General features: G+C 72.5%; 95 protein-coding genes, 1 tRNA gene, 1 other RNA gene and 2 pseudogenes. 59 read left to right on the top strand and 40 right to left on the bottom strand.

Annotation, left to right across the window (positions count from 1 at the left end; all coding sequences use genetic code 11):
* Positions 1–591 (bottom strand): hypothetical protein (locus FXF52_RS14890; RefSeq protein ID WP_222870522.1); only part of this gene is annotated, 591 nt, incomplete at its 3' end.
* A 267-nt stretch (positions 592–858) separates the two neighbouring features.
* Here FXF52_RS14890 and FXF52_RS14895 point away from each other — a divergent pair.
* Positions 859–2,874 (top strand): hypothetical protein, encoded by a 2,016-nt coding sequence (locus FXF52_RS14895; RefSeq protein WP_148797492.1) that lies wholly within the window; start codon positions 859–861, stop codon positions 2,872–2,874.
* Positions 2,875–2,937: 63 nt separating this feature from the next.
* Here the strand turns inward: FXF52_RS14895 and FXF52_RS14900 are convergent, their stop codons facing one another.
* The 5 genes from FXF52_RS14900 to FXF52_RS14920 all read right to left on the bottom strand — a co-directional run bounded on the left by FXF52_RS14900 (position 2,938) and on the right by FXF52_RS14920 (position 9,091).
* A complete protein-coding gene (locus tag FXF52_RS14900; RefSeq protein WP_148797493.1) occupies positions 2,938–3,282 on the bottom strand; it encodes a DUF779 domain-containing protein in 345 nt (114 codons plus the stop codon).
* On the bottom strand, positions 3,282–4,787 hold the full coding sequence (gene adh / locus FXF52_RS14905; protein WP_148797494.1) for an aldehyde dehydrogenase: 1,506 nt from the start codon (positions 4,785–4,787) through the stop codon (positions 3,282–3,284). The genes FXF52_RS14900 and adh overlap by 1 nt, the downstream gene beginning before the upstream one ends.
* A gap of 41 nt (positions 4,788–4,828) precedes the next feature.
* The gene (locus FXF52_RS14910) at positions 4,829–6,112 is read right to left on the bottom strand and encodes a GAF domain-containing protein (protein ID WP_148797495.1); all 1,284 of its coding nucleotides are present in this window, start codon (positions 6,110–6,112) and stop codon (positions 4,829–4,831) included.
* Positions 6,113–6,319: 207 nt separating this feature from the next.
* A complete protein-coding gene (gabT, locus tag FXF52_RS14915) occupies positions 6,320–7,591 on the bottom strand; it encodes a 4-aminobutyrate--2-oxoglutarate transaminase (protein WP_148797496.1) in 1,272 nt (423 codons plus the stop codon).
* 63 nt (positions 7,592–7,654) lie between these two features.
* Positions 7,655–9,091, bottom strand: a complete 1,437-nt coding sequence (locus FXF52_RS14920) for a gamma-aminobutyraldehyde dehydrogenase (RefSeq protein ID WP_148797497.1) — start codon at positions 9,089–9,091, stop codon at positions 7,655–7,657.
* A 141-nt stretch (positions 9,092–9,232) separates the two neighbouring features.
* On the opposite strand from FXF52_RS14920, the gene FXF52_RS14925 reads away from it, so the two are divergent.
* The gene (locus FXF52_RS14925) at positions 9,233–10,672 is read left to right on the top strand and encodes an aldehyde dehydrogenase family protein (RefSeq protein WP_148797498.1); all 1,440 of its coding nucleotides are present in this window, start codon (positions 9,233–9,235) and stop codon (positions 10,670–10,672) included.
* Positions 10,673–10,716: 44 nt separating this feature from the next.
* Here FXF52_RS14925 and FXF52_RS14930 read toward each other — a convergent pair whose 3' ends face one another.
* A complete protein-coding gene (locus FXF52_RS14930) occupies positions 10,717–12,678 on the bottom strand; it encodes a twin-arginine translocation signal domain-containing protein (RefSeq protein ID WP_148797499.1) in 1,962 nt (653 codons plus the stop codon).
* Positions 12,679–12,881: 203 nt separating this feature from the next.
* A pseudogene (locus tag FXF52_RS44055) lies at positions 12,882–12,995 on the bottom strand (SUKH-3 domain-containing protein); the annotation flags it as partial.
* 83 nt (positions 12,996–13,078) lie between these two features.
* On the opposite strand from FXF52_RS44055, the gene FXF52_RS14935 reads away from it, so the two are divergent.
* The 13 genes from FXF52_RS14935 (at position 13,079) to efeB (ending at position 25,966) form a co-directional block, all read left to right on the top strand.
* A complete protein-coding gene (locus FXF52_RS14935; protein ID WP_148797500.1) occupies positions 13,079–13,483 on the top strand; it encodes a YbaB/EbfC family nucleoid-associated protein in 405 nt (134 codons plus the stop codon).
* Positions 13,480–14,295, top strand: coding sequence for a hypothetical protein (locus FXF52_RS43070; RefSeq protein ID WP_255471974.1), 816 nt, complete (start codon positions 13,480–13,482; stop codon positions 14,293–14,295). Before FXF52_RS14935 ends, FXF52_RS43070 begins: the two co-directional genes overlap by 4 nt.
* A 112-nt stretch (positions 14,296–14,407) precedes the next feature.
* The gene (locus tag FXF52_RS41645; RefSeq protein ID WP_187413508.1) at positions 14,408–14,575 is read left to right on the top strand and encodes a hypothetical protein; all 168 of its coding nucleotides are present in this window, start codon (positions 14,408–14,410) and stop codon (positions 14,573–14,575) included.
* Positions 14,572–15,258 carry a deoxyribonuclease V gene (nfi, locus tag FXF52_RS14945; protein ID WP_148797501.1) on the top strand — a complete coding sequence of 229 codons (687 nt, stop codon included), beginning with the start codon at positions 14,572–14,574 and terminating at the stop codon, positions 15,256–15,258. The genes FXF52_RS41645 and nfi overlap by 4 nt, the downstream gene beginning before the upstream one ends.
* Positions 15,259–15,627: 369 nt before the next feature.
* Positions 15,628–16,632 (top strand): hypothetical protein, encoded by a 1,005-nt coding sequence (locus FXF52_RS14950; protein ID WP_148797502.1) that lies wholly within the window; start codon positions 15,628–15,630, stop codon positions 16,630–16,632.
* A 208-nt stretch (positions 16,633–16,840) separates the two neighbouring features.
* Positions 16,841–17,053 carry a Trm112 family protein gene (locus tag FXF52_RS14955; protein WP_073832817.1) on the top strand — a complete coding sequence of 71 codons (213 nt, stop codon included), beginning with the start codon at positions 16,841–16,843 and terminating at the stop codon, positions 17,051–17,053.
* Positions 17,050–18,246, top strand: a complete 1,197-nt coding sequence (locus FXF52_RS14960; RefSeq protein ID WP_148797503.1) for an SIS domain-containing protein — start codon at positions 17,050–17,052, stop codon at positions 18,244–18,246. The genes FXF52_RS14955 and FXF52_RS14960 overlap by 4 nt, the downstream gene beginning before the upstream one ends.
* A gap of 46 nt (positions 18,247–18,292) precedes the next feature.
* Positions 18,293–19,300, top strand: a complete 1,008-nt coding sequence (locus tag FXF52_RS14965) for a cation diffusion facilitator family transporter (protein ID WP_148797504.1) — start codon at positions 18,293–18,295, stop codon at positions 19,298–19,300.
* A 1-nt stretch (position 19,301) separates the two neighbouring features.
* Positions 19,302–20,450 (top strand): mannose-6-phosphate isomerase, class I, encoded by a 1,149-nt coding sequence (gene manA, locus FXF52_RS14970; RefSeq protein ID WP_148797505.1) that lies wholly within the window; start codon positions 19,302–19,304, stop codon positions 20,448–20,450.
* Positions 20,451–20,748: 298 nt separating this feature from the next.
* On the top strand, positions 20,749–22,248 hold the full coding sequence (gene ahcY, locus FXF52_RS14975; RefSeq protein WP_148797506.1) for an adenosylhomocysteinase: 1,500 nt from the start codon (positions 20,749–20,751) through the stop codon (positions 22,246–22,248).
* A gap of 292 nt (positions 22,249–22,540) precedes the next feature.
* Positions 22,541–23,422: an iron uptake transporter permease EfeU gene (gene efeU, locus FXF52_RS14980; RefSeq protein ID WP_148797507.1), complete on the top strand. Its 882-nt coding sequence runs from the start codon at positions 22,541–22,543 to the stop codon at positions 23,420–23,422.
* Positions 23,423–23,451: 29 nt separating this feature from the next.
* Positions 23,452–24,585, top strand: coding sequence for an iron uptake system protein EfeO (gene efeO, locus FXF52_RS14985; RefSeq protein WP_148797508.1), 1,134 nt, complete (start codon positions 23,452–23,454; stop codon positions 24,583–24,585).
* An 82-nt stretch (positions 24,586–24,667) separates the two neighbouring features.
* Positions 24,668–25,966, top strand: a complete 1,299-nt coding sequence (gene efeB, locus FXF52_RS14990) for an iron uptake transporter deferrochelatase/peroxidase subunit (protein ID WP_148797509.1) — start codon at positions 24,668–24,670, stop codon at positions 25,964–25,966.
* A gap of 82 nt (positions 25,967–26,048) precedes the next feature.
* On the opposite strand, the gene FXF52_RS14995 is transcribed toward efeB, so the two are convergent.
* The gene (locus FXF52_RS14995; protein ID WP_255471980.1) at positions 26,049–27,077 is read right to left on the bottom strand and encodes an RDD family protein; all 1,029 of its coding nucleotides are present in this window, start codon (positions 27,075–27,077) and stop codon (positions 26,049–26,051) included.
* Between the two features lie 41 nt (positions 27,078–27,118).
* Here FXF52_RS14995 and FXF52_RS15000 point away from each other — a divergent pair, with 41 nt between their 5' ends.
* Complete coding sequence (locus FXF52_RS15000; RefSeq protein ID WP_148797510.1) at positions 27,119–28,117, top strand: stage II sporulation protein M; 999 nt, start codon at positions 27,119–27,121, stop codon at positions 28,115–28,117.
* A gap of 41 nt (positions 28,118–28,158) precedes the next feature.
* Here the strand turns inward: FXF52_RS15000 and FXF52_RS15005 are convergent, their stop codons facing one another.
* The 5 genes from FXF52_RS15005 to FXF52_RS15025 are packed head-to-tail and all read right to left on the bottom strand — an operon-like array spanning position 28,159 to position 33,212.
* Positions 28,159–29,469 carry a DUF58 domain-containing protein gene (locus FXF52_RS15005; protein WP_148797511.1) on the bottom strand — a complete coding sequence of 437 codons (1,311 nt, stop codon included), beginning with the start codon at positions 29,467–29,469 and terminating at the stop codon, positions 28,159–28,161.
* Complete coding sequence (locus FXF52_RS15010; protein WP_222870523.1) at positions 29,466–30,455, bottom strand: MoxR family ATPase; 990 nt, start codon at positions 30,453–30,455, stop codon at positions 29,466–29,468. Before FXF52_RS15010 ends, FXF52_RS15005 begins: the two co-directional genes overlap by 4 nt.
* Positions 30,452–31,747 (bottom strand): DUF4350 domain-containing protein, encoded by a 1,296-nt coding sequence (locus tag FXF52_RS15015; protein WP_148797512.1) that lies wholly within the window; start codon positions 31,745–31,747, stop codon positions 30,452–30,454. The genes FXF52_RS15010 and FXF52_RS15015 overlap by 4 nt, the downstream gene beginning before the upstream one ends.
* Positions 31,744–32,370, bottom strand: a complete 627-nt coding sequence (locus tag FXF52_RS15020; protein ID WP_148797513.1) for a DUF4129 domain-containing protein — start codon at positions 32,368–32,370, stop codon at positions 31,744–31,746. The genes FXF52_RS15015 and FXF52_RS15020 overlap by 4 nt, the downstream gene beginning before the upstream one ends.
* Entirely contained in the window at positions 32,367–33,212 is an 846-nt protein-coding gene (locus FXF52_RS15025; RefSeq protein ID WP_148797514.1) for a hypothetical protein, read from the bottom strand. The genes FXF52_RS15020 and FXF52_RS15025 overlap by 4 nt, the downstream gene beginning before the upstream one ends.
* A gap of 214 nt (positions 33,213–33,426) precedes the next feature.
* On the opposite strand from FXF52_RS15025, the gene mtrA reads away from it, so the two are divergent.
* The 5 genes from mtrA (at position 33,427) to hpf (ending at position 39,282) form a co-directional block, all read left to right on the top strand.
* Positions 33,427–34,116, top strand: coding sequence for an MtrAB system response regulator MtrA (gene mtrA / locus FXF52_RS15030; protein ID WP_091670731.1), 690 nt, complete (start codon positions 33,427–33,429; stop codon positions 34,114–34,116).
* Between the two features lie 13 nt (positions 34,117–34,129).
* Positions 34,130–35,887 carry an MtrAB system histidine kinase MtrB gene (gene mtrB, locus FXF52_RS15035; RefSeq protein WP_370517982.1) on the top strand — a complete coding sequence of 586 codons (1,758 nt, stop codon included), beginning with the start codon at positions 34,130–34,132 and terminating at the stop codon, positions 35,885–35,887.
* Positions 35,884–37,683, top strand: coding sequence for an LpqB family beta-propeller domain-containing protein (locus FXF52_RS15040; protein ID WP_148797516.1), 1,800 nt, complete (start codon positions 35,884–35,886; stop codon positions 37,681–37,683). Before mtrB ends, FXF52_RS15040 begins: the two co-directional genes overlap by 4 nt.
* A gap of 49 nt (positions 37,684–37,732) precedes the next feature.
* Positions 37,733–38,380 carry a ComF family protein gene (locus FXF52_RS15045; protein ID WP_187413512.1) on the top strand — a complete coding sequence of 216 codons (648 nt, stop codon included), beginning with the start codon at positions 37,733–37,735 and terminating at the stop codon, positions 38,378–38,380.
* Positions 38,381–38,631: 251 nt separating this feature from the next.
* On the top strand, positions 38,632–39,282 hold the full coding sequence (gene hpf, locus FXF52_RS15050; protein ID WP_148797518.1) for a ribosome hibernation-promoting factor, HPF/YfiA family: 651 nt from the start codon (positions 38,632–38,634) through the stop codon (positions 39,280–39,282).
* A gap of 78 nt (positions 39,283–39,360) precedes the next feature.
* Here hpf and FXF52_RS15055 read toward each other — a convergent pair whose 3' ends face one another.
* Together FXF52_RS15055 and FXF52_RS15060 are read right to left on the bottom strand one after the other, a co-directional pair.
* Entirely contained in the window at positions 39,361–40,476 is a 1,116-nt protein-coding gene (locus FXF52_RS15055; protein WP_148797519.1) for a GNAT family N-acetyltransferase, read from the bottom strand.
* Entirely contained in the window at positions 40,473–41,630 is a 1,158-nt protein-coding gene (locus FXF52_RS15060) for a GNAT family N-acetyltransferase (protein WP_148797520.1), read from the bottom strand. The genes FXF52_RS15055 and FXF52_RS15060 overlap by 4 nt, the downstream gene beginning before the upstream one ends.
* 169 nt (positions 41,631–41,799) lie before the next feature.
* On the opposite strand from FXF52_RS15060, the gene secA reads away from it, so the two are divergent.
* Positions 41,800–44,718 carry a preprotein translocase subunit SecA gene (gene secA / locus FXF52_RS15065; protein WP_148797521.1) on the top strand — a complete coding sequence of 973 codons (2,919 nt, stop codon included), beginning with the start codon at positions 41,800–41,802 and terminating at the stop codon, positions 44,716–44,718.
* Positions 44,719–44,824: 106 nt separating this feature from the next.
* Here secA and FXF52_RS15070 read toward each other — a convergent pair.
* Both FXF52_RS15070 and FXF52_RS15075 read right to left on the bottom strand, forming a co-directional pair.
* Positions 44,825–45,416, bottom strand: a pseudogene (locus tag FXF52_RS15070) (Rv3235 family protein).
* Positions 45,417–45,518: 102 nt separating this feature from the next.
* Entirely contained in the window at positions 45,519–45,746 is a 228-nt protein-coding gene (locus tag FXF52_RS15075; protein WP_148797522.1) for an AlpA family transcriptional regulator, read from the bottom strand.
* Positions 45,747–45,952: 206 nt separating this feature from the next.
* Here FXF52_RS15075 and FXF52_RS15080 point away from each other — a divergent pair, with 206 nt between their 5' ends.
* On the top strand, positions 45,953–46,462 hold the full coding sequence (locus tag FXF52_RS15080; protein ID WP_148797523.1) for a hypothetical protein: 510 nt from the start codon (positions 45,953–45,955) through the stop codon (positions 46,460–46,462).
* 9 nt (positions 46,463–46,471) lie between these two features.
* On the opposite strand, the gene FXF52_RS15085 is transcribed toward FXF52_RS15080, so the two are convergent.
* A complete protein-coding gene (locus FXF52_RS15085) occupies positions 46,472–47,497 on the bottom strand; it encodes a hypothetical protein (RefSeq protein ID WP_148797524.1) in 1,026 nt (341 codons plus the stop codon).
* Between the two features lie 494 nt (positions 47,498–47,991).
* Here FXF52_RS15085 and pruA point away from each other — a divergent pair, with 494 nt between their 5' ends.
* The 10 genes from pruA (at position 47,992) to FXF52_RS15135 (ending at position 56,730) form a co-directional block, all read left to right on the top strand.
* The gene (gene pruA, locus FXF52_RS15090) at positions 47,992–49,620 is read left to right on the top strand and encodes an L-glutamate gamma-semialdehyde dehydrogenase (RefSeq protein WP_148797525.1); all 1,629 of its coding nucleotides are present in this window, start codon (positions 47,992–47,994) and stop codon (positions 49,618–49,620) included.
* A gap of 190 nt (positions 49,621–49,810) precedes the next feature.
* A complete protein-coding gene (locus FXF52_RS15095; RefSeq protein ID WP_148797526.1) occupies positions 49,811–50,329 on the top strand; it encodes a PadR family transcriptional regulator in 519 nt (172 codons plus the stop codon).
* 62 nt (positions 50,330–50,391) lie between these two features.
* Complete coding sequence (gene prfB / locus FXF52_RS15100) at positions 50,392–51,513, top strand: peptide chain release factor 2 (protein WP_148797527.1); 1,122 nt, start codon at positions 50,392–50,394, stop codon at positions 51,511–51,513.
* Between the two features lie 118 nt (positions 51,514–51,631).
* Complete coding sequence (gene ftsE, locus FXF52_RS15105) at positions 51,632–52,312, top strand: cell division ATP-binding protein FtsE (protein ID WP_073832794.1); 681 nt, start codon at positions 51,632–51,634, stop codon at positions 52,310–52,312.
* Positions 52,313–52,385: 73 nt separating this feature from the next.
* The gene (ftsX, locus tag FXF52_RS15110; protein WP_148797528.1) at positions 52,386–53,261 is read left to right on the top strand and encodes a permease-like cell division protein FtsX; all 876 of its coding nucleotides are present in this window, start codon (positions 52,386–52,388) and stop codon (positions 53,259–53,261) included.
* 130 nt (positions 53,262–53,391) lie between these two features.
* On the top strand, positions 53,392–53,871 hold the full coding sequence (gene smpB / locus FXF52_RS15115; protein ID WP_148797529.1) for an SsrA-binding protein SmpB: 480 nt from the start codon (positions 53,392–53,394) through the stop codon (positions 53,869–53,871).
* A 104-nt stretch (positions 53,872–53,975) separates the two neighbouring features.
* Positions 53,976–54,351, top strand: a transfer-messenger RNA (tmRNA) gene (ssrA, locus tag FXF52_RS15120).
* An 83-nt stretch (positions 54,352–54,434) separates the two neighbouring features.
* Entirely contained in the window at positions 54,435–55,091 is a 657-nt protein-coding gene (locus FXF52_RS15125) for a hypothetical protein (protein WP_148797530.1), read from the top strand.
* 124 nt (positions 55,092–55,215) lie between these two features.
* Positions 55,216–55,686 carry a hypothetical protein gene (locus FXF52_RS15130; protein ID WP_148797531.1) on the top strand — a complete coding sequence of 157 codons (471 nt, stop codon included), beginning with the start codon at positions 55,216–55,218 and terminating at the stop codon, positions 55,684–55,686.
* Positions 55,687–55,725: 39 nt separating this feature from the next.
* On the top strand, positions 55,726–56,730 hold the full coding sequence (locus FXF52_RS15135) for a hypothetical protein (protein WP_148797532.1): 1,005 nt from the start codon (positions 55,726–55,728) through the stop codon (positions 56,728–56,730).
* 3 nt (positions 56,731–56,733) lie between these two features.
* Here FXF52_RS15135 and mdlC read toward each other — a convergent pair whose 3' ends face one another.
* Together mdlC and FXF52_RS15145 are read right to left on the bottom strand one after the other, a co-directional pair.
* Positions 56,734–58,329 carry a benzoylformate decarboxylase gene (gene mdlC, locus FXF52_RS15140; RefSeq protein WP_148797533.1) on the bottom strand — a complete coding sequence of 532 codons (1,596 nt, stop codon included), beginning with the start codon at positions 58,327–58,329 and terminating at the stop codon, positions 56,734–56,736.
* 140 nt (positions 58,330–58,469) lie between these two features.
* Positions 58,470–59,273, bottom strand: a complete 804-nt coding sequence (locus FXF52_RS15145) for an S-methyl-5'-thioadenosine phosphorylase (protein WP_148797534.1) — start codon at positions 59,271–59,273, stop codon at positions 58,470–58,472.
* A gap of 152 nt (positions 59,274–59,425) precedes the next feature.
* On the opposite strand from FXF52_RS15145, the gene FXF52_RS15150 reads away from it, so the two are divergent.
* Positions 59,426–60,016, top strand: a complete 591-nt coding sequence (locus FXF52_RS15150; RefSeq protein ID WP_148797579.1) for a YqgE/AlgH family protein — start codon at positions 59,426–59,428, stop codon at positions 60,014–60,016.
* 87 nt (positions 60,017–60,103) lie between these two features.
* A tRNA-Ala gene (locus tag FXF52_RS15155) sits at positions 60,104–60,176 on the top strand.
* A 136-nt stretch (positions 60,177–60,312) separates the two neighbouring features.
* Here FXF52_RS15155 and FXF52_RS15160 read toward each other — a convergent pair.
* Together FXF52_RS15160 and FXF52_RS15165 are read right to left on the bottom strand one after the other, a co-directional pair.
* Positions 60,313–60,753, bottom strand: a complete 441-nt coding sequence (locus FXF52_RS15160; RefSeq protein WP_148797535.1) for a VOC family protein — start codon at positions 60,751–60,753, stop codon at positions 60,313–60,315.
* A 337-nt stretch (positions 60,754–61,090) separates the two neighbouring features.
* Positions 61,091–61,594: a hypothetical protein gene (locus FXF52_RS15165; RefSeq protein ID WP_148797536.1), complete on the bottom strand. Its 504-nt coding sequence runs from the start codon at positions 61,592–61,594 to the stop codon at positions 61,091–61,093.
* Between the two features lie 372 nt (positions 61,595–61,966).
* On the opposite strand from FXF52_RS15165, the gene FXF52_RS15170 reads away from it, so the two are divergent.
* The 3 genes from FXF52_RS15170 (at position 61,967) to FXF52_RS15180 (ending at position 65,202) form a co-directional block, all read left to right on the top strand.
* Positions 61,967–63,250: an ABC transporter substrate-binding protein gene (locus FXF52_RS15170; protein ID WP_148797537.1), complete on the top strand. Its 1,284-nt coding sequence runs from the start codon at positions 61,967–61,969 to the stop codon at positions 63,248–63,250.
* 66 nt (positions 63,251–63,316) lie between these two features.
* A complete protein-coding gene (locus tag FXF52_RS15175; RefSeq protein WP_222870524.1) occupies positions 63,317–64,306 on the top strand; it encodes a carbohydrate ABC transporter permease in 990 nt (329 codons plus the stop codon).
* Positions 64,303–65,202, top strand: coding sequence for a carbohydrate ABC transporter permease (locus tag FXF52_RS15180; protein WP_148797538.1), 900 nt, complete (start codon positions 64,303–64,305; stop codon positions 65,200–65,202). Before FXF52_RS15175 ends, FXF52_RS15180 begins: the two co-directional genes overlap by 4 nt.
* Here FXF52_RS15180 and FXF52_RS15185 read toward each other — a convergent pair.
* The gene (locus FXF52_RS15185) at positions 65,192–65,944 is read right to left on the bottom strand and encodes a helix-turn-helix domain-containing protein (protein ID WP_222870525.1); all 753 of its coding nucleotides are present in this window, start codon (positions 65,942–65,944) and stop codon (positions 65,192–65,194) included. The two genes, FXF52_RS15180 and FXF52_RS15185, sit on opposite strands and share 11 nt — an antisense overlap.
* Before the next feature lie 128 nt (positions 65,945–66,072).
* On the opposite strand from FXF52_RS15185, the gene FXF52_RS15190 reads away from it, so the two are divergent.
* Positions 66,073–67,122, top strand: a complete 1,050-nt coding sequence (locus tag FXF52_RS15190; RefSeq protein WP_148797540.1) for an alpha/beta fold hydrolase — start codon at positions 66,073–66,075, stop codon at positions 67,120–67,122.
* 67 nt (positions 67,123–67,189) lie between these two features.
* Here the strand turns inward: FXF52_RS15190 and FXF52_RS15195 are convergent, their stop codons facing one another.
* Positions 67,190–69,505 carry a DUF4153 domain-containing protein gene (locus tag FXF52_RS15195; protein WP_148797541.1) on the bottom strand — a complete coding sequence of 772 codons (2,316 nt, stop codon included), beginning with the start codon at positions 69,503–69,505 and terminating at the stop codon, positions 67,190–67,192.
* A gap of 201 nt (positions 69,506–69,706) precedes the next feature.
* Here FXF52_RS15195 and FXF52_RS15200 point away from each other — a divergent pair, with 201 nt between their 5' ends.
* Positions 69,707–69,982, top strand: a complete 276-nt coding sequence (locus tag FXF52_RS15200) for a type II toxin-antitoxin system Phd/YefM family antitoxin (protein WP_148797542.1) — start codon at positions 69,707–69,709, stop codon at positions 69,980–69,982.
* A complete protein-coding gene (locus FXF52_RS15205; protein WP_148797543.1) occupies positions 69,979–70,233 on the top strand; it encodes a Txe/YoeB family addiction module toxin in 255 nt (84 codons plus the stop codon). Before FXF52_RS15200 ends, FXF52_RS15205 begins: the two co-directional genes overlap by 4 nt.
* A 156-nt stretch (positions 70,234–70,389) precedes the next feature.
* On the opposite strand, the gene mgrA is transcribed toward FXF52_RS15205, so the two are convergent.
* On the bottom strand, positions 70,390–71,379 hold the full coding sequence (gene mgrA, locus FXF52_RS15210; RefSeq protein WP_148797544.1) for an L-glyceraldehyde 3-phosphate reductase: 990 nt from the start codon (positions 71,377–71,379) through the stop codon (positions 70,390–70,392).
* A gap of 39 nt (positions 71,380–71,418) precedes the next feature.
* Positions 71,419–71,871: a GNAT family N-acetyltransferase gene (locus tag FXF52_RS15215; protein WP_148797545.1), complete on the bottom strand. Its 453-nt coding sequence runs from the start codon at positions 71,869–71,871 to the stop codon at positions 71,419–71,421.
* Positions 71,872–71,936: 65 nt separating this feature from the next.
* Here FXF52_RS15215 and FXF52_RS15220 point away from each other — a divergent pair, with 65 nt between their 5' ends.
* From FXF52_RS15220 to FXF52_RS15255, 8 genes are all read left to right on the top strand, one after another.
* On the top strand, positions 71,937–72,905 hold the full coding sequence (locus FXF52_RS15220; RefSeq protein WP_148797546.1) for an aldo/keto reductase: 969 nt from the start codon (positions 71,937–71,939) through the stop codon (positions 72,903–72,905).
* A gap of 5 nt (positions 72,906–72,910) precedes the next feature.
* On the top strand, positions 72,911–73,408 hold the full coding sequence (locus FXF52_RS15225; protein WP_148797547.1) for a hemerythrin domain-containing protein: 498 nt from the start codon (positions 72,911–72,913) through the stop codon (positions 73,406–73,408).
* A gap of 63 nt (positions 73,409–73,471) precedes the next feature.
* On the top strand, positions 73,472–74,719 hold the full coding sequence (locus FXF52_RS15230) for a sensor histidine kinase (RefSeq protein WP_148797548.1): 1,248 nt from the start codon (positions 73,472–73,474) through the stop codon (positions 74,717–74,719).
* Entirely contained in the window at positions 74,716–75,366 is a 651-nt protein-coding gene (locus tag FXF52_RS15235; protein WP_148797549.1) for a response regulator transcription factor, read from the top strand. The genes FXF52_RS15230 and FXF52_RS15235 overlap by 4 nt, the downstream gene beginning before the upstream one ends.
* 73 nt (positions 75,367–75,439) lie before the next feature.
* Positions 75,440–76,540: a hypothetical protein gene (locus FXF52_RS15240; RefSeq protein WP_148797550.1), complete on the top strand. Its 1,101-nt coding sequence runs from the start codon at positions 75,440–75,442 to the stop codon at positions 76,538–76,540.
* A 56-nt stretch (positions 76,541–76,596) separates the two neighbouring features.
* Complete coding sequence (locus FXF52_RS15245) at positions 76,597–78,084, top strand: sigma 54-interacting transcriptional regulator (RefSeq protein WP_148797551.1); 1,488 nt, start codon at positions 76,597–76,599, stop codon at positions 78,082–78,084.
* Positions 78,085–78,086: 2 nt separating this feature from the next.
* Positions 78,087–80,039 carry a VWA domain-containing protein gene (locus FXF52_RS15250; RefSeq protein ID WP_148797552.1) on the top strand — a complete coding sequence of 651 codons (1,953 nt, stop codon included), beginning with the start codon at positions 78,087–78,089 and terminating at the stop codon, positions 80,037–80,039.
* 115 nt (positions 80,040–80,154) lie between these two features.
* Complete coding sequence (locus FXF52_RS15255; RefSeq protein ID WP_187413513.1) at positions 80,155–80,631, top strand: hypothetical protein; 477 nt, start codon at positions 80,155–80,157, stop codon at positions 80,629–80,631.
* 5 nt (positions 80,632–80,636) lie between these two features.
* Here FXF52_RS15255 and FXF52_RS15260 read toward each other — a convergent pair whose 3' ends face one another.
* Complete coding sequence (locus tag FXF52_RS15260; protein ID WP_148797554.1) at positions 80,637–81,629, bottom strand: GlxA family transcriptional regulator; 993 nt, start codon at positions 81,627–81,629, stop codon at positions 80,637–80,639.
* 52 nt (positions 81,630–81,681) lie between these two features.
* Here FXF52_RS15260 and FXF52_RS15265 point away from each other — a divergent pair, with 52 nt between their 5' ends.
* Positions 81,682–82,983 (top strand): MFS transporter, encoded by a 1,302-nt coding sequence (locus FXF52_RS15265; RefSeq protein WP_148797555.1) that lies wholly within the window; start codon positions 81,682–81,684, stop codon positions 82,981–82,983.
* 147 nt (positions 82,984–83,130) lie between these two features.
* Here FXF52_RS15265 and FXF52_RS15270 read toward each other — a convergent pair whose 3' ends face one another.
* Both FXF52_RS15270 and FXF52_RS15275 read right to left on the bottom strand, forming a co-directional pair.
* Positions 83,131–83,871, bottom strand: coding sequence for an RICIN domain-containing protein (locus FXF52_RS15270; RefSeq protein ID WP_148797556.1), 741 nt, complete (start codon positions 83,869–83,871; stop codon positions 83,131–83,133).
* 58 nt (positions 83,872–83,929) lie between these two features.
* Complete coding sequence (locus FXF52_RS15275) at positions 83,930–84,214, bottom strand: DUF427 domain-containing protein (RefSeq protein WP_148797557.1); 285 nt, start codon at positions 84,212–84,214, stop codon at positions 83,930–83,932.
* 134 nt (positions 84,215–84,348) lie between these two features.
* On the opposite strand from FXF52_RS15275, the gene FXF52_RS15280 reads away from it, so the two are divergent.
* Complete coding sequence (locus tag FXF52_RS15280) at positions 84,349–85,575, top strand: exo-alpha-sialidase (RefSeq protein ID WP_148797558.1); 1,227 nt, start codon at positions 84,349–84,351, stop codon at positions 85,573–85,575.
* A gap of 43 nt (positions 85,576–85,618) precedes the next feature.
* Here the strand turns inward: FXF52_RS15280 and FXF52_RS15285 are convergent, their stop codons facing one another.
* The gene (locus FXF52_RS15285) at positions 85,619–87,601 is read right to left on the bottom strand and encodes a beta-galactosidase (protein ID WP_148797559.1); all 1,983 of its coding nucleotides are present in this window, start codon (positions 87,599–87,601) and stop codon (positions 85,619–85,621) included.
* Positions 87,602–87,812: 211 nt separating this feature from the next.
* Between FXF52_RS15285 and FXF52_RS15290 the strand changes: the two genes are divergently transcribed.
* Together FXF52_RS15290 and FXF52_RS15295 are read left to right on the top strand one after the other, a co-directional pair.
* The gene (locus FXF52_RS15290) at positions 87,813–88,511 is read left to right on the top strand and encodes a FadR/GntR family transcriptional regulator (protein ID WP_148797560.1); all 699 of its coding nucleotides are present in this window, start codon (positions 87,813–87,815) and stop codon (positions 88,509–88,511) included.
* A gap of 122 nt (positions 88,512–88,633) precedes the next feature.
* Positions 88,634–89,617: an acetylxylan esterase gene (locus tag FXF52_RS15295; protein WP_148797561.1), complete on the top strand. Its 984-nt coding sequence runs from the start codon at positions 88,634–88,636 to the stop codon at positions 89,615–89,617.
* Between the two features lie 67 nt (positions 89,618–89,684).
* Here FXF52_RS15295 and FXF52_RS15300 read toward each other — a convergent pair whose 3' ends face one another.
* The 5 genes from FXF52_RS15300 to FXF52_RS15320 form a co-directional block, all read right to left on the bottom strand.
* A complete protein-coding gene (locus tag FXF52_RS15300; RefSeq protein WP_148797562.1) occupies positions 89,685–90,617 on the bottom strand; it encodes a dihydrodipicolinate synthase family protein in 933 nt (310 codons plus the stop codon).
* Positions 90,614–91,639 carry an ABC transporter ATP-binding protein gene (locus FXF52_RS15305; RefSeq protein WP_148797563.1) on the bottom strand — a complete coding sequence of 342 codons (1,026 nt, stop codon included), beginning with the start codon at positions 91,637–91,639 and terminating at the stop codon, positions 90,614–90,616. Before FXF52_RS15305 ends, FXF52_RS15300 begins: the two co-directional genes overlap by 4 nt.
* Positions 91,636–93,600 carry a dipeptide/oligopeptide/nickel ABC transporter permease/ATP-binding protein gene (locus FXF52_RS15310; RefSeq protein ID WP_148797564.1) on the bottom strand — a complete coding sequence of 655 codons (1,965 nt, stop codon included), beginning with the start codon at positions 93,598–93,600 and terminating at the stop codon, positions 91,636–91,638. The genes FXF52_RS15305 and FXF52_RS15310 overlap by 4 nt, the downstream gene beginning before the upstream one ends.
* Complete coding sequence (locus FXF52_RS15315) at positions 93,600–94,559, bottom strand: ABC transporter permease (RefSeq protein WP_148797565.1); 960 nt, start codon at positions 94,557–94,559, stop codon at positions 93,600–93,602. The genes FXF52_RS15310 and FXF52_RS15315 overlap by 1 nt, the downstream gene beginning before the upstream one ends.
* A gap of 76 nt (positions 94,560–94,635) precedes the next feature.
* Positions 94,636–96,252: an ABC transporter substrate-binding protein gene (locus FXF52_RS15320; protein WP_148797566.1), complete on the bottom strand. Its 1,617-nt coding sequence runs from the start codon at positions 96,250–96,252 to the stop codon at positions 94,636–94,638.
* A gap of 217 nt (positions 96,253–96,469) precedes the next feature.
* On the opposite strand from FXF52_RS15320, the gene FXF52_RS15325 reads away from it, so the two are divergent.
* Positions 96,470–97,192: a FadR/GntR family transcriptional regulator gene (locus FXF52_RS15325; protein ID WP_148797567.1), complete on the top strand. Its 723-nt coding sequence runs from the start codon at positions 96,470–96,472 to the stop codon at positions 97,190–97,192.
* A gap of 9 nt (positions 97,193–97,201) precedes the next feature.
* On the opposite strand, the gene FXF52_RS15330 is transcribed toward FXF52_RS15325, so the two are convergent.
* Complete coding sequence (locus FXF52_RS15330; protein WP_148797568.1) at positions 97,202–97,672, bottom strand: aminoacyl-tRNA deacylase; 471 nt, start codon at positions 97,670–97,672, stop codon at positions 97,202–97,204.
* A gap of 94 nt (positions 97,673–97,766) precedes the next feature.
* On the opposite strand from FXF52_RS15330, the gene FXF52_RS15335 reads away from it, so the two are divergent.
* The 4 genes from FXF52_RS15335 (at position 97,767) to FXF52_RS15350 (ending at position 102,013) form a co-directional block, all read left to right on the top strand.
* A complete protein-coding gene (locus FXF52_RS15335; protein ID WP_148797569.1) occupies positions 97,767–99,167 on the top strand; it encodes an FAD-binding oxidoreductase in 1,401 nt (466 codons plus the stop codon).
* On the top strand, positions 99,164–100,507 hold the full coding sequence (locus FXF52_RS15340) for a class I SAM-dependent methyltransferase (protein WP_148797570.1): 1,344 nt from the start codon (positions 99,164–99,166) through the stop codon (positions 100,505–100,507). The genes FXF52_RS15335 and FXF52_RS15340 overlap by 4 nt, the downstream gene beginning before the upstream one ends.
* Positions 100,508–100,599: 92 nt before the next feature.
* Positions 100,600–101,160: a helix-turn-helix domain-containing protein gene (locus tag FXF52_RS15345; RefSeq protein ID WP_148797571.1), complete on the top strand. Its 561-nt coding sequence runs from the start codon at positions 100,600–100,602 to the stop codon at positions 101,158–101,160.
* The gene (locus tag FXF52_RS15350; RefSeq protein WP_148797572.1) at positions 101,153–102,013 is read left to right on the top strand and encodes an SRPBCC domain-containing protein; all 861 of its coding nucleotides are present in this window, start codon (positions 101,153–101,155) and stop codon (positions 102,011–102,013) included. Before FXF52_RS15345 ends, FXF52_RS15350 begins: the two co-directional genes overlap by 8 nt.
* Before the next feature lie 75 nt (positions 102,014–102,088).
* On the opposite strand, the gene FXF52_RS15355 is transcribed toward FXF52_RS15350, so the two are convergent.
* The 3 genes from FXF52_RS15355 to FXF52_RS43870 all read right to left on the bottom strand — a co-directional run bounded on the left by FXF52_RS15355 (position 102,089) and on the right by FXF52_RS43870 (position 105,464).
* Positions 102,089–103,486 (bottom strand): hypothetical protein, encoded by a 1,398-nt coding sequence (locus FXF52_RS15355; RefSeq protein ID WP_148797573.1) that lies wholly within the window; start codon positions 103,484–103,486, stop codon positions 102,089–102,091.
* A 157-nt stretch (positions 103,487–103,643) separates the two neighbouring features.
* Positions 103,644–104,303: a response regulator transcription factor gene (locus FXF52_RS15360; protein WP_148797574.1), complete on the bottom strand. Its 660-nt coding sequence runs from the start codon at positions 104,301–104,303 to the stop codon at positions 103,644–103,646.
* Positions 104,304–104,315: 12 nt separating this feature from the next.
* On the bottom strand, positions 104,316–105,464 hold the full coding sequence (locus tag FXF52_RS43870; protein ID WP_187413510.1) for a sensor histidine kinase: 1,149 nt from the start codon (positions 105,462–105,464) through the stop codon (positions 104,316–104,318).
* A 220-nt stretch (positions 105,465–105,684) separates the two neighbouring features.
* On the opposite strand from FXF52_RS43870, the gene FXF52_RS15370 reads away from it, so the two are divergent.
* Positions 105,685–106,389 carry a hypothetical protein gene (locus FXF52_RS15370; RefSeq protein ID WP_187413511.1) on the top strand — a complete coding sequence of 235 codons (705 nt, stop codon included), beginning with the start codon at positions 105,685–105,687 and terminating at the stop codon, positions 106,387–106,389.
* The last annotated feature ends 229 nt before the right edge of the window (positions 106,390–106,618 follow it).

Below are 106,618 nucleotides of genomic sequence, written 5' to 3' on the forward strand. Positions count from 1 at the left end.
GACCCGTGGGACGCCTTCAAGTTCGAACACGTCCACCGGCAGCCGGCCATTGACGGCAAGGAACCTGGCGGCCTGCCGGGTGCGGGACTTGATAATGCTGGACGGTAGATGTTCCCCGCCCGGAACCGCCTTGCGTACCTGCTCCCACTCCTGCGCGGTGCGTTGACGCGGATCGGCCGGCCACGTCGCCAGCACCCCAGCGGTCAGGCCAGCACGCCACGACGCCGAGCGCAGCGCCCGTCCGGCCTGCTCCTGCGCCATGCGCACGATCCGGTCGTTGACCCTCACACCCTCAGGCGGGGCGACCGTCCAGCCCAAGCGTCGCAGCGCCATCCAGGCGTTCGACGGAAGCTTCCGGCCGCCGGCGTCCACGCCGGAGGCGAGCACGTCCACATCCGCGGGATTCCAGCGCTCCGCCAACAGGTCGGAGACCATCCCCGCCACCAGGTCGGCGCACCAGCCGATACGTTGCGCCAGCACGGCCTGCGACAGGACCTCACCGGTCCCCTCGTCCACGCCTGTCCGCAGCACGGCGCGGGCACAAGCGGTGCGCAAGGTCTCGCCTTCGCCCAGCGGCACCTTCCCGCTCACCGACCCACCGCCTCGACAACACCGATGCCGGACAACCAGCACTTACGCCCGACCCGCGTCAACTGAATCTCTCCCGAGTCAACCCAAACACCTAGCGCCAGCGGGATACACCGAAACGCTGCACGGCTTTTAAGAGTCGGGGAGGTTCCACACGGCCAATCTATGATCACTGATGATTCCTAATCAAGTCGGTGAGCCTTACTGCTAATACTGCAACCGCGACGGCGACGGGTCGCCTGCGTCAAGCAGCGGCGTAGAGTGCGGCGGGTGCTGAACCGGCTGGACGAGATCGACTGGACGCGGCTCACCCACGCCTACGGGACGGCCGAGGACGTCCCCGACCTGTTGCGGGCCCTCGCCTCCGACGACGAGGACGAGGTCGAGGAGGCCCTCAGCGAGATCATCGGCAGCATCTTCCACCAGGGCACCGTCTACTCCGCCACGGTGCCGGCCGTGCCGATTCTCGTGGAGCTGGCATCGGCGGCTCGCCACCAGCGATCCGAGATCCTGGCCACCGTGGGCATGCTCGCCGACCCGCACCACGCGTACGGCGACGAGGCCGAGGAGGTCCGCGAGGCGGTGCGGGCGCAGGCGGACCGGTTGGCGGCGCTGCTCGCCGACCCCGACCCGCAGGTCCGCGCGGACGCGGCGTACACGGTGGCGCAGTGCGGGGACCGGCTTCCGGCCGCCCTGTTGCGGGCCCGGTGGGCCATCGAGGAGGTGCCGAGTGTCCGGGCCTCGCTGGCGCTGGCGCTCGGGCTGCGTGACCCGGGCGGCGCCGCCGACCTGCTGGCCGCCGCGCTGCAGCAGGAGGAGCCACCGGTACGCGTCGCCGCGGTGGTCGCGATCCACCGGGCCGGGCTGCCCTGGCCAGCGGGTGCCGTGGAGGCGTTCGCCGCGGCGTTCGACCCGGAGGTGGAGCTCGACTACAACTGGCAGCGCGAGGGTGAGGCCCTGGACGAGTTGGTGAGCGAGGCCGACGAGCGGTTCGTGGTGGACCTGCTCGGCCGCCTGCTCACCGCCGCACCACCGGCCCGCAAGGCCGCCGCGTACGCGATCGGTGAGCGCTGCCGGCAGCTGCGTTCCGCCCCGGCCCTGCTGCTGCCTCTGCTTGGGCCGGCGCTGCACGACCCGGACGAGGGTGTCCGGGCCGAGGTGGTCGGGGTGCTGCGTACCGCCGGTCCCGCCTCGGCGCCGTACGCCGATGACCTGGCACAGGTCGCTGCCGGTTGGCCGGCGGTGGTGGACGCCACCGGATACACCCCTCAGCAGCGGGCGGTGGAGACCCTCGCCATGCTGGCCGACCCGCGCTGGGTCGACGTGATCTGCGCGGTCTGGGCCGGCGGACACGAGGTGCGGCTGCCGGTCGCCGAGCCACCCTTCAGCGCAGCCGTGCTGTCTGCGGCCCGGGGGCGTCTGGCCGGCGCGGACAACCCCGTGCTGGTCACCGGGCTGGCCACCCTGCTCGAACGGTGGGGACCGGCCGCCTCCGCCGCCGTGCCGGAGCTGGTGACCGCCCTGCCGGTCGCCCCGGCCCGGGTGGCGGCCGCGCTCGCTGCGATGGGGGCGGCGCCCGAGCCGGCGGTGCCGGAGCTGCGGAGGGCGGCGTCCCAGGGCGACGTTCGTGCCGGGGTGGTGCTGTGGCGGGCCACGGGTGACGTCGAGCCGGTGGTGGCCGCCGTCGCCCGGCAGCTCGATGCGGGGCCGAACGGCGACGACTGGCGGCTCCGGCAGGCCTTCGACGCGGTCCCGGCGCTCGACGCGCTGCTGCCCAGGCTGCGGTCGTACCTGACCGGGGTGGCGCTGGAGACGGAGGCGGAGCGGTACGCGCAGCTGCTGGCGGCCCGGTCGGTGCTGGAGCTTGCCGACGACGGTGACGCGGTGCTGCCCACCGTCCAGGCGGTGCTCGGCACCGGCTGGTGGGCCGCGTCCGCCGCCGCCGACCTGGTGGCCCGGTTCCCCGACCCGGCGTACGAACCGGCCCTGTGGAAGCTGCTCGACGAGCGGGTGGGTCCGGTGGCGCCGGTACGGGCGCTCTGGCGGATCGGCGTGTCCCCGGACGACCTCGCGCCGGTCCTGGTCCGCCTCGTCGAGGAGGGCTGGACGCGCGGCGTGCTGCCGCTGCTGGCGGAGATGGATGCCCGGAGTGTGCTGTCGGCGCTGCGGGACCTCGCCGAGCGGGACGCCCGGGTGATCACCGGCGGGGTCGTCGTGGACACCGCCTGGCAGGACGAACAGCTCCGGCACGACCTGCGCGAGGCCGTGGCCGTCCTCGAGCGGTGATCCCGGGGCCTTCCCGACCACCGGCAGCCGGGGACTCCCGGTGGTCGGTAGGGCCCTGGCTGGTCAGGCGAGCTGGGAGCGGATGAGGAAGCGGACCCCTTCCGGGGCTTCGAGGGAGAAGCCGCTGCCCCGACCGGGGACCACGTCGACCGTCAGCCTCGTGTGCTTCCACAGCTCCCACTGGGCGCCGGACATCCAGAACTCGACCGGCTCGGGGACGCCGTCGACGTCGAGCGACGCCAGGAGGAAGTCCGAGCCGCCGGTGCGGAACTCCCCGGCCGGGTAGCACATCGGGGCGCTGCCGTCGCAGCAGCCGCCGGACTGGTGGAACATGAGCGGGCCGTGCTGCCCCCGCAGCGACCGGATCAGGTCGGCCGCCGCGGGGGTCAGGGTCACCGGGTCGCCCATCAGAAGAAGCCCAGCTTTTTCGGGGAGTAGCTGACCAGCAGGTTCTTGGTCTGCTGGTAGTGCTCCAGCATCATCTTGTGGTTCTCCCGGCCGATGCCGGACTGCTTGTAGCCGCCGAACGCGGCGTGGGCCGGGTACGCGTGGTAGCAGTTGGTCCAGACCCGGCCGGCCTGGATCGATCGCCCGGCCCGGTACGCGGTGTTGATGTCCCGGGTCCAGACGCCCGCGCCGAGGCCGTACAGGGTGTCGTTGGCGATCTTGACGGCGTCGTCCAGGTCGGCGAAGGAGGTCACCGAGACCACCGGGCCGAAGATCTCCTCCTGGAAGATCCGCATCGAGTTGTCGCCCTCGAAGATGGTCGGCTGCACGTAGTACCCGCCGGAGAGTTCGCCGCCCAGGTCGGCCCGCTCGCCGCCGGTCAGCACCTTGGCGCCCTCCTGTCGGCCGATGTCCAGGTAGGACAGGATCTTTTCCAGCTGGTCGTTCGACGCCTGCGCCCCGATCATCGTCTCGGTGTCGAGGGGGTGGCCCTGGCGCACCGCCTTCGTCCGCTCGACGGCCGCGGCGAGGAAGTCCGAGTAGTGGCCCTGCTGGATCAGCGCCCGGGACGGGCAGGTGCACACCTCGCCCTGGTTCAGGGCGAACATGGTGAAGCCTTCGAGGGCCTTGTCGAAGAAGTCGTCGCGGGCGGCGCTGACGTCGTCGAAGAAGATGTTCGGGCTCTTGCCGCCGAGTTCCAGCGTGACCGGTTTGATGTTCTCGCTGGCGTACTGCATGATCAGCCGCCCGGTGGTGGTCTCGCCGGTGAACGCCACCTTTGCCACCCGGGGCGAGGACGCGAGGGGCTTGCCCGCCTCGACGCCGAAGCCGTTGACCACGTTGACCACGCCCGGCGGGAGCAGGTCGGCGATGAGCGAGAGCAGGTAGTGGATCGACGCCGGGGTCTGCTCGGCGGGTTTGAGCACCACGGCGTTGCCGGCGGCGAGGGCCGGGGCGAGCTTCCAGGTCGCCATGAGCAGCGGGAAGTTCCACGGGATGATCTGCGCGACCACGCCGAGCGGCTCGTGGAAGTGGTACGCCACGGTGTCGTCGTCGAGTTCGCCGAGGGTGCCCTCCTGGGCCCGGATCGCCCCGGCGAAGTAGCGGAAGTGGTCGATCGCGAGGGGGATGTCGGCGGCCAGGGTCTCCCGTACCGGCTTGCCGTTCTCCCAGGTCTCGGCGACGGCGAGGGTCTCCAGGTTCTGCTGCATCCGGTCGGCGATCTTGTTGAGGATGACCGCCCGGTCGGCGACCGAGGTGCGACCCCAGGTGTCGGCGGCGCCGTGCGCGGCGTCGAGGGCCTTCTCGACGTCCTCGGCGGTGCCTCGGGCCACCTCGCAGAAGGTCTGTCCGGTCACCGGGCTGGGGTTCTCGAAGTACCGGCCGCCGTGCGGCTTCACGTACTCGCCGCCGATGAAGTGGTCGTAGCGGGACTGCCAGTGGGTGGGGGCGTCGTAGCGCGCCATGGGTACCTCCGCCGTCCGTCAGGGCTGGATGGCGGGGGACGTTAGTTTCCTCGACGTTGCAGGGACGTTGCGCGCGGCAGGTCGTACTCCTCGGCGAGCTGGCGGGCCCGCGCGATGGCGAGTGGCCGGCGGGGCGCGCCCGGCGGCAGCGCCCGCGCCAGGGCCTGCCAGGCGGTGAGGTCGTCCGCGCCGGTGGGCGTCGCGGTCCAGGCCGCGAGCAGCGCCGGGTCCGCGCCGGCCAGCACGGCCGCGCGGAGCTGCCCGTCGACCAGCCGGCGCAGCCGCGCCACTCCCGGTGCGTCCGACCCGGGCAGCAACGGCCCGGGGTACGCCTGCAGCGCTCCCGCCGGATCGCCGCGTTCCAGCAGCTCGGTGACGGTACGGAAGTCCGCGCGCACGGTCGACCGCAGCCGGTACGGGCGGGAGTCGAGCAGCTCGTCGCCGAGCGCCCGGCGCAGCCGGGACAGTTCGGCGCGCAGGGTGACCGGGTGCAGCCGGTCGTCGCCGTAGAGGTCGAGGCCGAGCTGTTCGCCGGTGCGTCCTTCGGGGTGGTCGACCAGCAGCACCAGCAGCTCGCTGTGTCGGCGGCCGAGCCGGATGCGCCGGCCGCCGACGCGCAGCTCCGCCTCGTCGCGGCCGAGCGCGGCGACGTGCACCACGCCGGGTTCGGCCGGGGCGGCGTTGGCCAGGAACGCCTCGGCGGCTCGCGCGGTGGCCCGGACCAGGGCGAGGCTCTGCGGGGTGGCCAGGTGGTCGCCGCCGGTGATGTCGACCGCGCCGAGCAGCCGGCCGGTGGCCGGGTCGTGGATGGGGGCGGCGGCGCAGGTCCAGCGCTGCACCGGCCGGACGAAGTGCTCGGTGGCGAAGATCTGCACGCTGTGGTCGACGGCGAGGGCGGTGCCGGGGGCGTTGGTGCCGGCGTGCGTCTCGTCCCAGCGGGCGCCGGGCACGAAGTTCATCCGCTCGGCGTGCCGGAGCACCCCCGGATGGCCCTCCACCCAGAGCAGGCGCCCGTCCGCGTCGCAGACCGCCATCAGGTGCGCGCCGTCGAGGGCGATGCCGCCGAGCAGGTCGCGGAAGAGTGGCAGCACCTGCGCGAGGGGGTGCGCCGCCCGGTAGCTCTCCAGCGCGTCGTCGGTGAGGTCGACCGGGGCGGTGGTCTCCGGGTCGAGCAGTGCGGACCGCTCCCACGACCGGCGGACCACCTCGCGGACGCGGTCCGGTGTCCTACCGCCGGTGAGGAACGCTTCGTGGGCGGCGCCGACCTGCGCGATCCGCTCCGCCGGATCGGCACCGAATTCCAGGGCGAGCCACGGGTCAGCCACCACCGACCTCCTCCCGCCCATGGTGACCCACCTCACCCCGATCCGCCAAGCGGCGAGACGGAAGGCCCCTTCCCGCGCAGAGCACCCTCGGCAATCCGTCGCCCTCGGTGAGGCTGACCGGGCCGGCGGGCGGCGGGTGGCACACCATGGATGGCCTGGGGGGATGGAAATCCATGGTGTGCCACGAACTTGGGCCGACCGCCGGGGTTATCCGAACGCCGCGTCCAGGATGTCCAGGCCCCGGGCCAGCTCCTCGTCGGAGATGACGAGCGGGGGCAGGAAACGCAGCACGTTCCCGTACGTGCCACAGGTGAGGGTGAGCAGGCCGGCGGCGTGGCAGGTCGCCGAGATCGCCGCCGTGGCGGCTGGATCCGGGGTCAGGGTGCCGGGCTGCACGATCTCCACGGCGAGCATCGCGCCGCGCCCGCGTACCTCGGCGACGCGCGGGTCGCGGGCGGCGATCGCCCGCAGCCGGTCGACCATGGTCGCGCCGATCCGCCGGGCGGCGGCGGCCAGGTCCAGCTCGTGCATGGTCTCGATGGCCGCCAGCGCGGCGGCGCAGGCGATCGGGTTGCCGCCGTACGTGCCGCCGAGGCCGCCGACGTGCACCGCGTCCATCAGCTCCGCCCGCCCGGTCACGGCGGCCAGGGGCAGGCCGCCGGCGATGCCCTTGGCCAGGGTGACCAGGTCCGGCTCGACGCCCTCGTGCTGGCAGGCGAACCAGTCCCCGGTCCGGCAGAACCCGGTCTGGATCTCGTCGGCCACAAAGACCACCCCGGTGGATGTCGCCCACTCGCGCAGTGCCGGCAGGAAACCCTCCGCGGGTACGACGAAGCCGCCCTCGCCCTGGATCGGCTCGATCAGCAGGGCGGCCACGTTCTCCGCGCCGACCTGCTTCTCCACCAGCTCGATGGCCCGCGCCGCGGCGGTCGCCCCGTCGAGCCCGCCGTCGCGCAGCGGGTACGACATCGGCACCCGGTAGATCTCCCCGGCGAACGGCCCGAACCGGTGCTTGTACGGCATGTTCTTCGCGGTCAGGGCCATGGTCAGGTTGGTCCGGCCGTGGTAGGCGTGGTCGAACACCACCACCGCCGGCCGGCCGGTGGCGTGCCGCGCGATCTTCACGGCGTTCTCCACCGCCTCGGCGCCGGAGTTGAACAGCGCCGAACGCTTCTCGAAGCTCCCCGGCGTCAGCGCGTTGAGCTGCTCGCACACCGCCACGTACGACTCGTAGGGGGCGACCATGAAGCAGGTGTGGGTGAAGCGTTCGACCTGCGCCTGCACCGCCTCGACCACCCGCGGGGCGGAGTTGCCGACGTTGGCCACCGCGATGCCGGCGGCGAAGTCGATCCACTCCCGCCCGTCGACGTCGGTGATGGTGCCACCGGCCGCTCGGTCCACGTAGGACGAGATGACGCTGCCGACGCCGCGGGCGACCGCGGCCCCGCGCCGCTTGTGCAGCTCGTCAGACGATGCCACGGGGCCACTCTCCGTTCGCGACTGCGGGGCTCGCAAACCCGGCTCGCTCCTCGCGCTCACCGGTCAGCCCTCGATGTTGTGCATGACGTGCTTGATCCGGGTGTAGTCCTCCAGGCTGTAGACCGAGAGGTCCTTGCCGTGCCCGGAGTGCTTGAAGCCGCCGTGTGGCATCTCGGAGATGAACGGGATGTGGGTGTTCACCCAGACGCAGCCGAAGTCGAGCCGGCGGGTCATCCGCATGGCCCGGCCGTGGTCCCTGGTCCAGACCGAGGCGGACAGGCCGTACTCGACGCCGTTGGCCCAGCGCACCGCCTCGTCCTCGTCCGAGAAGCGCTGCACGGTGATGACCGGCCCGAACACCTCCTGCTGGATGACCTCGTCGGCGTGCTGCACGCCGGAGACCACGGTCGGGGCGTAGAAGTAGCCACGCTCGCCGACCTGGGAGCCGCCGGTCTCGACCTTCGCGTGGTCCGGCAGCCGGTCCACGAAGCCACGTACCCGGGCGAGCTGGTTGGCGTTGTTCAGCGGGCCGTAGAGCACGTCCTCGTCGTCCGGTGCGCCGGTCTTCGTGTTGCGCGCCTGCTCGGCGAGGGCGGCGACGAAATCGTCGTAGATGCCGGGCCCGGCGAGCACCCGGGTCGCCGCGGTGCAGTCCTGGCCGGCGTTGAAGTAGCCGCCCACCGCGATCGCCTCGGCCGCCGCCGCGATGTCCGCGTCGTCGAAGATCACCACCGGGGCCTTGCCACCCAGCTCCAGGTGGGTCCGCTTCAGGTCCGGCGCGGCCGCGGCGGCCACCTCCATGCCCGCCCGGGTCGAGCCGGTGATCGACACCAGCTGCGGGGTCGGGTGGGCGACGAGAGCGCGGCCGGTGTCCCGGTTGCCGCAGATCACGTTGAACACGCCCGGCGGGAAGAACTCCGCGGCGATCTCGGCCAGCAGCAGCGTCGACACCGGAGTGGTGTCGGAAGGCTTGAGCACCACCGTGTTGCCGGCCGCGAGGGCCGGGGCGATCTTCCAGACCGCCATCATCAGCGGGTAGTTCCACGGGGTGACCTGGGCGCAGACCCCGATCGGCTCGCGCCGCACGTACGAGGTGTGACTGGCCAGGTACTCGCCGGCCGAGCGGCCCTCCAGCAGGCGGGCGGCACCGGCGAAGAAGCGGAACTCGTCCACCGCCGGCGGCAGCTCCTCGTCGGCGGTGAGCTGGCGCGGCTTGCCCGTGTTGCGTACCTCCGCGTCGACCATCTCCGCGGCGCGGGCCTCCACCGCGTCGGCGAGCTTAAGCAGGGCCTTCTGCCGCTCGGCCGGGGTGGTGTCCCGCCACGTCTCGAACGCCGCCGCGGCGGCCTTCATCGCCGCGTCCACGTCCGCGGCACCCGAGACCGGCGCCTGGGCGAAGACCTCCCCCGTGCACGGGTCGATCAGGTCGGCGTAGCCGCCGTCCACCGGGTCGACGTACTCGCCGTTGACGAAGTTGCGCAGCTGTTGCTGATCACTCATCAGAAGTCTCCGAGGATGGCCGGGGGGAAGGTCAGCGGAGGTTATCGCAATCTGACTGCCATCTTGGCTACTGAATTCGCAACAGACAAGGGCTGAGGCAACTGTTTCCGCGCGACCTTCGCGTCGTCTACGCTGCCGATCGTGGAGCCGAGAGCCTTCTATGTCGCCGGTCGCCCCGCCCACGGCGAGGGCGAGCTGACCGTCACCCACCCGTACGACGGCCGGACGGTCGGGCGTACCACCCTCGCCACGACCGACCAGGTCGAAGCCGCCGTCGCGGCAGCCGCCGGAGTGGCCGCGGCGGCCGCGGCCCTGCCCGCGCACGCGCGCGCGGCGGCCCTCGACCACATCTCCCGGCGGCTCGCCGAACGCGCCGACGAGGTCGCCGCATTGATCACCGCGGAGAACGGCAAGCCGGTCAAGTGGGCGAAGGCGGAGGTGGGCCGCGCGGTCTCCACGTTCCGGTGGGCCGCCGAGGAGGCGCGACGCTTCTCCGGCGAGCTGCAGCGCCTGGACACCGACCCGGCGGCGACCGGGCGGATCGCGCTGGTCCGGCGGGTGCCGAAGGGCCCTGTGCTGGGCATCGCGCCGTTCAACTTCCCGCTGAACCTGGTCGCGCACAAGGTCGCCCCGGCCATCGCCGTCGGCGCGCCGATCGTCGTCAAGCCGGCCCCGGCCACCCCGCTGTCCGCGCTGCTGCTCGGCGAGATCCTCGCCGAGACCGAGCTGCCCGAGGGGATGTTCTCGGTGCTGCCGCTGCCCAACGAACGCGCCGCCGAGCTGGTCGCCGACCCCCGGCTGCCGGTGGTGTCGTTCACCGGCTCCGGGCCGGTCGGCGCGGCCATCCGCCGGGCCGCCCCGGACAAGCACGTGACCCTCGAACTGGGCGGCAACGCGGCGGCGGTGATCTGCGAGGACTGGAGTTCCGACGAGGACCTGACCTTCGCCGCGCACCGGATCGCCACCTTCTCCAACTACCAGGCCGGCCAGTCGTGCATCGCCGTCCAGCGGGTGTACGTGCACGAATGGCTCTACGACGGCTTCTTGCCCCGGCTGGTCGCGTCGGTGGAGGCGCTGCGGACGGGGGACCCCACCTCCGAGCTGACCGACGTCGGCCCGCTGGTCTCCGTCGCGGCCGCCGAGCGGGTCGAGGCGTGGGTGGACGAGGCGGTCGCCGCCGGCGCCACCATCGAGGTCGGCGGCCGGCGGGAGGGCGCGACCTACCCGCCGACCGTGCTGTCCGGCGTGCCGTCGACGGCCAAGGTCAGCGCGGAAGAGGTGTTCGGGCCGGTGCTGGTGGTCGCCCGGGTCGAGAGCGACGAGGCCGCGTTCGCCGCGGTCAACGACTCGCCGTACGGGTTGCAGGCTGGGGTTTTCACGCACAACCTGCAGACCGCCTTCCTGGCGTCCCGAACGCTGGAGGTCGGCGGGGTGATCGTGGGAGATGTGCCGTCCTACCGGGCCGACCAGATGCCGTACGGCGGGGTGAAGGGCTCCGGCGTCGGGCGGGAAGGGCTGCGCAGCGCCATGGAGGACTACACCGAGCCGCGCGTCATGGTGCTGACCGGGGTGGCGCTGTAGCTTCCACCGGTGGAGCGACAGCGCCGATCCGGGCGGACGGACCGTCACTCCTCCGGCAGCGGGAACAACGCCAGATCGTTGCCGAGCATGCCCCAGGTTGACCTGCCGTTCGGGGTGAAGCTGAACATCGGGTTGTTGTACCAGCCGCGCGGCACGTTGTCGTACAGAGTGGTGACCTCGCCGCCCGGGACGGTCGGCAACGCGGAGATGTCGTTCGTCCAGTGCACCCAGGAGAAGACCCGGCCCTTCACGCCGTTGAGCTGGCCGTAGCCGCCGAGGTCGCCCTCCATGACCACCGTGCGCGTGTGCAGGTCGTACGCGAACCAGGCGCCGCGCGGACGCCGGCCCACCGCGTACAGCAGGTTGCCGACCACGTACACACTCTCGTACGACTGCCAGTCCGGCTTGATCTCCTCGCGCCACAACAGCGTGCGGGTGACGACGTCCACCGCCGCCACCTGGGCCGTCTTGCGGAGCGGCCCGCTCGTGCCCTCGCCGTAGGTGTCGCCCACGATGTAGGCGGTGGTGCCCTGCACCACCACGTCCATCACGCTCTGCTCCGGCAGGAACTCCCGGTGCACGTCGAAGCTGCCGCTCGCCAGGTCGACGAAGGTCAGCGCGCCGGTGTGCTTCGTGGTCTGCGGGCTAGACGCGACGATCAGCTGGTTGCGCTTCTTGTCGAACTGGATGCGCTTGGTGCGCAGCTGCTCGTTACCGAGCAGCCCCAGTGGGCTGATCTCGAAGGTGTCCGGGTTGATCGCCACGAGCTGGGCGCTCGGGTAGAGGCCCGCGTACACCACGCCGGCCTTCCCCTCGGCCATCGCCTTGACCTCGCCGTTGACGTCGAACCGTTCGCTGGTGCCGGCCTCCGGCCGGTGCACCGTCATCGCGTAGTGCCCGCCCACCCAGACGGTGTCGTAACTGTGCCGCATCATCGACTGGACGGTCTCCGGGTAGCCGAAGCCGCGGGTGGCGGTCTGCCACACGGTGACAGCACCGCCGGGGGTCGCCGTCCAGACGTGTCCCAGCCCGCTGACCCCCACCAGCCCGCCGCCGGGCAGCGGGGCGAGGAGCTGGTTCTCCACGTCCGCCAAGGGCTGGCCGACCTTGACCAGACCGTCAGCGGTCACCTCGTAGAGGTTCGTGGTGAGCCGGCAGAGGGCGTACACCTTGCCGTCGCTGCCCACGGCGACCTGGTCGACGTAGCGGTCCTCAGCGGGAATGTCTCGGGAGACCCGCCCGGTGCCGTCACGGTTGACGGAGATGAGCTGCCGGCCACTGGCGACGTAGAGAACACCGTCGGAGACCGTCATGTCGAGGATGCCGACCGGCGAGGCGCTGAGGTGCGCACTCAGGTCGGTCGCCGCGCCGCCCTGCTTCGGCCACATCAGCAGTCGGCCCGGCGCGGCCGAGCCGCCGTAGACGTACTCGTCGTCGACGGCCACGGCCGCCGCGTACAGGGATGTCGAGATGCGACCGTACGTCTCGACCGTGGCGTCGGCCAGGCGGATCCGCTTGACCGTGCAGTCCGGGTACGTGCCGATGTAGAGGTGCTCGCCGTGCACCACCATGTCGTAGTACCAGGTGGTGGCGCCACCAGCCCGCGCCCAGGCGATCAGCTCCTTCGTCTGCGGGTCGTACCGGTAGACGTCCGCGCTGCCGGCCGGGCCGACATAGACGTAGCGCCCGTCGGTGGCCAGCTTTTGCCCGCCGCTGCTGGCGATGGCGAGATCCACGATGGCGTGGGTCTCGCCGGTGTGCACGTTGAACTCGCCCAGGCGCATCTTCCCCTCAGGAGTGTTGAACCGCGAGGTGATGAAGACGCGGTCGCCGATGACGGCGGCGCCGCGGACGGCCGCGGTCAAAGAGGCCGGACCGTAACTCGTCGGGGTGGGCGTCGTGGCGTTCTCGGCGGACGCGGGCAACAATCCCAGGCTCTGCTCGGTTACCAGGGCTACGCCGGTGAGGGCGCTGCCAGCCAGGAACGATCGACGGCTGAGGGGCATGGCGTCTCCATTCGTCGGCCTGGTTACGGTCAGGACCCTAATTAGCGCCAACGATTGGCGTCAAGGTATTCGGGGCGGCGGTCGATGCGGTGGGCGGACCTGTCCGGTCGACCGAAGTTGTCATCTCCAGGGCCTCGGCAGGCCGGTCACCGGCCGAGGCTCAGCAGCCCGGTGCTCGAACCCGGCGGTCCTTTCCGCCGGGCTCACCAGGTGCCGTCGTCGCGCACCCGGGCCGGGGAGCGGCCCAGCAGCAGGGTGGTCAGGGCTGCGTCGATGTCCGGGCCGAGGAACCACTCGCCGGCTTGGTCGAGCGCGAAGGTCAGTCTGAAGTTGCGGCCCCCACGAGTTCCGTGGCGCCCGGTATGGTCAGCCCTACCGACGGTAACGGAGAGGGGCGGCGGTGGCGGAGAGCGCGGACCGGGCCGCGAACCGTGCGATGCGGGCGCGGTTCGACGAGGTCTACGGCCAGTGCCAGCGATTTCGGTCCGAATTGGACGGACTCCCGACCGGGCTGGCCGAACTGCGGGTGACCGAGCGCCCTGACGACGGCCAGGTGACCACGGTGGTCGGGGCCCGGGGCGAGCTGATCAGCGTCGGCTTGGCACCGTCGGTCTTCTACGATCGGGACGCCAAGGCGTTGAGCAGGAAGATCACCGACACCGTCCTGCGGGCGTCCGCTGCGGCCACCGCGATCCGGGAACTGGTCGCCGGCTACCTGTCGCCGGGCTCGCCGTCGGTGGAGTTCCTGCGTACCAACGACTTCGGCGCGCTGCTCGGCCGGGCGGACGCCGTCCTCTCGCGTTGAGACTGATCACGGTGGCGGAGGGGCAGATCTGGCTGGACCCGGAGCGGTCCCGCCGCGGCGGTGCCGACCTGACCCCCGCCGGCGAGGCGGTCAGCGCCTCCCGGCGGGAGGCCGGCCAAGCGAGTGCGCAGCTGCCGTGGGGTCGGGACGACATCGATGCCGCCTTCGAGAAGCACTACCGCGGCTACGAGGAGACGCTGCTGCGCGCCTGGGAGATGTTGGGCCGCTCCCTCGAAGGACTGGGCGCCGACGTCGTTGACACCGACCGGACCAGTGCCCGTCAACTCGGCGAGATGCCGTACCGGCAGCACACCCCGCACCGGCATGTGCACCTGCTTGGAGAGTCCACGACGCTTCGCCGGGCGGGCGGCATCTCGTTTCCGGGCAGCGCGCCGACTCCCGATGCGAACGACGTGCGGCGGGCGCATCTCGAAGCACACACCGAGCGGATATCGGCCGGCCTCTTCGTTCGGGACGCGATCGCCGCGAGCACGAACTTCGACCAGGTTTTCGCTGCGGGCGTTACCCCGGTCGAGTTGGCGCACCACTCCGACGCGGCGGCCCTCGGGCGGCTGGCGCCGGAGCTGGACGACGCGGCGGCCGGCGACGTGGCGCGGCTGTTCGCCGACCCACGGATCCAACGGATGCTCGACGAGGCCTGGGAGGCGCCGCCGCGCGACGAACCACTGCTGGCCGAGACGCTGGTACGGCAGTTGACGCAGCGGCCCCACCTGGTCCGGATGATCCTAGCGACGCCCGAACTGGCCGACTCGCTGACCGCCCGGGCGCTGCACCATCTGGCCACCCACTGAGTGAGCGTCCAGAAACTCGGGTCACCAGTCGCCGGCGCCGGGTGGGCCAGCAACGGACGGCAGGGACACGAGAGCTGGGGCCCGGGGCTGATCCGCTGGCTACGGTGAGGTGGTGACGGGTACGCGCAAGGCCGCCCTCTGGGCGACAGGGATCGTGCTGGGGCTGGTGATCGGGCTGCTCACCATCGGTGGCGCCGGGGGCATCGCCATGGGCATCGGGATCGGGCTGGCCTTCGGCATCGCGTTCACCGGCGTTGGCCGGAAGTCCGACCGGTCGTGACGGCCGGAGGCACCCCGTACGTGCCGCCCGGCGACGTCGCGGAGGCGCTGCGCGTACAGGAGGAGTTGCGGTCGCGGGTGGACCTGGTCGGGCCGGGTCCGACCGCGCCCACGACGGTGGCCGGCCTCGACGTCGCGTACGCGGAGAGCGGTGACCGGCTCGCGGCGGCCGTGACGGTGCTGGACGCCGGCACCCTGACCGTGGTCGACGAGGCGGTCAGCGTGGGCCGGCCCGCCTTCGGGTACGTGCCGGGGCTGTTCGCCTTCCGCGAGCTGCCCGCGCTGCTGGAGGCCCTGGACCGGCTCACCGTCCGCCCCGACCTGCTGGTATGCGACGGGCACGGGTTGGCGCACCCGCGCCGGTTCGGGCTGGCCTGCCACCTCGGCCTGGTCACCGGGCTCCCGGCGATCGGCGTGGGCAAGACCCCGCTGGTCGGCGAGTGGGACGAGCCCAGCCCGGAGCGGGGCGCTTGGACGCCCTTGCGCGACGCCGGTGAGGTGGTCGGCCGGGTGCTGCGTACCCGGGACGGGGTGAAGCCGGTCTTCGTCAGCGTCGGTCATCGGATGAGCCTGGACAACGCGGTCGACCGGGTGCTCGCCTTGACGCCGAGCTACCGGCTGCCGGAGACCACCCGCACCGCCGACCGGCTGTGCCGGCGCGCGCTGGCCGCCGCCCTCGCCTGACCAGCGCTGATCGGGTCGACCAGCGCTGATCGGGCCGGCCACCGCTGACCGAGTCGACCAGCGTCGAGTGGGCCGGCCAGCGTTGATCGGGCCGGCCACCGCCGACCGAGTCGGCCAGCGCCGGCCGGCTGCGACGCACTCGCCGGATCGATCGCCGATCAGCGGCGACGCACGCAGGCGACCGCCCGCCGTTGCCCGGACCGGCTACCGGCGGGCCGCCCTGATCAGCAGACGTCGAACATGGAGGGGCTGGCGGAGGCGGCCGGGGTGTCGCGGCGCACATGTGGCGCGCTTGATGGGCGGGTGCTGGTCAGGGGCGGTAGTAACCTACCGGCGGACCCGGTCCGGGGTGGAAACGGTGAGGTGGAGATGTCGGTGAGGCGGCATGCGGCGCGACTGGCCATGGTCGGCGTGATGCTGGGCGGCCTGGGCGCCGTCGGCGCGTCTCCGGCTCTGGCTGACGGCGACCGGGTGGAGTTGCGCGCCGCGGACAGCTTCAAGGTCGGGGGATCGCCCGGCACGGTGGCCGTCGAGGTGCGCAAGCGTACCGACGGCTGTGTGTTGCTGCGGACCGCGTTGGGCCTGCGGCTCGACGGCCTCGCGGCCAACCAGGTCCAGGTGCAGGTCAACTATGACGGGCGCTGGTGGCCGGTGCCGGTCTCTGGTGGCGGCGGTACGGTGCGCACGTCGTCCACGTCCCCGGCCAAGCCGAGCCTGTGCAAGGGCAAGGAGATCACGGTCCGTTACCGGGTCGCCTTCCTGAACGGCGCGCGTGGCGGGCGGTTGAGCGTCGTCGGTGAGGCGAGCACCGCGGCCGGCCGGGAGCTTGGCAGGGCGGCCGACGAGGCCCGGGTGGTGGGCGGGGCGGCGGCCGTGACGCCGTCCCCGACGCCGTCCCGGAAGCCCTCCCCGACCGCCACGCCGAGCGCCGCGACGACCCCGCCGGGGGCCGACGGCGGGACCGCCGCGGTGGCCGCGCTCGCCCCGACCGTCGGATCCAGCGCCGCGGCCGCCGACTCGTCCTCCGGAGGTTCCCCGATCATGTGGTTCGGCATCGCACTGGTGCTCGTCGGTGTCGCCCTTATCGTGCTGCTGGTGCGCCGCAACCGGGCGGAGAAGGTCGACGAGCGGGTGGGCGATCACCCGCCGGTCCCGCTGCCGCGCAGCGCCGGCACCACGTACCGGTCCGGGGCTCCGACCGGCCAGGTGTACGGGCAGCAGCCGGCCACCCCCACCGTCTACGGCGGGCCCGCGTCGCCCCGCCCGACGGGCAACGTGTACGGCGCCTCCGTCGCTGGCGACCGCCCGGGCGGGGAACCGCCGGCGCCGGCCGCTGGCGACGCCACCACGGTGCTGCCCCGCCCGCCCCGCTGAGCGCGAGCCTGGCCGCCCGCCGGGGGTTACGGTGACGGTGTGTGGTGGCGACCGGACCGGTGTCGCCGCCGCGGCGGCCGGTGGGCGTCAACGGTGCCGAGATGATCTCGCGCAGTGGCGCGGTGCCGGCACAGGTTCGCCGATAAGATCGCGTGCGCCGGACGGCACCGCCGACCGGTGAGACCGCATACGTGGAAGGAGCCGCGCCGTGGCCCTGGACCCGCAGTTGCTCGAGATTCTCGCCTGCCCGGACACGCACCACGCACCGCTCGACTACGACCCGCAGGCGCAGACGCTGACCTGTACGGAGTGCGGTCGGATCTTCGAGGTCCGCGACGACGTGCCGGTGCTGCTGCTGGACGAGGCGCGCGGCGGGCCCGCGGGCGACGACGCGCGTGGCGGCTCGGGGTCGCAGCGGTGATGGAGGGTACGGCTGGGGTCAGCGGGTACCGGCATGCCGACGAGTCGCTGCTGGACGACCCGGAGCTGCTCGCCGAGCAGGATCCCGGCGGCATGCTCCGGTTCACCGCCTCCGCCGGCGCGCAGGTACGTGAGTCGGCGGCACTCACCGCCGAGGCGAACCTGAGCGTGCTCGCCGACGAGGGTCGGCCGCGGGCGGTGGTGATCGCGGGCATCGGCACGGCCGGTCGGACCGGGGACGTGCTGGCCACGGTGGCCGGTCCGCGCTGCCCGGTGCCGGTCATCCCGCACCGCAGCGCTGGTGTCCCCGGCTGGGTGGGTGCGGCGGATGTGGTGATCGCGGTCAGCGCCTCCGGCCGTAGCCCCGAGGCCCTGGGTGCCGCCGAGGCCGCGCACCGGCGGGGTGCCCGGCTGGTCGCCGTCGGCGCCCCGGACTCCCAGTTGCAGTCGGTGGCCGAGCGGGCCCGGGCGCCGTTCATTCCGGTGCCCCGGCGAGCCCCGGCCCGGGCCAGTCTCTGGGCGCTCACCGTGCCCGTCCTGCTCGCCGCCCGTACGCTCGGGCTGGTGAAGGTCAACGAGGCGGACCTGGCCGAGACCGCGGCCCGGCTGGACGCGGACGCCGATCGGTCCCGCCCCACCGCCGAGTCCTTCGTCAACCCGGCGAAGTCGCTGGCCCTGGGCCTGGCCGGGTCGATCCCGATCGTGTGGGGTTCGTCCCCGCTGGCCACGGTGGCCGCGCGGCGGTTCGGTGACACGCTCTCCGCCAACGCCCGTTACCCGGTGGTCACTGGGGCGCTGGGCGAGGCGGGCCGGGGCCGGGTCGGCCTCCTCGACGGCGTCTTCGGCGGGCTGGCCGAGGGGGAGCGGGACATCTTCGCCGATCCCGAGGAGGCCGGCGGTGACGCCACCCGGCTGCGGCTGGTGCTGCTGCGCGACGGTGGCCTGAACGCCGAGGACGACACTGACGAGCCGCTCGCCGTGGAGGAGCGTCGGGCCGAGGCCGTGCAGACCCTCGCCGAGCGGCGTGGGGTGCGCTGTGACGTGGTCACCGCTGAGGGTGGTTCGGCGCTGGAGCGGCTCGCCTCGCTGATCGCGGTCCCGGACTTCGCCTCGGTCTATCTCGCCCTGGCACACGGGCTGGACCCGATGGCCGTTCCGGCCATCACGGAGATGAAGGAGCTGGCAAACCAGTGAGCACGTGCGGCATCGGGCGGGGAGCGGCGCGAAGCGGGGCGGCGGCGTGAGCGCCAACGGTGGGACCAGGGCGATCGTGGCCGCCCTGGCGGCCAACATCGGCATCGCCGTCACCAAGTTCGTGGCGTTTCTGCTGACCGGCTCCTCGTCGATGCTGGCTGAGGCGATCCACTCGGTCGCCGACTCCGGTAACCAGGGCCTGCTGCTGCTCGGTGGTCGGCGGGCCAAGCGATTGGCCACCCCGGAGCATCCCTTCGGGTACGGCCGGGAGCGCTACATCTACGCGTTCATCGTGTCGATCGTGCTGTTCAGCCTCGGTGGGTTGTTCGCGCTCTACGAGGCGTACCACAAGTGGTCGCACCCGGAGCCGATTACGAGCTGGCAGTGGGTTCCGGTGGGCGTGCTGGTGGTCGCGATCGGCATGGAGTCCTTCTCGTTCCGTACCGCGATCAAGGAGTCGAACCTGATCCGGGGCAGCCAGTCGTGGGTGCGGTTCATCCGGCGGGCCAAGGCGCCCGAGCTGCCGGTGGTGCTGCTGGAGGACTTCGGCGCGCTGGTCGGTCTGGTCTTCGCGCTCTTCGGCGTCGGCATGACGCTGGCCAGTGGCAACGGCAGGTGGGACGCGCTCGGCACGGCGATGATCGGCGTGCTGCTGGTGACCATCGCGGTCATCCTGGCTGTCGAGACCAAGAGCCTGCTGCTCGGCGAGGGTGCCGAGGCGACGGAGGTGGCCGCGATCGAGCGGGCCGTCACCGACGGCCCGGAGGTCGAGCGGATCATCCACATGAAGACCCTCTACCTGGGCCCGGAGGAGCTCATGGTGGCCGCGAAGGTCGCGGTGCCGCCGTGCGAGACCGCGGAGGAGGTGGCTCGGGGCATCAACGCGGTCGAGGCGCGGATCCGCAGCGCGGTGCCGATCGCCCGGGTCATCTACCTGGAGCCGGACATCTACAGCGCGGCGGCGGACCAGGCGGGCACCGGCGCGGCGTCGCACACCGCGGTGCCGCAGCCGGAGGCGACGTCGGACCAGATTCCGGGACGACCCGGGAGCTGACGTGGAGCTGCTGCAGGGCCGGATCCGGGACTACGCCTGGGGCTCGCGTACCGCGATCGCCGAGTTGCAGGGGCGCCCGGTGCCGAGCGATGGGCCGGAGGCCGAGCTGTGGCTGGGTGCCCACCCGGGCGCCCCGGCCACGGTGGACCGGGACGGCACCGCGGTCAGCCTGACCGAGCTGCTGCTCGCCGAGCCGGCGCACTGGCTGGGCGAGCGGGTGGTCGGCCGGTTCGGCACCCGGCTGCCGTTCCTGCTGAAGGTGCTGGCCGCGGACGCCCCGCTCAGCCTCCAGGCTCATCCGGACGCGGAGCAGGCCCGGGTCGGGCACGCGGCCGACACCGAGCGGGTCAACTACGTCGACCCGTACCACAAGCCGGAGCTGCTGGTCGCGCTCTCCGAGTTCGAGGCGCTCTGCGGGTTCCGGGAGCCGGCCGAGTCGGCGGCGGCGCTGGCGGCGTTCGGCGTGCCGGCGCTGGAGCCGGTGGTGGCGGCGCTGCGCACCGGGCCGGCGGGGCTGCGGGAGGCCGTACGCCTGCTGTTGAGCTGGCCGGCGGCGGAGCGGGCCGGGCTGGTGGCCGCCGTGTTGACGGCGGAGGTCGCCGGGCCGGACGCGGTGCTGGCCCGGAGCCTGGCGGTCGACTACCCGGCCGACCCGGGGGTGCTGGTGGCGTTGCTGCTGCACCACGTCCGGCTGGCCCCGGGCGAGGCGATCTGGATGCCCGCCGGCAACCTGCACGCCTACCTGCGGGGCACCGGCGTGGAGATCATGGCGGCCAGCGACAACGTGCTGCGCGGGGGGCTCACCCCGAAGCGGGTGGACGTGGACGAGCTGCTGCGGGTGCTGCGGTTCGAGGTGCTCGACGAGCCGGTGGTCGCCCCGGTTCCGGTGGCGCCCGGGGTGGTGACCTGGCCGGTGCCGGTCGACGACTTCGCGCTGCACCGGGTCGAGGTGGCCGGCGGCCCTGGCGTACGGCTGGCGTTGCCCGGCCCGCGGGTGGTGCTCTGCCGCGCCGGCAAGCTCGCCGTGGACGACGGGGTGGGCGCGGTCGTCCTGGGGCCGGGGCAGGCGGCGGTGGGCACGGCGGCCGGCGGGCCGCTGGTGCTCGGCGGAGAGGGCGAGGCGTACGTCGCCACCTGTGGTCTGCGCTGACCGTAGCGCAGCAAGGAGACGAGTCCGACTTTCCCGAAATGGCTTGACGCGGCAGTCGCTCAGTGTGACTCTATGGGTACGCAGCGTTGTCGCGACGAAGGTCCGGTAACGCGCGGGGAACCAAACCGGGGGGATGCACGGGGCGGCCGGACCGTGGGCGGAGAGTCCGTTCACGACCGACCGCCCCGTGCGCTGTCCGCCGACCGGATCGGCCATCACCGGACAACCGGGCACGGGTGAAGAAGGCCACGCGCGTAAGGTAAAGAGCTGCGCAGCACTTCGTTCGACAGGAGCTTCCATGACCAGCACCCTCCCGGCGACCCCCAGCGGCGCGTCGTCCGAGGCCCGGCCGAGCACCCTCGCCGAGGGCGACTACAAGGTGGCGGATCTGTCGCTCGCCGCGTTCGGGCGCAAGGAGATCCAGCTCGCCGAGCACGAGATGCCCGGTCTGATGGCGATCCGGCGCGAGTTCGCGGACGCCCAGCCGCTCGCCGGTGCCCGCATCACCGGCTCGCTGCACATGACCATCCAGACCGCCGTCCTGATCGAGACCCTGGTCGCGCTCGGCGCGCAGGTCCGCTGGGCGTCCTGCAACATCTTCTCCACCCAGGACCACGCCGCCGCCGCGATCGTCGTCGGCCCGAACGGCACCCCCGAGGCCCCCGCCGGCGTCCCGGTGTACGCCTGGAAGGGCGAGACCCTGGACGAGTACTGGTGGTGCACCGAGCAGGTGCTCACCTGGCCGGACGGGCAGGGTCCCAACATGATCCTGGACGACGGTGGCGACGCCACCCTGCTCGTGCACAAGGGTTTCGAGTTCGAGAAGGCCGGCGTCGTGCCGCCGGTCGAGTCCGCCGACTCCGAGGAGTACGCGGTCATCCTCAAGGTGCTGCACCGCTCGCTCGCCGAGGACGGCCAGCGCTGGACGCGGATCGCCGGCGGCATCAAGGGCGTGACCGAGGAGACCACCACCGGCGTGCACCGGCTCTACGAGATGCACCGCAACGGCACGCTGCTCTTCCCGGCCATCAACGTCAACGACTCGGTGACCAAGAGCAAGTTCGACAACAAGTACGGCTGCCGCCACTCGCTCATCGACGGCATCAACCGGGCCACCGACGTGCTGATCGGTGGCAAGCTGGCGGTCGTGCTCGGCTACGGCGACGTGGGCAAGGGCTGCGCCGAGTCGCTGCGCGGCCAGGGCGCCCGGGTCGTGGTGACCGAGGTGGACCCGATCTGCGCGCTGCAGGCGGCGATGGACGGCTACCAGGTCGCCACCCTGGACGACGTGGTCGAGCAGGCGGACATCTTCATCACCGCCACCGGCTGCTTCAACGTCATCAGCAACGAGCACATGGCCCGGATGAAGCACCAGGCCATCGTCGGCAACATCGGCCACTTCGACAACGAGATCGACATGGCCGGCCTGGCGAAGCGCTCCGACGTCACCCGGGAGAACATCAAGCCGCAGGTCGACGTCTGGCGGTTCGACGACGGCCACGCGATCATCGTGCTCTCCGAGGGGCGCCTGCTGAACCTGGGTAACGCCACCGGGCACCCGAGCTTCGTGATGTCGAACTCGTTCGCCAACCAGACCATCGCCCAGATCGAGCTCTTCACCAAGACGCAGGACTACCCGATCGGCGTCTACGTGCTCCCGAAGCACCTGGACGAGAAGGTCGCCCGGCTGCACCTGGACGCGCTCGGCGCGAAGCTGAGCACCCTCACCAAGGAGCAGGCCGCCTACCTCGGCGTGCCGCAGGAGGGCCCGTTCAAGCCGGAGCACTACCGGTACTGAGCCACGCCCGAAAGGGACCGGGGTCGACCGCCGCGCGGCCGTCCCGGTCCCTTTCGCGTACGCGGACACCGGTCGGCTCCGGCGCTGCGCGCCGGCTCCCGGCACCGGGTGGGGCCGAAGGGCCCTGGTGACCCGCGCCACCGGTGGGAGAAGGTGAGCTGACCAGGGCGTGTCCTCCTGGCGTCGGTTCGGGTGACATTGTCATGAACGACTTGACGCGGCCCCCGGATCAGGAGGAAGGTATGGCTGCCCTAAGTTAACTGAGGCGTGCCTAACCAACCACGGAGTACCCATGTTCGCCACGTACCTGATCGGCCTGCGGGAAGGCCTGGAGGCGACCCTGGTGGTCAGCATCCTGGTCGCGTTCCTGGTCAAGTCGAACCGCCGCAACCGGCTGCCGCACGTGTGGCTCGGAGTCGGTGCCGCCGTGGCCCTGTCGGTGCTCTTCGGCTGGCTGATCGAGTACACCTCGACAACGCTCCTCCAGACCTCGGAGTCGCGGGAACTCTTCGACGCCGTCACCTCCGTGGCCGCCGTCGTCTTCGTCACCTGGATGATCTTCTGGATGCGCAAGGCCGCCCGGAGCATCGCCGGTGAGCTGCGGGGCAAGCTCACCGAGGCGCTGGCCGTCGGCGCGTTCGCGGTGACCGGCATGGCCTTCCTCGCGGTCATCCGGGAGGGCCTGGAGACCGCCCTGATCTTCTACTCCGCCGCGCAGAGCACCGCCGGCGGTGCCGGCCGCAACGCCATGCTCGCCCTCGTCGGCGGCATCGCCACCGCCGTGCTGATCGGCTTCCTGCTCTACCGCAGCGCCCTGAAGCTCAACCTGAGCAAGTTCTTCACCTGGACCGGTGCCCTGCTGATCCTGGTCGCCGCCGGCATCTTCAAGTACGGCGTGCACGACTTCCAGGAGGCCGGCGTGCTGCCCGGCCTGAACAACCACGCGTTCGACATCTCCTCCGCGCTCGACCCGAGCACCTGGTACGCGACCCTGCTCAGCGGCATGTTCAACATCACCCCCACGCCGAGCGTCTTCGAGATGGTCGCCTGGGTGGCGTACGCGGTGCCGGTGCTCGTCCTCTTCCTGCGCAAGCCGGCCAAGCCGGCCGCCAAGCCGGCCGAGGCGGCGAAGCCCGCCACCGAAGCGTCCGCCAGCCCCGTGCAGCCCGCCTGACCGCCCGTTTCCGAGGAGACACCGCACCGATGCGTACCACTCGATTCCTCGTGCCCGCCGCCGCCGGGATGCTCGCCGTCGCCGGCCTGGCCGGCTGCGGCGGTGGCGACGACAAGCCCGACGCGAAGTCCGGCGGGCCGATCACGGTCAAGGCCACCGACAGCGCCTGTGAGGTCGGCACCACCGAGGTCGAGGCCGGTCAGGTGACCTTCAAGGTGACCAACTCCGGATCCAAGGTCAACGAGTTCTACGTCTACGCCGCCGGTGACCGGGTGATGGGCGAGGTGGAGAACATCGCCCCCGGCCTGAGCCGCGAGCTGCGGGTCGAGCTGCCCGCCGGGACGTACGAGACCGCCTGCAAGCCCGGCATGAGCGGCCGCGGCATCCGGGGCGCGCTGAAGGTCAGCGGCACCGCCGCGTCCGTGGCCCCCGACGCCGCGCTGACCGAGGCTACCGTCAGCTACCAGCGGTACGTGCAGAGCCAGACTGCCGCGCTGCTCACCAAGACCGAGGAGTTCGTGGCCGCGGTCAAGGCCAACGACGTGGCGAAGGCCAAGGCGCTCTACCCGGTGACCCGCACCTACTGGGAGCGGATCGAGCCGGTCGCGGAGAGCTTCGGCGACCTGGACCCGAAGATCGACGGCCGGGAGGAGGTCGTCGAGGAGGGCATGGAGTTCACCGGCTTCCACCGGATCGAGAAGGACCTGTGGACCACCGGCGACGTCAGCAAGGACGGCGCGATCGCCGACCAGCTGCTCACCGACGTCAAGGCGATCGTGGCGAAGGCCAACGCCGAGAAGCTCACCCCGCTCCAGCTCGCCAACGGCGCCAAGGCGCTGCTCGACGAGGTGGCCAGCGGCAAGATCACCGGCGAAGAGGAGCGGTACTCGCACACCGACCTCTGGGACTTCAACGCCAACCTGGAAGGCACCAAGGCCGCCATCGCCGCCCTGCGCCCGGCCCTCGAGCAGCGCTCGGCCGACCTGGTCAAGCAGCTCGACACCGAGTTCGCCAACGTCGAGGCCACCCTCGGCAAGCACCGGGCCGGTGACGGCTGGAAGCTGCACACCCAGCTCAGCAAGGCCGAGCTGAAGGAGCTGTCGGACAGCATCAACGCGCTGGCCGAGCCGATCAGCAAGGTGGCCGCGGTCGTCGCCCGATGACGACCCGGCCCGGAGGTGACGCCATGAGCGAGCAGATCATCGGGGCTCGGCCGCCAGGCGGCGGCGACCGCGGGGAGGTGACATGAGCGAGCAGGCCACCGAAGCGCCGCGCGCGGGCACGCTGTCCCGGCGGCGGGCCATCACCCTGGCCGGGGTGGGCGCCGCCGGCGTGGCCGGGGCGGCGGCCGGCGCGGGCGCGCTGCTCAGCGGCGGCGACCACGCGGCGGCCACCGACAAGGCCGCCGGGGCGGTGCCGTTCCACGGCGAGCACCAGGCCGGCATCACCACCCCGGCCCAGGACCGGCTGCACTTCGTCGCGTTCGACGTGATCACAAAGGACCGGGCGAAGCTCGTCGCGCTGCTGCAGGAGTGGACCGCCGCCGCGGCCCGGATGACCGCCGGCAAGGACGCCGGCCTGATCGGCGCGGTCGGCGGCGTCCCGGAGGCCCCGCCGGACGACACCGGCGAGGCGCTCGGCCTGCCCCCGTCGCAGCTCACCCTCACCGTCGGCTTCGGCCCGACGCTGTTTCGCGACGCCGAGGGCAAGGACCGGTTCGGCATTGCGGACAAGCGTCCGGCCGCCCTCGCCGACCTGCCGCACTTCGCCGGGGATGCGCTCAAGCCGGAGATCTCCGGCGGGGACATCTGTGTCCAGGCCTGCGCCAACGACCCGCAGGTGGCGGTGCACGCCATCCGCAACCTGGCCCGGATCGGCATGGGCGTGGTCAGCGTCCGCTGGTCCCAGCTCGGCTTCGGGCGTACCTCGTCGACCTCGCGGGACCAGGCCACCCCGCGCAACCTGTTCGGCTTCAAGGACGGCACCGCCAACCTCAAGGCCGAGGACGCCGGCCTGCTCCGCGAGCAACTCTGGGCCCAGCCCGGCGACGGGGCGGACTGGATGGCCGGCGGGTCCTACCTGGTCACCCGCAAGATCCGGATGCTGATCGAGACGTGGGACCGCAGCTCGCTGGCGGAGCAGGAGCAGATCGTCGGCCGGACCAAGGGCAGCGGCGCGCCGCTCGGCAAGGCCGGCGAGTTCGACGAGCCGGACTTCGCTGCCAAGGGCGACGACGGGCAGCCCGTGATCGCCGAGACCGCGCACGTCCGGCTCGCCCACCCCGGGCAGAACAACGGCGCGCACCTGCTACGTCGCGGCTACAACTTCGTCGACGGCTCGGACGGGCTGGGCCGGCTCGACGCCGGGCTCTTCTTCATGGCCTACCAGCGGGACCCGCGCCGGCAGTTCGTGCCGATCCAGACCCGGCTCGCCCGGCAGGACGCGATGAACGAGTACCTGCGGCACGTCTCCAGCGGGATCTTCGGCTGCCCGCCGGGCGTCCGCGACGCTGCCGACTGGTGGGGCCGCGCGCTCTTCTCCTGACCGGCTCAGCCCTGGTGCCGTCGCCACTGGCAGGTTCCCGCTCGATCCTGGATCGAGTGGTCTCGCGGTCGGTGTGCGGCCGCTACCTCCCGTGTCGAGCATCTTGGAGGGCTCCCGGTGTTGGCGGGCTTCCCTCGGCGGTGGCGGGCTGTCCGCGTACCGGATCTGGCTGGGTGGGCACGGCGGGCCGCAACGCGGCCGCGGCCGGTGCGGTGACCGGCGGCGTCGCGGTGACCTGCGGCGGGACCGCGACCTGCGGCGGGGCCAGCTCCGGCCAGAGGGTGGCGGTGAGTGCTCGGGTACGTCCCAGCCGGTGTGCGGCGCGGCGGCCGCGCTCGGCCAGCACGGCGGCCAGGTACGCCGGCTCGGGCGCCGCCCACGGCGGAGGCGGCGAGGTGACCGCGGCGACCTCGGCCCAGAGCTGTCGCGCCAACCGGCTGCGGTCCGGCTCGGCGAGCTGGTGCACCCGACCGAGGTACTGCCGCACGGCCAGGGCCAACCCGTCGTCCACCCGGGTCAGGTCGAGGCTCCGCGCCCAGCCGAGCAGCGGCGGCACGGCCGACGGGGCCGGCCGCCAGACCCCCGCGGCCCGGGTGTGCACCACCAGCGTGCCGGCCACCAGGTCGCCCAGCCGCCGCCCGCGCGGGTCGGTCAGCATCACCGTCACGCTCGCCACCCAGCTGAGCAGCGGCAGCACCAGCCCCGGCCACTCCACCGCGACGCCCACCAGGGCCCGGGTCAGCGACTGACCGACGCCCACCGGGCCGCCGTCGGCGCGGACCACCCGCAGCCCCACGGCCAGCTTGCCGAGCGTCCGGCCCCCGACGAAGCGTTCCATCAGCACCGGGTAGCCGACCAGCACGAGGACCAGCGCCACCGTCTGCAACGCGCCGGACAGGGCCGCGTCCACGAAGTCCCACGGCAGGCTGACCAGCACCACCGACAGCACGGCCGCGAGCAGCAGCGCCACCGCCAGCTGGGCCAGCAGGTCGATCAGCAGGGCCAGCACCCGGGAACCCAGCCGGGCCGCCCGGACGTCCAGCTCCACCGCCTCGCCGCTAACCAGACCGGCGTCGGCCCAGCGGGCCGGTGCGGGAGGTTGCGCGCTCACCCGCACAGTGAACACTATGAGCGCCGGACGGGGGAGGATGAGTGGATCTCGACGCGTACGTGGCGGCGCACGGCGCCGAGTGGCGGCGGCTGGAACAGTTGACCGGGCGGCGCCGGCTCGACGCGGCCGAGGTCGACGAGCTGGTGGTGCTCTACCAGCGGGCCGCCACCCACCTGTCCGCGCTGCGCAGCCGCTCACCCGACCCGGTGCTGGTCAACCGGCTGTCCCACCTGGTGCTGGGGGCCCGGGCACGGATCACCGGCCGGCCCCAGCCGTCCTGGGCGGCGGTCGGCCGCTTCCTCCGGGCCGACCTGCCGGCCGCCCTCTACCGCGCCTGGCCCTGGTGGTGCGGGGTGGCCACCGGATTCAGCGCGCTCAGTTTCTTCCTCATCTGGTTCGTCGCCGGTCACCCGGACACCGCCGCCGCGTTCATCGGCGAGGAGGCCGCCGGGCAGCTCGTCGACTCGGGCTTCGCCGGCTACTACACCGAGTTCGCCGCGCCGACCTTCGCGTTCCACCTCTGGACGCACAACGCCTGGTTGGCCGCGCAGTGCCTCGCCTCGGGGGTGCTGGTGGTGCCGGTGTTCTATCTGCTGTGGCAGAACGCGCTGAACATCGGCGTGGTCGGCGGCGTGATGATCTCGTACGGCCGGGGCGACGTCTTCTTCGGGCTGATCACCCCGCACGGGCTGCTCGAACTGACCGGGATCTTCGTGGCGGCCGGGGTCGGGCTGCGTACCGGGTGGGCGTGGATCGCGCCGCCCGCGCACCTGAGCCGCGGCCGGGCGGTCGCCGAGGCGGGCCGCTCGGCGATCGTGGTCGCCGCCGGGCTGGTCGGGCTCTTCGCGGTCTCCGCGCTGCTGGAGGCGTTCGTGACCCCGGCGCCGCTGCCGGTCGCCGTCCGGGTGGCCGTGGGCGCCACCGTCTGGCTGGCCTTCCTGGCGTACGCCCTGCTGCTCGGCCGCCACGCCGCCACCCGCCCGGCGTCGCCGTCCGTCGTGGGCGCGGATCCCCGGAAGGAACAGCCGCTCTTTCCGTGACTCCGTGCACTCCCTGGGCGTGCGGGGGCTGGCCGGGTGGGTCAGAGTTGGCCGAGGGACTTGAGGCGGAGGTAGGTGTCGGCGACCGTCGGGGCGAGACGGTCGGCAGGAGCGTCCACCACGGTCACCCCGTGCCGGCCCAGCGCGGCCCGCACCCGGTCCCGTTCGGCCAGCGCCCGCCAGGCCGCCGCGGCGGCGTACGCGTCGTCCGGGCCGGCCGGTGGGGCGACGGTGAGCCCGGTGAGCACCGGGTCGTGGGTCGCCGCGATCACCACCCGGTGCCGGGCGGCCAGCCGGGGCAGCACCGGCAGCAGCCCCTCGCCGAGCGCGCCCGCCTCCAACGCGGTGAAGAGCACCACGAGGCTGCGTTGCCGCTCCCGGCGCAGCACCTCGCCGGCGATCAGTTCGAAGTCGGTCTCCACCAGCGCCGGCTGGAGCGGGGCGACCGCGTCCACCAGCCGGGCGAGCAGCGCGGGTCGGCCGCTGCCGGTGACCGTGGCCCGGACCGTGGCGTCGGCGGCGAGCAGGTCGACCCGGTCGCCAGCCCGGGCGGCCAGCGCGGTGAGCAGCAGCGCCGCGTCGATCGCGGTGTCCAACCGGGGCTCGTCGCCGACGCGTACCGCCGAGGTGCGGCCGGTGTCCAGCACGCACACCAGCCGGCGGTCCCGCTCCGGCCGCCAGGTACGCACCAGCACGTCCGAGCGGCGCGCGGACGCCCGCCAGTCGATCGAGCGCACGTCGTCGCCGACCACGTACTCGCGCAGGGTGTCGAACTCGGTGCCGTGGCCGCGCCCCCGGGTCACCTGGACGCCGTCGATGATCCGCAGCTTCGCCAGCTTCTCCGGCAGGTGCCGGCGCGAGTCGAAGCGGGGCAGCACGCGCAGCGTCCACGGTGGCGTGGCCGGCCGGCCGGCGCGCTGCCGGAACGCCAGCCGTAGCGGCCCGAGCGAGCGTACGGTCAGCGCCGCCGCCGGCCGGTCGCCGCGCCGGGCCGGGGTGAGCCGGACGGGCAGCGAGACCGTCCCGCCAGGTTCGACGGTCAACACCCGTCCCGGCGGTACGTCCGGCCGGGCTCCGGCCGAGGGCAGCCAGGCGTCGCGCACCTGGGCGCGCAGCGTACGGCCGGCGGTGTTGGCCAGGTGCAGGGTGACCGTGGCGGTGCCGCCGAGCCGGATCGCCCGGTCCCCGCTGCGGGTGGCGGTGAGCGCGTGCAGCGGCGCGGCGAGGGCCCAGTCGAGGGCGACGAGCAGCAGCACGGCACCGGTCATCACGGCGACGCCGAGGAACGGCGCCGGCCAGGCCGGCAGGGTGGCCGCGCCCGCGGCGAGCAGCAGCGCGGCTCGCCAGGTCATCGCGGGGTTGGCACGGTGGCCAGCACCGTGTCCAGCACCGCGTCGACGGTCACGCCCTCCAGCTCCACCTCGGGGCGCAGCCGGAGCCGGTGCCGCAGGGTCGGCCGGGCCACCGCCTTCACGTCGTCCGGCGTGACGTGGTCGCGTCCGGCCAGCCAGGACCACGCCTTGGCGGTGTTGAGCAGCGCGGTGGCGCCCCGGGGCGAGGCGCCGAGCTCCAGCGCCGGGGTGGCCCGGGTCGCCCGGCACAGGTCCACGACGTAACCGAAGAGCGGCTCGGCCACGTGCACCCGCCGGACCGCCTCCCGGGCGATGGCCAGGTCGGCCGCGGTGGCCACCGGGCGTACGCCGGCCGCGGCGAGGTCGCGCGGGTCGAAGCCGGCGTGGTGCGCGCGGAGCACGCCCAGCTCCTCGTCGCGGCTGGGCAGCGGCACGGTCAGCTTGAGCAGGAACCGGTCGAGCTGCGCCTCGGGCAGCGGGTAGGTGCCCTCGTACTCGACGGGGTTCTGGGTGGCGGCGACGATGAACGGGTCGGGCAGCACCCGCCGCTCGCCCTCGACGGAGACCTGCCGCTCCTCCATCACCTCCAGCAGCGCCGACTGGGTCTTCGGGGGCGTCCGGTTGATCTCGTCGGCGAGGAGCAGGTTGGTGAAGACCGGTCCCTCGCGGAAGGTGAACGCCGCGGTGTGCGGGTCGAAGATCAGCGACCCGGTGACGTCGCCGGGCATCAGGTCCGGAGTGAACTGCACCCGCTTGGAGTCCAGGTCGAGGGCGGTGGCCACGGTCCGGATCAGCAGGGTCTTGGCCACCCCCGGTACGCCCTCCAGCAGCACGTGCCCCCGGCAGAGCAGCGCGATCACCAGTCCGGTGACCACCGCGTCCTGCCCGACGACGGCCTTGGCCACCTCGGCCCGCAGCCGGTGCAGGGCGGCCCGGGGGTCGGGCTGCGGGACGGCCGGTGCGGCGGCGATGACGGGTCCGGTCACCGGGGATCTCCTTCGGTCGGGTGGGCGACGACGGTACGGGTCAGGGTGTCCAGGTCGCGGGCCAGCTCCAGCAACTCCTGGTCGGTGGTCGGGTCGGCGCCGTGCAGCAGCTCCGCCACCCGCTCGGGGTCGGCTCCGACGTACGCGGCGACCCGGGCGGCCACCTCGGCGGGCGGCGTGTCGGGCGGCAGGTTGAGGCGCGGCAGCAGCCGGTCCAGCGCGGCGGCGCGCAGGGTCTCGGCGGTCGGCCCCAGGGCACCGGCCCGGCGGTAGAGCCGGGCCCGGCCGAGCACCGTCTCGGCGGAGTGGACGGTCACCGGTAGCGGCTCCGGTACGGGCGGGCCGAGCCGTCGGGCGCGCCAGAGCACCACCAGCAGCCCGGCCAGCGCGAGCTGCACCAGCAGCGCCCAGAACCAGGTGGGGAACGCGTCCCAGAGCGGGTTGGGCCGGGCCGGCCGGTCGTCGCTCGAGCCCCGGTCGCGGGGTGGGGCGTCGTTGCCGTTGCCGTGCCCGGCGGTGGGGCTCGGCGACCAGCCCGGCCCGGTCGGCGCGGGTGCCGGGGCGGGCAGGTCGAGCCAGACCAGCGGTCGGGTGCCGCCGAGCAGGCCGGTGGCGAGGGCGAGGTTGCCCCACTCGTCGATCCGCTCGTCGCGGAATGGGTCGCTGGCCCCGATCACCACCACCTCGACCGGCCACGGCACCCGGACCAGCCCGCCGGAGTAGCAGCGGTCGACCGGTGTGGCGTCCCGGGCCGCGTACCGCTGGCGCTCGGCGGCGGCGGTACCGGCGCGGGTGGCCTCGGCCAGCGGGCAGGGGTGGCCGTCGGCGTCGGGCGTGGTGGCCCGGGTGGCCCAGCGGGCGCCGGTGGGCAGCAGCGGCAGGTCCAGCTGTTCCAGCACCCGGCGGGGCGGGTCGACCAGCACCAGCCGGCTGCCGACGGGCAGGTCGGTCAGCGCGGCGACGGTGGCCGGGTGCAGCAGCTCCGGGGCCGGTACGAAGAGTGTCGTCGGGCTCGAGCTGGCGGCCACCAGCGCCCGGCCCGGGTCGGTCTCCCGGCGTACGGTCACGCCCTGCTCGCGCAGTGCCGCGGCCAGGCGGCTGCCGCCGTCGTCGCCGGTGGCGACCGGGGAGAGGAAGCCCCGGTCGGTGGGGTCGGGCTGGTCGACGGCGTGGAACACCAGGGTGGCGGCGATCAGCAGCACCGCCAGCCCGAGCGGGATCAGGGCCCGGTGCCAGCGTCGCCGGGGTGGCGGCGGGGCGACCGGGCGGGTCGGGTCGAGGGTGGCGGTCATCGGCGCTCACCGTCTTCGGCCAGCTCGCGGTGCAGGTCGGTGGCGAGGTCGCGCATCCGGCGGTCGTGCTCGGGTGTGGCCGGGCGCTGCGCATACCAGAGGTCGGAGAAGATCGTGCCGGCGGCGTGCAGGGTGGGCCGCACCTCGGGCCGGACGCGGGCGGCGACCGTGGTCAGTTCGGTGACCGTCATCCCGGGGCGCGGCTCCACCACCTGCCGGTCCACCAGCGCGCGGACCATGTCGCGCAGCCGTTCCCGGACCGCCTCGGCGTACCGGCCCTCGGCGGCGAGCCGGTCGGCGAGGCTGGCGTGACCGGGCGCCGCCGGTTCGGGCGTCCGGGGTGCGGGCACCGGGACGGCCGGTTCTCCGAGCCGGGCCGCCCGCCGCCGGCGGGGCAGTCGCAACCGGGGCAGCCGCAGCCTCGGCAGCCGTAGCCGTAGCCGTGGCCGGCGCGGCCGGGGGAGTCGCAGCCTCGGCCGGGGAAGCCGGCGGGGCACCCAGGCCGGGAAGAAATACCAGGCCAGGGCGGCCAGCAGCGCGGCGAGCAGCAGGAGCAGCGCGGCCAGCGGCAGCGGTACGACGTCGCCGAGCGCGGCGACCGCCTCGGTCCACCACCGGCTCACCCGTGCACCGCCAGCAGGGCGGGTTCCGGGGTGCCGGCCGGGGCGCGGGAGAGTCGGATGTCCAGGCCCTCGGTGCGCATCCGGGTCTCCAGGTGCAGCACGGCGTCGAGGCAGGCCAGCGCGGGGTACGCGATCGCGTTCACGGCGACCCAGGCGGCCGTGGCGACCGGCAGCGCCCAGGCGTCGAGGTCGAACAGGCCCAGCGCCCCGAGCCCGTGGTAGACGCCGAGGCCGATGCCGAGACGGATCAGCCACCAGCCCAGGTAGCCGAGGAGCCGGATGCCGGCGGCCCGCCCGCCCACGCGGACCGCGAGCGCGAGCGCCCGCCCCGGCACCCGCGGCCCGGGCAGCCGGTCCACCACCAGCGCCGGGACGACCGCGCCGAGCAGCCCGTACGCGACGAACCAGGCCGGCCCGGCCAGTCCGGCGAGGCCGACGGTGAGGCCGACCGCCGACGCGGCCAGCAGGGTGCCACCCCAGCGGGCGTCGCCGGGGCGCAGCAGTTCCCGCAGCCCGGCGCGGCGGCCGAGCAGCGCGGCCCCGGCGCCCCGGGCGGCCGGGTTGCCGAGCAGCGCGATGATCAGCGCCTCGGTCCCGGCGCCGAGCGCGAGCAGCAGCCAGTACCAGCCGAGCCGGTCGGGGTCGAGCCAGTAGGCCGGCGGGTGTGCGCCGGCCAGCGCCCGCAGCGGGTGCAGCAGCGCCTGCTCGCCGAGGGCCAGCAGGACGGCGAGCGGGACCAGTAGTCGGGCCTGGCCGCGCAGCAGCAGGACGGCCGAGTCCAGGAGTTCGCCCACGGTCAGCGGCCGGCGCGGGAGCACGGCGGTCGGGCCGACGTCGGGCACGCGTACTCCTGGCGGACGGGCGACGGGTAGCGGGCGGCGACACGCCCGAGGGATCATGGTTGCATGGCCGGTCCGGTTCCGGTGGACCCGTCCGTCGCGGCGCGCCACGCGGGGCATCCGCGCCGTCGGCGGTGGTGTCGGGCCGTTCCCGGCAGTACCGTGCCGTGATGACGCCGAACCCTTCGAAGTGAACGGGGATGGAACGATAAACCCCATGAGAGCCCGGGTACTGGTGGTCGACGACGACCCCGCGCTCGCCGAGATGCTCGGCATCGTCCTGCGCAGCGAGGGTTTCGTGCCCTCCTTCGTCGCGGACGGGGAACGGGCCTTGGCCGCGTTTCGCGACAGTCGCCCCGATATCGTCCTGCTCGACCTGATGCTGCCCGGTATGAGCGGTATCGACGTTGCCCGGGCGATCCGAGCCGAGTCCGGCGTGCCGATCGTGATGCTGACCGCCAAGAGCGACACGGTGGACGTGGTGCTCGGGCTGGAGTCCGGGGCGGACGACTACGTGGTCAAGCCGTTCAAGCCCAAGGAGCTGGTGGCCCGGATGCGAGCCCGGCTGCGCCGGGGCGAGGACGTCGCGCCCGAGCTGCTCACCATCGGCCCGCCCGGCAACCAGATCACCATCGACGTGCCGGCGCACACGGTGAGCCGGGACGGCGAGGAGGTGAAGCTGACGCCGCTGGAGTTCGACCTGCTGGTCGCGCTCGCCCGTAAGCCGCGTCAGGTCTTCACCCGGGAGGTGCTGCTGGAGCAGGTCTGGGGCTACCGGCACGCCGCCGACACCCGCCTGGTCAATGTGCACGTCCAGCGGCTGCGGGCCAAGATCGAGCCGGATCCGGAGCGACCGGAAATCATCCTCACCGTTCGGGGCGTGGGCTACAAGGCGGGTACCGGATAGCCTGGTCATCACTGTGGTGACCTCCCCGCCCCCCGACTCGCCGACCGCCGCGGCCCGCTGGCTCCGCGCCGCGCGGGCGCTCTGGCGCGTCCTCGCCGCCCGTACGGCCCGGCTGGCCGCCAGCGTCCACCAGACCTGGCGGCGGTCGTTGCAGCTGCGGGTGGTCACCATCACCCTGGTCGCGTCCAGCCTGCTGGTCGGCGGGTTCGCCTACCTGATCGCGGACAAGATCACCAGCATCCTGGTGGAGAACGCCCAGACCGACGTCCGGCTGCGGCTGCAGAACGGCAGCGACTACGCGGGGAAGCAGTTCCGGGCCTTCAGCCAGCCGCAGGAGGCCCAGTTCCAGGACACCGTCGAGGGCACGGTGAACTACCTGGCCGGTGGTGACCCGACCCAGACCAACGGCGTGGTCGTGGCGATCACCGCGGACCGGGTCCCCGCCGGGACCATCGAGCCGCGCACCTCCCCGAACGTCCCGGTGCGCCCGCTGATCAGCTCGGAGCTGCGGGCCTCCGTCGCCGCCGGCAACGTGGCCCACCAGATCCGCACCGGGGCGCTCGGCGGCAAGCGCACCAAATACCTCGTGTACGGCTCGCCGGTGCCCACCCGGTTCGGGCAGGTGGAGCTCTACTACGTGGTCCCGCTGGACCGGCAGGACGCCACCGCCCGCGACGCCCGGGCCACCGTGGTCGCCACGGGCATGGCGCTGGTGCTCCTGCTCGGCCTGCTCGCCGCCCTGGTCACCCGGCTCGTGGTGACCCCGGTACGGGTGGCCGCCCGGACCGCCCAGCGGCTCTCCGCCGGCCTGCTCGACCAGCGCATGGTGGTCAACGGCGAGGACGACCTGGCGCTGCTCGCCGCCTCGTTCAACCAGATGGCGACGAATCTTCAGCGGCAGATTCTCCGGCTGGAGGAGATGTCCCGGTTGCAGCGCCGCTTCACCTCGGACGTCTCGCACGAGCTGCGTACGCCGCTGACCACGGTCCGGATGGCCGCCGACCTGATCTTCGCCGAACGCGACGGGTTCGATCCGGCGGTGGCCCGCAGCGCCGAACTGCTCCAGGCCGAGCTGGACCGGTTCGAGGAACTGCTCACCGACCTGCTCGAGATCAGCCGCTTCGACGCCGGCTTCGCCATGCTGGACGCCGAGCCGACGGACCTGGTGCCGGTGGTGCACCGGGTGACCGAGCGGTTGGCCGGGCTGGCCGAGCGGGTCGGGGTGACCATCGAGCTGGACCTGCCGGACAGCCCGGTGATCGCCGAGGTGGACCCGCGCCGGGTCGAACGGGTGCTGCGCAACCTGGTCGGCAACGCGGTCGAGCACGGCGAGGCCAAGCCCGTCCTGATCACCCTCGGCGTGGACCAGAACGCGGTGGCGATCACCGTGCGGGACCACGGCGTGGGGCTCAAGCCGGGCGAGGAGAAGCTCGTCTTCAACCGCTTCTGGCGGGCCGACCCGTCCCGGGCCCGGCAGACCGGTGGCACCGGCCTCGGCCTCTCCATCAGCCTCGAGGACGCCCGGCTGCACGGCGGCTGGCTGGAGGCGTGGGGCGCGCCCGGTCAGGGTGCCCAGTTCCGGCTGACCCTGCCCGCCCGGGCCGGCGACCGGCTGACCACCTCGCCGCTGCGGCTGGTGCCGGCCGACGCCGCGCTGCCGTTCGGCGGTCCCCGCGACGGTGGCCCGCTCGCCATCGGCCCGGGCAGTGGTGCCGGGGCGCTGGCGATCGGACCGGCGGAGGGCGGCGACCGGGTCGAGGTGACGTCGTGAGGCATCGGCTGCTGACCGCGCTGCTGGCCGGCGTGCTGCTGCCCGCCGGGTTGGCCGGCTGTGGCATCCCGCACGAGACGCAGGTCCAGGTGGACGGGGCCGGACCGGCGGGCCAGTCCGGCGCGCTCAGCGGCAGCTCCGACCAGCCGCCCGCCCCGACGGCGAGCAACGATCCGAAGGAGTTCATCCGCAACTACCTCTCGGCTGCGGCCGGGGAGCGGGACCAGGCGGTCAACCGGGTCAAGCAGTTCATCGCTCCCGAGGGGCAGAGCCGGCTGCGGGATCGGCAGAGCAGCGAGATCGAGCTGTTCGTGGTCCGCCTTCCCGAGGAGCCGGAGGCCACCCCGCCGAACAACGAGGGCACCAGCGAAGTCCGGGTGAAGGTCCAGCAGCTCGGTGTGCTCCGCGCGGACGGGAGCCTGGCGCCGCCGGTGGCCAGCGACACCGAGTACAAGTTCAAGCTCCGCCGGGTGGGCGACTCCGGGTGGCGCATCACCGATCCGCCGAAGGTGCTGCTGCTCAGCGACGAGGCGCTGTACGACTACTACGCCCCGCACACCATCTACTTCTGGAACTCGGACCAGAGCCGACTGGTGCCGGACCAGCGCTACCTGCCGCAGGCGCTACCGGCCGAGCGCAAGGTCACCGAGGTGATCCGGTGGCTCGCCGCCGGCCCGCCGGACTGGCTCTCGCCCGGCGTCATCCGGCTGCCCGACAACACCAGTCTGATCAACAACGCCACCGGCTCCGACGGGCGGTGGGAGGTGAACCTCAACATGCCGGGCGCGAAGGACGCCCAGCTGGCCCACCTCGCCACCCAGTTGGCCTGGTCGCTCCCGGAGCAGGTCACCGGCCAGCTCGACCTCAAGATTCAGAATCAGAGCCGGCTGGTCGTCGACATCGGGCAGGAGAAGTCCGGGCGCCCGCCGTATCCGTTGGACGGCAATCCGGAGCGGTTCTGCGTCTACGACGGCGCGATCCACCCGCTTTCCTTCCCGGGAGAGCCGCGCGGGACCGTGCCGGTGGACGCTGCCTCGAATCGGAGCATCGTCACCGCGGCGCTCACCCGGTCGGGCGGGAGGATCCTCGCCGCGCTGGTGGTCACCCGGTCGGGTCGCCAGCAACTCCTCGTCGGCGCCGGGCCGAGCCCGGTCACCGTCTTCAAGGGCGGGAGAGAGTTCACCAGCGTGAGTCGTCCGACGTGGCTCCGCTCGACCGACCCGCAGCACCCGTACGGGCTGACCGCCGTCGACGGCGTCCTCTACCGATTCGACGAGGTGGGGAACCTGACCCGGGTGCCGCTCGGGGTGGACGGGAAGGTGACCGCGGTGGCCGCCTCGGTCGAAGGTCACCGGGTGGCGCTGGTCGTCAACGGGGCGCTCTACGTCGCGGCGGTGAGCACCGACGGAGGTGCGCCCAGCCTGGGCCAGCCGCGGCGGCTGTTCACCAAGCTGACCAACATCACCGCCGTGGACTGGTACGCGGAGAGCCGGCTCGTCTTCGCCGGCTCCGAGCCGCGTGGGGGGACTCGCGACCCGCGACCCGCGATCTATGGCAGCAGCGTCGACGGAGCTCTGGAGAAGCCGCTCGAGCAGGACATCGGTGCCCAGGTCACCCGACTGTCCGCATACCCTGGGCCGTCGGGGGCGCTGCCCGCCTACTCGTACATGTACGAGGCGAACAACGGCGCCTACACCCCCAGCGGCATCATCAAGCCGGAGCAGGTGCTGAACCTGGCCTCCCCGACGCCGGGTAACAAGGCTCCCAACCCGACCGCGCCCTTCTTCCTCTACTGAGGCACCGGTGCGGGACCTGGGCGGGCTCTGGGCGGACCCGACCGACCTCGTGCTGCCGGCCGGGTGCACCGGTTGCGGTGAGCGGGTCCCCGGCCTGCGGCAGGGCTTCTGCCCCGGCTGCGTCGACGAGTTGACGGCGCTGCGCCCCGCGCCAACCCGTCCGGACCCGGCCCCGCCCGACCTGCCCCCGTGCGTCGCCCTCGGCCCGTACGCCGGGGCGCTGCGGGAGGGGCTGCTGGCGTACAAGGAGCGGGGCCGGCACGGGCTGGTCCGGCCGCTGGGCGCGCTGCTCGCCGAGGTGGTGGGCAGCGCGCGGCCGGTGACCCTGGTGCCGGTGCCGGACACCGCGCGGGCGGCCCGGGCCCGCTACGGCGACCATCTGGACCGGTTGACCCGCCACGCGGCGGCCCGGCTGCGCGCCGCCGGCTGGCCGGGACGCGTGCTCCGGCCGCCGCGGGCGCTGCCCCGGCCGGACTCGGTCGCCCTGGACAGCGCCGGCCGGGCCGCCGCCGCCGACGCGGCGTTCCGGCTGCGGCGGGCCGACGGCGGGCGAGTGGACGGTCCGGTGGTGCTGCTCGACGACATCGTCACCACGGGGGCCACGCTGGCGGCGGTGAGCCGGATCTTGCACAGGGCGGGAATGACGCCAAAGGCGGCCGCGGTGCTCGCCGCAACGCAAAAGCGACGGTTGGGGTGACGCTTTGTGTTTCCGTTTCACCCCATGGTGTATGAGCTGTCAAAATTCCCGGGCTCCTTTGACAACCAGGGGTGACTGCCACGCAAACACGCGTTAGCGTTTTCGTGTCGGGGGTAGGAGGTCTTCCCAACCGCCCCCGGCGGTGGAAGGAGGCGTAGCCGCACACAACCGGTCGACGCCGAACGGGACCGTCCCAGGGCGCGTCGACCGGGAAATCCGGACCGAACGACCGTCCGAACAAGGGAGGTCACGTGGACATCGTGGTCAAGGGCCGTAACGTCGAAGTGCCGGACCATTACCGGGTACACGTAGCCGAAAAGCTCGCGAAGATCGAACGCTACGACCACAAGCTCATTCGCGTGGACGTCGAGTTGTTCCACGAGCGCAATCCGCGCCAGGCCGATCACTGCCAGCGGGTGGAGATAACCTGCGTGACGCGTGGCCCGGTGATCCGGGCCGAGGCCTGCACGAATGACTTCTACAGCGCGCTGGACGCGGCCATCGCCAAGCTGGACACCCGGTTCCGCCGGGCGGCCGACCGGCGTCGGGTGCACCGGGGGCGGCACGCGCCGCTCTCCGTCGCCGCCGCCACCGCGGACCTGCCGGTCGCCGACCTGAACGGGCCGGGACTGGCTGCGCTGAACGGCACCGGGACCGCCACCGCGGTCGCCGACCGGCCGGAGCAGGACGGCCACGGGGAGTACGACAACCAGCCGTGGCACATCGCGCGGGAGAAGGTGCACCCCGCCGAACCGATGACCGTCGACGACGCCCTGTTCCAGATGGAACTGGTCGGCCACGACTTCTATCTGTTCCAGGACAAGGAGTCCGGGCGCCCCAGCGTCGTCTACCGCCGGCACGCCTACGACTACGGGATCATCTCCCTCGACACCGGGCTCTGACCACCCCCTATGACACCGGCCGAGGAGCCACGGTGGGCGACCATCGTGGCTCCTCGCGGCTCGGCGCCGGCGTGACGCTCAGCGCGCCGGCAGGTCCGACGCGAGCATGCCGAACACCAGGTCGTCGACCCGGCCGCCGTCGAGTCCGCGCAGCCGGCCGCGCAACAGCCCCTCCCGGCGGAAGCCCACGTTCTCCAGCACCCGGTGCGACGCGGTGTTCTCCGGCAGGGTTCCCGCGGTGAGCCGGGCGATCCCGGGCACGCCGAACGCCCAGCCGGCCAGCAGGCGTACCGCGCGGGTCGCGTACCCGCGTCCACGCCATTCGGGCAGCAGCGCGTAGCCGACGCTCGCCTCGCCAGCCGCTCGGTCGCTGTAGGACAGCCCGCAACTGCCCGCCGGGTCGGCGGTGGCCGCGTCGAGGATCAGCAGGCGGGCCAGGCTGCCGGTGAGCCAGGCGCTCTCCGCCAGCCGGCAGCGCCGGTCGATCGCCGCCCGGGTCGGCGGCACCGGCGGCGCCTGGTTGGCCACCACATCCGGCCGAGTGTGCAGCCGGAACATCACGTCGGCGTCGTCCGGGGCGAGCCGGCGCAGGACCACCACGCCGTCGGTGAGCCGCCCGTCGGGCAGGTCGGGCAGCAGCCGGGTGGCCGGACCGGGCGGGTCGTCGGCGAGGCGTACCCAGGCGAGCAGATCGTGCCGGCCACCACCCCGGCTCGGGTTCGCTGCCTGGCGTACCCCCTCGTGCCGGAACCCGGCGGCCAGCGCGACCCGCTGGCTGGCGGTGTTCTCCTCGCTGGTGAGCAGTTCCAGGCGGGCGCAGCCGGCGGCGAAGGCCTGCTCGGCCAGCGCCCGGGTGGCGGCCGTGGCGACGCCGCGACCACGGGCCCAGGGCGCCACCCAGTAGCCGATCTCCCATTGCCCGCGGGCCGGCACCGGCTGGCTGAGGCCGATGCTGCCGAGCAGCCGGTCGGTGGCGGGGTCGGCGATCGCGTACGCGGCGCCGCCGGTGGCCCAGGCCGCGGGCGCGCCCTCGGTGATCCACCACCGGGCGGTCTCCTCCGTGTACGGGTCCGGCAGGCCGGCGATGCCCCGCTGGGTGACCGGATCCCCGCAGCCCGCGACGGTGTCCGCCACGTCGTCGAGGCGGGACGGCCGCAGCCGCACCCCGTACGCCTCGATCGTCTCCGGGGTCACCCCAGGTCCTGCGGGAGCAGCGCGGCCACCCAGACGTCCGGCCGTTCGTCCCGCTGCTGGATGCCGCTGCGGGCGGTGCCCTCGAGGACGAAGCCCGCCTTCTCCGCGACCCGCCGGGAGGCGGTGTTGCCCACGTTGGCCCGCCACTCGATCCGGGCCAGGCCGAGCGTGGTGAACCCCCAGGCGCAGAGCGCAGCCACCGCGGCCGGCATGTACCCGCGGCCCCGGGCGTGCGGGGCGGTCATGAAGCCGACGTCGGCGACGAGCGGGTCGGCGGGGGAGATCCGCAGGTCGATCGAGCCGGCGTAGCGGTCGTCGGCGTCGGCGAGGGCGTAGTTGGCGCCGGCGCCCCGGGCCCAGGCCGCGCGGGCGACGTCGCGCAGGTAGCCGTCGGCGTGCTCCGGTTGATAGGGGTGCGGGACGCTGGTCCAGCGGACGGTCTCCGCGTCCCGGCAGGTCGTCACGACCGCGTCGAGGTCGCGCTCCTCCATCGGGCGCAGCCGCAGCTCGGTGGCGCCCGCCGTGGCGAACAGGACGGGCTGTGGGCGGCCGAAGACGGCGGCCCGGCGGGCCATCAGGGTGTCCGGGCCGGCCGGACCGGGCTCGCCCGGCGCGGGTACCTCGCCGGGGAGCAGCGAGCCGAGCCAGCCTTCCCGGCGCCCGTCCACCGCCGGCTGGGCGAGCCGCAACTCGCCCTCGATCCGGAAGCCGGCCCGGAGCGCGACCAGCCGGGAGGCGTGGTTGCCGATCTCGGCCTGCCAGATGAGCCGGCGCAGCTTGCGTACGTCGAAGGCCCAGCGGGCGACCGCGCGGGTGGCGCGGACCGCGACGCCCCGGCCCCGCGCCCACGGCGCGGTCCAGTAGCCGATCTCGGCGCTGCCCAGGCCCCGGTCGATGGAGACGAGGCCGCAGGAGGCGAGCAGCTCGCCGGTGGCGGCGTCGCAGACCGCGAACTCGGCGCCGCTGCCGTCGGCCCAGGCCGCCGCGCTGCTCCCGGTGACGAAGTCGCGCGCGTGTTCGGGCCGGTACGGGCGAGGTACGGTGGTCCAGCGCTGGATGTCCGGATCCTGGCAGGCGCGGTATACCGCGTCGGCGTCCGCCGCCCGCCAGGGTCGCAGCAGCAGGCCGTCCTCGATGATCTCCACGGGCTCCACCGGGCCATCGTGCCGGAACTTTCGCGTTCGGCGTAACCCGATTTGCGCCCGGTCACCGCGCCGGCCAGGCGTTATGTCCGGTTCGCAGCCGTGGACCGTCGCCACCAGTGACCATCACCGCGATGGAGCGCCTACGATGGTTCGAGACTGTCTAGGGGAGCGTTGATCCGTGTCGATTCTGGAAAAGGTCCTTCGCGCGGGCGAGGGCCGCATGGTGCGTCGACTCAAGGCGATCGCGGCCGCCGTCAACTCGATCGAGGACGACTACGTCAACCTCACCGACGACGAGCTGCGCGCGATGACCGACCAGTTCAAGGAGCGGCTCGACGACGGGGAGACCCTCGACGACCTGCTGCCCGAGGCGTTCGCGGTGTGCCGCGAGGCGGCCGCCCGGGTGCTCGGCCAGCGGCCCTACGACGTCCAGGTGATGGGCGGCGCGGCGCTGCACTTCGGCAACATCGCCGAGATGAAGACCGGTGAGGGCAAGACCCTGACCTCGGTCATGCCGGTCTACCTGAACGCGCTCGCCGGCAAGGGCGTGCACGTGGTCACGGTGAACGACTACCTGGCCCAGCGCGACGCCGCCTGGATGGGCCGGGTGCACGAGTTCCTCGGCCTCACCGTCGGCGTGGTGCTGCCCAACCGGCCGGCCAGCGAGCACCGGGCCGCCTACGAGTGCGACATCACCTACGGCACCAACAACGAGTTCGGCTTCGACTACCTGCGCGACAACATGGCCTGGTCGAGGGACGAGCTGGTCCAGCGCGGCCACTTCTTCTCGGTGGTCGACGAGGTCGACTCGATCCTCATCGACGAGGCCCGGACCCCGCTGATCATCTCCGGCCCGGCCGAGCACTCCGCCCGCTGGTACCAGGAGTTCGCCGCCGTGGTGGCCCGCCTCCAGCCCGGCACCGACGGCGAGGGCGACTACGAGGTCGACTACGCCAAGCGCACCATCGCCATCACCGAACGCGGCGTGGCCAAGGTCGAGGACCGGCTCGGCATCGACAACCTCTACGAGTCGGTCAACACCCCGCTGGTCGGCTACCTCAACAACGCGATCAAGGCCAAGGAGCTCTACAAGCGCGACAAGGACTACATCGTCAGCGAGGGCGAGGTCCTGATCGTCGACGAGTTCACCGGCCGCATCCTGCACGGCCGTCGCTACAACGAGGGCATGCACCAGGCGATCGAGGCCAAGGAGGGGGTGGAGATCAAGCAGGAGAACCAGACCCTGGCCACCATCACCCTCCAGAACTACTTCCGCCTCTACGAGAAGCTCTCCGGCATGACCGGCACGGCCCAGACCGAGGCGGGCGAGTTCAACAAGGTCTACAAGGTCGGGGTGGTGACCATCCCGACCCACCGCCCGATGATCCGGATGGACCGGCCGGACGTCATCTACAAGACCGAGAAGGCTAAGTTCAACGCCGTCGTCGAGGACATCGCCGAGCGGCACGAGCAGGGCCAGCCGGTGCTCGTCGGCACGGTCTCGGTGGAAAACTCCGAGATCCTCTCCCACATGCTGCGCCGCCGGGGCATCCCGCACTCCGTGCTGAACGCGAAGTTCCACGCCAAGGAGGCGGAGATCGTCGCCCAGGCCGGGCGCAAGGGCGCGGTCACCGTCGCCACCAACATGGCCGGCCGTGGCACGGACATCCTGCTCGGCGGCAACGCCGAGTTCCTCGCCGCCAACGAGCTGCGCCAGCGCGGCCTCGACCCGGTCGAGCAGCCGGAGGAGTACGCCAAGGCGATGGAGGAGGTCCTGCCCAAGTGGAAGCAGGCCTGCGACGCCGAGGCCGAGGAGGTCGCCGCCGCCGGTGGCCTCTACGTGCTGGGCACCGAGCGGCACGAGTCCCGCCGGATCGACAACCAGCTGCGCGGTCGCGCCGGCCGGCAGGGTGACCCGGGCGAGTCCCGCTTCTACCTCTCCCTGCAGGACGAGCTGATGAAGCGCTTCCGGGCCGGTGCCGTCGAGGCCGTGATGGAGCGCTTCAACATCCCCGAGGACGTGCCCATCGAGTCGAAGATGGTCACCCGCCAGATCAAGAGCGCGCAGGCCCAGATCGAGGGCCAGAACGCCGAGATCCGGAAGAACGTCCTCAAGTACGACGAGGTGATGAACAAGCAGCGCCAGGTGGTCTACGCCGAGCGCCTGCGGGTGCTCAACGGCGAGGACCTCTCCGACCAGGTCCGCAACATGATCGACGACGTGGTGACCGCGTACGTCACCGGCGCCACCAGCGAGGGCTACGCCGAGGACTGGGATCTTGACCAGCTCTGGTCCAGCCTCAAGCAGCTCTACCCGGTGGGTATCACCGTCGCCGAGCTGGAGGAGGAGGTCGGCTCGCGGGCCGGCCTCGACCAGGACTTCCTGCTCGCCCGCCTCAAGGAGGACGCGCACGCCGCGTACGACCGGCGCGAGGAGCAGCTCGGCGAGGACGCGGTACGCCAGCTCGAGCGGATGGTCCTGCTCCAGGTGATCGACCGGAAGTGGCGCGAGCACCTCTACGAGATGGACTACCTCCAGGAGGGCATCAGCCTGCGGGCGTACGCCCAGCGCGATCCGGTCATCGAGTACCAGCGCGAGGGCTTCGACATGTTCGCCACCATGATGGACGGCATCAAGGAGGAGACGGTCGGCTTCCTCTACAACCTGGAGGTGCAGGTCGAGGAGCCTGAGCCGGAGGCCGAGGAGGTGCAGCTGCTGGAGAAGCCGGTCGAGATCCGCGCCAAGGGCCTCAACCGCGCGCCGCAGCAGCAGGGCCTGCAATACTCCGCGCCCACCATCGACGGCGAGGCCGGCCGGGGCGGGCCGGACTTCGAGCCGGCCGACGAGCAGGCGCCGGCCCTGGGCATCGGTAGCCCGGAGAAGACCGCCCGGCCCGCTGCCCCGTCCCCGTCGGGCAAGCCCCGGCGACCGGCGGCCGCCGGGATGAACGGCCAGGCGGTCGCCGCCAGCACCGCCCGTCGGGCCGCCCCGGGCCAGGTCGACGCCGGCGAGGGCCCCTCCCGCAACGCGCCCTGCCCGTGCGGCTCCGGCCGTAAGTACAAGCGGTGCCACGGCGCCCCCAACGGCGGCAACTGACCCGCCCGCACGAGCGACGACGGGCCCCGGCCGGACGGCCGGGGCCCGTCGTCGTCCCCCGCCCCGTAGATCGGGCGGGCCGGGGGCCGCCTGCGGTGGCGGTGGCTCAGAGGACGTCGAGGGTGGTGCAGAGCCAGGCGCCGCGCCGCCGTTCGACGCGCAGGGCGATCGCCCAGCTGGCACCGCCGGCTCCGGCGAGCACGGCGGCCACCTCGGCCGCCCCGGCGCGCGGTTCGCAGACGCGCAGCCGGCGGAGTTGGAGGACCGGTCGGGTGGCGCGGCGGCGTACCGGGCCCACCCGGCGCGCCGCCCGGGTCAGCTCGGCGGCCACCCGGGCCGCGGCGTCGGGGAGGCAGAGCGGCCGGAGCTGGCCGGGTGGCCGGTAGCCGTTGACGATCTCCAAGAAGGTGCGCACGAACCGGTAGGCCGCCCGGGTGGCCTCGGGGGTGGCGGTGGCCAGTGCGGCCGCGGGTGGCCCAGCGGTGCGCCGCCCCGGGCCGGTGGGCACCGGCCGGACGTTCGGGGGCGCGCCCGGTCGGCCGGTCGGGATCCCGGCGGCGGGGGTCGAACAGGTCGAGGGTGAGCTGGTCGACGTCGCCCCAGGGAGAGCCCTCGTCGGTGCAGGGCGGGTCGATCGGCGGGGCGGGTCGGAGCCGGACCGGGGGACGCGGTGCCAGCGGGCGGCGGGTGTCGACCATCCTCACCCCCTGTTCCTTGCGTTTGCCTTCGTTTGCCTCCGGCAGGCGCCTATTCTCGACCAGGCCAGCGCTGACCGTCAATGCCGGCACGCGGTCGTGTGGTCACTCGGCGTCGCGTTCGATCAGCGGGTTGCCGCGTACCCACTCGGCGGTCTCGGCGTACTTGCGCTCGATGTACTCCTCCAGCCGGGCGCGTTCCACCCGCCACTGCCCCCGGCCGCCGATCTTGATGGCGGGCAGCTCGCCGCTGCGCACCATGTGGTAGACCTGCGAGTCCGAGACGTTCAGCTCGGCGGCCACGTCGGACAGCAGCAGGAACCTGGGCTCCACGGTGACTCCCGGGGTTGGCGTTCGTTTGCTTCAGTTTGCCACCAGCAGCCGTCCCGCCCCAGGGCGCGCTCGGTGGTTCCGCAGACGGACACACCGGCGGGGAACTTCTCCGGGGCGGGTGCGGGGTGTATGACGGTCACGGCGTACGGCATGATCGGCGCCCGGAGCCGGCGCCCGCCGGCCGGGCCTGAGCAGGGGAGAGACCCGTGACCGACGAGCTTGTCCGGGTGTACGTGCCGGCGACCGTCCCGCTGCTGGCGCGGCTGCGGGAGGAGGGTCTCGCGGTCGGCGAGGCACACGCGGTCACCCCAGAGCTGCGCGAGTGGTATGCCGAGGGCGACGAGGAGGAGCTGGAGTACGTCGCCTTCACCCGGGCCGCCCAGGACGCGTTGCTGCTGCTCCGGGCCGATCCGGCCGCGCCCCGGCGGCGGGTGGTCGTCTCGGTGGACCTGCCGGCCCGCGCGGTCGGCCGGGTCGGTGGCGAGCTGGGGTCCAGCCTGGTCCGGCTCGCCGGGCCGGTGCCCGTCAAGACGGTCGCCGCGATCCACGTGGACGGCGCGGAGGCGGTCGACGACGTGGCGGCCGCCGCCGAGGTGGTGGCCGAGGCGCAGGCCGGTGACCCGGACGCCCAGTTCACCGTCGACGGCGCCGAGGACCACGAGCTGGAGTGGTACGACGTGACCGAGCTGGACCTGCTGCTGCGCGAGGCCTCCTGACCCGGAGGGTCAGCCAGCGATCTCCTCGTCGTCCTCGACGGCACGCGGGCCGAGGGTGCGGCCGAACGCGATGAGCGCGGTGAGCGCCCCGACGAAGAGCACCCAGATGCCGTTGTCGATGCGGGAGGTGCCGAGGGAGGTCTGCGCCACCTGGTCCGCCTCGCTGAGCGCGGCGGCCAGGTCGAGCAGGCCGCGCCCGCCGACCCGGATGATCACCTCGGTGAGCAGCAGGAGCAGGCCCGGTCCGGCCCCGGCGAGCAGGTACGCGGGCCAGCGCAACTGCGACGAGCCGCCCCGGCGGGCGGCCCGGCGGCGCGCCCAGGCGAGGTAGCCGAACGCCACCAGCCCGGCGATCAGCCCGGCGAGCAGCGACTCGGTCCGGGAGACCCACTTGGCGGCGTCGAGCATCGACTGCTGGGTGTCGCCGGCGCCGAACAGGTCGGACAGCGGATCCCGAGCCCGGCTGAACAGGACCACGAAGACCTGCGCGGCCAGCGTGGCGGAGGCGAGGCCGCCCACCACCCGCGCGTTACGGGCGCCGGCGAGCGCGCCGCCGATGATCGCCGCCGCCACGGTGGTGCCGGCGATGGTGTTGGTGGTCGCGTTGTCGGCGTACGTGAGGTTGATGGCCACCGCGGCGGCGAACCCGACCAGCAGGCCGGTGCCGACGGCGGCGAGGAAGCGCAGGGTGGCCCGGCCGAGCGGGTTGGTCACCGCCAGGGCGACCGCGGCGCCGGTAACCAGCGCGGCGCAGATCACGCCGGGCAGCGCGTACGCGGAGAGGCTGATCGCGGTGACGCCGGCCGCCGCCGAGGTGATGGCGGCCCGCGTGGCCCAGAGCATCGCGGCGAGCCAGCCGACCGACAGCAGCGCCAGCACCACCGCGCCCGGGGCGTACGCCGGTCGGCCGGCGCCCTCGGGGGTGCCCGCCGCCGCGCCGGCCGGGTCGGTGCCCGGCTGCTCCGGTTCGTCGACCGGGGCGACCACGGGCTGGTCCGGCTCCGCGGCCGTGGAGCTGCCGGGCTGGTTGCTCATCGTGTTCCCTTCGACGGACGCCGGATCGGCCGCGACGGGCCGGGCAGGTCACCGGTCATCCAGGGTACGCGGCGTCCGGGGCGCCCTTCCGGACCCGCCCTACCCGCGGGATCCGGTGGGCCGGCATCGGCCCGGTTGCCGCGATCGGGCTGCTCGGGCGGTTGCGGGGCCGGCACCCGGCCGGGTCCCACGGCCGATGGTCGCGGGCCGAAAGTGGGCGACGGATCGGAGGTGGGAGGCAGTCCGGACTGAGGGATCTAAGGGTGGAGGCGCTGTCCGCCTACGGTCCGGTGTGTGTCGGTGCGTCCGACTGCCGGCGGCGGGCGGGCCCGCAAGGGGGCGGCGGGGGGTGGTGCGGGGGGTGTCGCATGGAAGAATTGGCCGAGGTCCCGCCGCCGCGACCGGTCCGCCGCGCGGTGCCCGGCACCCGGCCGCCCGGTCGGTGCCCGCGGGTCCGGTTTCGCCACCGCCGTCGAGATCGCACAGGAGCCGTGATGGACGCCGTGTTCTCCGTACCCGAGCCGCGCAACGAGCCGGTCCACACCTACGAGCCCGGCAGTGCCGACCGGGAGCGGCTCCAGCGGCGGCTGACCGAGCTGGCGGCCGCGCAGCTCGAGCTGCCGATGACCATCGCCGGTGAGCAGCGGATGGCCGGCGGCGACCCGATCAAGGTGGTCCAGCCGCACAAGCACGCCCACGTGCTCGGCATCACCGGGCACGCCACCCACGACGACGCCCGCGCCGCGGTGAAGGCCGCCAAGGACGCGGCTCCGATGTGGCGGGCGCTGCCGTTCGAGGAGCGGGCCGCGATCTTCCTGCGCGCCGCCGACCTGCTCTCCGGCCCGTGGCGGGACACGCTCAACGCGGCCACCATGCTCGGCCAGTCCAAGACCGCGGTGCAGGCCGAGATCGACTCGGCCTGCGAGTTCATCGACTTCCTCCGGTTCAACGTGTACTTCGCCCGCAACCTGCTGGCGGAGCAGCCGATGTCCTCGCCGGGCGTGTGGAACCGCTTCGACCACCGGCCGCTGGAGGGCTTCGTCTACGCGGTCACCCCGTTCAACTTCACCGCGATCGCCGGCAACCTGCCGTCGGCGCCGGCCCTGCTGGGCAACACGGTGGTGTGGAAGCCGGGCCCGACGCAGCAGTTCGCCGCGCACTTCACCATGCGGCTGTTCGAGGCGGCCGGCCTGCCGCCCGGCGTGATCAACATGGTCACCGGGCGCGGCGAGGAGGTCTCCGACGTGGTGCTCGCCGACCCGGACCTGGCCGGCATCCACTTCACCGGGTCGACGAAGGTGTTCCAGCACCTGTGGCGGACCGTCGGCGAGAACATCGCCCGCTACCGGGGCTACCCGCGGCTGGTCGGCGAGACCGGCGGCAAGGACTTCGTGGTCGCGCATACCAGCGCGGACGTGGACGCCCTGCACACCGCGCTGATCCGGGGCGCCTACGAGTACCAGGGGCAGAAGTGCTCGGCCGCGTCGCGGGCGTACATCCCCCGGTCCATCTGGGAGGGCGGGCTGCGGGACCGGCTCGCCGCCACCGCCGACTCGCTGGCGTACGGCGATGTCACCGACTTCCGCAACTTCGGCGGCGCGGTGATCGACGACAAGGCGTTCGGTCGGCACCAGGCCGCGCTGGAGCTGATCAGCGGTGACGACACCTGCCGGATCCTGGCCGGCGGCACCGCCGACGACTCGGTTGGCTACTTCGTCCGGCCGACGCTGTTCGAGTGCTCCGACGCCGCGCACGAGACCTTCACCACCGAGTACTTCGGGCCGATCCTCGGCGTGCACGTCTTCGAGGACGCCCGGTTCGACGAGGCGGTCGCCCAGGCCGAGTCGATCGCCCCGTACGCGCTGACCGGGTCGATCTTCGCGACCGACCGCCGGGTGGTCGACCAGGTGGCCGAGAAGATGCGGTACGCGGCCGGCAACTTCTACATCAACGACAAGCCGACCGGCGCGGTGGTCGGGCAGCAGCCCTTCGGCGGCGCCCGTGCCAGCGGCACCAACGACAAGGCGGGCTCCTGGCACAACCTGGTCCGCTGGATGTCGCCGCGGACGATCAAGGAGACCTTCGTCCCGCCGACCGATCACGCGTACCCGCACATGGCCTGATGTGCAGGGAGGGGCCCCTTTTCCACAGGCGTCTGTTAAAAAGGGGCCCCTCCGTTCACCCGGTCGGGCGGGCGGTGTCCGCGTCCCCGGCGGACTGTCGTCGGCCGACAGTGCACATCGGACGACCCAACGGGTGGCGAAAACGGCAAATCCTGGACGCCGGGTCGGGCAAAGTGGCAGCTTAGAGGGCATGGCGGAATCCGGAGTCAACCCGACGGCGGCGGCCCTGCTGGGTCTGCTGCACGAAGGACCGATGACAGGCGGCCAACTGATGGCCGCCGCCGAGCGCCGGCTGGCGCCGTACTGGTCGATGACCCGCAGCCAGGTCTACCGGGAGCTACCGGTGCTGGCCGAGAAGGGTCTGGTGCGGCTCGGCAAGCCCGGGCCGCGCATGAGCCAGCCGTATGCGATCACGGCGGCTGGAAAGCGGACATTTTCCCGCTGGCTGGCGGAGAACCCGGGCCGGGACACCATCCGTAACCCGATCGCGCTACGGATCGCCTTCGGCAACCTGCACTCGCCGAGCCAGCTCAAGAACCTGTACGCCTCGGCGAACGAGTACCACACCGAGGCCCTGGCGGCGGTCCGCGAGCAGGTGAAGAACGCCAAGAAGGAAGGCGAGGCGTACGACGCCAGCGCGCTGGAGTTCGCCGTCGCCTACCACAAGGCGGCGCTGTCCTGGCTCAAGACCGCCCCGGTCAGCGGATGACCTCCGGTGGTTGGGGCGGCTGAGGTGAGCGGACGCCGCGCGGCCAAGTACGCTTGTCTGTCGTGACCGCTGCCGACTACGCCGAACAGCTCAAGGAACTCGACGCCACCCTGCGCAACATCGAGGCCGTCCTCGATGTCGACAAGCTGCGCGAGCAGAAGGCCCGCCTGGAGCAGGAGGCCTCCGCGCCCGACCTCTGGGACGACCAGGCCAAGGCGCAGCAGGTGACGTCGCAGCTGTCGTACGTCAACGGCGAGATCAGCAAGCTCTCCGATCTCCGTTCCCGGCTGGACGACGCCGGGGTGCTGCTGGAGCTGGCCCAGGCCGAGTCCGACCCCGGCACGCTCGCCGAGGTCGAGTCGGAGATCACCGGGCTGACCAAGGCCATCCAGGAGATGGAGGTCCGCACCCTGCTCTCCGGGGAGTACGACTCCCGGGAGGCGCTGGTCGCCATCCGGGCCGGCGCCGGCGGCGTGGACGCCGCGGACTTCGCCGAGATGCTGCTTCGGATGTACCTGCGCTGGGCCGAGCGGCACGGCTACCCGACCGAGGTCTACGAGACCTCGTACGCCGAGGAGGCGGGCCTCAAGTCGGCCACCTTCACGGTCAAGGTGCCCTACGCGTACGGCACGCTGAGCGTGGAGTCCGGCACCCACCGGCTGGTCCGGATCAGCCCGTTCGACAACCAGGGGCGGCGGCAGACCAGCTTCGCCGGCGTCGAGGTGCTGCCGGTCGTCGAGCAGACCGACCACATCGAGATCCCCGAGAACGAGATGCGGATCGACGTCTACCGCTCCTCCGGCCCGGGCGGGCAGAGCGTCAACACCACCGACTCGGCGGTGCGGATCACCCACATCCCGACCGGCATCGTGGTCACCTGCCAGAACGAGAAGTCGCAGCTGCAGAACAAGGCCTCCGCGCTGCGGGTGCTCCAGGCCCGGCTGCTGGAGCGCAAGCGCCAGGAGGAGCAGGCCAAGCTCCAGGGCCTGAAGACCGAGGCCGCCGGCTCGTGGGGCGACCAGATGCGCTCGTACGTCCTGCACCCGTATCAGATGGTGAAGGATCTGCGTACCGAGCAGGAGACGGGCAATCCGTCCTCGGTGTTCGACGGTGAGCTGGACAGCTTCATCGAAGCCGGCATCCGGTGGCGTAAGCAGCAGCAGCTCAGCGCTGACGGTGCGTGATCGGGCTCCGACGGAGCGCGTCGTCGATCTCCAGCTGACCGGCTGAATCGATGACGCGCCTCGCTTCGGCGGGGCGTGGGGCTTGGCTCCCCGGTTACACCGCGTAGACTCTCGACCCGTGATTCAGCTTGAGCAAGTGACGAAGACGTACCCGAAGGCGTCCCGGCCTTCGCTCGACAACGTGTCCGTCTCGATCGAGAAGGGCGAGTTCGTCTTCTTCATCGGTCCATCCGGCTCCGGCAAGTCCACGATCATCAAGATGCTGCTGCACGAGGTCACCCCCAACAAGGGGCGGGTCGTCGTCAACGGCAAGGACGTCACGTCGATGCGGTCCTGGAAGCGACCCCACTTCCGGCGTTCCATCGGCTGCGTCTTCCAGGACTTCCGCCTGCTGCCGAACCGCACGGCGTACGAGAACGTGGCGTTCGCGCTGGAGGTGATCGGCAAGACCAAGGCGGTTGCCCGCCGGGTCGTTCCGGAGGTGCTGGAGCTGGTCGGTCTCGGTGGGAAGGAACACCGCTACCCCCACGAGCTCTCCGGCGGTGAGCAGCAGCGGGTCGCGGTGGCCCGGGCGTTCGTGAACCGCCCGCTGATCCTGCTCGCGGACGAGCCCACCGGAAACCTGGACCCGGACACGTCGATCGAGATCATGCGCCTGCTGGACCGGATCAACCGCACCGGCACGACCGTCGTGATGGTCACGCACGACTCCAACATCGTGAACCAGATGCGCCGTCGCGTCATCGAGATCGAGAGCGGTCGCATCGTGCGCGACCAGGCCCGCGGCGTCTACGGCTGAGCCGTCGCCCCGTTGACGATCTGTAGATCCTGACGACGAACACCTCACGCCGGAGAGCCGGAGGAATTTCCCGATGCGGATGAAGTACGTCCTGTCCGAGGTACTGGTCGGACTGTGGCGCAACGTCACGATGACCATCGCGATGATCATCACGTTGGCGGTGTCGCTGTTCATGCTGGGTGGTAGCGGCCTTCTCTACCAGAAGGTCGGCGACATGAAAGACCTCTACTACGAGAACGTCGAGGTCTCGATCTTCCTGAAGACCGACGTCAACGACCAGCAGATCCAGGACCTCGGGGCCAAGCTGAAGAGCGACCCGCTGGTCAAGCACGTCGACTACGTCAACAAGGAGGAGGCGTACAAGCGCTTCCAGGAGATGTTCCAGGACGCGCCGGACCTGATCAGCGCGGTCAAGGCGGACAGCCTCCCGCCGTCGTACCGGGTCAAGCTGAACAACCCGGAGCAGTACAAGGCCATCTACGACGAGTACAAGACCGCCGAGGGGATCGACACGATCGTCGACCAGAGCAAGCTCCTCGACAAGGTCTTCAACGTCCTCACCGGCATCCAGAACTTCGCGCTCGCCCTCGCCGTCGTGATGGCGGTCGCCGCGTTGCTGCTGGTCGCGAACACCATCCAGGTCGCCGCGTACAGCAAGCGGCGAGAGGTCGCGGTCATGAAGCTGGTCGGCGCCTCCAACTGGTTCATCCAGGCCCCGTTCGTCCTGGAGGCGGTGGTCGCCGGCCTGATCGGCTCGATCCTCGGCCTGGTGGCACTGCTCGGCCTCAAGGTGTTCACCTCCGGCGGGTCGATGCAGGCCATCGAGGGCCTGATCACGCCGGTCTCCTGGACCGACATCCTCCTGATGTTCCCGCTGATGGCCGGCGTCGGCGGCCTGGTCAGCGCGATCACCGCCTGGGTCACGCTCCGCTTCTACCTGCGGGTCTAGTCACCGCGACGGCTCTCCCGGGACCCTCCCGCGCCGGAATAAACGGCGCGGGAGGGTCCTTGTTGTTCGGGTAGCATGATCCCGCTCCGCGGCCGGTGGTCGCGGACCGATCGGAAGGGAGGTGGCGCCGATGCCACGGGAAAAGGGCCGCAAGGTGGTCGCCTCCAACAAGAAGGCGCGCCACGACTACGCCATCCTCGACACGTACGAGGCGGGCATGGCGCTGACCGGCACCGAGGTCAAGTCGCTGCGGGCCGGCCGGGCGTCGCTGGTCGACGCGTTCGCCCAGGAGCGTGACGGCGAGCTCTACCTGCACGGCATGCACATCCCGGAGTACACCCAGGGCACCTGGACCAACCACGAGCCCCGGCGTACCCGGAAGCTGCTGCTCAAGCGGCTGGAGATCGACCGGCTGATCGGCAAGACCCGGGAGAGCGGGCTCACCATGGTGCCGCTGCAGGTCTACTTCTCCGACGGCTGGGCGAAGGTGGAGATCGGCCTGGCCCGGGGTAAGAAGTCGTACGACAAGCGCCAGGACCTCGCCAAGCGGGACGCCGACCGGGAGATGGCCCGGGCGGTCGGCCGGCGCGGCAAGGGCATGAACGAGTGATTCGTCCCCCGGTGTCCGGAACGATGATCCGGCCGGCCTCGGGATGAATCCGGTTGCGGCAGGCGTTAGGCTTAACGGTGCTGCCGACAGGGGCAGCCCGTCGAGGGGGTGACTGGTTTCGACTTCGTGCGTTGCGGCAGGGGAAGCGAGCCGAGGAAGCCGACGTCGTCTCGTGAATCGGTCGTCGGAAACCAATAAGCGCCAAGAACAATCGCGCTGACTTCGCTCTCGCCGCCTGAGGCGAGTAGCAAGTCTGTCGGCCTGGGAGCGCCTTCGACCCAGTTAGCCGGCATCAGCTAGAAGGCTGGCCAATCGGACCCGGTCGCGGGGTCCGTGCGGCGAGATCAATCAGCGACTGGGCCCGTCACACCGACTCGCTCGCGTGATCGGAGGGGCCGAGTAGAGGCACAGCGAGCTGCGCTCGGAGAAGCCCTGACAAGGCGGCGAAGGACCCGGGTTCGATTCCCGGCACCTCCACCACCTGACCTGTGCGCCCCGGTCCACCCGGACCGGGGCGCACAGTCGTCTTCAGCCCCGTTGCCGTCAGCGTCTAGGCTGCGGCTGTGGCGGACGAGAAGATCCGGCTCTCCGTGGGCGCCGCGCCCGGCCAACGCGCCTTCGCGGCGGTGGCGGGTGTCCTGTGCACCGCCTTCGGTGCGGTCTTCGTGCTGCTACCGATCTTCGCCGGCCCGCTGCTGAGCCGGCTGACCGGCTACGGCGACCCCTTCCCGTCGTACGACGAGGCGCGGGACCTGCCGCCCGGCATGCTCCCGCCGGCGCTGAACGACCCCGCCTCGCCGGGGTCGTTCCGGTTCGTCGGGCTCTGTGGCCTGCCGTTCGTGCTGCTCGGCCTCTATCTCCTGTTGCGGGTGCTGCGCACCGCCGCCTGGCTGGAGGGGACCCGGGCCTCTGTCCGCGGCGCGCTCGGCACCCGCACCGTGGACCTGGCCACCGCCGAGGTGCGGGGCGGGGCGCTCGCCTACCGGGGCGGCGACGACGCGGTCCTGCGGGTGCCGACCGTGATCGCCCGCGACCGGGACACCGGCCGGCGGGTCACCATCCCGCTCCAGGGCATGGGGCTGGCCACCCTGCCGTCGAACGAACTGCGGGCGCTCGCGGACGCGATCACCACCGGCCGGCCGAACGAGGGCCGGGACGCCGACGTGCACGTCCTGGCCGGTCGACTGCGCGACATGGCGGGAGATCCGCTGGGTCGGTGAGGTTATTGGGACAGATGGGGCTGCTGGGGCGAACGGGGCAGATGAGGCGCGACGCGACCCTGGACAGCCCGCCCAGCCAGGTCCACCATCGCTGTACGCGGAAGCGCAGCAGCGGGAGGTGCCCATGGTCACCGGTCCGATCCAGCAGCCGTCCACCGTTGCCCCGGCGGCGCGACCGCCCGCCGCGCGCCAGCCCGGGCCCACCCTCCCCGGTGAGCTGAGCGCCCTCGCCCGGGCGCTCGCCACGTCGGCGGAGGAGTCGCGCTGGCGAGAGCACCTGGTCGTCCAGCTCGGCCCGGTCCGGCGGGGCTTCGCCGAGCACGTCCGGCTCACCGAGGGCCCCGACGGCCTCTACGCGGAACTGCTCCACCAGGCGCCCCGGCTGGACCGGGGGGTACGCCTGCTGACCCACGAGCACGCCGCCATCGCCGCGGCGCTCGTCGCCCTCCAGCGCGCCGCCGAGCTGCCCGCCGTGCCCGCCGAGGAGGTGCGGGAACGGGTCGGGAACCTGCTGCGGGCCCTCGACCAGCACCGGCAGCGGGGCGCGGACCTGCTCTGGGAGGCGTACGAGACGGACCTGGGCGGGGAGACCTGACCTGGGGAACCGGCGGCGGGGACGCGGCGTCCAACCGGCATGCGTCGCACCTTCGCCCTGTTGGGGTTGCCGCTTCTGCTCCTCGCCGGCTGCGCCGCGCCCGGCCCCGCTCCGATCGGGCCGCCGGGCGAGGACCCCGACCACCGCTGGGCGGCGTTCCATCAGCGGGCCGGCGAGGTGGCCGACGCCTGGCGGCCGGGCGAGGTGTGGCGCAGCGGTTACGTGCCGCTGGAGGAGGCCACCGTGCTGACCGGTGAGCCGGGCTTCACCGGCGACACCAAGCAGGCGTTCCTCCTCGGCTGGTACCGGGACCAGATCGCCCTGCCGACCGCCACGCCGGCCGACGGGACGATCCGGTTCCCGGACGGCACGCTGCGGGTGCCGCTGATCAGCGCCGCCGAGGCGTACGCCCAGCTGGACCAGGGAGACCCGCCGACGTGCGACGGGCGGCCGATGGCGCCGCCCACCGCTCGACCGGGGCGGCTCAAGGACGGCGGGCCGACCATCGAGCCGGGACCGGACGGCCTGCTGCCCACCCGCCCGGGACCGGACAGCCCGGTCGCCACCCACGTGGACACCCCCTGCATCCCGCTCACGGTCACCGCGGTGAAGCTGGGCAGCGCCTCGGTGCGCACCAGCCGGGGCTTGGCCGAGGTGCCGGCCTGGCTGTTCACCGTGGCGGAACTGCGGGTGCCGGTGGCCCGGCTGGCGGTCGCGGCGCGCGCGGTCGGGGCCCGACCGGAGGGCGCGACGCCCGCCCGGCCGCTGCCCGACGGGGTGGTGGCCGTGCAGACCCTCGATGCCGTGGACGGCGCCCGCCTGGACTACCGGGTCGGGGTGGGCGCCTGCGACGGCGGTGTCACCCCGCTGGTGCTGGAGCGGGACGACGTGGTGGTGCTGGGCGCCGGGGTGGTCCGGTCAACCGGCATCTGCACGGCGCAGCTGGTGCTGAAGCCGGCGAGCGTCACCCTGAAGGCCCCGCTCGGTGCCCGGACGGTGCTCGACGTGGGCAGCGGCAGCCCGCTCACCCTGGTGCGGCGGTGACGCTCAGAGGAGCCGAGGCAGCTCGGTGCTGATCGGCGCCGGCAGCACCGTGGGCCGGTCGGCGGCCAGCGCCGCGTCGAGCGCCTCCCCGAGCCGGTCCAGCGGGTCCACCACGGCGGACGCGCAACCGTAGCCGTGGGCGATGGCGGCGATGTCCAGCCCGGGTAGGTCGAGCGCCGGCACCCCGGGGGTGTGCTTCAGCTCGGCGAAGGCCTTGAGGATGGCGTACTGGTGGTTGACCGGGACCACGACGGCGAGCGGCAGGCGCAGCTGCGCGGCGGTCCACAGCGCCTGCACCGAGTAGTGGAACGAGCCGTCGCCGACCACGGCCACCACCGGCCGGCCGCGCCCGGTGTCCCGCTCGGCCAGGGCGACCCCGACCGCCGCCGGCAGGCCGAAGCCGAGGCCACCGCTGGCCATCGTGAAGTACGACCGCGGCCGGCTGATCCGCAGTCGCCGGCGCAGCGCGGCCAGGTTGGATGGTGACTCCTGCACCAGCACCCCGTCGGCCGGCCAGTGCCGGGCCAGCGCGGCGAAGAGCGCGTCGGCGCTCGGCGGGCTGGTCGCCTCAGGCGTCGCCGGCTCCGGCCGGACGGGCGGCGCCGGCCGGTCCGCCGGCGGCAGCAGCTCCAGCAGGCCGGCCAGGACCAGCCCGGCGTCGCCGAGCAGGCTCTCCCCGACCGGGGCGCGGGCCGCCTCGTCCGGGTCGTCGGTGACGTGCAGCAGCCGGGCGCCGTCGGGCAGGTAGTCGCCCGGCACGTGCGGGTAGTAACGGAACACCGGGGCGCCGACCACCAGCACCGTGTCGTGGCCGCGCAGCGCCTCGGCGAGCGGGCCGATCGCGTACGGCAGGACCCCGCGGAAGTGCGGGTGGTTCTCGGGGAAGACGGCCCGCTCCGGCGCCGGGGCGGCCCACACCGGGGCGGCCAGCCGTTCGGCCAGCGCCACGGCCGCCGGCCACGCGTCGGTCCGGTCCACCGCCGCGCCGAGCACCAGCACCGGGGCGCGGCTGGCGGTGAGGGTGGCGGCGAAGCCGCGCAGCCGGTCCGGGTCCGGGGCGGCCCGGGTCGCCACCGTCCGGACCTGCGGGGGCGGGTCGGCGGGCTGGGCCCAGTCGTCCATCGGCACGGAGAGGAACACCGGCCCGGCCGGGGGCTGCACCGCCGTCGCGTACGCCCGCATGAAGGCCGCCGGCACGTCCTGCGCGCGGGCCGGCTCGTGGGCCCACTTGACGTACGGCTGGGTCAGCTCGGCCGCCCGCGGGCTAGCCAGCCGGGGTTCGAGCAGCAGCATCTCCCGGGTCTGCTGGCCGGCGGTGACGATCAGCGGGGTCTTGTTGTGCCAGGCGGTGACCAGGTTGCCCATGCCGTTGCCGGTGCCCGGGGCGGTGTGCAGGTTGACGTGCGCGGGCCGGCCGGTGGCCTGGGCGTACCCGTCGGCCATGCCGACCGCCGCCGCCTCCTGAAGCGCGTGCACGTAGCGGAAGTCGGCCGGGAAATCGCGGAGGAAGGGCTCCTCGGTGGAGCCGGGGTTGCCGAAGACGGTGGTCAGACCGAGGGCACGCAGCAGGTCGTACGTGGTGTCGCGGACCGTTGCCATCGCCGACTGCCCCCCGTCCCCCAAAGGTGCGGGGAGATGGCTCGATGATCAGTTCCCCGACGATCCGAATCTATCGGGCGGTTGCCGGCTTTTCGGGCGCTTCCCGAGTCTGGTGGCGGCGGTGGCCGACCGGTCACCGATCAGGGCAGCGGGAACGGCAGTTTGATCCCGTCGAGCGCGTGACCGCACGGGCAGTCCCGCTCGGCCGGCAGCGCCGCGACCGCGTCCAGCAGCACGGCCCGCAGCACGTTGGTGTTCTCCGCGAAGACCCGGAACACCTCCTCCTGGGTGACCGACTCTTCGGCCGTCACGCCCGCGTCCAGGTCGGTGACAAGCGCGATCGACGTGTAGCAGAGGGCCAGCTCGCGGGCGAGCACAGCCTCCGGGTGGCCGGTCATGTTGACCACCGTGCCGCCGAGCGAGGCGAACCAGCGCGACTCGGCCCGGGTGGAGAAGCGCGGCCCCTCGACCACCACCACGGTCCCGCCGTCCACCGCCGGTACGCCGCGCCCCGCCGCCGCGTCGAGCAGCGTCCGCCGCCCGACGGGGCAGTAGGGGTCGGCGAACGAGACGTGCACCGCGCCCTGGTCGTAGTAGGTCTGGGCGCGCCCGCTGGTGCGGTCGACGAGCTGGTCCGGCACCACGAACGTGCCCGGGCCCAGCTCGGGCCGCAGTCCGCCGACCGCGCAGGGGGCGAGCACCTGGCGTACGCCGAGGGAGCGCAGCGCCCAGAGGTTCGCCCGGTACGGGATCAGGTGCGGTGGGTAGCGGTGGTCGCGGCCGTGCCGGGGCAGGAACGCCACCCGGCGCCCGCCCACCTCGGCGATGGTGACCGCGTCCGACGGCGCTCCGTACGGTGTCTGCACGACGTGCTCGGTGGCGCCGTCGAGCAGGGCGTACAAGCCTGACCCGCCGATCACCGCCAGCTCGGCCGTTGGACCCATCGGCCCTCCTTCGATCCTGTCGCGATCACCCGCCTGCCAGACCTTAACCAGCGGGCGAGCCGCAGGCTAATGTGCGTGGCATGGGGTTGACCGCGCGGATGGTCGACGACGTCGGGTGCGCCGCACAGGCGTACGGCTGACGGGTGTCGGACATGCAGGGTGAGGGACAGGCGATCGGTGGCCGAGCCATGGAGTCCATGACCGGGCAGCTGCTGGTCGCGACTCCGGCGCTCAAAGACCCGAACTTCGACCGTACGGTCGTGCTGCTGGTCGCCCACGAGCCCGGCGGCGCCCTCGGCGTGGTGCTGAACCGGGCCACCGAGGTGCCGGTCGCCGACGTCCTGGGCGACTGGAGCGACCTGGCCCGGCACCCCGCGGTGCTCTTCGAGGGCGGCCCGGTGCAGCCCGATTCGGCGATCTGCCTGGCCCGGATGCGTCACCCGGTCAAGCCGGTGAAGGGCTTCCACCGGGTGTCCGGCGCGGTGGGCACCATCGACCTCTCCGTCGACCCCGAGCGGCTGCGCGAGGCCGTCGGTGGGATCCGCGTCTTCGCCGGGTACGCGGGCTGGGGCGCCGGCCAGCTCGAGCGCGAGATCGAGGAGGGGTCCTGGTTCGTCCTCGACGCCCTCCCGGGGGACGCCTTCGTCGACCGGCCCGACGACCTCTGGCCCATGGTGCTGCGCCGGCAGGGCGGCATGATGGCGGCGGTGGCCCACTTCCCGCCGGACGTGGCGCTGAACTGACCGGCGTGGGGGTACCCCGCGAGATGACCATGCCGACCGGCGTGTGTATAGTTCTCTGCGTGCCCGGGCGACCGGGGACGACCGCAAGGGGCCGTGGCGCAGCTGGTAGCGCACCACACTGGCAGTGTGGGGGTCAGGGGTTCGAGTCCCCTCGGCTCCACCCAAGCAAAAAGCCCTGATGGGGGACACAATCCCCCATCAGGGCTTTTCTCGTTTCTGCTGCTCTCGGTGCGTACGCGACCGGCGGTCCGGCGCACCTCCCGGGCGCAGGTGCCCAGGAGGTGCTCCGGCGGCCTTCAGCTGAGCTGTTCGGCCAGCCCGACGATGATGCCCTCGGGGCCGCGGACGTAGCAGAGCCGATAGGTGTTCTCGTACTGCGCCAGCTCGCCGACGAGTTCGGCGCCGTGGGTGCGCAGGCGGGCGAGGACGTCCTCGATGTCGTCGACGGCGAACATGATGCGGCGAATGCCCAGCGTGTTCGCCGGTGCATCCTTCGGCTCGGCGCTGATCGCCTTCGGCGTGTGGAACATCGCCAGCTCGATTCGGCCGTGGCCGTCCGGGGTCCGCAGCATTGCGACTTCCTGTCGGACGTCGTCGATCCCGATGACACGCTCCACCCAGCGTCCCTCGATCGGCGCCCTGCCCTCCAGCTCCATGCCAAGTTCGACGAAGAACGAAATAACAGCGTCAAGGTCGTCGACAACGATGAGGACGTTGTCCATCCGCTGGATCGTCATGCTGGGTCTCCTTGGTGTGGTACGGCCACGGTGGCCCCATCCGTCCCTGAGACGGAGCCGCCAGGCCGTTCTCGACATCGTTCGCCACATCTTCTTCGGGCCCCCTCTTGACGCGGCCGCAACCTGGCCGGATGCCGGAGGCCCCAGCCGGCACACGACGATGTCCGCCGCGGTCAGCGTGCTGCTCCGGGCGTCCGGCCGGCCGCAGGCGGAGGCGAACGAGCAGACGGGCCTGGGGGCCGACGTCCAGGTGGGGCATGGGTGCCCGGTGCGAAGGCGAAACACCCTGGTGAGGGGCAAGCCCTCACCAGGGTGTTGGTCGTCTCTGACTCAGGCGTCAGCAGCCGCAGGTGTAGTAGAGGATGTCCCAGTGGTTGCCCTCGTCGGTGTAGAGGTTGCCCGACGGAGCCCGCCACTGGTAACCCCAGCCGGATATGTAGCCCACGTATGTGTAGGCCCGGGAGATGTAGTTGTAGACGCAGGTCGTCTTGGCGATGTCGACCTTGTAGCCGTTCCAGTGGCTGTAGGTACCGCCGGCGTGCCCGGTCTCGGTGCCGCCGGTGATGGTGATGGCGCAGCCGCTGGCCCGCTTGAAGGTGATGATGCCGTCGATCGTGGCCTGCCGGATGCCCTCGAACGAGGTGCACGTCGGGTTGTTGCGGTCGCTGCAGTTGCCGCTGGAGACCCAGCTGATGCCGGCGGCGCGCAGTTGCGAGGTGGCGCTGGCGTGACTGATCGCGAAGGCGGGGGTGCTGAAGCCGAGCGCGGTGACGACCGCCGCCACGCCCGCGAGGAGCAGGGTGAGCATGCGGCGGCGCACTACACGACGGGTCGTTGACATGGCATCTCCTGATTCGCAGTAGCGGTAGATGTTTGCGAAGCGGAGGCCGGCCCGGGAACTTTCTACCATGCATTGACGTTCATGAATAGATGGCAAGCCGTCGGGCTGGTCGCGTGAGGTTGCCCGACGCGGCTTGACCAGCGGAAACGCGCCGTGGAACCCGCCCGGAGCCGCGCGAGCGGTCCTCGACCGGATCTCGAGCGGATCTCGAGCGAGGTTCAGGACGCTCGACGCCGCAAGCGGCGTCGAGCCACCGGCGCCGACGGCCGCCTGCGTGACCGCGCGCCCCAATCGTGACGCGGACAGCGGGCGCATCAGGTGCCCGGCGGGCTGTGCGGAGTCGAGGTACCGAGTGACTGAGAAGGAGTACCCATGAACCCGTGGCTGCGGCGGATGGTCCCGCTGGCCGTGCTCGCGCTCGCCACCACCGCCTGCTCCACCGGCGGCTCGTCCTCCGACGAGAACGACCTCAAGGGCAAGACCGTCAACGTGATCGGCACCTGGGGCGGCGACGAACAGGCGGCGTTCCTGAAGATGGTCGAACCCTGGGAGAAGCAGACCGGGGCCAAGGTGAAGTACACCGGCACCCGCGACATCAACACCGTCCTGACCACCGGTGTCGCCTCCGGCGTGCTGCCGGACGTGGCCGGACTGCCCGGCCCCGGACAGATGGCCGAGTACGCCAAGGCGGGCAAGCTGCTGCCACTGGACGACGTACTGGACATCAAGACGTACGAGAGTGAGACCGCCCCGGCGCTGGTCGAGCTGGGCAAGGTCGACGGCAAGGTGCACGGCGTCTTCATCAAGGCCGCCGTCAAGGGCCTCATATGGTACGACCCGAAGGTCAACGACTACGGGGCGAACCCGCCCAAGACGTGGAACGACCTGATGACCCAGGCGAAGGCGAACCAGAGCAAGGCGAAGGCGATCTGGTGCGTCGGCCTGGAGTCCGGCGCGGCGTCCGGTTGGCCGGGCACCGACTGGATCGAGGACCTGGTGCTGCGGACCGCCGGCCCGGATGTCTACAGCCAGTGGTATCAGGGCAAGGTCAAGTGGTCCGACCCGGCCATCAGGAAGGCGTTCGAGATCTACGCCAACGACGTCGTCGCCAACACCTACGGCGGCGGCAAGGCCGCCGTGGCGACGAACTTCGAGGCCGGTGGCGACCCGCTGTTCGCGACCCCGCCCGGCTGCCAGCTCCACCACCAGGGGAGCTTCATCACCGGGCTGGGGAAGTTCAAGCAGGCCAAGGCGGGCACCGACTACAACTTCCTGCCGTTCCCGGACATCGAGGCCCAGTACGCGGGCGCGGTCGAGGGCGCGGGCGACCTGTTCGGCATGTTCAAGGACACGCCGGCCGCCAAGTCGCTGATGAAGTACCTGGTCACGGCCGAGGCGCAGGACATCTGGGTCAAGGCTGGCGGGGCCCTGTCGGCGAACAAGAACGCCAAGAGCTACCCGGATGACGTCAGCAAGCGTTCCGCCGAGATCCTGGCCAACGCGAAGTCCTTCGCCTTCGACGCGTCGGACCTGATGCCGACCGCCATGAACGACGCGTTCTGGAAGGCGATGGTGGCGCTGACCAACGGCACCAAGTCGCTCGACCAGGTCCTCGCCGACCTGGATGCGGCGCAGAAGGACGCGTACCAGTCCTAGTCCGTGCGGGGGAGCGGCGTGGCCGCTCCCCCGCCTCATCCCGTGGTGCGATTCCCGGAGGCAACAGTGGATTCACGCCTGGCCACCGCACTCCAGGTAGTTGTCGGCATTCCGGCCATCCTGGTCCTGTACGTCTGGGGAACCGAGCGCGTGCTCGCCGTCGCCGCACGCGACAACCAGTGGCAGCGGCGCATCCGACCGTGGCTCTGGATCGGGCCGGCGCTCGGGTTCCTCGCCTTCTTCCTGATCTATCCGACGATCCGGACGATCATCCGGAGCTTCTATGGCAAGAATGAACTCACCCCGACGTTCGTCGGGCTGGACAACTACAAGTGGTTCTTCACCAACAGCGACGCCATCGGCACGCTTCTCAACAACGTCCTGTGGCTGCTGTTCTTCGCCGGCTTCACGGTCGGGATGGGCCTGGTCATCGCCGTGCTCGTGGACCGGGTCCGATATGAGGCGCTGGCCAAGAGCATCATCTTCCTGCCACTGGCCATCAGCATGGTCGCGGCCGGTGTCATCTGGAAGTTCATGTACGACTACAAGCCGGCGGGGAGCGCCCAGACCGGCACGCTGAACGCGTTGCTCGGGACGGTCGGGCTGGGGCCTGTCGGCTGGTTGCAATCGCCCGGCTTCCGGCTCAGCACCTTCGCGCTCATCGCCATCATGGTGTGGATGTGGACCGGCTTCGCCATGGTCATCATCTCTGCCGCCCTCAAGGGAATCGACCCCGAACTGCTGGAGGCGGCCCGAATCGACGGCGCCAACGAGTGGCAGGTGTTCCGGCGGGTGACCCTCCCACTACTCGGGCCGACGCTGGCGGTCGTCTCCACCACGATGATCATCACCTCGTTGAAGACATTCGACATCGTCTACACGCTGACCAACGGCAACTACGACACCGAGGTCATCGCCAACCTCATGATCAAGGAGATGTTCGTGTTCGGCGACTTCGGCCGGGCCAGCGCAGTCGCGGTCGTCCTCCTGCTGGCGATCGTCCCGATCATGGCGTTCAACATCCGTAAGTTCCGTGCCCAGGAGTCGATCCGATGACCGCGGTCGCAACGCCCAAGGCGCCCGGCACCCGGGCCACCCCCACCCGCAAGCCCGCCCGCCCCCGCCGCCGCCTCGTGCTGCACCTGGCGGTCGCCGCCCTGATGGTCATCTGGGCGGTGCCGACGATCGGGCTGCTGGTCAGCTCGTTCCGTCCGCAGTCGGAGCTGTCCACCTCCGGCTGGTGGACGGCGTTCGCCCCGCCGTACCAGTTCACGATGGAGAACTACCGGGACGTCTTCCAGCAGAGCGGCATCGGCGAGGCGTTCGTCAACAGCCTGCTCATCGCGATCCCGGCCACCATCATCCCGCTCTTCGTCGCGGCGTTCGCCGCGTACGCGTTCAGTTGGATGGAGTTCCCCGGCCGCGACGTGCTCTTCGTGGTGATCGTCGGGCTGCTGGTCGTCCCGCTCCAGACCACCCTCATCCCCGTGTTGAAGCTGTTCGCCGAGTGGGAGCTGACCGGCGAATTCCTTTCCGTCTGGCTGGCCCACACCGGCTACGGCCTGCCGTTCGCGGTCTACCTGCTACGCAACTTCATGGGCTCCCTGCCGCGGGCCGTGTTCGAGTCGGCCTACATGGACGGCGCCTCCCACGTGACCGCCTTCTTCCGGATCGCGGTGCCGATGAGCGTGCCGGCCTTCGCCGCGCTGGCGATCTTCCAGTTCCTGTTCGTGTGGAACGACCTGCTCGTCGCGCTGATCTACATCGGGCTCGCGAACTCGGACAACCTGCCGATGACCGCGGCGATCGCCAACCTGGTCAACTCCCTGGGCGGCGGCTGGTACCTGCTCAGCGCGGCGGCGTTCGTGTCGATGGCCCTGCCGCTGGCGGTCTTCTTCGGCCTGCAGCGCTACTTCGTACGCGGCATCGTGGGCGGGGCCGTCAAGGGCTGACCGTCGTTCCGCCCGGGGTCGGCCGGGCCGTTCGCGGGGCAACCTGAGCGGCGTCCCACAGCGGCCGGCCGGACCCGGGCTCAATTGCCTGCCGGGTGTTGACCAACCTGAGCGGCTCGGGAGGCGTGTCCACCGGCCAGTCGAACGTGACGCCGGTCTGCGCGCTCGTCCACCTACCCCAGGCGTAGAGCTGCCGGAACATTGGCACCGAGGCGCTCCCGGCCGCCGTCAGCGCGTACGCGGCCTGCGGGGCGGGCAGCCGCCTCACCAAGCCGAGGCCGTCCAGTTCCCGCAGCTCCCGGGCGAGCACCTGATTGCTGATCGGGGGAAGCAGCCGGCGGAGTTCGGTGAAGCGCCGCGGGCCGTCGAACAGCTGGTGCACGATCCACACCTTCCAGCGCCCGCCGAGGCTGCTGAGCCAGTCGACCTCGCACCCCACCTGCCCGCCGAACCACTCACCCCAGTCGTGCAGCTGTCGCAGGATCGGCTCGGACTCCCGCCCGAGCCGGGTGAGCGAATACTCGACCCGCGGTGGCACGTCGAGCGACACCTTCCGGCGTACGGCGCCCCCGCGCTCCAGCTCCCGTAGCTGGGTGACGAGCGTCTGGCGGTTCGCCTCCGGCATGAGGCGGCGCAGTTCCGAAAACCTCCGGGCGCCGTCGAGCAGGTGGTACATGCTCCAGAACATCCACTTGCCCCCGACCCCGGTGCCGCCCAGCGGGCACACCCGGAACCTGGCCACCCGTGGCATTCAACGCCACCCCCTCGCCCGGTCACATAGCTTTGCTCTCTTCTCCGGCCTCATGTTCCTGAATAGCTTCGGATCGTACCGGCGGTCTTTTGTCGCTGGTTCCGCAGAACGGGGGAGTCATGGCGGAGGACGTGCCCGCGCCGCACTGGCGGCGCCGCTTTCGGAAGGCGGTCTTCGTCGCGCTGGCCGCGCTGATCGGTATTCCGGCGTTGTCGGCGATCGGCTTGGCGGTGTGGGACGGCGGGGCGAATCTCGACCCGCGGCGGACGCTGGTGCCGGGCGTCGCCATCGACCTGCGGACCGTCGAGACCACCCGGGGACCGATCGAGTACGACCTGTACGGCACCACGGGCCCGGTCGTGCTCTCGGTCCATGCCGGACTCGGCGGTGCCGACCAGGGCCGGCTGTTCGCGAGCTGGCTGCAGGACGACGGGTTCCGGATTCTCAGTCCGTCGCGTCCCGGCTACCTCGGCACCCCGATCAGCAGCGGGCGGACCCTCGATGAGCAGGCCGATCTGCTGGCTGCCCTGCTCGACGAGCTCGGCATCGACCGGGTGGGCGTGTTCGCGGTATCGGCCGGCGGTCCGGTCGGCTACACCTTCGCGGCGCGCCACCCCCACCGGGTGTGGGGCCTGGTCTCGATCAGCGGGGTCAGCCTGCCCGACCCTGACGCCGAGACCAGCTCCCCGCTGCGTGCCACCTTCATGAACGCGATCGGCCAGAAGGTGGCAAAATTGACCGCCTCCGCCTCGCTGGAGTCGATCGTCTCCGGCACTCTCGACGAGACCAGCACGTTCACGGCCGAACAAAAAGCCGAACGCGTCGACTACATCGTGCGCACGAAAGAGGTGCGCCGTTTCTTCTCGGCCATGTTCGACGCGACCTTTCCGTACGAGAAGCGAATGTCGGGCACCGACAACGACGCGTGGCAGACCCGCACGATGGACATTCCGTTCGGCCGGATCGCCGCGCCGACGCTGATCGTCCATGGGACCCGGGACGGGGACGTGCCGTTCGTGAACGGAGAGAACGCCGCCGCGCACATTCGGGGCGCGCAGCGCCAGTGGCTGCCGGACGAGGACCATCTCGCCTTCTGGCTGAGCCCGCGGGCCGGCGACGCCCAACGCGGCGTCCGCGCGTTTCTGCACGAGCACGCCGCCCGGGACTGAGACGACCAGTCTCGGTCAGGCGAAAAGCGGTGGCCGGGGCCGGGCGGGACGCGCCCGGCCCCGGACGTCAGCGGGTGCCGCGCGTCTTGGGCAGGTCGAACTGGTCGGCCTTGCGGCAGTCCTGCTGCCCGCCGATCGCGTTCGGGCCCAGCCGGTCGAGCTCCTGCCGGGCCCGGTACCGGCCCAGGTTCCACGCGTACCACGGGTCGGCATCGGCCAGGTCGTCGGCGACCCAGCTCAGCGTGCAGCGGCGTACCGGATCGGGGAGCTTGGCCAGCGCGGGGGTGGCGTCCGCGGAGAGCGCCCGCAGGTACCACGCGTCGATCTTGCCGGTCTGCTCGTACCGGAGGATGTTGCGCCGCGCGGCGTAGTCCTCGGGGTTGAGCACCGCCAGGCCGAGCAGCATCGCCACGGCCAGCGCCACGGTCGTGCCGGGGATCCAGCGACCCTCCCACCGGACGCCCGCCGCCAGGATCATCAGGAAGACCGCCCCGAGCAGCAGCTCGAACGCCATCACGAAGATCCGCTCGCCGGTGAAGCTGTAGACCTTCTGGTACGTCCACATCCGGGACAGCGCGGACACCACGATCACCACGCTCAGCGCGCTGAGCAGGCCCAGCAGGACCCGCAGCGCGGTCCGTTCGACCGGACGCTCCCGGCTGGCCCAACGGCTCACCCCGCCCAGCACGGCCAGGGTCAGCAGGGTGACGAAGAGCAGCTGCCAGAAGCCGCTGCGGGCGTATTCGGAATAGCTCAGCCCGGCGACCTTCTGCACGTGCCGCTGCCCGCCGAAGAGCACGGTGAACTGCACCACGACGAAACCGGCGAAGAGCAGCGTCAGCGCCGCGATGGCGGGGGCCCACTCCAGCAGCCCGAGCCGGCGGCTGCTCGGCTTGTCCACGGTGGACAGGTCGGGCGGGGCGGTCAGGGTGTAGACCGCCGCGACCGCGATCAGCCCGCCGACGGCGGCCAGGAAGATCCCGCGGAACATCGCACCGACGTCGGTCTCCGGGACGGTCGCGCCGATGAGCTCGGAGAACGCCGCGTCGGCCGAGGCGAGCAGGCTGCCGAACACCAGCAGCACCAGCACCGTGGCGACCACCGACCCGGCGACCTTGCGGACCAGCCCGGCGTCCGGGGAGGCGGTGATGTGCCGGCGTACCCAGGGCAGGCCGCGGAACGCCGCGAACGGCGCGGCGAGCAGGCCGAACAGTATCGACCGGATCATCCGGCCGCCGACGATGGCCAGGGTCGCGCAACCCAGCGCGCCGAGGACGCAGAACGTCACCAGCCACCAGGCGTTGCGGAAGGCGAGCACGGCGAGCAGGACCAGGGCGGCCGCCGCCCAGCCGCCGCGGATCAGCCGCTCGGTGCGGGGCAGGTCGGCCGTACGCCGCCGCACCGCCAGCAGCACCCCCACGGTCAGCGTGAGCCAGCCGAGGAACCAGCCGATGCCGACCCGGTTCAGCGGTACGAAGAACGCGGTGCCGAGCGCGCCGGCCAGGACCGCGAGTGGAACGGCTCGCCCGGTGGCCGGCTTCGGCCCGGGCCAGCGCGCGCCGAGGAACGACGTCCGGGGCACGGGCGGGCGCGGCGCCCAGCCGCCCCCGGGGTGCAGCACGGGCTGCGTCACCGCGTATGGCGGCGGGTAGCCCGGGGGCGGATAGGCCGCGGGCGGGGTTGCCGGCGCGGCGGAGGCCTGCGGTGCGGTGGGCGGGGCGAAGGCCTGCGGGGCGGTGGGCGGGGTGATGCTGCTCGGCGACGGCGTCGGGCCAGGGGTGCCTTCGGTCGATGGTCCGGCGGTCGCGCTCTCGTCGGCCGCGGTTCCTCCGGCCGCGCTCCGGCCGGTCGCCGCCTCCCCGGTCGCCGTCGCGCCGGTGGCCGATTCGGCCGGAGTCGGGCCTGCGGGCGGGGTGTCGGCGCTGCTCACGTCGGTTGACGTGGGCGCAGCAGGGACAGCTTCGGCCGAGGCGGTCGGGTTCGAGGCCGGTGCGGTGCCGGTCGATGTCGGTGTGGTTCCGGTGCCGGCCGGGGCCGGAATGCCCCCCGCGCCCTCGACGGCCGGCGGGGTTGCCTGGGCGGGCACGCCCGGCGCGGGCACCATGACCCGGGGGGCCGCCGGCTGCGCGGGGACCGGCTGGCCCTCGCCCGGCGAGACCAGCGGTACGAACAGCGCGTACCCGCGGGTGCCTGCCGGCACAGTCACCGGGATCGCCCAGGCCGGCTGGCCCTCCTGACCGGGCCACACCATGCCGGGCGGCGCCCCGTCGACCGTGGGCATGACGAGCAGGTGCGGCGTGACGTCGGCCGGGACGTCACCACCGCTCGGTCCGGCCGCCGGGGCGGTCCGGGGGGAATCTGGCGCCGATGGCGGCTCGGGCACGGCACACTCCTTGATCGATCGGTCCCGACACTGTAGGGCCCGGCCCCGGTTTGCGCCGCCCTGCGCCGCCGTGCCGGCCCGTTCGGTCAGCGGAGCCGGGCCGCCCCGGTGACCCGCCGGTTGCCGCCCGCGGACTGCCTCCTGACCGGTACCCGGATGGGATGTACAGTTTTCAGTACAGGTCGCGTCGAGGAGGTGCCCATGCGGACGGTCAACTTCACTCAGCTTCGGCAGAATCTCGCCGCTGAGCTGGACAGTGTGATCGAGGACGCGGAGGAACTGGTGGTGACCCGCTCGGGTCACGAGCCGGTCGTGATCATTCCCCTTGCCGAATACCAGTCGATGAGGGAAACGGAGTACCTGCTCCGCAATCCGGCGAACGCCGCTGCGCTGCGCCGCTCGATCGCCGAGCTGGACCGAGGTGAGGGCGGGGAGCGGGATCTGGTCGACCCGGCCGACCTCGGGGATGCGGCGTGAGGATCGTCTTCACCCCGACCGCGTGGTCGCAGTATCTGAGTCACACCGACCGCAAGCTGGTGAAGCGGATCAACGATCTGATCGCTGATTGCCTGCGCAACGGCTACGAGGGCATCGGCAAGCCCGAGCCGTTGCGGGGCGAGCTTTCGGGCTTCTGGTCGCGGCGGATCGACCGGGAGCACCGGCTCGTGTACCGGATCAGCAAGGACGACCTGGAGATCGTCGCCTGCCGTTACCACTACAGCGACTGACCCGGTCGAACCTTCGCCGGCCCGCGCCTGTACCAGTGCACGAGAACGCTCGCCGCATTGCGGCCGTCGCCGCCGGCGCTGCTGACCCCGCCCGGGTGTCGGACCGCACCGGTCGTCTCGCGACGCGAGTTGGCGGTGCGGTCCGACAGTCAGGGATCAGCCCAGGGCCTGGTCGATCTCGGCCAGCTCCTCGGCGCTGAGGTTGAGGTTGTCCAGCGCGGCGACGTTCCCCTCCAACTGGGCCACGCTGCTCGCCCCGATGATGAGGCTGGTCATCCGCGGGTCGCGCAGCGCCCAGGCCAGCGCGAGCTGGGCCAGGGTCTGGCCCCGGCGTTCGGCGATCGCTGCGAGCCCCCGGATGGTCGCCATCCGCTCCTCGGTCAGGTCGCCCTCGTTGAGGAAGACGCTGGTCCGCACCCGGGAGTCGGCCGGGATCCCGCCTAGGTAGCGGTCGGTGAGCAGGCCCTGCGCCAGCGGGCTGTAGGCGATGCAGCCCGCCCCGACCTGCTCCAGCGTGTCCAGCAGCCCGTCCTCCTCGGTCCAGCGGTTGAACATCGAGTACGCCGGCTGGTTGATCAGTAGCGGCGTACCGAGGTCGCGCAGGATCGCGGCGGCGCGGGCGGTCTGCTCCGAGGTGTAGTTGGAGATGCCGACGTAGAGCGCCCTGCCGGAGCGGACGATGGCGTCCAGCGCGCCCATCGTCTCCTCCAGCGGCGTGTCCGGGTCGAACCGGTGGGAGTAGAAGATGTCCACGTAGTCGAGCCCCAGCCGGCGCAGGGACTGGTCCAGCGACGAGATCAGGTACTTGCGGGAGCCCCATTCGCCGTACGGGCCGGGCCACATCAGGTAGCCGGCCTTGCTGGAGATGACCAGCTCGTCCCGGTACGGCTTGAGGTCGGTGGCGAGCAGCCGGCCGAAGTTCTCCTCGGCGGCGCCAGGTGGCGGGCCGTAGTTGTTGGCCAGGTCGAAGTGGGTGATGCCGAGGTCGAAGGCGCGTCGGACGATGTCCCGCTGCCGCTCGTACGGCCGGTCCGGGCCGAAGTTGTGCCACAGCCCGAGCGAGATGGCGGGCAGGCGCAGCCCGCTGCGCCCGCTGCGCCGGTAGGTCATCGAGTCGTAACGCGCATCAGCGGCGAGGTAGGTCACGGCCGTCGACCCTAGTCCTGGCGTCTGACGGGACCGGAGTCAGAGGTCGTAGCGCAGGCGGGGCAGGCTGCGACCGGTGGAGGGGGAGACCGCGGTGCCGGCGGGGACCGCGCCGACGTGCCGGTAGAACGGCTCGGCGCCCGGGTCCGCGTCGATCCACAGCGTACGGGCGCCGGCGGCGCGGGCCGCGGCCACGGCGTGGTCGAACAGCACCCGGCCGGCGCCGGTGCCGATCGCCGGTGGGTCGACGAAGAGCATGTCCAGCTCCAGTTCGGGCGGTGCGCCGCCGAGCACCACCAGCCCGACCGCCCGGCCGTCCCGTTCGGCCACCGCCACCTGTCGCGCGGCCACGTCCGCCGGGGTCAGCGTCAGTTCGCTGCGGCAGCGGGCCAGGAACTCGGCGTCGTAGCCCCAGTGGCCCTTGGAGCGCAGCGTCAGCTCGGTCAGCTCGGCCGCCTCGTCAGGGCGGGCGGGCCGGATGCGGAGATCCACCCGACCATTGTGCCGGGGCGCCGGAACGGGCGTGCGCTCCCGCTTGTCCGGGTAGCTTCGGTGCCATGCGTTTCGTCCAGCTCGACACCCCCAAGCCGATCTCGAAGATCGGCCTCGGCACGTGGCAGTTCGGCTCGAAGGAGTGGGGCTACGGTGCCGACTACGAGCGTCGGGCGGCGGACATCGTCCGGCGGGCGCTCGACCTCGGGGTCACCCTCTTCGACACCGCCGAGCTCTACGGCTTCGGCCGCAGCGAGCGCATCCTCGGCGCGGCCCTTGGCGGGGACCGGGCCAAGGTCGTGGTGGCCAGCAAGATCTTCCCGGTGCTGCCGGTCGCCGCGGTGGTGCAGCAGCGCGCGGTCGCCTCCGCCGGCCGGCTCGGCGTCAGCTGCATCGACCTCTACCAGGTGCACCAGCCCAATCCCGTGGTCGCCGACACCACCGCCATGCGGGGCATGCGCGCCCTGCAGGACGTCGGGCTGGTCGGCGAGGTCGGGGTCAGCAACTACCGCCTGCGCCGCTGGCAGGCGGCGGAGGCGGCGCTCGGCCGCCGGGTGCTGAGCAACCAGGTCCGCTACAGCATGGTCGACCGTGGCCCCGAGGAGGACCTGATCCCGTACGCGGAGCAGGCCGGCCGGATCGTCATCGCGTACAGCCCGCTCGCCCAGGGCTTCCTCTCCGGGCGGTACGACGCGAGGAACCTGCCCAGCGGGGCGGTCCGCCGGGCCAACCCGTACTTCCTGCCGGAGAACCTGGAACGCGGCACCGCGCTGATCGCCACGCTGCGCGAGGTGGCCGCCGCACACGACGCCACCCCCAGTCAGATCGCCCTGGCGTACGTGCTGCGCCACCCGAACGTGGTGGCCATCCCCGGCGCCTCCGGCGTCGAGCAGTTGGAGCGCAACGCGGCCGCCGCCGAGATCGACCTGACCGACGGCGAGTACGCCGCCCTGGCCACCGCCGCCCGGCAGTTCCGGCCGGTCACCGGCCTGGCCGCCGTACCCAAGCTGATCCGCGCCCGGACCAGGAAGTGAGCATCATGGACGACATCACCGCACTCATCCTCGACGACCACGCCGCCTTCCGGCGCGGCTTCGCCCGGCTCGACGACGCCCGCGATCCGACCGAGCTGCTGGCGATCTGGGAGGCGCTTGCCCTGCATCTGGACATCCACGCCGAGGCGGAGGAGGCCATCCTCTACCCGCACCTGGTCAAGCACGGCGACGACGGCGAGGACGAGACCGAGGACGCCATCGGCGACCACAACAAGATCCGCGACGCGATCGCCGAGTCGAAGCGCCACGAGGTCGGCTCGGACCCCTGGTGGCGCGCGGTGTGGACGGCCCGCCGGGAGAACAGCGAGCACCTGGCCGAGGAGGAGGACGAGGCGCTGCCCGACTTCCGGCGGCACGCCGGCGTGGATCTGCGCGCCGAGCTGGGGGCGCGCTGGCTGCGGTTCTACGGCGAGCACAAGAACGGCCGGAATCTGCCGTTCCTGGACAAGGACCCGGAGAAGTACGTGCAGCAGCACCGCTGACCGGTGACGATCTCCCCACCGTGGGGGAGTCGGTGGGGTGGGCCGGGGCGCGACAATGGGTGGGTGAGTCTCCGGGGGGTGCTGGGGCCGCTGGTGCGCGGGAGCACCTGGCGGCGGGCCGTGTTTCTGCTGCTCGGTGGGGTGCTCGCGCTGCCGTACGCGTTGCTCGCGGCGGCTTTCGCCCAGATGCTGGCCAACGACGACGTGCCCCGGCCGGCGGTCTTCGGGCTGCTGCTGGTGGCTGTGGTGCTGGCGGCGGTGCCGGTGTTCCTCGCCGGCAGCCGGGCCCTGGAGATCGCCGCCGCCCGGGCGCTGCTCGCGGTCGACCTGCCGGACCCGGCGGCGGGTCACCGGCTCGACCGGGAGACCCGGGTACGCGCCGCGCTGTGGATCGCCCTGCACCTGCTCACCGGTGGCCTGGTGCTGTTCGCGGCGATCAGCGCCCTGCCGATGGCGTTGGTCTTCCTGGCCGGTCCGATCGGCCTGGACGCGGGCGCCGCCCAGGCCGGCGGGTTCGGGCCGCTGATCGGGAACCCGTTCGGGGCGACGTTGACCGGGGTGGTGCTGCTGGTCGGGCTCGGCTACGCGGTGGCCGGGCTGGGGGCGCTCGCCGCGTCGATGGCGCCGGTGCTGCTCGGTCCGTCCCAGGGTGAGCGGATCGCCGCGCTGGAGGCCCGGGCCGCCCGGCTGGCCGAGCGGAACCGGCTGGCCCGGGAGCTGCACGACTCGGTCGGGCACGCGCTGACCGTGGCCACCCTTCAGGCCGGGGCCGCCCGCGAGTTGCTCGACGCCGACCCGGAGTTCACCCGGCGGGCGCTGCGCGCCATCGAGGAGACCAGCCGGCACGCGATGGACGACCTGGACCACGTGCTCGGGCTGCTGCGGGAGAGCGAGGGCGGGTCGACCCGGGCGTCCACCGCGCCGCAGCCCACCCTGGCGCGGCTGGACCGGCTGGTCGCCGACACCCGGGCCGCCGGCCTGGCCGTGGAGTCGCGGGTCAGCGGGGCGGTCGGGGAGTTGCCCGCGGCGGTGTCCCGGGAGGGCTACCGGATCGTGCAGGAGGGGCTGACCAACGCGGCCCGGCACGGCCGCGGGCCGGTGACGCTGTGGGTGGACGTACCAAGGGACGGTTTGGAGATCGAGCTGGTCAACGGCCTGCGTGGCGCCGCGGGGGCGGGGCGCGGCGGTCGTGGCCTGGCCGGCATGCGGGAGCGGGTGCTGCTGCTCGGCGGGCGGCTCACCGCCGGCCCGGAGGGCGACCGGTGGCGGGTGCGGGCCTCGTTGCCGGTGCCGAGGGGGGAGATCGGTTGACCATCGACGTGCTGATCGTCGACGACGACGAGTTGGTCCGGGTGGGGCTGCGGGCGATCGTGGACGCCCAGCCCGACCTGCGGGTGGTCGGCGAGGCGACGGACGGCGCGGAGGTGCCGCCGCTGGTGGCGAAGCTGCGCCCCCGGGTGGTGCTGATGGACGTCCGGATGCCCGCCATCGACGGCATCCAGGCGACGCGACGGCTGCTCGCCACCTCCGCCGATCCGCCGCGCGTCCTGGTGATCACCACGTTCGCCAACGACGAGTACGTCTACGACGCGCTGCGGGCCGGGGCGAGCGGCTTCCTGCTCAAGCGGGCCCGGCCGAGCGAGGTGGTGGAGGCGATCCGGGTGGTGGCGGCCGGTGAGTCGCTGCTCTTCCCGGCGGCGATCCGGCAGCTCGTCGGGGCGTACGGGGGTCGGGGCGGGGACGGGCTGCGGTCGGCGCGGCTGACCGACCGGGAGGCCGAGGTGCTGCGGCTGATGGCCACCGGGCTGTCCAACACCGAGATTGCCGAGCGGCTGGTGGTCGGGGTGGAGACGGTGAAGACGCACGTCGGCAACGTGCTGACCAAGCTTCGGGTACGGGACCGTACGCAGGCGGTGATCGCCGCGTACGAGTCGGGCTTCGTGGTGCCCACCGGCTGAGTCCCTCGGGCGGGGGAGCGGGTTCCCCGCCGCACGGGAGGAGCGGGGTGTCCGGCCGGCCGAGGCTGGAGTCATGACGACGATCACCGACTCTCCACCCCGCCGGGCCGTCGGGACGCGGCTGCGCCTGGCCGCCCCGCTCGCCGCCGCCTGGCTCGGCGGTTGGGGCCTGCTCGCCCTGCTGTCGGCGCTGACCGGCACCGGGTACCCGTTCGGCGCCAACGATCCGCACGGCGGCGCGACGAGCGTGCTCCGGCTGGTCCCGGTCCGCCTCGGCGCCCCGCTGTTCGCCGGGGTGCTGCTGCTCGCGGCGGTCGCGGCGCTGCTGATGAGCCGGACCGACCGGGTGCGCGGTCTGCCCCGGGCGCTGCTGCTCGGCTACGGCTGGACGGTCGCCTTCGGGCTGGCGGTGGTGGTGCCGGACGCCAGGGTGCTGATCATCTTGGGCTACCTGCCGATGCTGATCATCGGCGCGCCGTTCGGCTGGCCACCGGTCGACTACGCCGACATCTTCGACTGGCCGCTGCTGGCCCGGTGCGGCGCGCTGCTCGGCGGCCTCCTGCTGGCCGGGGCGGTGCTGGTGTGGCAGCGGCGCACCGTCGGGGCCTGCGCGGCCTGCGGCCGGGGCGACGACGAGCGGGGCTGGACGTCACCCGCGGCGGCCGCCCGCTGGGGCCGGTGGGCCGCCTACGCCGCCGCGGCCATCCCGCTCTGCTACGCGGTCACCCGGCTCGCCTGGGCGGCCGGCATCCCGCTGGGCATCTCCGGTGACTTCCTGCGGGAGTTGCGGGAGTCCGGGGCGGTCTGGGCCGGTGCCGGCCTCGGCGCGTTCGCCACCGTCGGCGCGATCCTCACCCTGGGGCTGGTCCGGCCCTGGGGTGAGCGGTTCCCCCGGTGGATGGTGGGGCTGGCCGGCCGGCGGGTGCCGATCACGCTCGCGGTCGTACCGGCGACGCTGGTCGCCCTGTCGGTGACCGCGGCCACCCTCGGGCTGATGAGCAGCCCCGCTTTCTGGCAGATGGGAGAAGTCAGCCTCGCCACCGCCCCGATGCTGCTCTGGCCGTTGTGGGGGCCGGCGCTCGGGGCGGCGACCGTCGCGTACCACCTGCGCCGGCGGGGTGCGTGTGCCCGCTGCCGGCGGCCCTGGCCCGGTCCGGTGCCACGGGGCCGGTGACCGGCCGCGATCATCGTGCCGGAGAACGGGGCGCATCGTCACCCGGCCGCGCTAGCGTGGTTCGGGTGACTGCGCCAAAACAGGTTTCCCCGGTCCCGCCCGCCGACCTGCCCGACACCCTCGGCGCGCTGCGGGCGTCCGGCCACCGCTACCGCACGGTCAAGCAGGAGATCCGCGACAACCTCCTCGCCCGGATGCGCGCCGGCGAGGAGCGCTTCCCCGGCATCGTCGGCTACCAGGACACGGTGCTGCCGGAGGTCGAGCGGGCCCTGCTCGCCGGCCACGACATGGTGCTGCTCGGTGAGCGGGGCCAGGGCAAGACCCGACTGATCCGTTCGCTCGGCGCGCTGCTCGACGAGTGGACCCCGGTCATCCCGGGCTCGGTGCTCAACGAGCACCCGATGCACCCGCTCACCCCCGCCTCTCGCGCCCTCGTCGCCGAGCGCGGCGACGAGTTGCCGATCGGCTGGCTGCACCGCTCGATGCGGTACGGCGAGAAGCTGGCCACGCCGGACACCAGCGTCGGTGACCTGATCGGCGACGTCGACCCGATCCGGATCGCCCAGGGGCGTACGCTCGGCGACCCGGAGACCATCCACTTCGGACTGGTGCCGCGTACCAACCGGGGCATCTTCGCCGTCAACGAGCTGCCCGACCTGGCCGAGCGGATCCAGGTGGCGCTGCTGAACGTGTTGGAGGAGCGGGACATCCAGGTCCGCGGCTACCAGCTGCGCCTGCCGCTCGACCTGCTCCTGGTGGCGAGCGCCAACCCGGAGGACTACACCAACCGAGGCCGGATCATCAGCCCGCTGAAGGACCGGTTCGGCGCGGAGATCCGCACCCACTACCCGGCTGACCTGGAGCTGGAGCTGGCGCTGATCCGGCAGGAGGCCGACCTGGTCGCCGAGGTGCCGGAGCACGTGCTGGAGGTGCTCGCCCGGTTCGCCCGCGCGGTGCGGGAGTCGCCGTCGGTGGATCCGCGCTCCGGCGTGTCCGCCCGGTTCGCCATCGCCGCCGCGGAGACCGTCGCGGCGGCCGCGCTGCGCCGCGCCGGCCTGCTCGCCGCTCCGGCGGCCGACGGCGCCGCGCCCGGTGCCGGTGACTCCGTGGTACGCCCCGAAGCGCCGGTGGCCCGGGTCGGCGACGCGGTCTCGGTGACCTCCACCCTGCGCGGCAAGGTCGAGTTCGAGAGCGGCGAGGAGGGGCGGGAGATCGAGATCCTGGCCCACCTGCTGCGTACCGCCACTGCGGAGACGTTCCGGGCCCGGCTGGCCGGGCTGGACCTGTCCGGGTTCACCGCGCTGGTCGCCGAGGGCGGGGTGATCGAGACCGGCGAGCTGGTCTCCTCCGCCGAGCTGCTGCGCCAGGTCGGCACCGTGCCCGGGCTGGCCAAGGTGCTCGACCGGCTCGGCCTGGGCGACGCGCCGAGCCCCGAGGAGGCCGCCGCCGGGATCGAGTTCGCGCTGGAGGGGCTGCACCTGACCCGCCGGCTGGGCAAGGACGTCACCGACTCCGGGCGCACCGTCTACGGCGGCCGGGGCTGAGCATGGCCGGCAACCGGTTCCGGTACGGGCAGTGGCGCGGTGGGCCCGACCCGCTCGCTCCGCCGTACGACGTGCGGGCCGCGGTGGACGCGGTCGGCGCGGAGGTCCTCGCGGGCGGCAGCCTGCGGGAGGCGCTGCGGGACCTGCTGCGGCGCGGCCCGCAGGGGCGCGGCGGCTTGGACGAGCTGGCCGCCCGGGCCCGGCGGTTGCGCCGCGAGGCGCTGCGTCGGGGCGATCTGGACGGCGCGGTGACCCGGGCGCGGGCGCTGCTCGACCAGGCCCTGGCCGCCGAGCGGGAGGAGCTGCGCGGCCGGGACGGCGACGATGCCCGCTTCGCCGAGGCGGTGCTGGACAACTTGCCCCGCTCGACCGCCCGCGCGGTGGAGGAGCTGTCCGGGTACGACTGGGCCAGCGCCGAGGCCCGGGCCACGTACCAGCGGATCCTCGACGGGCTGCGCGGCGAGGTGCTGGAGCAGCGCTTCGCCGGGCTGCGGGACGCGGCGCGGGCCGCCGCCGACCCGGCCGCCCAGCGGCAGCTCGCCGAGATGATGCGCGACCTCAACGACCTGCTCGCCCGGCACGCCCGGTCCGAGGACACCACCGACGCGTTCGCCGAGTTCATGCGCCGGCACGGCGAGTTCTTCCCGGAGCGGCCGAAGGACGTCGACGAGCTGATCGACGTGCTGGCCCGGCGGGCGGCGGCGGGGGAGCGGCTGATGCGGTCGCTGTCGGACCGGCAACGGGAGGAACTGGCCGGGCTGATGCGCCAGTCCCTCGGCGAGCAGCTGGCCGGGGAGCTGTCGCAGCTCGACGGCCACCTGCGGGCGCTGCGCCCGGACCTGAACTGGCAGCGCGGCGAGCGGGTCCGGGGCGAACGGCCGCTCGGCTACGGCGAGGCGGCCGGGGCGCTCGGCGAGCTCGCCGAGCTGGACGACCTGCTCGACCATCTCGACCAGGACCAGCCGGGCGCCACCCTGGACGACGTGGACGTCGACGCGGTGACCCGGACGCTGGGTCGGGACGCGGCCGACGACGTACGCCGGCTGCGGGACCTGGAGCGGGAGCTGCGCCGGCAGGGCTGGGTGACCCGGGACGCGGAGGGGTTGACGCTCAGCCCGAAGGCGTTGCGCCGGCTGGCCGGCACCGCCCTGCGGCGGGTCTTCGCCGACCTGACGGCCGGCCCGCGCGGCCAGCACGACCTGCGTTCGGCGGGTGCGGCCGGCGAGGTCAGCGGCGCGTCCCGGCAGTGGGAGTACGGCGACGAGCAGCCCCTCGACGTGGTGCGCACGCTGACCCGTGCGGTACGGCGGGCCGGCCCGGCCGTGCCGGTGCAGCTCGCGGTCGAGGACTTCGAGGTGGTGGAGACCGAGCGGCGCGCGTCGGCGGCGGTGGCGCTCTGCGTCGACCTGTCGTACTCGATGATCTCGCAGGGGCGCTGGGGGCCGATGAAGCAGACGGCGTTGGCGCTGTCGCATCTGGTGGCGACCCGGTTCCCGCAGGACGCGCTGCAGATCATCGGGTTCGGTCGACAGGCGCTGCCGCTGACCCAGCAGGAGCTGGCGGCGGTGGAGCCGGATCTGCAGCAGGGCACCAACCTGCAGCACGCGCTGCGGCTGGCCGGCCGGCATCTGCGCCGCCATCCGGGAGCCGAGCCGGTGGTGCTGGTGGTCACCGACGGGGAGCCGACCGCGCACCTGGACCCAGAGGACGGCGAGGCGTACTTCCACTGGCCGCCGCTGCCGGAGACGATCGAGGCGACCATCCGCGAGGTGGACCGGCTCACCCGGTACGGCGCCACGTTGAACATCTTCATGCTCGGCGACGATCCGGGTCTGCGTCGCTTCGTGGACGCGGTGGCCCGCCGGTCCGGGGGGCGGCTGTTCACCCCCGATCTGGACGACCTCGGCGAGTATGTGGTCTCCGACTACCTGCGCGCCCGCCGCGGCCGCCGCTGACCGGCCGCCGGCCCGGCCCGGCGGGTACGGGTCCGGCGGCCCCGTCCGGGTGAACCCGGCGGGGTAGCCGCGGCGCTGCCGTCCGGGGACGGGGTTGGATGCGGGCATGGACGACGTGGACGCCGCCGAGCTGCGGCGCGCGTACGAGGCGGTGCTCGCGGAGGTGGACGCGGGCGGGTTCGGGCCGCCCGCGGAGGGGGAGTTGAGCGCCGAGCAGATCGTCGCCCACCTGGCCGCCAGCGACGAGCTGATGAGCGAGGCGACCGAGGCGGTGCTGGCCGGCTCGCCGTTCGCGTACTACGACCTGGAGACCATCCACCGCCCGCAGCTCGACGCGCTGGTCTCCGAGTGCGGCGGGCTGGACGGGCTGGCCGCCCTGCTCCGAGCGACCAGCCAGAAGCTGTGTTCCCTCGCCGAACGCCTCGGACCGTCCGCGGAGACCCCGGTCGAGACGGTGCTGCGGGAGGGCTTCGACCTGGATGTGGCCGACACCCTGCCCTGGGGTCGCGCGCTGGACCTGCACACCCGCGTCCACCTGCCCATGCACCTGGCCCAGCTCCGCGCGCTACGCCGCCAACCGCATCTCGCCTGACCTCGTCAGGGCGTGCGGCGGAAGGTGTGGCGGTAGGCGGTGGGGGCGACGCCGACCCGCTGGTGGAAGTGCTGGCGCAGGGCGGCGGTGGTGCCGAAGCCGGCGTGCCGGGCGATCTGGTCGACGCTCAGGTCGGTGGTCTCCAGCAGCAGCCGGGCGTGTTCGGTGCGCTGTTGGAGCAGCCACTGTGCCGGGCTGAGCCCGGTCTCGGAGCGGAAGTGCCGGGTGAAGGTGCGTACGCTCATCCGCGCGTGGGCGGCCAGGTCCCGCAGGGCGACCGGCTCGTGCAGCCGCTGCCGGGCCCACTCCCGGGTGGCCGCGGTGCCGGTCTCCGCCGTCCGCGGGACCGGGCGCTCGATGTACTGGGCCTGGCCGCCGTCCCGCCACGGCGGCACCACGCAGCGCCGGGCCGACCGGTTGGCCACCTCGCTGCCGTGGTCGGTGCGGATCACGTGCAGGCACAGGTCGAGGCCGGCGGCCACCCCGGCCGAGGTGAGCACCCTGCCGGAGTCGATGAACAGCACGTCCGGGTCGAGGTCGACGGCCGGGTGCAGCCGGCGGAAGCGCTCCGCGTACGCCCAGTGGGTGGTGGCCCGGCGGCCGTCGAGCAGGCCGGCGGCGGCCAGCACGAACGCGCCCGTGCAGATGGACATGAGGCGGGCGCCCCGCTCGTGGACGGCCCGCAGCGCCGCCGTCACCTCCGGGGCCAGCGTCCCGTCCTCCAGCGGCGGGCCGCCGTGGATGCCCGGGACGATCACCGTGTCGGCGGCGTCGAGCAGCTCCAGCCCGTGGTCGGGGAGGACCTGGAAGCCGGCGGTGCTGCGGACCGGGCCGCCGCCGGGGGCGCAGGCGTCGACGGTGTAGAGCTGCTGGAAGTCGTCGGTGCGGGCGGTGCCGAAGACCTGGGAGGGGGTGCCCAGGTCCAGGCCGACCACCTGGTCGAGGGCGAGCACGGCGATCCGGTGCGGGACGACAGCCATGGCCCGATTATTGCGCATGATGGCTTTCCGGCCACTCGTCGTGCGGCCCGCCCACCCCGAGACTCGGAGCGTGACCCGATCCCGCCGTCTCCACCCGGCCTGGACCGTCGCCGCCGTCGCCTTCGTGGCGCTGGTCGGCGCGGCCGGTTTCCGCGCCACGCCCGGGGTGCTGCTGCACCCGCTGCACGCCGAGTTCGGCTGGCCGCTGGCGACCATCTCCGCCGCCGTCTCGGTCAACCTCATGCTCTACGGGCTCACCGCCCCGTTCGCCGCCGCGCTGATGGACCGGTTCGGCATCCGCCGGGTGGTGGCCGGCGCGCTGCTGCTGGTGGCCCTCGGCAGCGGGCTGACCGTCGTGATGAACGCGAGCTGGCAGCTCATCGCCTGCTGGGGCGTCCTGGTCGGGCTGGGCACCGGGTCGATGGCGCTGGCCTTCGTCGCCACGGTCACCGGGCGCTGGTTCGTCCGCCGCCGGGGGCTGGTCACCGGCGTGCTCACCGCCGGCGGGGCGGCCGGGCAGCTGGTCTTCCTGCCGCTGGTCGCCGTGCTGGCCCGCGACCACGGCTGGCGGGTGGCGGCGCTGGTCGTCGCGGGGGCCGCGCTGGCGGTCGTACCCCTGGTGGCGTGGCTGCTGCGCGAGCACCCGGCGGATCTCGGCCTGCCCGCCTACGGCGCGACCGAGGTGTCACCCCCGACGCCGCCGGCCGGCGGGGCGGCGGCCCGGGCGGTCGGCGCGCTCGCCGCCGCCGCGCGGACCCGGCCGTTCTGGCTGCTGGCCGGCGGCTTCGCGATCTGCGGCGCGAGCACCAACGGCCTCGTCGGCACCCACTTCGTGCCGGCGGCGCACGACCACGGCATGCCGGAGACCACCGCCGCGGGTCTGCTCGCCCTGGTCGGGCTCTTCGACATCGCCGGCACGGTGGCCTCCGGCTGGCTCACCGACCGGGTGGACAGCCGCCTGCTGCTCGGCGTCTACTACGCGCTGCGCGGCGCGTCGCTGCTGGTGCTCCCGGCCCTGTTCGCCGACACCGCGCAGCCCAGCATGCTGGTCTTCATCGTCTTCTACGGGCTGGACTGGGTGGCCACCGTGCCGCCGACCGTGGCGCTGTGCCGGGAGTACTTCGGCGCGTCCGGCGCGGTGGTGTTCGGCTGGGTGTTCGCCGCCCACCAGATCGGCGCGGCGGTGGCGGCGACCGGCGCCGGCCTGGTCCGCGACCAGCTCGGCGACTACGCCCTCGCCTGGTACGCGGCCGGCGCGCTGTCGATCGGGGCGGCCGGGCTCTCGCTGCTGCTGCGCCGCCGGCAGCCGATGCCCGTGCCGGTCGCGATGCCGGTCGCCGCCGGCCCCCGGGCGTGGAGCTACCGGGGCTGACGCCGGATCGCCGAGGTCGCGGCATCCGCGTCCGCCGGACCCCGCGACATCGACGACCTGGCGGCGGCCCGGGCCGGGCACCGCGTCATCGGCGACCCGGCGGCCGGACACCGCCACGTCGGCGACCGTGCGGTGCCCGGTGGAGGCTCAGCCGATCGCCCACTGCTGTTCGGGGGCGCCGGTGCAGGGGGCCTGTTCGAGCTGGCTGCCCGGCTCGTTGCCGGCGCCGCGCACCTGCGCGCACTTGCCGCTGTGCACGGCGACCAGCAGCACCACGCCGGCGCCGGCCGGGGCGAGCCGCCACTGCTGGTTGGCCTGCCCGTTGCAGGACCACTGCACCACGTTCACGCCGTCGTCGGCGCTCTGCCCGTAGACGTCCAGGCACTTGCCGCTGGCCGCGTTGGCCAGGGTGAACACGTCGGCGGCGACCGCTGTGGCCACCCACTGCTGCTCCGGCCCGCCGGTGCAGTCGGCCAGCGCGGCCTGCGCGCCCTCGGGTTCGCCGCCGGTCACCCCGACGCAACGCCCGGAGGGGACGCCTCGGAACACCTTCGGCCCGGCCGCGGGGGCCGGGGGCGGGGCCGGCGCGGTCGTCGGCGACGGTGGGGCGGCCGTAGTGGGTGTGGCCGCCGCGGTAGGCGTGGCCTCCGTGGTGGGCGCGGCCGCGCTCGACTCGCTCGCCGAGGGGGTCGGCACGGCCGCCGCAGGCACCACCGGCCGGTCGGTGCCGCCACCGAGCACCCCGGTGGCGAAGAACGCCCCCAGGAGTACGCCGACCACGGCGACGCCCAGCGCGATCCGCATCAGCGGGTCCTGCGGCAACCGCAGGAGGGCCGGGCGGCGGGCGCCGTAGACGGTGCCGGGCGGGTCGGTGTGTGGCGCGGACATGGGGGCATCCTGACCCACGGCGAACGCGGTTGGCGAGCCGCCCCGGTGCGGGCGTGACTCAATCGACGACCCGGACGTCCTTCCAGAACGCCACCCGGTCGCGCACCATCTCCGCCTCCGGCTTCGGGTCCGGGTAGTACCAGACGGCGTCCGGGCTGGTGCGGCCCGCGTGTTCGAGGGTGTAGTAGGAGGCGGTGCCCTTCCACGGGCAGACGGTGTGGGTGGCCGAGTCGCGGATCAGGTCCGCGCGCAGCGCGGCACGGGGGAAGTAGTGGTTGCCCTCGACCACCACGGTGTCGTCGCTCTCCGCGATGACCAGGTCGTTCCAGACGGCTTTCGGCATGCTGCCACCGTAGGCCGGCGGGTGCGAGCTTGACCACTTCGAAACCCACCTTTAGCGTCGGATCGGACAGTGGACGTCCTACCTCCTGGCCTCATCGCCCATGGAGACCACCGACCACCACGAGAGAGGTGCGCATGCCCGCCTTCACCGCCCGGTCATCCCTTTCGGCGATCGCCCTCGCCGGTGTCACGCTCGGTGCCTCCCTGGCCGCGGGCACCGCACCGGCCGTAGCGGCCCCCGCCGGCGGCCCCCGCCACTGCGACACGTCGGTGCCGTTCGTCTCCGGCACCGAGGGTTACACCGCGTTCCGGATCCCGGCGGTGGTCACCGCCCGGTCCGGGGCTCTGCTGGCCTTCGCCGAGGGCCGGGCCGGATCGCTCGGCGACGCCGGGAACATCGACCTCGTCCTGAAACGGTCCGGTGACGGCGGCTGCACCTGGGGGCCCCTGCAGGTGGTCCACGAGCGGGGGCCGGACACAGCCGGGAACCCGGCACCGGTCCTGACCTCGACCGGCCGCCTCGTGCTGCTGTCCACGGTGAACGCCGGGGACGCGTCGGAAGCCGAGATCATGCGCGGCGAGGTGACCCCCGAGCAGAGCCGCCGGGTCTTCGTCCAGTACAGCGACGACGAGGGGGCGAGCTGGTCGGCTCCCCGCGAGATCACCGACCAGGCCAAGGCGTCGACCTGGCGGTGGTACGCCACGGGACCGGGTCACGCCGTACGGCTGACCGGGGGCGCCCACGCGGGGCGACTGGTGGTCCCGGCCAACCATTCGATCGCCCCGCCGGCCGGCTCGCCCGACCTCGGCACGGAGGCGAAGTACTACGGCGGCCACCTGCTGTACAGCGACGACGACGGGCAGAGCTGGCAGATCGGCGCGGTCGACGACAACCCTGACGGCTACCTGAACGTCAACGAGTCGACGGCGGCGCAACTGCCGGACGGCCGGCTCTACCTGAACAGCCGGGACCAGAACGGCAGCGCGCCCGGCACCCGGGCCGACACCTACAGCGCGGACGGCGGGGAGACGCTCGTGCAGCCGTACCGCCCGCAGGCGACCCTGGTCGGGCCCGTCGTGCAGGGCAGCGTCCTGCAGCTGGCCGGACGGCAGGCGCCGCTGCTCTACTCCGGCCCCGCCGATCCGAACAGCCGGGCGGTGATGACGCTGCGGACCAGCACCGACCAGGGCGCCACCTGGCAGCCAGCGCTGGCGTTGTCCGGGTTGCCGGCCGGGTACTCCGACCTGGTGCAGCTGGACAACCGGACCGTCGGCGTGCTGTACGAGACGGGTAGCACCGGCCCGTACCAGACCATAACCTTCCGGCGCGTGTCGGTCGGTGACCTGCCACCACGCCGCTGAGCAGGGGGTGCGCCGCGGCGACCGCCGCGGCGCACCCGGGGCGTCAGGACCGCAGCACGGCGACGCCGCGCGGCGCGAGGGTGACCGTGTCGACCGGCTGGTGCACGTCCCCGAGCAGGTCGACCGCCGGCTCCGGCAGCGTGACCGTGGCCTCGGTGGCGCCGTGGTTGAGCAGCAGCAGGTAGGACCGGTCGGTGCCGTGCCGGCGGACGGCCTGGACGCTCTCGGGCAGGCCGGGCAGGACCGGTTCGACGCCGGCCTCCGCCCGCACCCGGTCGAGCAATGCCCGCATCAGGGCCGGTTCCGGCCGGGTCGCCAGGTACCAGGCGGTGCCGCTGCCGTGGCGGTGGCGCAGCACGGCGGGCCGCCCGGCCAGTTCGCCGTCGGTGAAGCGGCCGATCACCTCCGCGCCCGCCGGCTCGACCCACTCCGACCACTCGAGGCCCCGGCCCACCTGGCCGTCGAGGTCCAGGCCGATCGCGCCCGCCGCGGGCAGCGGCCAGAACTCCTCGACCCGCAGCCCGAGCAGCTCGCGCAGCGGGCCCGGCGCCCCGCCGACGTGCCACCGCTCGGTCTCGTCGACGACCCCGGAGAAGTAGGAGACCAGCAGGTGCCCGCCGCGTTCGACGTGGTCGCGCAACGCGGCGGCGGTCGTCTCCCGCAGCAGGTAGAGGTTGGGTACGACCACCAGGCGGTAGCCGCTGAGGTCGGCGTCCGGTGACACCACGTCGCAGGTCACGTGGGCGTCGAACAGTGGCGCGTAGTGGGCCCGGTGGGCGGCCAGGAGGTCCAGCGGGGCCGGATGGGCGTCCCCTTCCACCGCCCACCAGTTCGGCCAGTCGTGCAGCAGCGCCACGTCGGCTCGTACCCGGGTGCCGGCGAGCTCGGCGGCGGCGCCGAGTTCGGTGCCGAGGTGGCGGACCTCGCGGTGCGTACGGGTGTCCGGTCCGGTGTGCGGCAGCATCGCCGAGTGGAACTTCTCCGCGCCCCCGGCGGCCTGCCGCCACTGGAAGAAGAGCACCCCGTCCGCGCCCTGGGCGACCGCCTGCCAGCTCCACAACCGCATCACCCCCGGTGGCTTGGGGGCGTTGCGTTCCCGCCAGTTCACGGCGCTGGGCGCCTGCTCCATGAGCAGCCACGGCTGACCGCCGCGGGCCGACCGGACCAGGTCGTAGCCGAACGCGGCCTCGACGTGGGTGCGCGGGTCGTACGGGTCGGGGTAGCTGTCGAGGCTGACCACGTCCTGTTCGGCGGCCCAGCGGTAGGAGTCGATCGGTTTGTGGACCAGGCCGATGAAGTTCGTGGTCACCGGCACGTCCGGGGTGTGCCGGCGCAGGATGTCGCGCTCCAGCGTGTAGCAGGCCAGGATCGCGTCGTTGCTGAACCGGGCGAAGTCCAGCTTCTGGGCCGGGTTGCCGAAGGTGGGGGCCGTACGCGGCGGCATGATCTCGGCCCAGTCGTCGTAGCGCTGGGACCAGAACGCGGTGGACCAGGCGGCGTTGAGCGTGTCGAGGTCGCCGTAGCGCGCCCGCAGCCAGCGCCGGAAGTCCTCGGCCGAGACGTCGCACCAGCAGGCCCGGACGTGACAGCCGTACTCGTTGCCGACATGCCATAGCCGCAGCGCCGGATGGTCGGCGTACCGGGTGGCGATCTGTTCCACCAGCCGGCCGGCGTGTTCCCGGTACACCGGGCTCGACGGGCAGTAGTGCTGTCGGGCGCCCGGCCACAGCCGCACCCCGTCGGCCCGCTGGGGCAGCGTGTCCGGGTGGTGGCGGGCCAGCCAGGCCGGCGGTGACGCGGTCATGGTCGCCAGGCTCGCGCCGATACCGGCTTCGGCCAGCCGGTCCATCACCCGGTCGAACCAGGCGAAGTCGTACTCTCCGGGTCGCGGCTCGACTTGGGCCCAGGCGAAGATGCCCACCGAGACCAGCGACACGCCGGCCTCGACCATGAGCTTCATGTCCTCGGCCCAGACCTCCTCGGGCCACTGCTCCGGGTTGTAGTCCCCGCCGTACATGAGCGTCATCGGATCCCCTTCTGCTCGGCGCAGCGCCGGAATGCCAACAGGTCAGGCAAGCAGGACATGGGATGTCCTGGCCTGTTCCGGGCAACATAGGACCGGGTGTAGTCGTCGTCAAGCGGGGCCGCCGTGTAAATTCTTCCCACCGCCTCGCTTCGTCACCGTCACGACGTGGGATGTTAGGAGCGCGAGGAGACGATGGAGTGTGGGAGGCAAGATGCGGGCACGTGGCAAGGAGAGCCTGCAGGAGCGCATCGTCGCGCTCATCCATGAGCGGCAGTTGGCCCCCGGTGCCCCGATGCCGACCGAGCCCCAGTTGATGGAGCTGCTCGGGGCGAGCCGCAACAGCGTGCGGGAGGCGGTCCGGGCGCTGCAGGCGCTCGGCATCGTGGAGATCCGGCACGGCTTCGGCACCTTCGTCGGCCACGCCCCGCTGGACGTGCTCACCCCGTCGCTCGCGTTCCGGGTGCGGACCCGGCCGGGGCACGGGGTCCGGGCGCTGCACGACCTCGTCGCCGTCCGCGAGTTGCTGGAGACCGGACTGATCGGCTCGGTGGCGCAGGACATCAGCGAGACCAAGCTGGCCGCGCTGGACGCGCTGGTCACGGCGATGGCCCGGGACAAGGAGGCGGACCGCGCCTTCCACTCGCTGCTCTACGAGGCGTGTGACAACGAGCTGGTGCTCCAGTTGATCGGGCTGTTCTGGGACGTCTACCACGAGGTCGAGCCGGCCCTCGGGCCGCCCGAGGACCGGGCCGCGGACATCGTCGCCAACCACCGGCGCATCGTCGAGGCGTTGCGCGCGCGGGACAGCGGCGGTGCGCAGGAGGCCATGCGCCGGCACTTCCGCGACGTCAAGGCGAGGATCGCCCGGGCGGAGCGGTGGCTGGCCGAGGCCGGTCGGCAGTCGGCCTGACTCCCGGCGTCTTCTTTCCCCGGTCGTGCGCAAATCCGTCTACCGCCTCTTCCGGACATCCCACGTCCGACGTAGGCTGGCCCCGTTTCTGACGCGACCCCTGGCGACGGAAGGCGAAACCTGTGCTCAGTGACTGGCCACTGGAACAGCTGCGCGAATACCGGCCGGCCCGGACCGAACCCGACGACTTCGACGAATTCTGGGCCGGGACGATCCAGGAGGCCGCCGCCGCGGCCTGGCCGGCCCGGGTGGAGCCGTACGACGCCGGCCTCGCCACCGTGGAGGTGCACGACGTCACCTTCGCCGGATACGCCGGTCAGCCGGTCCGCGCCTGGCTCCTGCTGCCCCGCCACCGCAGCGGCCCGCTGCCCTGCGTGGTCGAGTACATCGGCTACGGCAGCGGTCGCGGCCTGCCGCACGACTGGCTGTTCTGGACCGCCGCCGGCTACGCCCACCTGGTGATGGACACCCGGGGCCAGGGCGCGGACGGGTCACTCACCGGGGACACCCCCGACCCCGACCCATCCGGCACACCGCAGGCGAACGGCTTCCTGACCCGGGGCATCACCGACCCGGAGCACTACTACTACCGGCGGGTCTTCGCCGACGCGGTACGGGCGGTCGAGACCGCGTCGGCGCTGCCCGGGGTCGACGCCACCCGGATCGTGGTCGCCGGGGGAAGCCAGGGTGGCGGGATCGCGCTGGCCGTCGCCGGCCTGGTCGACGGGCTCGCCGCGGTCCTGCCGGACGTGCCGTTCCTGTGCCACTTCCGCCGGGCGGTCGACGTCACCGACGCCGGCCCGTACGCGGAACTGGCGTCGTACCTGCAGACCCGGCGGCGTGACGTGGAACCGGTGTTCCGCACGCTCAGCTACTTCGACGGCCTCAACTTCGCGTCCCGCGCCCAGGCTCCCGCGCTGTTCTCGGTGGCGCTGGCGGACCGGATCTGTCCTCCGTCGACGGTGTTCGCCGCCTACCACCAGTACGCCGGCGCCGACCGCGACCTCGTGGTCTGGCCGTACAACGGGCACGAGGGCGGCGCCGCGTTCCAGCGGGTGGAGCAGCTGCGCTGGCTCTGCAAGCGGGTGCCACCCGTAGCGGGCTGAGCCGAGCGCGGTCGAGGGGGGTCGGCAGCCGGCCGGACCGAGAGACCGCCCGGCCGGCTGCCGGCGCTCAGAGCAGCCCGGCGTCGGTCAGGTACTTGCCGACCCGCGCGGTCTCCTCGCTGTTCAACGGCACCTGGGGCAGCGCCGTGGTCGGGTGGTCGATGATGCCCCGCAGGTGCAGTGCGGCCTTGAAAGCACCGAGTGCAGACGAACTCATCCCCATCCGGCGCGCACCCACGAACACCAGCTCGAACAGGCGGAGCAGCCGCTCCTGCTCGGTGCGGGCGGCCACCCAGTCACCTGCCGCCGCAGCCTGGCAGAGCCGGACGTAGCCGTGCGGGTCGACGTTGCCGAGGCCCGGTACGACCCCGTCGGCGCCCATCCAGAGCGCCGAGTCGACGGTCAGTTCCGAGCCGGTGAGCACGCTGAAGCCGGTGATCTCGGGCCGGTCCCGCCGGCCGAGGAGCAGCCCTCGCAGGCCGGCGTCGTCACCGCTGGAGTCCTTCAGCCCGGCCAGCACCCCGTCCGCGGCGAGGCCGAGCACCAGGTCCGCGCCGAGCTTGCTGTGCACCGACACCGGCAGGTCGTAGGCGTACAGCGGCAGCCCGATCCGGTCCGCGATGGTCCGGAAGTGCGCGTCGATCTCCATCGGGTGGGTCCGGGCGTAGAACGGCGCGGTGGCCACCAGCCCGGCGGCTCCGGCCGCCGCGGCGACCCGGGCGTGGTCGAGCACCCGCAGCGTGGTCATGTCGATCACTCCGGCGAGCACCGGCACCTGCCCGGCGACGTGGCCGATCACCGTGTCCAGCACTGCCTTGCGGTGACCGTCCGGCAGGAAGGCCACCTCGGACGAGGAGCCGAGCACGAACAGGGCGTCCACCCCGCCCTGCAACTGGTGGTCCACGAGCCGCTCGAGCGACCGGGTGTCCACCTCGAAGTCGGGTGTCAGCGGGGTACAGACCGGAGGAATGACGCCGGTGAGTGCGGTGGCGATGGTCATGGACGCTCCTGTGCTTGGCTGATCAGTTCCAGGTCGGTGGCACCGTCCTGGACGGGGTGGTGACAGCGGAGGCGGTGGCCCGCGGCCAGGTCCTGCAGCGCGGGAAGTTCGCGAGCGCAGGTCTCGTCCGCCTTCCAGCAGCGGGTGCGGAACGGGCAGCCGGACGGCGGCCGGGTTGCGGAGGGCACCAGGCCCGACAAGGGGATCGGTTCGATAGGCGAGAGCAGGCCGGGGGTGGCGGAGAACAGGGCGCGGGTGTACGGATGGCGCGCGTGCCGCGGCACCGAGGTGGCGGGTGCCTGCTCGACGATGCGGCCGAGGTACATGGTGACCACCCGGTCGCTCATCCGCCGCACCGTCTGGATGTCGTGCGACACGAACACCATCGCCAACCCGAGCTGTTCCTTGAGGTCCAGCAGCAGGTTGAGGATCTGGGCGCGCACCGACACGTCCAGCGCGCTGGTCGGTTCGTCCGCCACGACCAGCGCGGGATCCAGGGCGAGGGCCCGGGCGATGGCCACCCGTTGCCGCTGCCCGCCGGACAGCTGGCCGGGCACCAGGTCGGCGCAGCTCGCCGGCAGGCCGACGAGGTCGAGCAGCTCGCGTACCCGCCGGTCGCGGTCGCTCGGCGTGCCCCGGCGGTGCACGTCCAGCGGGTCACGCAGGATCCGGCGTACGGGCAGCCGCCGGTTCAGCGCGGTGGCCGGGTCCTGGAAGATCATGCCGGTCGTCGCGCCGATGGTGCGCCGGCGCCGCGCCTCCGGCATCGACCACACGTCGTCGCCACGGAAGCGGACCGTGCCGGCGGTGGGCCGTTGCAGCGCCACCAGCACCCGGGCCAGCGTCGACTTGCCGCAGCCGGACTCGCCGACGACGCCGACCGTCTCGCCGGGCGCCACGGTGAGATCCGCGCCGGTCAGGGCGTACACCCGGTCGCGGGAGAAGAGGCCGCCGGAGCGGGCCCGGTGGACGACGTGCACGTCGGCGAGTTCCAGCAGGGGGCTCCCGGTCGGGGGGTTCATCGGGCCTCCGTCTCCGCCGGTACCGGCTGGGCGAGCTCGATCGCGGGGTGGTGGCAGGCCGCGGCGTGCCGGTGCGGCTCGCCGGTCAGTTCCGGGGTGACGGTGCGGCACACCTCGGTCGCCATGGGGCAGCGGTCGGCGAAGCGGCAGCCGGCCGGGAAGTCGGCGGGGGACGGCACCACGCCGCGGATCTGGGTCAGCCTGGTCGCCCCGGCCTCCAGGGAGAGCACCGAGCCGAGCAGTCCGCGGGCGTAGTGGTGGGCGGGCGCGCCGACCAGGGAGGCGGTCACCCCGGTCTCGACGATCTGGCCGCCGTACATGACCACGACCCGGTCGGTGACGTCGGCGACCAGGGCGAGGTCGTGGGACACCAGGATCAGCGCGAAGCCGAGTTCGGCGCGGAGCCGCAGCAGCAGCTGGATCACCTGGGCCTGGACCGTGACGTCCAGGGCGGTCGTCGGTTCGTCGGCGATGATGAGCTTCGGGTCCCGGGACAGGGCCATGGCGATGAGCACCCGCTGCCGCTGGCCCCCGGACAGCTCGTGCGGGTAGGCGGAGAGCGTCCGGGCCGGGTCCAGTCCGACCAGTTCGAGCAGTTCCGTGGCGCTGCGCCGGCCGCCGCGCCGGATGACCTGCTTGAGCTGGGCGCGGACGGTCATCGCCGGGTTCAGCGACGAGAGGGCGTCCTGGTAGATCATCGCCATGTCGTGGCCGAGCAGCCGGCGCCGTGCCGAGCGGGACATCCGCAGCAGGTCGTCGCCGGCGAACCGGACGCTGCCGCGGACCCGGGCGTCGCGTGGTTGCAGGCCCATGATGGTCAGCGCGGTGAGTGACTTGCCGCAGCCGGATTCGCCGACGAGGCCCAGCACCTCGCCGGAGCGGACCTCGAAGGAGATGCCGTCGACGATGTCCACCCCGTCGTGCCGGCCGTCGAAGCCGATGGCCAGGTCGTCGACCCGCAGGATCGGTGGGCCGTCGGGAAGCGGGCGGGCGCGTTCGGCGAGCCGGTGGGCTGCCTCAGCGAGCCCGGGGAGTTCGGTGATGCCGTCGGTGCCGGGTTGGACCTGCTCGTACTGGTCGACGTCGCCGTCGCGGCGGGCGGCGGGGCGGCGGGCGGCGGGTGTCGCCCAGGCGTCGGAGATGCCCTCGGACAGGATGTTCAGCGCCAGCACGGTGAGCAGGATCAGCAGCCCGGGGAAGACGGTCGCCCACCAGCCACCGAGGAGGACGAGGTTCCGGCCGTCGGCGATGACGCTGCCCCAGGACGGGTCGGGTGGGCGGACGCCGGCGCCGATGAAGGAGAGCGAGGCCTCGAAGACGATCGCGTCGGCGACCGTGACCGTGCAGTAGACCAGGATGGGTGCGGCGCAGTTGACCGCGACGTGCCGGGCCAGGATGTACGCCTTGGGCGCGCCGATGATCTTCTCCGCGGCGACGTAGTCCTCGCTGTACTGGGCGAGCACGTTGGCCCGGACGATGCGGGCCACGGGCGGGGTGTTGAGGAAGCCGATCGCGGCCACCAGCACGCCGATGCCGCCGCCGAAGACCGCGACGAGGACGGCGGCCAGCGCGATGCCGGGGAACGCCATGACCACGTCGAGGACTCGCATGATCGCCTCGTCGGCCCACTTTCGGGAGGTGGCCGCGACGGCGCCGATCAGCGATCCGGCGAGCAGGGCCAGCCCGGTCGCGCCGAGTCCGATGATCAGGGACCAGCGGGCTCCGTACAGCAGTCGGCTGAGGATGTCCCGGTTGGCGCTGTCCAGACCCATCCAGTGGCTGCCGGAGGGGCCGCCGCCGGTGGAGAACTGGGCCAGCGGGGAGTGCGGCGCGATGACCGGGGCCAGGATCGCGGCGAGGGCGACGGCGGCGAGCACGCCGAGGGCGATCCAGGACGTCGGTGGCAGCCGCCGGAAGCCGATGCCTGGTCGGGCCAGCCGTTCGGTGAGTCGTCTACGCATCAGCCGGCGCTCCTGAGGCGGGGGTTCACCAGTAGGTAGAGGATGTCGACGACGAGGTTGACCACGACGAATCCGGTGGCGATCGTCAGCACCACGCCCTGGACGACGGCGGGGTCCCCGTTGGTCACTCCGTCGATCATCAGCTTGCCCATGCCGGGCAGGGAGAAGATGGTCTCGATGACCACCGCGCCACCGAGCAGGTAGCCGACCCGCAGGCCGAGCACCGTGAGGGGGTTGATCAGGGCGTTGCGTAGGACGTTGCGGCCGACCACCACGACCGAGGGCAGGCCGCTGCCGATCGCGGTGCGTACGTAGTCCTTGTCCAGTTCCTCGACCATCGAGGTCCGGACGATGCGGGTCAGTTGGGCGGCCACGGGCAGTGACAGGGCCAGCGCCGGGAGGGTGAGTGAGCGTAGCCACCCGGTGAACGAGTCGGCCGGGTTGATGTAGCCGCCGGTGGGGAAGAGGCCGGCGTTGACCGCCAGGTACTGGATCATCAGCAGGGCCAGCCAGAAGGACGGCGCGGCGACGCCGGTCAGGGACACGACCCGGATCAGCTGGTCGGGCCAGCGGTCCCGGAAGATCGCCGCGGTGACGCCGAAGACGAGGGCGGTGACCACACCGATGAGCAGGCCGAGGAAGGTCAGCTGGAGGGTCAGCGGCAGTGCGGTGAGCACCGAGTCGAGCACCGGCGCCCGGGTCAGGACGCTGGTGCCCATGTCGCCGTGCGCGAGGTCGCCGACGAACCGCAGGTAGCGGATCGGTAGGGGGTCGAGCAGGCCGTTCTCCACCTGGAACTGGTGGATCTGTTCCGGGGTGGGGTTGGCGCCCTGGAAGTAGGCGTACTCGGGCTTGTTCTGCGAGAACCGCATGATGATGAAGACGAAGAGGATCACGCCTAGTTGGAGCGGGATCAGGACGAGCAGGCGGCGGACCAACATTCTGGCGATCACGGCCACGGTGGTCTCCTCGGCGGGGGCTTCCGGCGGGTGCGGTCCGGGCGGGCGGCGGGTGGCGCCGCCCGCCCGCGGGCCGTCAGGCGGGTTCGGCCTGCAGCAGGTTGATGCCGGGGTAGGCCTGGGCGCGGATGCCGGTCAGCTTCTTCGGGTCCCAGGCGGTCATCAGCTCGGTGTGCACCACCGGGTAGAGCACGGCCTGCTCGGCGATGACGTCCAGGTACTGGTGGATCAGCTCGAGCTTGCGGGCTTGGTCCGGTTCGCGGGTGGCGCGGTCCATCATGGCGAAGAGGCTCTTGGCCTGCGGGCTGCTGTCCCACTTGGTGTACTTCATCCAGGTGCCGCCGGCGGTGTAGTTGTAGCGGAGGATGAGGTCGGCGTCGAGGCCGAACTGGTTGGGGTTCGAGGCGGCGGCGACGACCTGGTAGTCCTGGGACTGGTCCATCTTGGTGAACAGTGCGCTGGTGTCCTGCGGTTGCAGGGTCGTCTTGACGCCGATCGCGTTCCACGAGTTGGCGATGGTGGGCAGGCAGTCGGCGATCCAGCTGACGTTGACCGCCATGAGGGTGATCGACAGGTTGGTCACCCCGGCGGCCGCGAGGAGCGATTTCGCCTTGGCCGGGTCGTACGCGTAGACGGTCTTCGCCTTGGCGTAGGACGGGTTCTGCTCGTTGAGGAAGCTGGTCGAGGGGGTTCCGTGGCCCTTGAGTGCGACCTCGATCATCTTGCCGGTGTCGATGGCGTAGAGCAGCGCCTGGCGGACCCGGACGTCGTCGAACGGCTTCGCGCCGGTGTTGAACATCAGGAACATGTGGTTCATGCCCTTGCCGCCCTCGACGGTGAGGCCGGACTTCTTGAGCTGGTCGATGTTGGCGTACGGGATGTTGTCCGCGATCTGCGCCTCCGCGGATCCGCCGGAGATCTTGGCGACCCGGGCGGAGCTGTCGACGATCGACAGCCAGTTCATCTTCTTGAAGCGGGGCTTGCGTGGGCCGTTGTAGTCGGTGAACGCCTCGAAGGTGCTGTTGGACTTCGGGTTGTGTGCGGTCAGCCGGTAGGGCCCGGAGCCGACCGCCTTGCCTGCCTTGGCCGCGTCCCAGCCGCCCGGTGCGCCGTAGACGTGCTTCGGCATGATCTTCGCGATCGAGAGCCGGGGCAGGGCGTCCGGGAAGGGGAAGTTGAACACCAGTTCGACGCTCTTGTCGTCGACCTTGCGGACCTCCTTGAGCCAGGCACGGAAGAAGGAGCTGACCAGCGTCGAGGGGTTGAGCACCCGCTCGAAGGTGAACAGCACGTCGTCGACCGTGACCGGCTGGCCGTCGTGCCACTTCGCCCCGTCGCGCAGGGTGAACTTCCACGAGGTGCCCTGCAGGTCGGTGGGGAGTTCGGTGCCGAGCGCCGGGTACGGCTGGCGAGTGATCGGGTCCGTCTCGACGAGGCCCTCGTAGATGTGGTTGTTGGCGGCCATGGTGAACGCGGACGCGGTCATCGTCGGGTCCCAGCTCTGGTCGTTGCCGTAGCCGATGACCGCGGTGACGAGGTCCTTGTCGGCGCCGGCGCCCACCGAACTCGTCGAGGCCGGTCCGGATTCACAGGCGGAGATGGTGGCGGTCACGGCGGCGGCCGCACCGATGATCCCGCTTAGGCGCAGGAAGTCGCGGCGGCTGTAGTGGGGCCGGGATACCGGGGCGCTCACGGTGCCTCCTACGGATCGAGGTCGGTGGAATCTTGAGGAGGTGGGACGTTCCACATCCCACGTCTTGGGTTAGGGTGGAGGCTAGAGCGGCCGCCGCAGCCGGGTCAAGAGAAATGCTTCGACGAGGTTTCCGGAAGATTGCGGCGGTTGCGGCCCGGCTGGCGGTCACCCGTGAGCTCGGGGTCATAGGATGTCCAGCGGAAGGTTGTGCCAGAACATGAGCGTTGCCGACCGTCCTGTCCGCCCTCGGCTAAGTCGGGCGACCGAAGCCCGGGAGGCGGTCAAGAGGCTGATCCTCGACCGGCGCCTCGGCGTCGGTGATCCGCTGCCCACCGAGTCGGAGCTGATGCGGGAACTCGGGATCAGTCGCAACTCGGTGCGGGAGGCGCTCAAGGCGCTCCAGGCCGTCGGCATCGTGGAGATCCGGCACGGGTTCGGCATGTTCGTCGGACCGATGTCCCTCGGCGGACTGGTCGACGAGCTGGCCTTCCACGGTCAGGTCACGCCCGCCGACGGCGGCCACCACCTCGCTCACCTCATGCAGATCCGGGAGGCGTTGGAGAGCGGACTGGTCATGCAGCTCATCGACCGGCGCGACGACGGCGAACTCGCCGCCGCGGCCGACGTGCTGGCCCGCATGGCCGAGGAGGCCGAGGTGGGAACGGTGTCGCCCGAGACCGACCGCCTCTTCCACGACGTGCTCTACGCGCCGTTGGGCAATCCCCTGGTGGGGCAGCTGCTCGGCGCGTTCTGGGACGTCTTCCACCAGCTGCGGCTGGACCTCGGCACGCCGGTCGAACCGCCGGCCGAGGTGGTGCGCCGCCATCGGGCGATCTACGACGCGGTCGTCGCCGGCGATCGGGAGCAGGCGCTCACCGCGGTCCAAGCCCACTTCGACGGCGTACGCGGGCGGCTGGCCCGGCTACGCGGCGGGCGCTGACGCTCCCGGTCAGCGCGCCGGTTCCGGGTCGGTCACGTCGGCGACCGTCGCGTCCAGTGCGGTGAGGGCGGCGTCCGCGTCGACCGCCACGGCCACCCCGTGCTCGCCCGCGCCGAGGGTGATCTCCCGGCCGCGCAGCCGCGCGTCGGCCACCACCGGCCAGGCCGTGGTGGAGCCGAACGGGGTGATGGTGCCACGTTCGTAGCCGGTGGCCGCCCGGGCCGCCTCGGCGTCCGGCATGGACATCCGGCTCACCCCGAGCAGGGCGCGCAGCTTGGGCCAGGAGATGACCCGGTCGCCGGGGGTGAGTACGAACAGGTGGTCGTCCTCGCCGCGGCGTACCACGATGGTCTTGACCACGTCGGGGACGGCCACGCCACGCGCCCGGGCGGCCTCGGCGAGGCTGCGGACCGGGCCGTGCCGGATCACCCGGTACGGCAGTCCGGCGGCGTCGAGGGCGGCGAGCGCGGGGGACGGCATGCCCGCCACGGTAACCCGCCGGCCGACCGGTGGATGTGAAACGGCCCACGGTGGACATCCCGCCAACCTCGCCGAACAGGCGTAATGTGATCTCATGCCTGCGGACCGTGTGGATCATCGGGTCGACCATGATCAGGCGGTGGACACCCTGCGGCGGTCGTACGCCGCGGTGCCCGCCGGTGAGCCGGTGCGGCTGGCCAAACGCACCTCGAACCTGTTCCGTCCCAGATCGGCGCCGCGCACCCCCGGCCTGGACGTGAGCGGGCTGACCGGGGTGATCGCCGTCGACCCGGCCGCCCGGACGGCCGACGTGCAGGGCATGTGCACCTACGAGGACCTGGTCGACGCCACCCTGCCGCACGGGCTGATGCCGCTGGTCGTGCCGCAGTTGCGCACCATCACCCTGGGCGGCGCGGTGACCGGGCTGGGCATCGAGTCCACCTCGTTCCGCAACGGGCTGCCGCACGAGTCGGTGTACGAGATGGACATCCTCACCGGGGCCGGCGAGATCGTCACCGCCCGGCCAGAGGGGGAGCACGCCGACCTGTTCCGGGCCTTCCCCAACTCGCTCGGCAGCCTTGGCTACGCCACGCGGCTGCGCATCGAGCTGCAACCGATACGCCGGTTCGTGGCCCTGCGCAACATCCGGTTCACCCGGCTGGAGGAGCTGACCGACGCGATGGGCGAGGTGATCGCCAAGGGCTCCTGGGAGGGCGACCCGGTCGACGGGATGGACGCGGTGATGTTCAGCCCCGGCGAGGCGTACCTGGTGCTCGCCACGTTCACCGACGACCCGCAGGGGCGGCCCAGCGACTACACCGGCCAGGAGATCTACTACCGGTCGCTGCAGCGACTCACGCGGGACGTGCTGACGGGCTACGACTACCTGTGGCGCTGGGACACCGACTGGTTCTGGTGCTCGGCGGCGTTCGGGGTGCAGCATCCGGTGGTCCGCCGGCTCTGGCCGGCCCGCTACCGGCGCAGTGACTTCTACCATCGGATCGTCCGGTTGGAGCACCGGTATCAGGTGGCCGCGCGGATCGACCGCTGGCGCGGCAACCCGGCCCGGGAGCGGGTGGTGCAGGACGTGGAGATCCCGCTCGACGGCACCGCCGACTTCCTGCGGTGGTTCGCCCGGACGGTGCGGATGAGCCCGGTCTGGCTGTGCCCGCTGCGGCTGCGCGAGCCGGCCGGTCCGGGATCCGCCCGGGCCTGGCCGTTGTATCCCCTCCAGGCGGGCGAGAGCTATGTGAACGTCGGTTTCTGGGGCAGCGTGCCGATCGCCGAGGGCGCCGCGGACGGCGACGTCAACCGGGAGATCGAGCGGAAGGTGTCGGAGGTGGGCGGGCACAAGTCGCTCTACTCCGACGCGTACTACGACCGGGCGGCGTTCGACCGGCTCTACGGCGGGGAGACCTGGCGCGCTGTGAAGGACCGCTACGACCCGGAACACCGGCTGACCGGACTGTACGAGAAGGCGGTAGCAAGAGCATGAGCCTGACCGACCGTGAACAGGGGGCGGCGAGCACCCCGAGCAACCCGCCGGCGGGTGGCCGGCGTACCGACCCGACCGTGGCGGACGTGGTCCGCGCGGTCACCACCGGCGACCTGCCCCTCCGCATCACCGGCTACGACGGCAGCGCCGTCGGCCCGGCCGACGCCGGCATCACCCTGGCGATCCGCAACCCGCGCGGGTTGTCGTACCTGCTCACCGCCCCCGGCGACCTGGGCATGGCCCGGGCGTACGTGAGCGGCGACCTGGGGCTGGAGGGTGTGCACCCGGGCGACCCGTACGAGGCGTTCAAGGTGCTCAAGGACGAGTTGCACCTGCGACTGCCGCCGGTGGGTGAGGCGCTGGCCCTGGTGAAGGGACTGGGCTGGGAGCGGCTGATGCCGCCGCCGCCCCCGCCGCAGGAGGCCGCGCCGCGCTGGAAGCGCGTGATGTCCGGGCTGCGGCACTCGCGCGGCCGGGACAGCAGCGCGATCTCCCACCACTACGACGTCTCGAACGCCTTCTACGAGAAGGTGCTCGGCCCGTCGATGACGTACACCTGCGCGGTCTTCCGCAGCCCGGACGACACGTTGGAGGAGGCGCAGCGTTCGAAGTACGACCTGGTCGCCGGGAAGCTGGCGCTCAAGCCGGGGATGCGGCTGCTCGACGTCGGCTGCGGCTGGGGCGGCATGGTCCGGCACGCGGCCCGGGAATACGGCGTCAAGGCGCTCGGGGTGACCCTGTCGCGGGCGCAGGCCGAGTGGGCGCAGGCGGCGATCGAGCGGGAGGGGCTGGGTGAGCTGGCCGAGGTGCGGCACCTGGACTACCGGGACGCGCCGCGGGAGCAGTTCGACGCCATCTCTTCCATCGGGTTGACCGAGCACATCGGGGTGCGCAACTACCCGGCATACTTCGGGGCGCTCAAGGAGCGGTTGAAGCCCGGCGGCCGGCTGCTCAACCACTGCATCACCCGCGCCGACAACCGCGCCCCGCACCGCTCCGGCGCCTTCATCGACCGGTACGTCTTCCCCGACGGTGAGCTGGCCGGGCCGGGTCGCCTGGTCAGCGAGATCCACGACGCCGGGCTGGAGGTGCACCACGAGGAGAACCTGCGGCAGCACTACGCGCTGACGCTGGCGGGCTGGTGCCGCAACCTGGTCGAGCACTGGGATTTCTGCGTCGGCGAGGTGGGTCTGGGCACCGCCCGGGTGTGGGGGCTGTACATGGCCGGCTCCCGGCTGGCCTTCGAGCGCAACGACATCCAGTTGCACCAGGTGCTGGCCACCCACAACGGCCCGCTGGGGGTCAACGGCTACCCGCTACGTCCCGACTGGACGCCCTGACCTCATCGGTTCAGCGAAAGGCCGCGCGGTTCGCGCGGCCTTTCGTCGAACCCATTGACAAAGAAGTTTTGTACGTACAAACTGATTTTGCCATGAGAGACGTCCTGTACCTGGAAGAGCGCGAGCAGGCCGAGGCCCTGCTCAAACCGCAGCGCATCGAGGTGCTGCGGCACCTCGCCGAGCCCCGCACCTGCACCGAGGTCGCCGGCCTGCTGGGGCAGACGCCGCAGCGCGTTTACTACCACGTCAAGCAGCTGGTCGCGGCCGGGCTGGCCGAGCAGGTGTCCGAACGGCGGGTGCGCGGCATCACCGAGGGCATCTACCAGGCCGTCGCCCGGTCGTACTGGCTGTCCCCCCGCCTCGTCGGGCGGATCGGCGGGTCACGCCGGGCGCGGGACGAACTCAGCCTGGGCTACCTGCTCGACCTGATGGAGGAGGTCCAGGCGGACATCGCCGCCCTCGACCGCACCGCGCCCGAGCTGCCGTCCATCGGCGTCTCCGGCGAGATCCGGGTGCCGGCCGAGCGGCGCCAGGAGTTCCTGCACGACCTGCAGTCGACGCTGCAGGACCTGTTCACCCGTTACGGCGGCACCGAAGGAGACGCCTTCAAGCTCGCCGTGGCCTGCTACCCGAAGGGCGACAACCATGAGTGATCTGCTGACCATCCGCGTCCGGCTCGCCGCCTCGGCCGAGCGTGTGTGGCGCGCGCTGACCGACCCCGCCGAACTGCGCATCTGGTTCGCCGAGCACGCCGAGGTCGAGCTACCGCACCGGTACGCGTTCTGGGGCCGCTACACGCCCGAGGGCGACGCCCCGCACCAGCGGCTGCTGCACGCCGACGACCACACCCTGCGCTTCGCCTGGCTGCTCGGCGGCGTGGAGACCACCAGCGAGCTCGAGGTGACGCCGCAGGGCGAGCACACCGAGCTGACCCTGCGGCAGAGCCACTTCGTCTTCAGCGAGGCGCTCGACGGCAGCACCATCCGCGGTGTGCTGCAGACCTGGTGGAGCCTGGCGCTGGCCAACCTCAACGCCCACCTGGAGGGGCGGGCGCTGCTGCCCCGCACCGACTTCACCTCCGCCGACCTGCGCGGTGAGCTGGTCATCGACGCCCCGATGGACCGGGTGTGGACCTCCCTGACCGACTCCGAGCAGGCCAGCGCCTGGTTCGGATACCCGATCGGCATCGAGCCCTGGGTCGGCGGCCGCTACGCCATGGGCGGCTTCGATGCCGGGTACGCGGCCAAGGTGGTCGACCTGGAGCCGGGCCGCAAGATGTCCGTCGACTGGGGACCGACCGGCGTCAGCACCTGGGAGCTGGCCGAGTCCGCCGGGAAGACCCGGCTGACCTTCGTGCAGAGCGGCTTCGACGAGACCAACCCCCCGTACGCGGCGTGGAGCGGCTCGGTGTCCGGGCTGTCGGAGCTGCGCCGCTTCCACGAGGTGCCCGACTGGCAGCCGATCTGGCTCGCCGACGAACTGCCGGCGGCCAGCGCGACCAGCTGAGCACCGGCCAGGTCAGGAAAGCGCGGGGACCCGGGCAGACGACATATGCGCCTGCCCGGGTTCCCGGTGCGGTTACTACCGGACCGGCTGGCCTGGGGCCACGTTCAGGACCAGCAGTTGGCCCTTCTCGACCAGCTCCGGGTCCGCGGACTTGGTGTGGTTCTGCACGTCCAGCAGGTACTTGCCCTCACCCAGGAACGGCGCCGGGATGATGCCCGACGACTCCTCGTCAGTGGTGTCGAAGTACGCGCCGCCGGGCAGGAAGCGCTCCGGGTCCTCGTCGACGATTCGGCGCACCGCGCCCGAGGCGATGTCGTACTGGTAGACGCCGGCCAGGTAGCCCTGATTGCCTGGGTCCTCCTGCATGAGCACCTGACCGCGGTCGTTGATGGTGATGTTGTCCATCATCTTCGGGCCGCTGGCCTGGTCCGCCGGGCCCTCGAGCACCATGCTGAGCGTGCCGCCCTTGGTCGGGTCGGTCACGTCGGCGAACGACAGCCGCCAGAGCCGGCTGTGCTTGGTCATGCTGGCCGTGGTGGCGAAGTAGAAGTCGTTGGGGTTGTTCGGGTCCCAGGCGCCGTCCTCGGGCCGGTCGAACGAGGTGCCGCCGGTGGACGACAGTGTGAAGGGCAGGGAGCCCTTGCTCCACGCCGTGGTGCTGTCCTCTACCGCCATGGCCGGCACGGAGATGGTGTAGCTCTTGCCGCTGGTGAGGCCGGCCTTCTCCACCGGGTTGCCGGCGGTCTTCTTGTCACCGACGTAGAGCGTGACCTCGCCCGCCCCACCGTCGCTGGTGCCCATCACCACGGTCTTGTCGCCGCTGGCCGGGTTGGCGACGACGTTCTCCCAGCTCGCGGTGCCCATGGCGGGCAGCTCGTAGGTCTCGCCGGTCTCGACGACGTGGCCGAACGCGCGCCCGCCGGTCGACTCCTCACCGTTGGTGAAGATCCGGCCGTCGTAGCCCTTGCCGGTGCTCGGGTTGAAGTAGGCGGTCCGGGCGGCGAGGTCGGCCGAGCAGAGCCGGTTGAACACCGCTCCCGGCGTGTCGACGTACTGCCCGTTGCTGGACAGGAACACCTTGCGGATCAGGTCGCTGCCCGACAGCACCCGCAGGGTCTTCTTGTCGATCACCCACTTCGAGACGAAGGCGCCCTTGCCGCCGTGCGCCCGGGCGACCCCGACGTTGTTGGCGAGCTCGTGGTTCATCAGGACAGTGAAGGTGCCATCACCGTTGTCGTACGCCCCGAGGCCGTCGGGGATGCCGGCCATCCGGTAGCCGCCGACCGAGTCGCCGGTGGTGAGCAGCGACGTCAGCGTGACGCCTGGCGTGTGCCGGACGAGGTACGGCGCGTCGCTGCTGCTCGGGCCGGTCGCGCCGCCCGGCGCCGCTGACGCGGCGCCGCCGACAACGGCCACGGCGGCAGCTCCGGCGATGGCGGCGGCCGACAGGCGACGCTTGGAAAAGATGTGCATCGTTGCATTCCTCCTAGCGGAGTGTGTCCGCGACCGCGGACGCGTCGGCGACGCTACGAGGAGGAGGTGAAGCGATCGGCGGTCAATACTGACGTACGGGTGAACAACGCGGGTGCCGCGTCCCAACAGGCGGGGGCTCGCTGGCTGTTTGTCCAGTTCACCGCTCTCCTGGTCGGACCAGTCCCCGCTCGTAGGCGTAGACGACAGCCTGCACCCGGGTACGCAGGTTCAGCTTCATGAGCACCCGCGAGAGGTGGGTCTTGACGGTCGCCTCGCCGAGAAACAGCCGCCCGCCGATCTCGGCGTTGGTGAGCCCCTCCGCGACGAGGCGCAGCACGTCGACCTCGCGAGCGGTGAGCTGGTCGAACTCGCGGGAACGAGGGACCGGTGCCGGTTGGGCGGCGAAGCCGCGGATCACCCGCAGGGTGACCGCCGGATCGAGCAGTCCGCGCCCGGCCGCCACCAACCGGACCGCGTCGACGAGTTGCTCCGGCGGGGAAATCTTGAGCAGGAACCCGCTCACTCCCGCTCGCAGCGCCGCCGCCACGTGCTCGTCCTCGTCGAAGGTCGTCAGCACGATGATCTTCGTGTCCGGTGCCGCCGTCAGCAGCCGGCGTGAGGCTTCCAAACCGTCGACGCGCTGCATCCGGATGTCCATCAGCACCACGTCGGGCAGGGTACGGGTGACCAGGTCGACCGCCTGGTCGCCGTCGGACGCCTCGCCCACCACCGTGATGTCGGGCTCACCGCTGAGTACCATCCGCAGGCCGACCCGGACCATCGCCTCGTCGTCGACCAGCACCACCGAAACACTCATGATCGGTCCCCCTTACCGGCCCGGCACCGCGAAGCGGGCCCGCACCGCGTAGCCGCCGTCCGGCAGCGGCCCCGCGTCGAACGATCCGCCGAAGAGCGCCACCCGCTCACGCATCCCCACCAGGCCGTGCCCGCCCCGAGCACGGGGCGCGGGAGCCGGCGCAACCTCACCAGGTTCGTTGACGACTTCCACGGTGACCCCGTCCTGGGCGTAGGAGAGGGTCACCACCGTCGGTACGGATCCCGCGTGGCGCAGCACGTTCGTCATCGCCTCCTGCAGCACCCGGTAGGCGGAGGTGTCCAAGGTGCGCGGCAGGGGCACCGTCTCGCCCTCCACCCGTAGTCGTACCGGCAGGCCCGCCCGCGCCACCTCGGCCAGCAGGGCGTCGGCCCGCTCCAACGTGGGCTGCGGGGCGGCGGCCCCGGCCGTACCGCTCTCCCGCAGGATGCCGACCAGCCCACGCATCTCCTCCACGGACTGCCGGCCGAGGCGTTCGAGCCCCAGCACGATCTCCTGCTGCTCGGGGCGATCCGCGAGCTGCCGGCGCAGCCCACCCAACTGCAACGTCATCACGCTGACCGAGTGGGCGACCGCGTCGTGGACCTCCCCCGCGATACGCGCCCGCTCCTGCACCACCGCCGCCTGAGCGTTCGCCTCGCGTTCGGCCGCCAGCGCCGCGGCCAGGTCCGCGAGCTGGGCCGCGCGGGCGGCGTTGGCGCGGGCGAGCAGCCCCAGGAACCAGCCCGGCAGCAGGATCGCCGGGACGAACAGCAGCTCCCAGGACGGTTTGCCGGTGACCACCGAGGTGAGGGCGAGCGCGACGGCCCCGACGCTGAGGGCGAGCGACGACCGTCGCGGCGGCTCCCGCCACCCGACCCAGCCGACCACACCGATCAGCCCGATCATGGCCGCACCGCCCGGGCCCTTCGCGCCGATCAGCGCCCCGACCGGGTAGCAGCCGGCGGCGAGCAGCGTGCCGGTGAGCGGGAACCAGCGCGCCAGCACGATCCCGCCGCCGAGGAGCACGCCCGACACCCAGGTGGCGACCGCGGCGTCCCCGAAGAACGGATCCAGGGTGGTCTCCACGACCGCGAGCACCCCGATCAGCGGCCCCAGGACGAACGGGATGAGGCCGGGATCGCGCAGCCGGGCGAGCGTCATGGTTGGCACTGTAGGTCGCCGATCCGCCGCTGCCGTCCGCCGTGTGGTGGACCCCGACCGGCTCCGGGTCCACCGTTCGGTGCCCGCCGTGGGGGCGTACCTCCGCTGGTGGGGCGGCTTCGGCAGGTGCGCCACGACGGACGCGCCGGAGCGCCGGCACCCGGCATCGTCAGTACCCGACATCGGCCGCCACGAGTGCGGCCCGCGACAGGGAGTGACGATGATCAGCAACATCGACAGCGCCGGCATGACCACCGACCCGACGGACACCGGCGGCGGTGCCCACGGCCGGACGACGCTGCGCCGCCTCGGCGCGGGCGCACTCATCGGCGGTCCGGTGCTCTTCCTCGCCGGCATGCTGACCTGCCCGCCGCAGGCCAGCGAATCCACCGCCGACTACGTGACCTCGCTCGCCCGCGACGGCGGGCAGACCCAGCTCTCCGCGATCCTGCTGCACTACGGCACGCTGATCGGCGCGCTGGGCCTGCTTACGGTGCCCGGACTGGTCCGGGGCGCGCGGGGACGGGTGCTCACATTGGTCGGCACGCTGCTCGCCGCCGTCAGCCTGCTCAACATCTCCGGCGCTGTGAAGGACGACTGGTGGCGGATGGAGATCGGCCAGCGGCTGCCGCTGGAGGTCGCCGTCCGCATCTCCGACGCGGTCGACGGCGCCAGACTCATGCCGCTGTGGCGAGGAACGAGCATGTTCGCCCAGCTCGGGCTGCTGCTGATCTGCGTCGGCCTGGCCCGCGCTGGCGTGGTGGGCTGGTGGCTGACGTTCGCGTTCGTGGCCACCTTCGCGGCCGTCATGTTCATCCCGGTGCACCTGACCCTGGTCATGGGTGCGGTGTTCTCGCTGCTGCTACTGCCCCTCGTGGTCGCCGGCGTCCGCATCGCCGGACGCGAACGGGGGAACGTCGCCTGATCGCCGGCACGCACTCGGCTGGCCCGGGGGCACGGTCTGGCTCGAACGGAAACGGCACGGGTGGACCCGGTCCGGGTCCACCCGTGCCGTCGACGGCGGGCGCTGGGTCAGTCGCCCGGGGGTTAACAACTGCTCGCGATTGAGTAGTCTGTAGCATTCTTTTGCGTGCTATGGTGATCGGATGAATTTGAAGGAGTGGGCGGCGTCTCAGGGCATCGCGTACGTCACC

The organism is Micromonospora sp. MP36 (assembly GCF_008119785.1).
GTDB lineage: Bacteria > Actinomycetota > Actinomycetes > Mycobacteriales > Micromonosporaceae > Micromonospora.

Bases quoted from the DNA above. Each gene is read 5' to 3' on its own strand.
- FXF52_RS14900 (WP_148797493.1), bottom strand. From the start codon at position 3,282: ATGGGCGACCCGGTGACCCTGACCCCCGCGGCGGCCGACCTGATCCGG.
- adh (WP_148797494.1), bottom strand. From the start codon at position 4,787: ATGGCGCGCTACGACGCCCCCACCCACTGGCAGTCCCGCTACGACCAC.
- FXF52_RS14920 (WP_148797497.1), bottom strand. From the start codon at position 9,091: ATGAGTGATCAGCAACAGCTGCGCAACTTCGTCAACGGCGAGTACGTC.
- FXF52_RS14930 (WP_148797499.1), bottom strand. From the start codon at position 12,678: ATGCCCCTCAGCCGTCGATCGTTCCTGGCTGGCAGCGCCCTCACCGGC.
- FXF52_RS14950 (WP_148797502.1), top strand. From the start codon at position 15,628: ATGTCGGTGAGGCGGCATGCGGCGCGACTGGCCATGGTCGGCGTGATG.
- ahcY (WP_148797506.1), top strand. From the start codon at position 20,749: ATGACCAGCACCCTCCCGGCGACCCCCAGCGGCGCGTCGTCCGAGGCC.
- efeU (WP_148797507.1), top strand. From the start codon at position 22,541: ATGTTCGCCACGTACCTGATCGGCCTGCGGGAAGGCCTGGAGGCGACC.
- efeO (WP_148797508.1), top strand. From the start codon at position 23,452: ATGCGTACCACTCGATTCCTCGTGCCCGCCGCCGCCGGGATGCTCGCC.
- efeB (WP_148797509.1), top strand. From the start codon at position 24,668: ATGAGCGAGCAGGCCACCGAAGCGCCGCGCGCGGGCACGCTGTCCCGG.
- FXF52_RS15005 (WP_148797511.1), bottom strand. From the start codon at position 29,469: ATGACCTGGCGAGCCGCGCTGCTGCTCGCCGCGGGCGCGGCCACCCTG.
- FXF52_RS15015 (WP_148797512.1), bottom strand. From the start codon at position 31,747: ATGACCGCCACCCTCGACCCGACCCGCCCGGTCGCCCCGCCGCCACCC.
- mtrA (WP_091670731.1), top strand. From the start codon at position 33,427: ATGAGAGCCCGGGTACTGGTGGTCGACGACGACCCCGCGCTCGCCGAG.
- FXF52_RS15085 (WP_148797524.1), bottom strand. From the start codon at position 47,497: ATGAGCAACCAGCCCGGCAGCTCCACGGCCGCGGAGCCGGACCAGCCC.
- pruA (WP_148797525.1), top strand. From the start codon at position 47,992: ATGGACGCCGTGTTCTCCGTACCCGAGCCGCGCAACGAGCCGGTCCAC.
- FXF52_RS15095 (WP_148797526.1), top strand. From the start codon at position 49,811: ATGGCGGAATCCGGAGTCAACCCGACGGCGGCGGCCCTGCTGGGTCTG.
- ftsX (WP_148797528.1), top strand. From the start codon at position 52,386: ATGCGGATGAAGTACGTCCTGTCCGAGGTACTGGTCGGACTGTGGCGC.
- smpB (WP_148797529.1), top strand. From the start codon at position 53,392: ATGCCACGGGAAAAGGGCCGCAAGGTGGTCGCCTCCAACAAGAAGGCG.
- FXF52_RS15130 (WP_148797531.1), top strand. From the start codon at position 55,216: ATGGTCACCGGTCCGATCCAGCAGCCGTCCACCGTTGCCCCGGCGGCG.
- FXF52_RS15135 (WP_148797532.1), top strand. From the start codon at position 55,726: ATGCGTCGCACCTTCGCCCTGTTGGGGTTGCCGCTTCTGCTCCTCGCC.
- mdlC (WP_148797533.1), bottom strand. From the start codon at position 58,329: ATGGCAACGGTCCGCGACACCACGTACGACCTGCTGCGTGCCCTCGGT.
- FXF52_RS15145 (WP_148797534.1), bottom strand. From the start codon at position 59,273: ATGGGTCCAACGGCCGAGCTGGCGGTGATCGGCGGGTCAGGCTTGTAC.
- FXF52_RS15150 (WP_148797579.1), top strand. From the start codon at position 59,426: ATGCAGGGTGAGGGACAGGCGATCGGTGGCCGAGCCATGGAGTCCATG.
- FXF52_RS15160 (WP_148797535.1), bottom strand. From the start codon at position 60,753: ATGACGATCCAGCGGATGGACAACGTCCTCATCGTTGTCGACGACCTT.
- FXF52_RS15165 (WP_148797536.1), bottom strand. From the start codon at position 61,594: ATGTCAACGACCCGTCGTGTAGTGCGCCGCCGCATGCTCACCCTGCTC.
- FXF52_RS15170 (WP_148797537.1), top strand. From the start codon at position 61,967: ATGAACCCGTGGCTGCGGCGGATGGTCCCGCTGGCCGTGCTCGCGCTC.
- FXF52_RS15180 (WP_148797538.1), top strand. From the start codon at position 64,303: ATGACCGCGGTCGCAACGCCCAAGGCGCCCGGCACCCGGGCCACCCCC.
- FXF52_RS15190 (WP_148797540.1), top strand. From the start codon at position 66,073: ATGGCGGAGGACGTGCCCGCGCCGCACTGGCGGCGCCGCTTTCGGAAG.
- FXF52_RS15200 (WP_148797542.1), top strand. From the start codon at position 69,707: ATGCGGACGGTCAACTTCACTCAGCTTCGGCAGAATCTCGCCGCTGAG.
- FXF52_RS15220 (WP_148797546.1), top strand. From the start codon at position 71,937: ATGCGTTTCGTCCAGCTCGACACCCCCAAGCCGATCTCGAAGATCGGC.
- FXF52_RS15225 (WP_148797547.1), top strand. From the start codon at position 72,911: ATGGACGACATCACCGCACTCATCCTCGACGACCACGCCGCCTTCCGG.
- FXF52_RS15240 (WP_148797550.1), top strand. From the start codon at position 75,440: ATGACGACGATCACCGACTCTCCACCCCGCCGGGCCGTCGGGACGCGG.
- FXF52_RS15250 (WP_148797552.1), top strand. From the start codon at position 78,087: ATGGCCGGCAACCGGTTCCGGTACGGGCAGTGGCGCGGTGGGCCCGAC.
- FXF52_RS15260 (WP_148797554.1), bottom strand. From the start codon at position 81,629: ATGCGCAATAATCGGGCCATGGCTGTCGTCCCGCACCGGATCGCCGTG.
- FXF52_RS15270 (WP_148797556.1), bottom strand. From the start codon at position 83,871: ATGTCCGCGCCACACACCGACCCGCCCGGCACCGTCTACGGCGCCCGC.
- FXF52_RS15275 (WP_148797557.1), bottom strand. From the start codon at position 84,214: ATGCCGAAAGCCGTCTGGAACGACCTGGTCATCGCGGAGAGCGACGAC.
- FXF52_RS15280 (WP_148797558.1), top strand. From the start codon at position 84,349: ATGCCCGCCTTCACCGCCCGGTCATCCCTTTCGGCGATCGCCCTCGCC.
- FXF52_RS15285 (WP_148797559.1), bottom strand. From the start codon at position 87,601: ATGACGCTCATGTACGGCGGGGACTACAACCCGGAGCAGTGGCCCGAG.
- FXF52_RS15290 (WP_148797560.1), top strand. From the start codon at position 87,813: ATGCGGGCACGTGGCAAGGAGAGCCTGCAGGAGCGCATCGTCGCGCTC.
- FXF52_RS15300 (WP_148797562.1), bottom strand. From the start codon at position 90,617: ATGACCATCGCCACCGCACTCACCGGCGTCATTCCTCCGGTCTGTACC.
- FXF52_RS15305 (WP_148797563.1), bottom strand. From the start codon at position 91,639: ATGAACCCCCCGACCGGGAGCCCCCTGCTGGAACTCGCCGACGTGCAC.
- FXF52_RS15310 (WP_148797564.1), bottom strand. From the start codon at position 93,600: ATGCGTAGACGACTCACCGAACGGCTGGCCCGACCAGGCATCGGCTTC.
- FXF52_RS15325 (WP_148797567.1), top strand. From the start codon at position 96,470: ATGAGCGTTGCCGACCGTCCTGTCCGCCCTCGGCTAAGTCGGGCGACC.
- FXF52_RS15330 (WP_148797568.1), bottom strand. From the start codon at position 97,672: ATGCCGTCCCCCGCGCTCGCCGCCCTCGACGCCGCCGGACTGCCGTAC.
- FXF52_RS15335 (WP_148797569.1), top strand. From the start codon at position 97,767: ATGCCTGCGGACCGTGTGGATCATCGGGTCGACCATGATCAGGCGGTG.
- FXF52_RS15340 (WP_148797570.1), top strand. From the start codon at position 99,164: ATGAGCCTGACCGACCGTGAACAGGGGGCGGCGAGCACCCCGAGCAAC.
- FXF52_RS15345 (WP_148797571.1), top strand. From the start codon at position 100,600: ATGAGAGACGTCCTGTACCTGGAAGAGCGCGAGCAGGCCGAGGCCCTG.
- FXF52_RS15350 (WP_148797572.1), top strand. From the start codon at position 101,153: ATGAGTGATCTGCTGACCATCCGCGTCCGGCTCGCCGCCTCGGCCGAG.
- FXF52_RS15355 (WP_148797573.1), bottom strand. From the start codon at position 103,486: ATGCACATCTTTTCCAAGCGTCGCCTGTCGGCCGCCGCCATCGCCGGA.
- FXF52_RS15360 (WP_148797574.1), bottom strand. From the start codon at position 104,303: ATGAGTGTTTCGGTGGTGCTGGTCGACGACGAGGCGATGGTCCGGGTC.
- FXF52_RS43870 (WP_187413510.1), bottom strand. From the start codon at position 105,464: ATGACGCTCGCCCGGCTGCGCGATCCCGGCCTCATCCCGTTCGTCCTG.
- FXF52_RS15370 (WP_187413511.1), top strand. From the start codon at position 105,685: ATGATCAGCAACATCGACAGCGCCGGCATGACCACCGACCCGACGGAC.